105 protein-coding genes and 11 pseudogenes (1 of these 116 cut by a window edge) are annotated in these 111,355 nt (G+C 70.3%); 62 read left to right on the top strand and 54 right to left on the bottom strand.

The features are described 5' to 3' along the window. Positions 1–38: the beginning of a hypothetical protein gene (locus ACF07V_RS35010; protein ID WP_392159707.1), read on the bottom strand. Its footprint begins 1,084 nt before the window's first position; the window shows 38 of its 1,122 coding nt (coding positions 1–38); it begins with the start codon at positions 36–38; the stop codon falls past the left edge of the window. A gap of 619 nt (positions 39–657) precedes the next feature. Here ACF07V_RS35010 and ACF07V_RS35005 point away from each other — a divergent pair. Together ACF07V_RS35005 and ACF07V_RS35000 are read left to right on the top strand one after the other, a co-directional pair. Then, the gene (locus ACF07V_RS35005; RefSeq protein ID WP_392159706.1) at positions 658–951 is read left to right on the top strand and encodes a hypothetical protein; all 294 of its coding nucleotides are present in this window, start codon (positions 658–660) and stop codon (positions 949–951) included. A 217-nt stretch (positions 952–1,168) separates the two neighbouring features. Next, on the top strand, positions 1,169–1,759 hold the full coding sequence (locus tag ACF07V_RS35000; RefSeq protein ID WP_392159705.1) for a DinB family protein: 591 nt from the start codon (positions 1,169–1,171) through the stop codon (positions 1,757–1,759). A 24-nt stretch (positions 1,760–1,783) separates the two neighbouring features. On the opposite strand, the pseudogene ACF07V_RS34995 reads toward ACF07V_RS35000, so the two are convergent. Further along, positions 1,784–2,079: pseudogene (locus ACF07V_RS34995) on the bottom strand (IS5/IS1182 family transposase); the annotation flags it as partial. Positions 2,080–2,151: 72 nt separating this feature from the next. Continuing rightward, entirely contained in the window at positions 2,152–2,562 is a 411-nt protein-coding gene (locus ACF07V_RS34990) for a PPOX class F420-dependent oxidoreductase (protein WP_392159704.1), read from the bottom strand. Positions 2,563–3,122: 560 nt separating this feature from the next. Between ACF07V_RS34990 and ACF07V_RS34985 the strand changes: the two genes are divergently transcribed. The 5 genes from ACF07V_RS34985 (at position 3,123) to ACF07V_RS34965 (ending at position 5,588) form a co-directional block, all read left to right on the top strand. After that, entirely contained in the window at positions 3,123–3,461 is a 339-nt protein-coding gene (locus ACF07V_RS34985; protein ID WP_392159703.1) for an ArsR/SmtB family transcription factor, read from the top strand. After that, on the top strand, positions 3,433–3,843 hold the full coding sequence (locus ACF07V_RS34980; protein ID WP_392159702.1) for an SRPBCC domain-containing protein: 411 nt from the start codon (positions 3,433–3,435) through the stop codon (positions 3,841–3,843). The genes ACF07V_RS34985 and ACF07V_RS34980 overlap by 29 nt, the downstream gene beginning before the upstream one ends. A 263-nt stretch (positions 3,844–4,106) precedes the next feature. Then, positions 4,107–4,613, top strand: a complete 507-nt coding sequence (locus ACF07V_RS34975) for a hypothetical protein (RefSeq protein ID WP_392159701.1) — start codon at positions 4,107–4,109, stop codon at positions 4,611–4,613. Between the two features lie 265 nt (positions 4,614–4,878). Further along, positions 4,879–5,331 (top strand): hypothetical protein, encoded by a 453-nt coding sequence (locus ACF07V_RS34970; protein WP_392159700.1) that lies wholly within the window; start codon positions 4,879–4,881, stop codon positions 5,329–5,331. A 2-nt stretch (positions 5,332–5,333) separates the two neighbouring features. Then, complete coding sequence (locus ACF07V_RS34965; RefSeq protein WP_392159699.1) at positions 5,334–5,588, top strand: hypothetical protein; 255 nt, start codon at positions 5,334–5,336, stop codon at positions 5,586–5,588. A 21-nt stretch (positions 5,589–5,609) separates the two neighbouring features. On the opposite strand, the pseudogene ACF07V_RS34960 reads toward ACF07V_RS34965, so the two are convergent. Next, a pseudogene (locus ACF07V_RS34960) lies at positions 5,610–6,359 on the bottom strand (IS5 family transposase); the annotation flags it as partial. 521 nt (positions 6,360–6,880) lie between these two features. Here ACF07V_RS34960 and ACF07V_RS34955 point away from each other — a divergent pair. Next, positions 6,881–7,084: a cold-shock protein gene (locus tag ACF07V_RS34955; protein WP_147981444.1), complete on the top strand. Its 204-nt coding sequence runs from the start codon at positions 6,881–6,883 to the stop codon at positions 7,082–7,084. A 108-nt stretch (positions 7,085–7,192) separates the two neighbouring features. On the opposite strand, the gene ACF07V_RS34950 is transcribed toward ACF07V_RS34955, so the two are convergent. The 3 genes from ACF07V_RS34950 to ACF07V_RS34940 form a co-directional block, all read right to left on the bottom strand. After that, positions 7,193–8,563 (bottom strand): HEAT repeat domain-containing protein, encoded by a 1,371-nt coding sequence (locus ACF07V_RS34950; protein ID WP_392159698.1) that lies wholly within the window; start codon positions 8,561–8,563, stop codon positions 7,193–7,195. A gap of 216 nt (positions 8,564–8,779) precedes the next feature. Then, positions 8,780–9,739, bottom strand: coding sequence for an NAD-dependent epimerase/dehydratase family protein (locus tag ACF07V_RS34945; protein WP_392159697.1), 960 nt, complete (start codon positions 9,737–9,739; stop codon positions 8,780–8,782). Further along, positions 9,736–10,335 carry a hypothetical protein gene (locus tag ACF07V_RS34940; RefSeq protein ID WP_392159696.1) on the bottom strand — a complete coding sequence of 200 codons (600 nt, stop codon included), beginning with the start codon at positions 10,333–10,335 and terminating at the stop codon, positions 9,736–9,738. The genes ACF07V_RS34945 and ACF07V_RS34940 overlap by 4 nt, the downstream gene beginning before the upstream one ends. 98 nt (positions 10,336–10,433) lie before the next feature. Here ACF07V_RS34940 and ACF07V_RS34935 point away from each other — a divergent pair, with 98 nt between their 5' ends. After that, on the top strand, positions 10,434–11,123 hold the full coding sequence (locus ACF07V_RS34935) for a TetR/AcrR family transcriptional regulator (RefSeq protein ID WP_392159695.1): 690 nt from the start codon (positions 10,434–10,436) through the stop codon (positions 11,121–11,123). Positions 11,124–11,224: 101 nt separating this feature from the next. Here the strand turns inward: ACF07V_RS34935 and ACF07V_RS34930 are convergent, their stop codons facing one another. After that, complete coding sequence (locus tag ACF07V_RS34930; RefSeq protein ID WP_392159694.1) at positions 11,225–11,995, bottom strand: hypothetical protein; 771 nt, start codon at positions 11,993–11,995, stop codon at positions 11,225–11,227. A 206-nt stretch (positions 11,996–12,201) separates the two neighbouring features. Continuing rightward, positions 12,202–12,732 (bottom strand): nucleoside-triphosphatase, encoded by a 531-nt coding sequence (locus tag ACF07V_RS34925; protein WP_392159693.1) that lies wholly within the window; start codon positions 12,730–12,732, stop codon positions 12,202–12,204. A gap of 110 nt (positions 12,733–12,842) precedes the next feature. Here ACF07V_RS34925 and ACF07V_RS34920 point away from each other — a divergent pair, with 110 nt between their 5' ends. Next, the gene (locus ACF07V_RS34920; RefSeq protein ID WP_392159692.1) at positions 12,843–13,295 is read left to right on the top strand and encodes a YbhB/YbcL family Raf kinase inhibitor-like protein; all 453 of its coding nucleotides are present in this window, start codon (positions 12,843–12,845) and stop codon (positions 13,293–13,295) included. Positions 13,296–13,409: 114 nt separating this feature from the next. Here the strand turns inward: ACF07V_RS34920 and ACF07V_RS34915 are convergent, their stop codons facing one another. After that, on the bottom strand, positions 13,410–14,507 hold the full coding sequence (locus ACF07V_RS34915) for a hypothetical protein (RefSeq protein ID WP_392159691.1): 1,098 nt from the start codon (positions 14,505–14,507) through the stop codon (positions 13,410–13,412). 313 nt (positions 14,508–14,820) lie between these two features. Here ACF07V_RS34915 and ACF07V_RS34910 point away from each other — a divergent pair, with 313 nt between their 5' ends. From ACF07V_RS34910 to mmsB, 6 genes and pseudogenes are all read left to right on the top strand, one after another. Continuing rightward, positions 14,821–15,984 carry a mandelate racemase/muconate lactonizing enzyme family protein gene (locus tag ACF07V_RS34910; protein WP_392159690.1) on the top strand — a complete coding sequence of 388 codons (1,164 nt, stop codon included), beginning with the start codon at positions 14,821–14,823 and terminating at the stop codon, positions 15,982–15,984. Continuing rightward, positions 15,981–17,009, top strand: coding sequence for a zinc-binding dehydrogenase (locus ACF07V_RS34905; RefSeq protein ID WP_392159689.1), 1,029 nt, complete (start codon positions 15,981–15,983; stop codon positions 17,007–17,009). Before ACF07V_RS34910 ends, ACF07V_RS34905 begins: the two co-directional genes overlap by 4 nt. A 165-nt stretch (positions 17,010–17,174) precedes the next feature. Further along, positions 17,175–18,158 carry a hypothetical protein gene (locus ACF07V_RS34900; protein ID WP_392159688.1) on the top strand — a complete coding sequence of 328 codons (984 nt, stop codon included), beginning with the start codon at positions 17,175–17,177 and terminating at the stop codon, positions 18,156–18,158. A 5-nt stretch (positions 18,159–18,163) separates the two neighbouring features. Then, complete coding sequence (gene chvE / locus ACF07V_RS34895) at positions 18,164–19,273, top strand: multiple monosaccharide ABC transporter substrate-binding protein (protein WP_392159687.1); 1,110 nt, start codon at positions 18,164–18,166, stop codon at positions 19,271–19,273. A 16-nt stretch (positions 19,274–19,289) separates the two neighbouring features. Then, positions 19,290–20,822: pseudogene (mmsA, locus tag ACF07V_RS34890) on the top strand (multiple monosaccharide ABC transporter ATP-binding protein); the annotation flags it as partial. Between the two features lie 127 nt (positions 20,823–20,949). Further along, entirely contained in the window at positions 20,950–22,170 is a 1,221-nt protein-coding gene (gene mmsB / locus ACF07V_RS34885) for a multiple monosaccharide ABC transporter permease (protein WP_392159686.1), read from the top strand. Between the two features lie 55 nt (positions 22,171–22,225). Here the strand turns inward: mmsB and ACF07V_RS34880 are convergent, their stop codons facing one another. Continuing rightward, on the bottom strand, positions 22,226–23,071 hold the full coding sequence (locus tag ACF07V_RS34880) for an SMP-30/gluconolactonase/LRE family protein (RefSeq protein WP_392159685.1): 846 nt from the start codon (positions 23,069–23,071) through the stop codon (positions 22,226–22,228). Beyond that, entirely contained in the window at positions 23,068–23,841 is a 774-nt protein-coding gene (locus ACF07V_RS34875; RefSeq protein WP_392159684.1) for an IclR family transcriptional regulator, read from the bottom strand. The genes ACF07V_RS34880 and ACF07V_RS34875 overlap by 4 nt, the downstream gene beginning before the upstream one ends. A gap of 408 nt (positions 23,842–24,249) precedes the next feature. Here ACF07V_RS34875 and ACF07V_RS34870 point away from each other — a divergent pair, with 408 nt between their 5' ends. Continuing rightward, positions 24,250–24,735, top strand: coding sequence for a DedA family protein (locus ACF07V_RS34870; protein WP_392159683.1), 486 nt, complete (start codon positions 24,250–24,252; stop codon positions 24,733–24,735). Between the two features lie 77 nt (positions 24,736–24,812). Here the strand turns inward: ACF07V_RS34870 and ACF07V_RS34865 are convergent, their stop codons facing one another. The 3 genes from ACF07V_RS34865 to ACF07V_RS34855 form a co-directional block, all read right to left on the bottom strand. Next, positions 24,813–25,469, bottom strand: a complete 657-nt coding sequence (locus ACF07V_RS34865) for a maleylpyruvate isomerase N-terminal domain-containing protein (protein ID WP_392159682.1) — start codon at positions 25,467–25,469, stop codon at positions 24,813–24,815. A 113-nt stretch (positions 25,470–25,582) separates the two neighbouring features. Next, positions 25,583–26,224, bottom strand: a complete 642-nt coding sequence (locus ACF07V_RS34860; RefSeq protein WP_392159681.1) for a TetR family transcriptional regulator — start codon at positions 26,222–26,224, stop codon at positions 25,583–25,585. Next, entirely contained in the window at positions 26,221–27,717 is a 1,497-nt protein-coding gene (locus tag ACF07V_RS34855; protein ID WP_392159680.1) for an MFS transporter, read from the bottom strand. Before ACF07V_RS34855 ends, ACF07V_RS34860 begins: the two co-directional genes overlap by 4 nt. 296 nt (positions 27,718–28,013) lie before the next feature. On the opposite strand from ACF07V_RS34855, the gene ACF07V_RS34850 reads away from it, so the two are divergent. From ACF07V_RS34850 to ACF07V_RS34835, 4 genes are all read left to right on the top strand, one after another. Further along, positions 28,014–30,341 (top strand): FUSC family protein, encoded by a 2,328-nt coding sequence (locus ACF07V_RS34850; RefSeq protein ID WP_392159679.1) that lies wholly within the window; start codon positions 28,014–28,016, stop codon positions 30,339–30,341. A gap of 440 nt (positions 30,342–30,781) precedes the next feature. Further along, positions 30,782–31,015, top strand: a complete 234-nt coding sequence (locus ACF07V_RS34845; RefSeq protein WP_392159678.1) for a hypothetical protein — start codon at positions 30,782–30,784, stop codon at positions 31,013–31,015. Positions 31,016–31,175: 160 nt separating this feature from the next. Then, positions 31,176–31,643 carry an HIT family protein gene (locus ACF07V_RS34840; RefSeq protein WP_392159677.1) on the top strand — a complete coding sequence of 156 codons (468 nt, stop codon included), beginning with the start codon at positions 31,176–31,178 and terminating at the stop codon, positions 31,641–31,643. A gap of 650 nt (positions 31,644–32,293) precedes the next feature. Beyond that, positions 32,294–32,815 carry a hypothetical protein gene (locus ACF07V_RS34835; RefSeq protein ID WP_392159676.1) on the top strand — a complete coding sequence of 174 codons (522 nt, stop codon included), beginning with the start codon at positions 32,294–32,296 and terminating at the stop codon, positions 32,813–32,815. A gap of 13 nt (positions 32,816–32,828) precedes the next feature. Here the strand turns inward: ACF07V_RS34835 and ACF07V_RS34830 are convergent. Then, positions 32,829–33,661 (bottom strand): annotated as a pseudogene (locus ACF07V_RS34830) (IS5 family transposase); the annotation flags it as partial. A 579-nt stretch (positions 33,662–34,240) separates the two neighbouring features. On the opposite strand from ACF07V_RS34830, the gene ACF07V_RS34825 reads away from it, so the two are divergent. Together ACF07V_RS34825 and ACF07V_RS34820 are read left to right on the top strand one after the other, a co-directional pair. Then, positions 34,241–35,473 (top strand): hypothetical protein, encoded by a 1,233-nt coding sequence (locus tag ACF07V_RS34825; protein WP_392159675.1) that lies wholly within the window; start codon positions 34,241–34,243, stop codon positions 35,471–35,473. A 14-nt stretch (positions 35,474–35,487) separates the two neighbouring features. After that, positions 35,488–35,682, top strand: a complete 195-nt coding sequence (locus ACF07V_RS34820) for a hypothetical protein (protein ID WP_392159674.1) — start codon at positions 35,488–35,490, stop codon at positions 35,680–35,682. A 243-nt stretch (positions 35,683–35,925) separates the two neighbouring features. Here the strand turns inward: ACF07V_RS34820 and ACF07V_RS34815 are convergent, their stop codons facing one another. The 3 genes from ACF07V_RS34815 to ACF07V_RS34805 all read right to left on the bottom strand — a co-directional run bounded on the left by ACF07V_RS34815 (position 35,926) and on the right by ACF07V_RS34805 (position 38,415). Further along, entirely contained in the window at positions 35,926–36,831 is a 906-nt protein-coding gene (locus ACF07V_RS34815; protein ID WP_392159673.1) for a hypothetical protein, read from the bottom strand. 55 nt (positions 36,832–36,886) lie between these two features. After that, positions 36,887–37,303, bottom strand: coding sequence for a hypothetical protein (locus ACF07V_RS34810; protein WP_392159672.1), 417 nt, complete (start codon positions 37,301–37,303; stop codon positions 36,887–36,889). A gap of 143 nt (positions 37,304–37,446) precedes the next feature. After that, entirely contained in the window at positions 37,447–38,415 is a 969-nt protein-coding gene (locus ACF07V_RS34805) for a winged helix-turn-helix domain-containing protein (protein WP_392159671.1), read from the bottom strand. Positions 38,416–39,165: 750 nt separating this feature from the next. Between ACF07V_RS34805 and ACF07V_RS34800 the strand changes: the two genes are divergently transcribed. Together ACF07V_RS34800 and ACF07V_RS34795 are read left to right on the top strand one after the other, a co-directional pair. Continuing rightward, positions 39,166–39,450, top strand: a complete 285-nt coding sequence (locus ACF07V_RS34800; protein WP_392159670.1) for an FAD-dependent oxidoreductase — start codon at positions 39,166–39,168, stop codon at positions 39,448–39,450. After that, positions 39,450–39,992 (top strand): flavoprotein, encoded by a 543-nt coding sequence (locus ACF07V_RS34795; protein WP_392159669.1) that lies wholly within the window; start codon positions 39,450–39,452, stop codon positions 39,990–39,992. The genes ACF07V_RS34800 and ACF07V_RS34795 overlap by 1 nt, the downstream gene beginning before the upstream one ends. A gap of 383 nt (positions 39,993–40,375) precedes the next feature. Here the strand turns inward: ACF07V_RS34795 and ACF07V_RS34790 are convergent, their stop codons facing one another. The 5 genes from ACF07V_RS34790 to ACF07V_RS34770 all read right to left on the bottom strand — a co-directional run bounded on the left by ACF07V_RS34790 (position 40,376) and on the right by ACF07V_RS34770 (position 44,389). Next, positions 40,376–40,810 carry a hypothetical protein gene (locus tag ACF07V_RS34790; protein ID WP_392159668.1) on the bottom strand — a complete coding sequence of 145 codons (435 nt, stop codon included), beginning with the start codon at positions 40,808–40,810 and terminating at the stop codon, positions 40,376–40,378. A gap of 410 nt (positions 40,811–41,220) precedes the next feature. Beyond that, positions 41,221–41,619: an NTP pyrophosphohydrolase gene (locus ACF07V_RS34785; RefSeq protein WP_392159667.1), complete on the bottom strand. Its 399-nt coding sequence runs from the start codon at positions 41,617–41,619 to the stop codon at positions 41,221–41,223. 222 nt (positions 41,620–41,841) lie between these two features. Next, a complete protein-coding gene (locus ACF07V_RS34780) occupies positions 41,842–42,747 on the bottom strand; it encodes an alpha/beta fold hydrolase (protein ID WP_392159666.1) in 906 nt (301 codons plus the stop codon). Positions 42,748–42,894: 147 nt separating this feature from the next. Next, on the bottom strand, positions 42,895–43,869 hold the full coding sequence (locus ACF07V_RS34775; protein ID WP_392159665.1) for an RNA polymerase sigma factor: 975 nt from the start codon (positions 43,867–43,869) through the stop codon (positions 42,895–42,897). A gap of 115 nt (positions 43,870–43,984) precedes the next feature. Further along, complete coding sequence (locus ACF07V_RS34770; protein ID WP_392159664.1) at positions 43,985–44,389, bottom strand: SsgA family sporulation/cell division regulator; 405 nt, start codon at positions 44,387–44,389, stop codon at positions 43,985–43,987. 546 nt (positions 44,390–44,935) lie between these two features. Between ACF07V_RS34770 and ACF07V_RS34765 the strand changes: the two genes are divergently transcribed. Beyond that, positions 44,936–45,742, top strand: coding sequence for an alpha/beta hydrolase (locus ACF07V_RS34765; RefSeq protein ID WP_392159663.1), 807 nt, complete (start codon positions 44,936–44,938; stop codon positions 45,740–45,742). 3 nt (positions 45,743–45,745) lie between these two features. Here ACF07V_RS34765 and ACF07V_RS34760 read toward each other — a convergent pair whose 3' ends face one another. After that, positions 45,746–48,589 (bottom strand): AAA family ATPase, encoded by a 2,844-nt coding sequence (locus tag ACF07V_RS34760; RefSeq protein ID WP_392159746.1) that lies wholly within the window; start codon positions 48,587–48,589, stop codon positions 45,746–45,748. Between the two features lie 485 nt (positions 48,590–49,074). Here ACF07V_RS34760 and ACF07V_RS34755 point away from each other — a divergent pair, with 485 nt between their 5' ends. Together ACF07V_RS34755 and ACF07V_RS34750 are read left to right on the top strand one after the other, a co-directional pair. Then, on the top strand, positions 49,075–49,911 hold the full coding sequence (locus tag ACF07V_RS34755; RefSeq protein WP_392159662.1) for a prephenate dehydratase: 837 nt from the start codon (positions 49,075–49,077) through the stop codon (positions 49,909–49,911). Positions 49,912–50,123: 212 nt separating this feature from the next. Continuing rightward, on the top strand, positions 50,124–50,774 hold the full coding sequence (locus ACF07V_RS34750) for an HAD-IA family hydrolase (protein ID WP_392159661.1): 651 nt from the start codon (positions 50,124–50,126) through the stop codon (positions 50,772–50,774). A gap of 134 nt (positions 50,775–50,908) precedes the next feature. Here the strand turns inward: ACF07V_RS34750 and ACF07V_RS34745 are convergent, their stop codons facing one another. Then, complete coding sequence (locus tag ACF07V_RS34745; RefSeq protein ID WP_392159745.1) at positions 50,909–51,397, bottom strand: TetR/AcrR family transcriptional regulator; 489 nt, start codon at positions 51,395–51,397, stop codon at positions 50,909–50,911. 237 nt (positions 51,398–51,634) lie between these two features. On the opposite strand from ACF07V_RS34745, the gene ACF07V_RS34740 reads away from it, so the two are divergent. Further along, positions 51,635–53,170: an MDR family MFS transporter gene (locus tag ACF07V_RS34740; protein WP_392159660.1), complete on the top strand. Its 1,536-nt coding sequence runs from the start codon at positions 51,635–51,637 to the stop codon at positions 53,168–53,170. A gap of 271 nt (positions 53,171–53,441) precedes the next feature. Continuing rightward, positions 53,442–54,182: a GNAT family N-acetyltransferase gene (locus ACF07V_RS34735; RefSeq protein ID WP_392159744.1), complete on the top strand. Its 741-nt coding sequence runs from the start codon at positions 53,442–53,444 to the stop codon at positions 54,180–54,182. 380 nt (positions 54,183–54,562) lie between these two features. Here the strand turns inward: ACF07V_RS34735 and ACF07V_RS34730 are convergent, their stop codons facing one another. Next, on the bottom strand, positions 54,563–54,913 hold the full coding sequence (locus ACF07V_RS34730) for a hypothetical protein (protein ID WP_392159659.1): 351 nt from the start codon (positions 54,911–54,913) through the stop codon (positions 54,563–54,565). A gap of 293 nt (positions 54,914–55,206) precedes the next feature. Here ACF07V_RS34730 and ACF07V_RS34725 point away from each other — a divergent pair. Next, positions 55,207–55,645, top strand: a pseudogene (locus tag ACF07V_RS34725) (IS5/IS1182 family transposase); the annotation flags it as partial. Between the two features lie 598 nt (positions 55,646–56,243). Here the strand turns inward: ACF07V_RS34725 and ACF07V_RS34720 are convergent. After that, a pseudogene (locus ACF07V_RS34720) lies at positions 56,244–57,158 on the bottom strand (TetR/AcrR family transcriptional regulator). A 239-nt stretch (positions 57,159–57,397) separates the two neighbouring features. Between ACF07V_RS34720 and ACF07V_RS34715 the strand changes: the two are divergent. Then, the gene (locus ACF07V_RS34715) at positions 57,398–57,577 is read left to right on the top strand and encodes a hypothetical protein (protein WP_392159658.1); all 180 of its coding nucleotides are present in this window, start codon (positions 57,398–57,400) and stop codon (positions 57,575–57,577) included. A 275-nt stretch (positions 57,578–57,852) separates the two neighbouring features. On the opposite strand, the gene ACF07V_RS34710 is transcribed toward ACF07V_RS34715, so the two are convergent. Beyond that, a complete protein-coding gene (locus ACF07V_RS34710) occupies positions 57,853–58,713 on the bottom strand; it encodes an alpha/beta fold hydrolase (RefSeq protein WP_392159657.1) in 861 nt (286 codons plus the stop codon). 189 nt (positions 58,714–58,902) lie between these two features. Between ACF07V_RS34710 and msrA the strand changes: the two genes are divergently transcribed. Further along, the gene (gene msrA / locus ACF07V_RS34705) at positions 58,903–59,418 is read left to right on the top strand and encodes a peptide-methionine (S)-S-oxide reductase MsrA (RefSeq protein ID WP_392159656.1); all 516 of its coding nucleotides are present in this window, start codon (positions 58,903–58,905) and stop codon (positions 59,416–59,418) included. Between the two features lie 91 nt (positions 59,419–59,509). Here the strand turns inward: msrA and ACF07V_RS34700 are convergent, their stop codons facing one another. Further along, positions 59,510–60,586, bottom strand: coding sequence for an alpha/beta fold hydrolase (locus tag ACF07V_RS34700; RefSeq protein WP_392159655.1), 1,077 nt, complete (start codon positions 60,584–60,586; stop codon positions 59,510–59,512). Between the two features lie 571 nt (positions 60,587–61,157). Between ACF07V_RS34700 and ACF07V_RS34695 the strand changes: the two genes are divergently transcribed. Further along, entirely contained in the window at positions 61,158–61,499 is a 342-nt protein-coding gene (locus ACF07V_RS34695) for a hypothetical protein (RefSeq protein ID WP_392159654.1), read from the top strand. Between the two features lie 37 nt (positions 61,500–61,536). Here the strand turns inward: ACF07V_RS34695 and ACF07V_RS34690 are convergent, their stop codons facing one another. Next, entirely contained in the window at positions 61,537–62,394 is an 858-nt protein-coding gene (locus ACF07V_RS34690; protein WP_392159653.1) for an SDR family NAD(P)-dependent oxidoreductase, read from the bottom strand. 175 nt (positions 62,395–62,569) lie between these two features. Further along, a complete protein-coding gene (locus tag ACF07V_RS34685) occupies positions 62,570–63,403 on the bottom strand; it encodes an oxidoreductase (protein ID WP_392159652.1) in 834 nt (277 codons plus the stop codon). Between the two features lie 345 nt (positions 63,404–63,748). Between ACF07V_RS34685 and ACF07V_RS34680 the strand changes: the two genes are divergently transcribed. Next, positions 63,749–63,943 carry a hypothetical protein gene (locus tag ACF07V_RS34680; RefSeq protein ID WP_392159651.1) on the top strand — a complete coding sequence of 65 codons (195 nt, stop codon included), beginning with the start codon at positions 63,749–63,751 and terminating at the stop codon, positions 63,941–63,943. A 295-nt stretch (positions 63,944–64,238) separates the two neighbouring features. Here the strand turns inward: ACF07V_RS34680 and ACF07V_RS34675 are convergent, their stop codons facing one another. From ACF07V_RS34675 to ACF07V_RS34665, 3 genes are all read right to left on the bottom strand, one after another. Continuing rightward, entirely contained in the window at positions 64,239–64,760 is a 522-nt protein-coding gene (locus ACF07V_RS34675; protein WP_392159650.1) for a GNAT family N-acetyltransferase, read from the bottom strand. A gap of 171 nt (positions 64,761–64,931) precedes the next feature. After that, positions 64,932–65,354 (bottom strand): RNHCP domain-containing protein, encoded by a 423-nt coding sequence (locus ACF07V_RS34670; protein ID WP_392159649.1) that lies wholly within the window; start codon positions 65,352–65,354, stop codon positions 64,932–64,934. A gap of 26 nt (positions 65,355–65,380) precedes the next feature. Next, complete coding sequence (locus ACF07V_RS34665; RefSeq protein ID WP_392159648.1) at positions 65,381–65,755, bottom strand: RNHCP domain-containing protein; 375 nt, start codon at positions 65,753–65,755, stop codon at positions 65,381–65,383. Between the two features lie 570 nt (positions 65,756–66,325). On the opposite strand from ACF07V_RS34665, the gene ACF07V_RS34660 reads away from it, so the two are divergent. Further along, entirely contained in the window at positions 66,326–66,838 is a 513-nt protein-coding gene (locus tag ACF07V_RS34660; protein WP_392159743.1) for a pyridoxamine 5'-phosphate oxidase family protein, read from the top strand. Positions 66,839–67,192: 354 nt separating this feature from the next. Here the strand turns inward: ACF07V_RS34660 and ACF07V_RS34655 are convergent, their stop codons facing one another. Beyond that, entirely contained in the window at positions 67,193–67,630 is a 438-nt protein-coding gene (locus tag ACF07V_RS34655) for a DUF4259 domain-containing protein (RefSeq protein WP_392159647.1), read from the bottom strand. A gap of 216 nt (positions 67,631–67,846) precedes the next feature. Between ACF07V_RS34655 and ACF07V_RS34650 the strand changes: the two are divergent. Next, positions 67,847–68,578 (top strand): annotated as a pseudogene (locus tag ACF07V_RS34650) (Tn3 family transposase); the annotation flags it as partial. A 172-nt stretch (positions 68,579–68,750) separates the two neighbouring features. On the opposite strand, the gene ACF07V_RS34645 reads toward ACF07V_RS34650, so the two are convergent. Then, positions 68,751–69,476, bottom strand: a complete 726-nt coding sequence (locus ACF07V_RS34645; RefSeq protein ID WP_392159646.1) for a dienelactone hydrolase family protein — start codon at positions 69,474–69,476, stop codon at positions 68,751–68,753. Positions 69,477–69,923: 447 nt separating this feature from the next. On the opposite strand from ACF07V_RS34645, the gene ACF07V_RS34640 reads away from it, so the two are divergent. Further along, the gene (locus ACF07V_RS34640; RefSeq protein ID WP_392159645.1) at positions 69,924–70,160 is read left to right on the top strand and encodes a hypothetical protein; all 237 of its coding nucleotides are present in this window, start codon (positions 69,924–69,926) and stop codon (positions 70,158–70,160) included. A 262-nt stretch (positions 70,161–70,422) separates the two neighbouring features. On the opposite strand, the gene ACF07V_RS34635 is transcribed toward ACF07V_RS34640, so the two are convergent. Further along, positions 70,423–70,716, bottom strand: a complete 294-nt coding sequence (locus ACF07V_RS34635; protein ID WP_392159644.1) for a DUF1330 domain-containing protein — start codon at positions 70,714–70,716, stop codon at positions 70,423–70,425. A gap of 271 nt (positions 70,717–70,987) precedes the next feature. Beyond that, the gene (locus tag ACF07V_RS34630) at positions 70,988–71,650 is read right to left on the bottom strand and encodes a hypothetical protein (protein ID WP_392159643.1); all 663 of its coding nucleotides are present in this window, start codon (positions 71,648–71,650) and stop codon (positions 70,988–70,990) included. Positions 71,651–71,755: 105 nt separating this feature from the next. Here ACF07V_RS34630 and ACF07V_RS34625 point away from each other — a divergent pair, with 105 nt between their 5' ends. The 4 genes and pseudogenes from ACF07V_RS34625 to ACF07V_RS34610 all read left to right on the top strand — a co-directional run bounded on the left by ACF07V_RS34625 (position 71,756) and on the right by ACF07V_RS34610 (position 75,257). Further along, positions 71,756–72,214 (top strand): MarR family winged helix-turn-helix transcriptional regulator, encoded by a 459-nt coding sequence (locus ACF07V_RS34625; RefSeq protein WP_392159642.1) that lies wholly within the window; start codon positions 71,756–71,758, stop codon positions 72,212–72,214. A gap of 50 nt (positions 72,215–72,264) precedes the next feature. Further along, positions 72,265–73,659, top strand: a complete 1,395-nt coding sequence (locus ACF07V_RS34620; protein ID WP_392159742.1) for an MFS transporter — start codon at positions 72,265–72,267, stop codon at positions 73,657–73,659. A 265-nt stretch (positions 73,660–73,924) separates the two neighbouring features. After that, entirely contained in the window at positions 73,925–74,290 is a 366-nt protein-coding gene (locus ACF07V_RS34615) for a hypothetical protein (protein WP_392159641.1), read from the top strand. A gap of 146 nt (positions 74,291–74,436) precedes the next feature. Then, positions 74,437–75,257 (top strand): annotated as a pseudogene (locus ACF07V_RS34610) (IS5 family transposase). Here ACF07V_RS34610 and ACF07V_RS34605 read toward each other — a convergent pair. The 3 genes and pseudogenes from ACF07V_RS34605 to ACF07V_RS34595 form a co-directional block, all read right to left on the bottom strand. Beyond that, the gene (locus ACF07V_RS34605; RefSeq protein ID WP_392159640.1) at positions 75,247–75,603 is read right to left on the bottom strand and encodes a hypothetical protein; all 357 of its coding nucleotides are present in this window, start codon (positions 75,601–75,603) and stop codon (positions 75,247–75,249) included. The pseudogene ACF07V_RS34610 and the gene ACF07V_RS34605 sit on opposite strands and share 11 nt — an antisense overlap. A 231-nt stretch (positions 75,604–75,834) precedes the next feature. Beyond that, entirely contained in the window at positions 75,835–76,263 is a 429-nt protein-coding gene (locus ACF07V_RS34600; RefSeq protein WP_392159639.1) for a hypothetical protein, read from the bottom strand. 230 nt (positions 76,264–76,493) lie between these two features. After that, positions 76,494–76,736 (bottom strand): annotated as a pseudogene (locus tag ACF07V_RS34595) (transposase); the annotation flags it as partial. Positions 76,737–77,292: 556 nt separating this feature from the next. On the opposite strand from ACF07V_RS34595, the gene ACF07V_RS34590 reads away from it, so the two are divergent. From ACF07V_RS34590 to ACF07V_RS34580, 3 genes are all read left to right on the top strand, one after another. Continuing rightward, entirely contained in the window at positions 77,293–77,721 is a 429-nt protein-coding gene (locus ACF07V_RS34590; protein WP_392159638.1) for an Ohr family peroxiredoxin, read from the top strand. A 678-nt stretch (positions 77,722–78,399) separates the two neighbouring features. After that, positions 78,400–79,377: an FAD-dependent oxidoreductase gene (locus tag ACF07V_RS34585; RefSeq protein WP_392159741.1), complete on the top strand. Its 978-nt coding sequence runs from the start codon at positions 78,400–78,402 to the stop codon at positions 79,375–79,377. Next, positions 79,374–79,976 (top strand): GPP34 family phosphoprotein, encoded by a 603-nt coding sequence (locus ACF07V_RS34580; protein ID WP_392159637.1) that lies wholly within the window; start codon positions 79,374–79,376, stop codon positions 79,974–79,976. The genes ACF07V_RS34585 and ACF07V_RS34580 overlap by 4 nt, the downstream gene beginning before the upstream one ends. A 192-nt stretch (positions 79,977–80,168) precedes the next feature. Here ACF07V_RS34580 and ACF07V_RS34575 read toward each other — a convergent pair whose 3' ends face one another. Then, complete coding sequence (locus tag ACF07V_RS34575; RefSeq protein ID WP_392159636.1) at positions 80,169–80,729, bottom strand: hypothetical protein; 561 nt, start codon at positions 80,727–80,729, stop codon at positions 80,169–80,171. Between the two features lie 387 nt (positions 80,730–81,116). On the opposite strand from ACF07V_RS34575, the gene ACF07V_RS34570 reads away from it, so the two are divergent. After that, positions 81,117–81,272 (top strand): hypothetical protein, encoded by a 156-nt coding sequence (locus ACF07V_RS34570; RefSeq protein ID WP_392159635.1) that lies wholly within the window; start codon positions 81,117–81,119, stop codon positions 81,270–81,272. Between the two features lie 131 nt (positions 81,273–81,403). Here the strand turns inward: ACF07V_RS34570 and ACF07V_RS34565 are convergent, their stop codons facing one another. The 3 genes from ACF07V_RS34565 to abc-f form a co-directional block, all read right to left on the bottom strand. Further along, positions 81,404–81,967 (bottom strand): CGNR zinc finger domain-containing protein, encoded by a 564-nt coding sequence (locus tag ACF07V_RS34565; RefSeq protein WP_392159634.1) that lies wholly within the window; start codon positions 81,965–81,967, stop codon positions 81,404–81,406. Between the two features lie 158 nt (positions 81,968–82,125). Further along, positions 82,126–83,802, bottom strand: coding sequence for an ABC-F family ATP-binding cassette domain-containing protein (locus tag ACF07V_RS34560; protein WP_392159633.1), 1,677 nt, complete (start codon positions 83,800–83,802; stop codon positions 82,126–82,128). Between the two features lie 79 nt (positions 83,803–83,881). After that, on the bottom strand, positions 83,882–85,516 hold the full coding sequence (gene abc-f, locus ACF07V_RS34555; RefSeq protein WP_392159632.1) for a ribosomal protection-like ABC-F family protein: 1,635 nt from the start codon (positions 85,514–85,516) through the stop codon (positions 83,882–83,884). A gap of 449 nt (positions 85,517–85,965) precedes the next feature. Here abc-f and ACF07V_RS34550 point away from each other — a divergent pair, with 449 nt between their 5' ends. The 3 genes from ACF07V_RS34550 (at position 85,966) to ACF07V_RS34540 (ending at position 89,442) form a co-directional block, all read left to right on the top strand. Then, complete coding sequence (locus ACF07V_RS34550) at positions 85,966–86,688, top strand: molybdopterin-dependent oxidoreductase (RefSeq protein WP_392159631.1); 723 nt, start codon at positions 85,966–85,968, stop codon at positions 86,686–86,688. Between the two features lie 73 nt (positions 86,689–86,761). Next, the gene (locus ACF07V_RS34545; protein WP_392159630.1) at positions 86,762–87,460 is read left to right on the top strand and encodes a cytochrome b/b6 domain-containing protein; all 699 of its coding nucleotides are present in this window, start codon (positions 86,762–86,764) and stop codon (positions 87,458–87,460) included. Between the two features lie 362 nt (positions 87,461–87,822). Next, on the top strand, positions 87,823–89,442 hold the full coding sequence (locus tag ACF07V_RS34540; protein ID WP_392159629.1) for a tannase/feruloyl esterase family alpha/beta hydrolase: 1,620 nt from the start codon (positions 87,823–87,825) through the stop codon (positions 89,440–89,442). A 1,109-nt stretch (positions 89,443–90,551) separates the two neighbouring features. On the opposite strand, the gene ACF07V_RS34535 is transcribed toward ACF07V_RS34540, so the two are convergent. Both ACF07V_RS34535 and ACF07V_RS34530 read right to left on the bottom strand, forming a co-directional pair. Then, on the bottom strand, positions 90,552–91,295 hold the full coding sequence (locus ACF07V_RS34535; RefSeq protein WP_392159628.1) for a hypothetical protein: 744 nt from the start codon (positions 91,293–91,295) through the stop codon (positions 90,552–90,554). 39 nt (positions 91,296–91,334) lie between these two features. Next, complete coding sequence (locus tag ACF07V_RS34530) at positions 91,335–91,721, bottom strand: hypothetical protein (protein ID WP_392159627.1); 387 nt, start codon at positions 91,719–91,721, stop codon at positions 91,335–91,337. Between the two features lie 192 nt (positions 91,722–91,913). On the opposite strand from ACF07V_RS34530, the gene ACF07V_RS34525 reads away from it, so the two are divergent. From ACF07V_RS34525 to ACF07V_RS34500, 6 genes are all read left to right on the top strand, one after another. After that, positions 91,914–92,126: a transposase gene (locus tag ACF07V_RS34525; RefSeq protein ID WP_392159626.1), complete on the top strand. Its 213-nt coding sequence runs from the start codon at positions 91,914–91,916 to the stop codon at positions 92,124–92,126. A 603-nt stretch (positions 92,127–92,729) separates the two neighbouring features. Next, positions 92,730–92,903 (top strand): hypothetical protein, encoded by a 174-nt coding sequence (locus ACF07V_RS34520; protein WP_392159740.1) that lies wholly within the window; start codon positions 92,730–92,732, stop codon positions 92,901–92,903. A gap of 167 nt (positions 92,904–93,070) precedes the next feature. Further along, the gene (locus tag ACF07V_RS34515) at positions 93,071–93,481 is read left to right on the top strand and encodes a RidA family protein (RefSeq protein ID WP_392159625.1); all 411 of its coding nucleotides are present in this window, start codon (positions 93,071–93,073) and stop codon (positions 93,479–93,481) included. A gap of 33 nt (positions 93,482–93,514) precedes the next feature. After that, positions 93,515–94,126 (top strand): hypothetical protein, encoded by a 612-nt coding sequence (locus tag ACF07V_RS34510; protein ID WP_392159624.1) that lies wholly within the window; start codon positions 93,515–93,517, stop codon positions 94,124–94,126. A gap of 405 nt (positions 94,127–94,531) precedes the next feature. Next, positions 94,532–94,861: a deoxyxylulose-5-phosphate synthase gene (locus ACF07V_RS34505; RefSeq protein WP_392159623.1), complete on the top strand. Its 330-nt coding sequence runs from the start codon at positions 94,532–94,534 to the stop codon at positions 94,859–94,861. A 97-nt stretch (positions 94,862–94,958) separates the two neighbouring features. After that, on the top strand, positions 94,959–95,099 hold the full coding sequence (locus ACF07V_RS34500) for a hypothetical protein (protein WP_392159622.1): 141 nt from the start codon (positions 94,959–94,961) through the stop codon (positions 95,097–95,099). Positions 95,100–95,855: 756 nt separating this feature from the next. Here the strand turns inward: ACF07V_RS34500 and ACF07V_RS34495 are convergent. The 3 genes from ACF07V_RS34495 to ACF07V_RS34485 all read right to left on the bottom strand — a co-directional run bounded on the left by ACF07V_RS34495 (position 95,856) and on the right by ACF07V_RS34485 (position 99,186). After that, positions 95,856–96,710: a Bax inhibitor-1/YccA family protein gene (locus ACF07V_RS34495; protein WP_392159621.1), complete on the bottom strand. Its 855-nt coding sequence runs from the start codon at positions 96,708–96,710 to the stop codon at positions 95,856–95,858. A 182-nt stretch (positions 96,711–96,892) separates the two neighbouring features. Continuing rightward, entirely contained in the window at positions 96,893–97,363 is a 471-nt protein-coding gene (locus ACF07V_RS34490) for an SsgA family sporulation/cell division regulator (protein ID WP_392159620.1), read from the bottom strand. Positions 97,364–98,757: 1,394 nt separating this feature from the next. Continuing rightward, a complete protein-coding gene (locus tag ACF07V_RS34485; RefSeq protein WP_392159619.1) occupies positions 98,758–99,186 on the bottom strand; it encodes a hypothetical protein in 429 nt (142 codons plus the stop codon). A gap of 352 nt (positions 99,187–99,538) precedes the next feature. On the opposite strand from ACF07V_RS34485, the gene ACF07V_RS34480 reads away from it, so the two are divergent. Further along, positions 99,539–99,976, top strand: a complete 438-nt coding sequence (locus ACF07V_RS34480; RefSeq protein WP_392159618.1) for a hypothetical protein — start codon at positions 99,539–99,541, stop codon at positions 99,974–99,976. Between the two features lie 75 nt (positions 99,977–100,051). Beyond that, positions 100,052–103,195, top strand: a complete 3,144-nt coding sequence (locus ACF07V_RS34475; RefSeq protein WP_392159617.1) for an AAA family ATPase — start codon at positions 100,052–100,054, stop codon at positions 103,193–103,195. A gap of 215 nt (positions 103,196–103,410) precedes the next feature. Here the strand turns inward: ACF07V_RS34475 and ACF07V_RS34470 are convergent, their stop codons facing one another. Beyond that, positions 103,411–106,218 (bottom strand): AAA family ATPase, encoded by a 2,808-nt coding sequence (locus ACF07V_RS34470; RefSeq protein ID WP_392159616.1) that lies wholly within the window; start codon positions 106,216–106,218, stop codon positions 103,411–103,413. 351 nt (positions 106,219–106,569) lie between these two features. Further along, the gene (locus ACF07V_RS34465) at positions 106,570–106,827 is read right to left on the bottom strand and encodes a LuxR C-terminal-related transcriptional regulator (protein WP_392159739.1); all 258 of its coding nucleotides are present in this window, start codon (positions 106,825–106,827) and stop codon (positions 106,570–106,572) included. Between the two features lie 309 nt (positions 106,828–107,136). Between ACF07V_RS34465 and ACF07V_RS34460 the strand changes: the two genes are divergently transcribed. The 4 genes and pseudogenes from ACF07V_RS34460 (at position 107,137) to ACF07V_RS34445 (ending at position 109,573) form a co-directional block, all read left to right on the top strand. Then, a complete protein-coding gene (locus tag ACF07V_RS34460; RefSeq protein WP_392159615.1) occupies positions 107,137–107,595 on the top strand; it encodes a hypothetical protein in 459 nt (152 codons plus the stop codon). 337 nt (positions 107,596–107,932) lie between these two features. Then, a pseudogene (locus ACF07V_RS34455) lies at positions 107,933–108,124 on the top strand (transposase); the annotation flags it as partial. Positions 108,125–108,357: 233 nt separating this feature from the next. Then, positions 108,358–109,143 (top strand): DUF4253 domain-containing protein, encoded by a 786-nt coding sequence (locus tag ACF07V_RS34450; protein WP_392159614.1) that lies wholly within the window; start codon positions 108,358–108,360, stop codon positions 109,141–109,143. A gap of 37 nt (positions 109,144–109,180) precedes the next feature. Then, positions 109,181–109,573 (top strand): IS5 family transposase, encoded by a 393-nt coding sequence (locus ACF07V_RS34445; RefSeq protein WP_392159613.1) that lies wholly within the window; start codon positions 109,181–109,183, stop codon positions 109,571–109,573. 139 nt (positions 109,574–109,712) lie between these two features. Here ACF07V_RS34445 and ACF07V_RS34440 read toward each other — a convergent pair whose 3' ends face one another. After that, on the bottom strand, positions 109,713–110,159 hold the full coding sequence (locus ACF07V_RS34440; RefSeq protein WP_392159612.1) for a hypothetical protein: 447 nt from the start codon (positions 110,157–110,159) through the stop codon (positions 109,713–109,715). A gap of 212 nt (positions 110,160–110,371) precedes the next feature. Between ACF07V_RS34440 and ACF07V_RS34435 the strand changes: the two are divergent. Next, positions 110,372–111,259: pseudogene (locus ACF07V_RS34435) on the top strand (IS110 family transposase); the annotation flags it as partial. Positions 111,260–111,355: the final 96 nt, after the last annotated feature.

The following is a 111,355-nucleotide window of genomic DNA, read 5'->3' as shown; positions in this document are numbered from 1 at the left end:
TCACGGGCGAGCTGTTCAGCGGAAAGGCGAGCGGGCATGGCGGCCTCCTGGCCAAGAGCAGTGACGGGGTTTCACGCCCCCCAGCCCCTGGGTTTGACCGCTCGTTGGGGTCGGCCGGCTCAGCTCCGGAGACGCGGCGAAGTCCGACCCCTGCGGCGCCCTTCGGGGGCCGGGGGGCCGGTAAATCGGCGAGAGATCGCTACGACGGCCACAGCAGGACCGTAGCGGGCCCCGACGTCGGGTGACCACCTGTTTTGGGGCGAGTGGCCCCGGGGTCAGCTGGGGCCCATTCTCGGGCGAGTGGCCCGCGGGCTGCTGGGGCCCATTTTCGGGCGAGTGGCCCGCGGGCTGCTGGGGCCACTTTTCGGGCGAGTGGCCCGGGGTCCGCAGGGGCCACGTGGAGCGCATCCTGCTCGTCGCAGAGGGCCGGGCAAGCGCGCATGAGCTGCCCTGCGGCTGCGGGGGTGGGGTGCACTCGCGTGGGACCTGCCGGAGCGGTTCGAACGCTTGGAAAGCGGAGGCCCGGCGCCAATGGGGCAGGGGCCGTACTGCCAAGGACCCGGCGGCTTCCGTCACTCTGTGAACTGACCTGGTTACTTACGGCTAGAATCCACGGGGTGCCGCAGTCACGCGGCGGACCGAGGCAGGGGCATCCACATGGCCATCATCGTTACCTTCGACTTTCCTGGCGCCGGACAGGAGCTTTACGACGCGGTCATTGACCGTGTGACCGATGGGCAGGGCTTCACGCGCTTCGCAGACGTGTCCAATCCAGGTCTCATTTCTCACGCGGCGGGGCCCGTTGACGGCGGGTTCCGCGTGACCGAGGTCTGGGAGAGCGCGGAGGCCCTCGAAGCCCACGCGAAGACGTTCGGTCCGATCCTTGCGGACCTCGGCCACGTCGACGTGCAGCCCGTGATCATTCCGGCGTACAACGTCGTCGTCCGATAGGGACGGTTCAGGCTGCGCCTGACCTTCTCCGTTCGCCCCGGACCCGCCAAGTCCGGGGCAGCGTCACGCTGTGGGCCGAGAGCGAAGGCAAGTTTCGCGAGCTGCTTGTAGGAGGTCGGGGCCACGGCCATGGCCAGGCCGCCGCGGCTCTGCCGGCCGTTGCGGGCCACGTACCGGATCTTGAGACCATGAGCAGTCCATGGCAGGCTCAAGCCGCATGATCGATGAATTCGCGAAGGACACCCTGCACGGGAGACTGCGGCGGGACCGCGAGACGCTGCTCTGGAAACTCGACGGCTTGTCCGAGTACGACGCCCGCCGACCTCTGACAGCGACCGGGACCAACCTCCTCGGTCTGGTCAAACACCTGGCCACCGTCGAGGCCAGGTACTTCGGCGAGGTCTTCGACCGCCCTTCCCCGGAACCGCTGTCCCGGTGGCAGGACTACGACGGCAGCGATCAGTGGGCGGCCGAGGACGAGACCCGCGATCAGATCATCGGGTTCTACCGGCGCACGTGGGAACACTCGGACGCGACGATCAACGAGCTTCCCCTCGACGCCCCCGGCCACGTGCCGTGGTGGCCTGAGCCCCATGCCGACACGAACCTGTTCGCCATCCTGGTCCACGTCCTCGGCGAGTCCATCCGGCATGCCGGGCACGCCGACATCCTGCGCGAGAGCGTCGACGGCCGGACCGGGGTGCGCCCCGAACACGAGAAGCCGATCGACGAGGAAGCCCGTGCCGCCTACCGCGCGAAGGTCGAGCAGGCCGCAAAGTCGGCTGCCGCACGGACCAAGGCTTACTGATCGTTTCAGAAGGAAGTTCTGAGGCGGCGGGGCGGCGGAGATGAGGCAGATACTGCTGCCGGACAGGCGGTAGTCGCGAGTGACGACCAGCGGGGTGCCGTGCCGGTCGAGGGTCGCATGGTGCTGGGAACCGGGCCGGGCCCGATCGATGGGCGAGGGGCGACATGATCCCCTTTAAGGCCCGGACATGTGAGCCGTCGACAGCGCAGTCATCCGGGTCCAGAAGGTCCGCCCTGCCGCAACTCGGCCGGCAGGGCGGAGTGCAGGCGGGGCCGGACGCCGACCTCGGCCCAGTCCCGCAGTCGACGCCAGGCTGTGAGCCACCCGGACAGCCTGCCGACCTGGATCGACAGGCGCGAGGTCGCGGGCTCAACTCGCTTTGAAACGATCACTCAGTCGGCGAAGGTGCCGACCAGTCGCTGCGGGGTGATCCTGACGACCACCCGCACCACCTCCGGCGGCAGTTCCAGGTACTCCTCGCCCGCGCCGGGCCCCTCGTACTGCTCGGCCAGTGCGACGGCCAGCGTCCGGCCCAGGTCCTCGACGACCGTCGCGGTACCGCGTACCTCCAGGTATCGCAGCGGGTCGGCCCGGTCGTAGACCGTCAGGCTGACCCGCGCGTCGCGCTCCACGTTGGTGACCTTGCGGCGGCCGGCGGCCGAAGAGAGGAGCAGGTCATCGCCGTCCCGGGCGACCCAGACCACCGAGGTCTGCGGGCTGCCATCGGGGTTCACGGTGGCCAGCACCGCGGGATTCACATCGTCAAGAAGACTGCGGGCGGCATCGTTCAACTTGGTCGTCACGCCCGCGACCCTAGCCAGGCCGTCAGCCGGCGTCGACCGAGATATCAGGTGGCGACGCGCACGCTGGACACCCCTACCGGCCAAGCTCGCGAACGCCGGCCTGCGGCGTCGGCTGCGCCGGGCGGTGGGGACGATTTCGGGGCCCGGGGCGAGGTGGACCGGATCTCGGCGAGCGTCGACGCGGCCTCCGTTCGTGCCAAAGGGGGATCGCTGACCGGCCGAGTCCGGTCGACCGCGGCAAGAAGGCGGCAAGCTGCACGTGCTGTCCGATGTTCGGGACACCCGCTCGCCTTCGTCGTGTCCGGCGCGAACGTGCTCGACAGCCTCGCCCTCAAGCCGCTCGTCCTCGGTTGCCGGTGCCCCGCCGTCCGACGCGAAAGAAAGGGCCCGCGCTCCCTCGCCTTCCTCGGGGGCGGTCTCCGCGCGACGCTCACCGTCGGTGTCGAGCCCGGGTGCTCCCGGCGCCCGAGGTCGCGGCTTCCTGTGCGAGTGGGGGAGGAGCCCAGCTGACCCGTCGGAGATTGTTGACGCGTCGGAAAGTTCCGACGTATTGTTTCGTCATGCCTACCGACGTGTTCAGCGTGCTGGCGAACCCGGTGCGTCGCCGGCTGCTGGAGCAGCTGCGTGAGGGGCCTCGCTCCACGGGCGAGCTGGCCGGGATGTTCGAGCTCGGACGGCCGGCGGTCTCCGAGCACCTGGCGGTCCTCCGCACTGCCGGTCTCGTACTCGAGGAGCGCCGCGGTCGGCACCGTATCTACCGCCTGCAACCGGCGCGGCTGGCCGAGGTGAGCGAGTGGCTGCACCCGTTCGAGCACTACTGGAGGCAGCGCCTGGACGCGCTGGCCGATCTCCTGGACGAGGAAACGAAAGATGACCGAGAACAACACGATCACCTGTGAGAAGTTCCTGCCCCACCCGCCCGCAGCGGTGTGGAAGGCCCTGACCGATCCCGACCTCCACGCCCGTTGGTGGGCCGCAGGCGACATCAAGCCCGTCGTCGGGCACCGCTTCACCCTCGACATGGGCAACTTCGGAAGTCAGCCCTGTGAGGTGACCGCGGCTGACGAGCAGCGCCTGCTGGCCTACCGATTCGCCGAGGGCACCCTCGACACCACCATCACCTGGACGCTCCAGCCGGAAGGCGAAGGCACCCGCCTCGTTCTCACCCACGCGGGGTTCGACCTCGATTCCCCGATGGGCCGCCAGGCCTACGACGGCATGGGCAAGGGCTGGCCCCACGTCCTGGACCGCCTCGACTCCGTCCTGGCCGAGACCGTCTGACTCCGGCCTTGCCGCGCGCCGACCCCGGCAGCACGGGAGGAATCGGCTGCGGCCACCGCCCGCCTGACAAGGTGCGTCGATCACCAGACCGTGAATTTGCGGCTGTGCCGTGTGGCGCGAGCGACCTGGAGCGATGCCCCAGCCAGCCAGCCAGCCAGCCCCGCATGGCCCTGCTGCTCGGCCGTGCGGAGTGCCAGAGCTTGGCGAGTCGGTCCACCCCCCCCCAGCGGTTCCCTCCCTCACCGTGTACTCCGCCGGGCGGCATGCTCGTCCCCATCGTCCGCCACGCCGGCGGAGTCGGGAGTGCAAGGGAGACCATGGCGGCGGGAAGGAACATCCGGACCAACTTCGCCTTCTGTCCCCCAGAGGGGGACGGCGGCGCTTGGCACGCCACGTTGCAGACCCTGGAGCGGGCGTTGCGGGAGGCGTTCCTCGATTCCGTGACCGCGCACCGGAGATCAGGCCTCCACGCGATGGCCGTGCTGGACTTCGAGATCGAGCCGTCGCCCGACGTGTGGGTGGACGGTACGGCTGCCATCACCGAGCCGGACTACGCCTACATCACCCTTACGGACGTGACAGCGGATGAAGCCGGTGTCTTCGCCGTCTGGTTGCGTGACTCCTTCGTCCCAGCACCGAACCTTGTGCGCTTTACTAGCAGCCTCGCCATGGCGAACGGCGAGGACACGACCTTGCCGCTGCCGGCCACGGGGAGCCGCGAAGACATCAGTGGCCTCCTGCGACGGCACCTCGATGCATTCGACCACTGACCCAGGAGCTCGAAGTCGTAGACGCCGGCGGGGGTATGAGATGTCGTCTCACGTGGTGAGTCGTCGGTAGACCGAGGGGCGTTCTGGCTTGCGTTCGTAGCGGGGGTGGAGCCGGCGGCAGTCGGCGGTGATGTCTCTCAACGGCGAACCTCGGCAGCCGTCATTCAGCGAAGTCGCCGCTCGCACTGCCACCATCGACGAAGGCAGCCCATGACTGGGCCGAAACTTCCTGGTCGCAGCCTGCGCTGCCCTTTACGCTCCGCCCATGCGCAGTGTTTATGTGTTCCCCGGTGGAGAGTCGACCGCGACAGCCGCACGGCTCGACCGGCTGATGCCCGGCAAGGACGGGTATTGGTCGGACGGGAAGCTCTTCATCGACTTCATGGATGAGCAGGGCGATCACCTGTACGTCGGCTGGACTCCCGAGGACATACGCCTGCTGGACTCCGCGCTCGGCGACCGCCCGACCTGGGCCCTGCTGGTCAGCGTCTCCAGCCACATCGACGGTACTGCCGAGATCCGCGCCCTCTTGTCACACGTCCTCGAAGCCGGCGGCGTCGCCATCGACGACTACTCCGACCACTGCTGGACGCTCGAAGAGATCAACACCGAGTGCAAGATCGATGGTCTGGGCTTCTTCGACTTCCGCACCCACGCCGCACGGCACGGCGAGCAGGCCTGGACCATCGCTCACGCCAGTCCAGAAAGGCAGGTCTAGCCATGTTCAACCATGTAGGCGGGCTGCGGCCCGAGGACGCGGCACGCTGGACTGCACTCGTTGAGCAATGCCGGCCCGTCCTTGCGGGCGAAGGGATGGAAGCCGTTCAGGATCTGCTGGCTGAACGCGGCATGAGCATGCTCCAGTCGATCGCGATCACTCGCGCGTTGCTCGGTTGGCAAGAGACTTCTCTGCGTATCGCCATCGACATCGTGGCCTCGAGCTCCGCGCGGACAACCGTCGGCGACTCCGATTGAAACGTCGCTTCATTTCGTGAGTCATCGGTACTTGCTGCGGGTGGTGGCGATGGCGGTGAAGGCGAGGAAGTGTTCCGGCTTGCGTTTGTAGCGTCGGTGGAGCCGGCGGCAACCGGCGAGCCAGGACACGGTCCGCTCGATGGCCCATCGGTGGCGTCCGAGCCGCCCGGAGGACTCGATGCCCGGGCGGGCGATCCATGGAGTGACGTCGCGGAAGCGGAGCCACCACCGCAGGGGAGGTAGTCGTATCCCTTGTCGCCGTGGAGTTTGTCGGGCCGTTTGCGGCGGGGGCCGCGACGGCTGCGGATCGGAGGTATCGACGCTACGAGGGGCTGGAGAGCAAGACTGCCGTGGGTGTTGGCCGCGGAGATGCCGACCGCAACGGGCAGCCCGGACCGATCGGTGATGAGGTGGATCCTCGATCCGTTCTTGCCGCGATCGGTCGGATTCCGTCCGGTCAGCAGCCCCCTTCGAGGGCGCGGATGCTCACCGAGTCGATGGCGAAACGCGACCAGTCCACGTTTCCCTGGGCCCCGAGCTCGTCCAGGATGGCCCGATGAAGACGGGGCCAGACCCGCTCCTTGCTCCAACGGGCAAAGCGTCGGTAGACCGTCGGCCAGGCCGGCCCGAAGAGTGGCGGCACCTGCCGCCATGTGCAGCCCGACGTGGCCACGAAGACGATCGCGGCCAGGACTCACGATCCCCGCCCGCCGACGGCCGGCCAGGAGGGCGGTGTCGCCGACACGTACGCGGTCGTCGCGGTCGTGGAGGGGGACGTCGAGCCCGATGGGGCCCGCGGCGCGCCGGGCGCGGCGACGTACAGGCGTGCGGTGGTGTGGTCCTGCAGCAGGAAGCCGTACTGGACGGCGGCCCCTGCTGTTGAGCATCACCCGTGGCTCAAGTCCGGACGTTGGGTCGACGCCTCAGAGTAGTTGTTCGTCACTGAGAGTGCCGGTGGCTGGGGGAGTCCGTGGTTGGGCTCGGCCTCAGGGGGCGTGGGTGAGCGGTGCGCATGCCGTTGGGGAGGCCCTGGGCTGTGGTGGAGGTGCGCCACCCTCCCCATTCGGGCTTGGCGCCGAGCGGCGCCTGCGCATCGGCTCGCCGAACTGCATCCCGACGACCCTTGCTCGAACCCGCCTTCGACTTGTTACCGGCGGGCATGGAATCCGAACAAGATCTGGTGATTGGGTGTAAGTACGCGCCCGTCCGGGGAGGACTGGTTCGGGCGTCCGAAGGGGACGCCCGGGGTGGCTCGAATCCGGGCCACCACTGAATTGACCAGAAGGACGAGCATGGCCAGCGGCACCGTGAAGTGGTTCAACTCCGAGAAGGGCTTCGGCTTCATCGCCCAGGACGGAGGCGGACCGGACGTCTTCGCTCACTACTCCAACATTTCCGGAAACGGATACCGCGAACTGACCGAGGGCGAGACGGTGACGTTCGACATCACCCAGGGCCAGAAGGGCCCGCAGGCAGAGAACATCATCCGCGGCTGAGCCCGGTTCTCACTTTCGGCGGCGCCTCCATCCTGTGGAGGCGCCGTCGGCCTGCCCGGTGCCGCGGTCTCTTCAGCTCCGCACCCGCTCCCGTGACAGCCGGGCCCGTTACACGGGCAGCGCTCCGGCGGGGTGGCCGTGTTCGCGGCCGCAGGCGGTGAGGGCGAGGACCCCCCGGCCCGAGGTCTTCGTGTGTGCTCCCAGGGCTCCGGGGTCGACCGACAACCGTGCCGCGATGTCGTTGGCGTAGCAGGTGTCGGGGATCCCGAGCTCTTCCTTGACCTGCTCGTACCGGGTGGTGAACGCGTCGGAGTCCGTGGGGCTCACGTCGTCGAACGCGTCCTCGGGGAAGCCGTCCTCGTGCGGGAGGAGGTAGCCGGCTTCGGCCGGGTGCGGGGGCTCGTCGTCGCCGTTCTCCTCGGCGTCGTCCGTGTCGTAGTGACGTACCACCTCTCCGTCTTCGGCGATGCACCAGGCGGTCCAGCCGTCGCCGCAGCTCATTCCGTACCACTGGGCGGATCCGAAGCGACGGCTGAGCTCGGTGCAGCGTTCTCTCACGACGAGGGGGAGGGCCTCGTCCTCGTCGTCCGCGTCCTCGATGCGGTGGGTGTCCTGGGAGGAGTCGCCGAAGACGAGCGTCCAGCCGTCGAGGGCGGGACTGACGAAGACGCGGGAACAGGCGGCGTGCGGATGGGTCCGGTCCCCGTCGTGGTGATCCTGGTTCCAGGCCGCCGCGCCGGTCCGGAGGGTGACCGGCTGTGGGCTGCCGAGATCGAAGGCCTCGAGCACGGCGTCCTGGTCGGTGGTCGACACCGCGTACCAGGACCCGCACAGGTGCATGCCCTCCGGGACCTCGGTCAGCAGTTTCATCCTCGTCAGCCGACGCCAGGCGTCCTGGTCCCCGGCGTCGAGACCGTCGGGGCCCGAGATCGCCGCGAGGGCCTCGAGCGCGCCGGCGCGCACCCTGGGTCCGGCTGCGGGCCGGCGGCGAACCCGGCGCAGGACGGGCACACCGGCGGTGCCGACGGCCTGGAATGCCCAGACCGCTCGCCGCCGGACCTCCGGGTCCGGGTCGCCCAGCAAGGGGACAAGTTGGTCGACGAAACGCACCGCCGCTTCACCGCGGGTCTGGAAGGCGAAGAGTGCCTCGCTCCGAACCCGCGGGTGCGCATGCTTCAGCAGTGGTTCGTAGACCGCCGGATCGTCGACCTTGAGCCGACCCAGCGCCCATCCGGCCCTCCTCGCGATCTCGGGCGAGTCCGCGGCTGCGGTCGCCTGTGCCAAGGGCAGGAGAGCGGGTTCCCCGATCCGGCACAGCACGTCTGCCGAGACCGTCCAGTCGACGGGGGACTGCTCGTCGCAGAGCACCTCCAGCACCGCCCCGACGACAGCCTCTCCCTGCTCCACGAGCGCGTCACGCGCCGAACGGGTGAGGTCCCAGGACCCCGAGAGGGACTCGGTCAACAGTTCCGTATCCATGGCGGCACCCTAATCGGGGGCGCTGACAGTGAGTCGCCTGAGTCACCTGAGGTACCTGAGTCGCCTGCGGCACCTGAGTCGCCTGCGGCACCTGAGTCGCCTGCGGCACCTGCGGCACCTGCGGCACCTGCGGCACCTGCGGCACCTGCGGCACCTGCGGCACCTGCGGCACCTGCGGCACCTGAGTCAGCTGGTCGGCGGAATCTCTGCGGCTGCTCACTTGCCGCGGGCCCGGTACGCCGCCACCGTCCGCTCCAGCGCCTCCTCGACCGGGGTGGCGACGGCGCCGAGCCGGTCCTGGATGAGGCTCGAGTCGACGACGAACGGCTCGGCGAACTCGTACTGCATCTCGATGAGTTCCCGCACCGTGCGGTTGACCGCGCCCATCGCGTACAGGGCGAACGTCGGCATCCGGCGCAGGCGGGCGGTGCCGGTGCGGCCGGTGGCGTGGTGGGCCAGGTCGACGAGCTCGCGGGTGGTGCGGGTGTGCGGGTCGTTCGGGAGGTGCCAGATGCGGCCCGGGGCGTCGGGGTGCCGGCCGAGGAGGGCGAGCGCTTCGCCGATGTCGGGGATGAACGTGTACGTGTGCGGCTGGTCCGGGTCTCCGAGGACGGTCGCGGTCTTCCCGGCGAGGAGGGCCGGGAAGACCAGGTCGCCGAGGTTGGACTGGGCGCCGCCGCGCGGCCCGAAGTAGTCGGAGGCGCGGCCGATCGCGACCTCCACGCGCCCGGCCTTGTGCGCGTCGAGCAGGTCCCGGGCCATCCGGCCCCGGAGCCGGCCCTTGCGGGTGGTGGCGGCGTCGGGGGTCTCCTCGGTGAACGGGCGGCCTCCGGGCGGCCCGTAGCTGTACACGTTGTCCATCGAGACCATGCGGGCCCCGGCCGCCTCGGCCGCGGCGAGCACACCGGCCTGGAGCGCGGGGAACTCCTGCTGCCAGCGGTGGTACGGCGGGTTGAGCGCCTGGTAGACGACGCCCGAGCCGGCCGCGACGGCGGTGGTGAAAGCGGGGTCGGCGGCGTCGCCGGCGACGACCTCGACACCGTCGGGGACGTCCGCGCGGCCGGACCGGTTGACGACGCGGACGGTCTCCCCCCGGCGCACCAGCGCCTCGGCGATGGCCGTGCCCACGGCGCCGGAGCCGAAGACCACGTGACGGGGTGGGGTGGTGTGCTTCATGCGTCGACCTCGCGGAGGGAGTCGGAGCCGGTGGTCCGGCCGGGGGCGGTGGTGGGCAGGAGTCTGTGGAGCAGGACGCCGGAGAGGGCGGAGAAGGTGAGGGCGCCGGTCGCGCCGAAGACGGTGAACCGTGCGTCCACCCCGACGCCGGCGAGGGTGGTCACCGTCCAGCCTGCCGCCCACAGGGTCGGCATCGCAGCCGCCCAGAGCCACGGCAGGCGGGTGGTGTGCGGCAGGGCCCAGGCCTGGGCCACGCCGATCAGGACGCCCTCGACGGCGCCCATCAGCGCCAGCGAGCCGAGATCGGTCCGGTAGTCGACCAGGGCGGCGCCGAGCAGGAGGCCGAGTCCGCTGCCGGCCGCGGTGGCCGCGGACCAGCGCGGCGGGCTCAGCCGGCCGGAGGAGAGCAGCGCCTGCCCGGCACCGATCACCGCCCCCGTCACGACCCCGCCCACCAGGGCGCTCGTCGCACCGTCCACCGGTCCGGCCGCCGCGCGGCCCGCGAGTCCGGCGATCGGGAACGCCAGGAAACCGGCCGTCCATCGGATCCAGGCACGCAAGGCGGCGCGTCCGGCGCCGCGCAGGGAGACACGCATGGGATCACCTCCAATTTCTGTACGCTGTGCAATTAATGTACGCCGTGCAAAAATGACTCGTCAAGGTGTCGAGTCAGGACGGGCGAGGAGGCGTACGGATGGCACAGGACACGCCGCCGGCGAAGCGGGGCAGGAAGAGGGCGGTCGGCGAGGACGCGGTGGTCGCGGCGGCCATGCGGCTGCTCGGCGCCCGGGGCGCCGACGCGGTGAGCATCCGGGGCATCGCCGCCGAGCTGGGACTCGCGCCGAACGCCGTCTACACGTACTTCCCGGACCGCGCCGCGGTGGTACGCGCGGTCGTCGAGCACCTGCTCGGCGAGACGGACCTCGGGGCCCTCACCGCCCGCGACACGCCCTGGCGGGACCGCATCCACACCCTCGCCGCCGACCTGCGGCGCCGTCTGCTCGCCCACCCGGGCGCGGTCCACCTGCTGCTCTCCGGCCCGATGGACGGCCCTCACGCCCTCGCGCTCGGCGAAGCCCTCCTCATGGTCCTCGCGGATGCCGGTCTCGACCCGACGGAGGCGGCACGTGCCTCGTACCTGCTGATCGTCCAGGTCCTCGGGGCGATCGCCCTGGAGGCCGCCGAACTCCCCTCGCCCGCACCGCCCCCGCCGGTCGTCGAGCGGGTCGCGACCCGCCGGGAGCAGCTCCGCGCCGTGCCCGCCGACCAGTACCCCCGTACGGCCGAGGCGCGGGACACGATCGCTCGGTTCGTCTCCGACGAGCAGTACGCGTGGGGGCTCGACCGGGTCCTCGACGGCATCGCCGGGCGGGCGAAGGACTGACGCTCCCCTCCGGCGTACGGGACGGCAAGGGGGCGGTGCGCGAGAAGCGGACGGCGGCCGGCGAGGAGACCTCACCGGCCGCCGCGTCCGTGCGGCCCTCCTCAGCCCGGGTAGGTGATCGAGCCCAGCGGCGGGCAGGGGGTGAGTGTGGTGCCGGCGCGGGGGCGTGCGACGAAGGCCCGGGCCTCGGCGGCCCGCTGGCGCCGGGAGTCCAGCTCGTCGGCGTCGCAGGCGTCGCGCCTGGCGCGGTCGTAGTCCCACGTGTCGTCGATGAGGCTGAGGCTGGTATTGCCGGAGCTCCGCTGGAACTCCGCCTTCATGACGACCCGTTGGAGTGCGGTCTGGACCGCGGCGAGTTCGATGCGGGTGATCAGGACGCCGGGGGTGTTCGGTTCGCGGGTCGGCAGCGGGGCCTGGGGGAGCGGCGACACCCCCGTGTCGAGGCGGCCGATGTTGTCGACGCTCGCTTGCTGGGCGTCCTGCAACATGATCTGCATTTCCTGGTGCAGCCAGAGGAACTCGTCGAGGTCGGCCTGGGTGACGCGCATCCGCTCGTACAGGGCACGGAAGCGGGGATCGTGATGCAGCGCACGCATGGGCGCCACGTGGAGCGCCACGCAGTCGTTGTAGCCGGCTGCCACCGCGGCGTCGAGGTGGAAGAGGGCCTGTTCCGTCTGTCCGTGCGCACTGGCCAGGCCGCCGAGGCTCGCGTGGCCCGCGGCCACGAGCCACGTGCCGTCGGGCCCGAGCGCCGTGGCGCGCGCGACGACGTTCTGGAGACCCGCGGTGCCCGCCACGGCGGGACCCTTGGTCAGGATCTCCACGAGCACTTCGTGAACACGGGCGGCCAGTGAGTTGACGGTGTCGACCATGGATCTCCTCGAACCTCGGTGGTGAAGAGCGAAAGGGCGTTGGTTCTTCGGCAACTCCCATGGACATGACGAGCGGACCGGGTGCACGGGTTCCTGCTCGGGCCGGGCGGTGATCGCGAGTGGCCTCGGCTGCTGGGCTTCAAGCTTTTCAAGGGTGCGAAGGGCGTCGGCGGCTGCCGCTGACAGCCGGGCGTCGTCCCGCAGGTTCAACGAGTTCCGGGCCGCTGCAGCCGGGCCGCGAGCTCCGCGGGCAGGGCGTCCCGGTTTGCCGCGGTGAGGTGGACGACCTCGACGTCGGCACGCTGCTTGAGGGCGTCCGTGAACGGATCGTGGTGCGCAGGGACTGTGGCAACGACATCGACCTCTGCGACGAAGAGGGCATCGACCACATCCCGGAACGCGCCGAACGCCAGCTCCATCCGCCCCAACTCGTCGACGAGCACCAGCCGCCCCGGGGTCGCCGTCTCCCGCAGCGACGGCAGCGCCAGCCGTTCCATGACCCCCGGGTCGACGCCGTACTTCCCCACCCTCGGAGGACCCGGAAGGTCGACATGGGCGAGCACCTCGCGTCGGCCCGCCAGGGTCTCCAGGGCGAAGCCGACCCGGGTGCCGGACACCCGGATCTCCTCGGTGGTGAAGCCGGTGACCGGGCGGGTGGGCAGCAGCTCGGCCAGCCGGCGAACGGCAGTGGTCTTGCCCGCGCCGGGGCGGCCCTCGATAAGGATCCTTGTCGGCACACCGCCATTCTCCCCCCGCCTCCGAGGGCGATCCGGGTGGGCTCGGCCGAACGAGGGGGTTTCTGCCCGGACCCGTGCCGACGCCGTCTCGCGCGGGTAGGGCGGCGCGCATGAGCGGAATTGAACTCAGCAGCACCGCGTTCGACGACAAGACGGAGATCCCCCGTCGCCACAGCGGGGAGGGAGCGAACGTTTCACCGCCCCTGACCTGGTCGCGAGTGCCCCAGGAGGCCACGGAGCTGGTGCTCCTCTGCGAGGACCCGGACGCGCCCGGGACGACCTTCCTGCACTGGCTCGTGACCGGCATCGATCCGGGAACCACGGGGGTGGCGGAGGGCGAGACGCCCCAGGGCGGACGGGCTTGGCCCAACGGATTCGGGCGGGCCGGATGGGGAGGGCCGATGCCTCCGCCGGGTCACGGGACGCACCGCTACTTCTTCCGCCTGTACGCCCTGTCCGAGCCGCTGCCGCTGCACGAACACCCGGGCGTCGAGGACGTACACCGTGCCGTGAAGGGCAGGGAGCTGGCCTCGGGCACTCTGGTCGGGACCTATCAGCGCTGAGTACGTCACTGTCTGCTGGTCGGTCGTGTCGGTCCTGGCCTCCGGTGGATGGAGGACGGGTCCCGGTGTCGGTGTACCGGGGTCAGAACGGGGTACCGGGGTCGGTGTCCGGCGTCAGGACGGCGTCCCGGGGTCGGTGTACCGGAGCAGGGCGCCCACACCCTCGTGCAGGCTCAGCTCGCTCTCCGGTACGACGACCAGCTCGGCACCAGTGCCGACGAGGGCCCTGACGAGAGCCTCGTCGGCGCGTTCCTCGCGCGGGGCCCGCACGCCGAAGGACGTGAGCTCAGCCTCGCTGAGGGCGAGCTGCGTGGGCTGCGACCCTGTCCAGAGCCGCAGCGAGGACGCGGGCGGGCGGTTCAGCAGCAGGGCCGCCACCTGGCCGCGCTGGAGGGCGGCCACGGTGGGGGCAAGGCCTTCCGTCATCGGCCCGTCCAGGGCGCGCCGACCGATGAAGACGTCCACGAGTTCCCGGTCGTGCGCGGCCATGTGGCCGCGGAAGACGGCGTCGAGCTGCGGCTCCAGCAAGGCGCGTCCGGTGTCGGTGGGGGTCCGGCCGCCCACGCGTACGACCTTGTCCCGAAGGGTGTGCGGCAGGCGGCGGATCAGTACGTTGCACGCCCATTCGTCGCCGCCCACGACAACCGCGTCGGCATGGGCGCGCCGTGCCCGCTCGTCCAGCCGGTGGCCGAGCCGGAGCGCGGTGCGGTGCCAGGTCGCCACCGCGACCCTGCGATGCAGGCGCTCACCCGGGGTGACCGTGGACACGGGCCACGTGCCGGTCTCCGCCTCCAGCGTCACCCAGCCGTGCGTCTCGGCGGTCGGCAGGCCGCCGTAATGGACGACCACGGCCATGTAGGGGATCTCCGGCACGTGCTGGGTGACGAGGGGCATCGCGTCCGGCAGGGTGCTGTAGCGCGCGGAGTCGTGCTCGGGGGGCCAGGGCAGCTCCCCGTTCAGGACGAGCGTGTCGTGGGCGGCGAAGAGGGTCTGTCCATGTACCCCCGGCACCTCGGTGTCGGTGCCGACCACCTCATCCAGTACGTTCAGCAGCCCCCGGTCCGCGCCCTGGCGGGACAGGCTCTCGCGCAGCCGTCCCCAGCGCAGCGCGATCGCCCGCTCGGGATGCTCGATGTTCCGGGAGGTGTCCAGGTAGACGGAGACGTACGGGCCCGGCTCTGCGTAGAGGGGCTCAAGGAACGACAGCCTCATCGCCACTCCTCGTCGATGGTGCCGATGCTCTCCTCACCTTCGATGATGCCTGGCCCGGAGGGCGACGGAGCCGGACGAGCGCAGAACGGTGGTGGCGGCGGAACCCGGCCGCCGGATCGCCGGCGCGGCGGGTCGCCCTCGGCAGGTCCGGGCCCGGTTCCGACCCCGACGCGACCCCGACCCGTACGGCCCCTTCGCCCGTCCCGTACACCGGTCTCGTACGACCCCTTGACGGCCCCCGTGCGCCCTCCCTACTGTCACGCCAGAATTTCGAACGCATGACGAAATCTCGAACAGCAGGGAGTCAACCGCTGTGCGGATCACGGGAATCAGCACGCACGTAGTCGGAACACCGTGGCGCAACCTGACCTATGTCCAGGTCCACACCGACGAGGGGCTCACCGGGGTCGGTGAGACCCGGATGCTGGGGCACACCGACGCGCTCCTCGGCTATCTGCGCGAGGCCGAGATCAACCATGTCCGCGGCTCGGACCCGTTCGCCGTCGAGGATCTCGTACGGCGCATGAAGTACGGGGACTTCGGCCGGGCCGGGGAGATCGTGATGTCCGGGATCGCGGTCGTGGAGATGGCCTGCTGGGACATCAAGGGCAAGGCGCTGGGCGTCCCGGTCTGGCAGCTGCTCGGCGGAAAGGTCACCGACCGCGTGAAGGCCTACGCGAACGGGTGGTACACGACCGAACGCACTCCGGAGGCGTACCACAAAGCCGCCCGGGGAGTGGTCGAGCGCGGCTACCGGGCCCTGAAGATCGACCCCTTCGGCAACGGTCACTACGAGCTCGGCCACACCGAGAGCCGGTACGCGGTCTCGCTCGTCGAGGCCGTACGGGACGCCATCGGCCCCGACACCGAGCTGATGCTGGAGATGCACGGCCGCTTCTCTCCCGCCACCGCGGTCCGCCTGGCCCACGAACTCGCGCCCTTCCGGCCGGCCTGGCTGGAGGAACCGGTGCCGCCGGAGAACCTCAAGGCCCTGAAGAAGGTCGCCGACAAGGTGGACATGCCGATCGCCACCGGCGAGCGGATCCACGACCGGATCGAGTTCCGCGAACTGTTCGAGAACCAGGCCGCGGACATCCTCCAGCCGGACGTCGGCCACATCGGCGGCATCTGGGAGACCCGCAAGCTGGCCGCCACCGCCGAGACCCACTACATGATGGTCGCCCCGCACAACGTCGGCGGCCCGGTCCTCACCGCCGCCTCCCTCCAAGTCGGCTTCACCACCCCGAACTTCAAGGTCCTGGAGCACTTCAACGACTTCGCGGACGCCGAGATCAAGAAGGTCGTCAAGGGGGCTCCGCAGGTGGACTCGGAGACGGGCTGCTTCCACCTCTCCGAGGCGCCCGGCCTCGGTGTCGAGCTCGACGTGGACGCGGTCGCCGAGTTCCCCCAGCAGCAGGCCCGGTTCGACCTGTGGTCGGAGGGCTGGGAGCGGCGCCGGCCCCGGGGGACCCGGTGAGCGGCGAAGCCCTCGTCGTCGACGAGCCGGGCGCGTTCAGGCTCGTCCCGCACGTGCCGCGCGAGCCCGGCCCGGGCGAGGCGCTGGTGGCGGTGCACGCGGTCGGCGTGTGCGGCAGTGACCGCGAGGTCTATCAGGGCACCCGGCCGGAGGGGTACGTCCGCTACCCGCTGGTCCCCGGCCACGAGTGGTCCGGGACCGTCGAGCGGGTCGGCGCAGGCGTGCCCGGGTCGCTGGCGGGGCGCAAGGTGGTGGGGGAGGGCTTCCGCAACTGTCAGGTCTGCGACCGCTGCCACGCGGGCGACACGACCCTGTGCACCGCCGGGTACGAGGAGACCGGCTTCACCCGGCCCGGCGCCATGGCCCCCACGCTCACCCTCCCGGCCCGGCTGCTGCACGTCCTGCCGGACGACGCCGACCTGACCGCGGCCGCCCTCCTGGAGCCCGCGGCCTGCGTGGCGGCGGCGGTGCTCAGGGCGGGCGCCCGGCCCGGTGAGCGGGTCGCGGTGGTCGGTACCGGCACCCTCGGCCTGCTCGCCGTGCGGTTCCTCGCGGCGGCCTCCCCCGCACGGCTGCTCGTCGTCGGCGTGGGGGCCGAGCGGGAGCGGCTCGCCCGGCGACTCGGCGCCACCGACTTCCGCACCCGCGACCAGGAGCTCCCGGACGACCTCGACGTGGTGATCGAGGCCGCCGGCTCCGCCGACGCCGCCCGCACCGCCGCCGGGCTGCTGCGGCGCGGAGGGCGCCTGGTCCTGACCGGCATCCCGGCGCCCGGCGCCGAGGGGCTCGACCCCACCGCCCTGGTCGTCCGGCAGCTGACCGTGCACACCGTGTTTGGCGCCCCGCCGGCTGCCTGGGTGCACGCCACGCGCCTGTTCGCGGCCGGGCTGCTCGACCCGCTGCCGCTGGTCACGCACGAGCTGCCGCTGTCCGAGTTCGGGCAGGCCATGGAGCTCGTGGGGGCCGGTGACCCGAAGGTCGGCAAGGTGCTGCTGCGGCCGCAATCCGGAGGCCGTAAACCGTAAGCCGTGATCACTGAACCGGTGGCCTTGAGCCGCCGACCGTGATCAGTGAACCGGTCGCCTTGAGTCGCCGGCCGCCATCAGTGAACCGCAGGCCTCGAGCCGCCGACCGTTCTTACGCCCACAGCTCCGAACCATGTCCGATATTTCGAACACGAAGGACAGTCTGTGACCGACACCTCCGCCCCGACCGCCCGAAGGCCCGCCGAACAGGCGCTCGCCGCACTCGGCCTGGGAGCGCCCGCCCCGGACCCTGCCGACGCCTCGCCGCACACCTTTCCCGGCGGGGGCCGCTGGCGCACCGAGATCCCTTCCTGCGAGGGGCCCGAGGCGCTGGCCGTGGCCCTGGCGGAGGCCGAGCGGCTCGACGTGCCGGTGCACCGGATCAGCCAGGGCAGCGGCGTGTGGATGCTGACCGATGCCGAGATCACCGAGATGGTCGCCGCGACCGGCGAACGTGCCGTCGAGCTCTGTCTGTTCACCGGCCCGCGCGGCACCTGGGACATCGGCGGCTCCGTGCGCACCGACTCGCGGGGGGCCGGGCTGCGGGCACGCGGCCATGACGCCGTCGCCGGGTGCGTCGAAGACGCCGTACGCGCCACGGAGTTGGGCGTGAAGTGTCTGCTCGTCGCCGACGAGGGTGTGCTGTGGACGCTGCACCGGGCCAGGACCCTGGGCGTCATCGCGGCCGACACCACCCTGAAGGTCTCCGCCCTGATCGGTCCGGTCAACCCCGCCTCGTACGCGGTGTACGAGCGGCTGGGCGCCGATTCGATCAACGTGCCGAGCGATCTGACCCTCGATCACCTCACCGGCATCCGGCGGGTGTCCGCGGCCCCCATGGACATGTACATCGAGGCCCCCGACGATCTCGGCGGCTATGTGCGGATGTACGAGGTCGCCGAGCTGATCCGGCGCGGCGCACCGATCTATCTGAAGTTCGGCCTCTCGAAGGCGCCCGGGATCTATCCGTACGGCACCCATCTGCGGACCCTCGCCCTCGACACCGCCCGGGAGCGGGTGCGGCGCGGCCGCCTCGCTCTCGACCTGCTCGCCCGGCACGGCGCGGACGGCGCGATGGCGCCGCTCGGCTCCCGGCTGCCGGGGCCCCTGAACCGTTTCGATCTCAACGACGAGAAGAACGAGGACTGATGACCATGCGCAATCGCAGAGCCGCAGTGACCGGCGCCCTGGCCGTGACCGCCTCCCTGGTGCTCGCCGCCTGCGGGCAGAGCGCCGAGGGCGGGGGCAAGGACACCTCGGGTGGTGCCGAGGGCGCCACCATCGGCATCGCGATGCCGACCCAGTCCTCCGAGCGGTGGATCGCCGACGGCAAGAACGTCGTCAAGAACCTGGAGGCGAAGGGGTACAAGACCAAGCTGGTCTTCGGCGAGGACGACCCGGACCAGCAGGTCGCCCAGATCGAGAACCTGATCACGCAGGGCGTGAAGGCCCTCGTCGTCGCCGCCATCGACAACAAGTCCCTGAACAACGTCCTCCAGCAGGCCGCCGACGCCGACATCCCGGTCATCGCCTACGACCGGCTGATCCTCGGCTCGAAGAACGTGGACTACTACGCCTCCTTCGACAACGAGAAGGTCGGCAAGCTCCAGGCCACGTACATGGTCGAGAAGCTGGGCCTGAAGGACGGCTCGAAGAAGGGCCCCTTCCGCATCGAGCTGTTCGCCGGCTCCAACGACGACAACAACACCAAGTACTTCTTCAACGGCGCGATGAGCGTGCTCAACCCCTACATCGACAAGAAGCAGCTGGTGGTCGGCTCGGGTCAGACGGCGCTCAACCAGGTCACCACCCTGCGCTGGGACGGCGGCGCCGCGCAGAAGCGGATGGACGACATCCTCACCTCCGCGTACAAGACCGAGCGGGTCGATGCGGTGCTCTCCCCGTACGACGGCATATCCATCGGCATCCTCTCCGCGCTCAAGTCCGACGACTACGGCTCGAAGACCAAGCCGCTGCCGGTGGTCACCGGCCAGGACGCCGAACTCGCCTCGGTGAAGTCGATCATCGCGGGCGAGCAGACCCAGACCGTCTACAAGGACACCCGGGAGCTGGCGAAGGTCGCCGCGAACATGGTGGACGCGGTGCTGCACGACAAGAAGCCCGAGGTCAACGACGACAAGACGTACGACAACGGCAGCAAGGTCGTCCCCGCCTACCTGCTCCAGCCGGTGAGCGTCGACAAGACCAACTACGAGCAGGTGTTGGTCGGCGGCGGCTACTACACCGCCGCGGACCTGAAGTAGCCGGGAGGAGGCGACCATGAACGGACCCGTCCTGGAGATGCGTTCGATCGGCAAGGCCTTTCCCGGAGTCCGGGCGCTGTCGGACGTCATGCTGACGGTCCGCCGGGGCGAGGTCCACGCCCTCTGCGGCGAGAACGGCGCCGGCAAGTCGACCCTGATGAAGGTCCTCTCCGGCGTGCACCCGCACGGCAGTTACGAGGGGGACATCCTCTTCGAGGGGGACACCTGCCGCTTCCGGGACATCCGGGCGAGCGAGCGGCAGGGCATCGTGATCATCCACCAGGAACTGGCGCTCGTGCCGTACCTGTCCATCGCCGAGAACATCTTCCTCGGCAACGAACGGGCCTCGCGCGGGATCGTCAGCTGGAACGAGACGCTGAAGGAGGCGGCCCGGCTCATGCGCCGGGTCGGCCTCGACGAACACCCACAGACCCGCGTCGCGGACATCGGGGTCGGCAAGCAGCAGCTCGTGGAGATCGCCAAGGCGCTCTCGAAGGAGGTGAAGCTGCTCGTACTGGACGAGCCGACCGCCGCGCTCAACGACGAGGACAGCGGCAAACTCCTCGACCTGATCCTGGAGTTGAAGGACCAGGGCGTCACCTCGATCATCATCTCGCACAAGCTGGGCGAGATCCGGCGGGTGGCCGACTCGGTGACGATCCTGCGCGACGGCCGGACCGTCGAGACCCTGGACGTCGCCGACCCGGCCACCGACGAGGACCGGATCATCAGCGGCATGATCGGCCGGGACCTCGACCACCGGTTCCCCGACCGCACCCCGTACACCGGGGAGTCCGGCCCGACGCCGGCCCTGGAGATCCGCGACTGGACCGTCCGCCATCCGATCGACCAGCAGCGCAAGGTCGTCGACGGGGTCACGCTCTCCGTCCGGCGCGGCGAGATCGTCGGCATCGCCGGCCTCATGGGCGCCGGCCGCACCGAGCTCGCGATGAGCGTCTTCGGGCGCTCGTACGGCCGGTACGCGGGCGGCACGGTTCTCAAGGACGGGCGCGAGATCCGCACCCGGTCCGTCCCGGAGGCGGTCGCGCACGGCATCGCCTACGTCACCGAGGACCGCAAGCACTACGGGCTCAACCTCCTGGACACCATCAGCAGGAACATCTCGCTGAGCGCCCTCACCAACGTCGCCCGGAGGGGCGTCGTCGACGCCCACGAGGAGCGGCGGGTCGCCGAAGAGTTCCGTACCTCTATGAACATCAAGGCGCCGACGGTGTTCGAGCCGGTGGGCCGGCTCTCCGGCGGCAACCAGCAGAAGGTCGTCCTCAGCAAGTGGATCTTCGCGGGTCCGGACGTGCTGATCCTCGACGAGCCGACCCGGGGCATCGACGTCGGCGCCAAGTACGAGATCTACACGGTGATCGACCGACTGGCCGCCGAGGGGAAGGCGGTGGTCATCATCTCCTCCGAACTGCCCGAACTGCTCGGCATGTGCGACCGGATCTACACCATGGCCGCGGGCCGGCTCACCGGAGAGGTACCCCGCTCGGAGGCGACGCAGGACGTGCTGATGCGCCTCATGACCGAGGAAGACACGGACGTGTTCCCGCGCCACATGACCGAGGGGGACACGGACGTGCTCCTGCGCCATATGACCGACGAGGACACGGACGTGCTCATGCGCCACATGACCGAGGAAGACACCAGGGAGAACGACGATGAGCGCTGACGTCACGGCCGCGAAGCCGGTGACCCGCCCGGCCGGGGGCACCGCCCGGCCGCTGCTCGACGGCATGCGCCGCAACATGCGGCAGTACGGCATGCTGATCGCCCTCGGCGTCATCGTGGCGCTGTTCGCGGTCTGGACCGGCGGCGACCTGCTGCTGCCGCGCAACGTGTCCAACCTGGTGCTGCAGAACAGCTACATCCTGATCCTCGCGATCGGCATGATGATCGTCATCGTGGCCGGGCACATCGACCTGTCGGTCGGCTCGATCACCGCGTTCGTCGGCGGTGTGGCGGCCGTACTGATGGTCCAGCACGACCTGCCATGGCCGGTCGCGGCACTGCTGTGCCTGGCCATCGGCGCCGTCGCGGGCGCTGCCCAGGGACTGCTCATCGCCTATGCCGGGATGCCGTCGTTCATCGTCACACTCGCCGGGATGCTGGTCTTCCGGGGTCTGACCGAGGTCTTCCTCAAGGGGCAGACCCTCGGCCCCTTCCCCGAAAGCCTGCAGAAGCTCGCCAACGGCTTCCTCCCCGAGGTGGGCCCCAGCACGAACTACCACAACCTGACGCTGGTCCTCGGCCTCGTGCTGATCGCCGTGGTGATCCGCCAGGAGGTCCGCGACCGGCGTCGGCAGAGCGCGTACGCCCTCGACGTGCTGCCGGCCGGTCTCTTCGCGGTGAAGCTCGCCGCGCTGACCGCCGCGGTCCTGATCTTCACGCTGCTGCTCGCCAGCTACAAGGGCGCGCCGGTGGTGCTGCTGATCCTGGCCGCGCTCCTGGTCGGCTTCGGCTACCTGATGCGCAACGCGGTCATAGGCCGCCACGTGTACGCCATCGGCGGCAACCTGCCGGCGGCGAAGCTGTCCGGCGTACGGGACAGGAAGGTCACCTTCCTGGTCTTCCTCAACATGGGCATGCTGGCGGCCCTCGCCGGTCTGGTCTTCGCGGCCCGCTTCAACGCGGCCTCCCCGAAGGCGGGGCTCAACTTCGAACTGGAGGCCATCGCCGCGTCGTTCATCGGGGGCGCCTCGATGAGCGGCGGCGTCGGCACGGTGCTCGGCGCGATCATCGGCGGCCTGGTGCTCGGTGTGCTGAACAACGGCATGAACCTCGTCGGCGTCGGCACCGACTGGCAGCAGGTCATCAAGGGCCTGGTGCTCCTTGCCGCGGTCGGCTTCGACGTGTGGAACAAGCGGAGGGTCGGCGCGTAGCCGGTTCCCGTTCGGACCCGAGCGCGGGGTCTGCCCCAGGGCCTGTTCGACAGGCCTAGCCGGCGAAGGCCGGCTGGGGCAGACCCTGTCCCGCGTCCGGTACGACGAGGAGGGAGCCGGACAGCGGGTGCGGGCGGTCCAGGCCGGTCCGCGCGGTCGTCACGTACAGATCGGTGAGACCAGGCCCGCCGAACGCGCAGGCCGTGGGCCGGCGCACGGGCAGTTCCAGCACGCGGTCGAGCACCCCGGACGGCGTGTAACGGCGCACCGCCCCGCCGTCCCACAGCGCCACCCACACACAGCCGTCGGCGTCGACGGCGAGCCCGTCGGGGAAGCCCGCGCCGTCCTCGATGACGGCCAACGGGCGTCGGTTCACCGGGTGTCGGGTCTCGGGCTCGACGTCGAAGACGTCAACGCGGCGGGTGGGCGAGTCGATGTAGTACATCCGTCGCCCGTCGGGACTCCAGCCGGTGCCGTTGCTGACGGTGACGTCGCCGAGGACCGCGCGGACCGTGCCGTCGGACCCTATGCGGGACAGGGTGCCGCCGCCGGGTGCCTCGTCGTAGCGCATGGTGCCCGCCCACAACGCCCCGTCGGGTGCGACGGCGGCGTCGTTGCCCCGGCGACCCGGCACCGGATCGCGGTGCAGCCAGCTGAACGCCCCCCGGGCGTCGTACAGCCCCACGCCGTCGCGGAGGTTGACGACGAGGCCGCCGTTCACGCGCGGCTTGGCCGCGCCCACGTGCTGCTCGGTGGCCATCACGGTGCGGCGCCCGGAGGCCGGGTCGTACGTGTGCACCCGGGAGCCCAGGATGTCGACCCAGACGAGCCGCCCGGTGGCCGTGTCCCAGGTGGGCCCCTCGCCGAGCGCGGCGCACTCCCGCACCGCGACGTCGATCACGCGGGGCTCCGGTGGCCCAGCCGCCCCGACAACTCGGTGGCCCCCTTCACTACCAGCTCCTCCAGCTCGGCGCGGCGTGCCTCGCTCCAGCGGATCATCGGCACGGAGATCGACAGGGCGGCGACCACCCGGCCGGAGCGGTCCCGCACGGGGGCGGCCACGCAGCTGACGTCCGGATTGGATTCGCGGCTCTCCAGGGCGATGCCGCGCCGCCGCACCTCGGCCAGCGCCGCACGCAGCGCGGGCGGGTCCGTGATGCTGTTCGGGGTCATCGCGACCAGCTCGGCGTCGTCGGGGACGCGGGCCGCCAGCTCCTCCTCGGGGAGCGAGGCGAGCAGCATCTTGCCGACGGAGGTGCAGTGCGCGGGGAGACGGCGGCCGGCGGCGGAGACCATGCGGACGGCGTGCGTGGAGTCGACCTTGGCGATGTAGATGACGTCCGTGCCCTCCAGGATGGCGACGTGCACGGTCTCGCCGCAGGTCTCGGCGACGGCGCGGGCCACCTGCCCGCCCTCGGCGGCGAGGTCGAGCTGCTCGGCGTACCGGCTGCCGAGCTGGTACGGCCGCACGCCGAGCCGATAGCGTCCGGGCTGCTCCGGTACCGGCACCAGGTACGAGCGGGCGGCCAGTGTGGTCACCAGTTCGTGGACGGTGGTGCGCGGCAGCTGGAGCCGGCGCACGATCTCGGGGGTCGAGAGCGTCCCGTCCCCGTCGAGGAAGAGCTCCAGGATGTCCAGGGCCCGGGTCACGGCAGGCACGAGGCGTCCCATGACCGCCCCCTCCCATATGTTCGAAATCTCAACAGCCGATCGGAATGACGAACACAGGCTACTGACAGGAACACCCCCTGTCAGCAGATCATTCGAACACGTCATGTATGCAGGAGGCTGTCCCGGACTGCGTGACAGGGGGATCCGGACCGATTTCCCGGGCAGCCCGATGCCCCGTGCCCGTCCCGTGGGCATTAGGTTAGGCTGGCCTTGCTTAGCGTGTGGACCGGGGTGCGCGGGTTCGGGTTCCGGTTGCGCAAGGGGACCCAGACGACGGAACGGGCAGAGGTGGCGCGCAGGTGAGAGACGGTGACCGGGCTCGTGCGCGTCGTGCGTCCGGAAAGGCGGGACGCCCGGACGGGCGCACGGGGGACGCGAGTTGCGGCCCGACGCCCGGGATGAGGCGTCGTGGATAAGATCGCGCTCACGGCCGGAGCCCTGTACGTCATCGTCCTGCTGCGCGCCGCGGGGACGTTCGCCGTCGGATGGCTCGCCGGCGCCGGCGCCCGGCGCAGCAGGTTCGCCGGGCGGATCTCGTCGGCGAAGTTCCTGCGCGCCGAACGCGCGATCCAGCGGTGGGGCGCGCCGGTGGTGGCCGTCTCGTTCCTGACCGTCGGATTCCAGACCGCCGCCAACTTCCTCGCGGGCAGCATGCGCATGCCGTTGCCGCGCTACCTTCCCGCCCTGTTCGTGGGCGGAGCGGCCTGGGCGCTGATCTACGCGACCGCGGGGCTCGGCGTGCTCGAAATGCTGGGAAGGCTCTTCGCCGAGCGAACGGCCCTCGGGGTGTCCGCCGTGGCCGCCCTGCTCCTCGCGGTGTGCGGGGTGGTGGTGTACCGCAGGAGAAGGACGGTCCTGTCCTCCGGCGACACCGTGGCCGACGAATCGCGGTGAGGCGGTTCCTCACCGCGGACCCCCGCGGTCTGTGCCGACCGTACGGGTAAGCGCTGCCGACGCCTGGTGAGCCCCGTTCAGCCGAGCGAGAGCGGGAACCGGGCGCCCGTCCCGGACAGGACGGCCCGTTCCGCGGCGCTCGGCACGCGCCGGCCCGTTCCCAGGAGCAGCGCGTCCGTGTCGGACAGCTCGGCCGGGAAGGGCGCGCCCGCGATCCGCTCGAGGAGTGCACGCGCGGCGGCCAGGCTCTCCGTGGGCGGCCTCGGTGCGCCGCGCAGCCGCGCCACGAGGTCCAGGTGGTGCAGCGTCCACTCCAGGACGTACGCGGAGAGGTAGTCGGTGACGGTGAGGACCTCGCCGCGCGTTCCGACCGCGAGGCAGGAGTCGGCGAGCACGGCGGCGCGTCCGGCGGCAGAGCCGACATCGTCGAGGTGGAACTTCAGCAGGGCCGGTTCCCCGTAGGCGGCGGCGAGCCGTACGGTCAGCGCGTCGAGCGGGTCGTCGCCGGTCGGCGGCGCCTCGGCAACCTCCCAGTAGCTCGCGGCGTCGCGCGTCGGCGGGGTTCCGGCGGGTGTCACGAGGGTGATCAGGACGTCCTGGGCGTCGATGACGAGGTGGCACACCAGATCGCGTACGAGCCAGCCGGTGCAGCCCGACGGCCGGGCGAAGTCCTCGTCGGCGAGACCGGCGACGGCCTCGCGCAGCGCCGTCCACGAGCGTGAGAAGTCGTCCACGCCCGCAAGCTACCAACACGGACGTGCCGCTTCCGAGAACCTCGCCCCATGCGGCTGTGGCGGCCGTCCCGGACCGGTGGCGGCCTCCGCGCCCGGGTCGATCTCGTCGCCGCTCAGTTCTCGTCGACGAGGTGCTGGATGCCGGGTGCGTAGAGGTCCGCGAGTCGATCGGCGGTGGTGTGCGCGGTGGCGCCGTCGGGGCGATGGAGACTCAGGGTGGCGCCCAGACCGAGGAGTTGGCCGGCGATGAGCTCGGCCCGCAGCCGGGCGTCGTGGCCGGTCAGGACGGCGGTGAGGCGGTCGGTGACCTGCTCGCGGAAGCGGGAGCGCAACAGGGTGCGCTCGTCCTCGATGCCGAGGGAGAAGACCACGCGCAGGAGCGGGTCGCCGCGGAGCCGGTCGCGGAGGTCGACCATGGTCAGGACGAGGTGCCGGCCGAGGTCGGGACGCGGAGCGCTGAAGAGCTCGGCGGCGGCCGGACGGAAGTCGACGACCGTGTTGAACAGGGCTTCCTTGGTGCCGAAGCGTTTGACGATCAAGGAGGGGCTCACCCCGGCCGCCGCGGCGATGCCGCGCATGGTCACCTCCGCGTACGGCTTGAGCGTGAACGCCCGCCGCGCGGCGCGGATGATGGCGTCGCGTCCGGTCTCCGGGCCTTCCTCCCCTCCCTCCGTGCGGGGTTGCCCGGCTTCCCGGCGGACGGTGCGATCCGTGTCGGCCGTGGCCGGGGAGGTGGGTTCGTCGGCGGTGCTCATGCGTTCCCTCGGACGGCGCTGGTGGGCGGTGACACCGTGACCGTACCGCCCGGCCGGTCGCCGTCGCGCGGAGTGCCCCGGCTCGGCCGGTCGGACGGCAGGAAGAGGGTGGCGAGGAGGGCGGCGAGCGCCGCGCCGGCGGCGATGAGGAAGATCAGCAGGTAGGCGTGGAGCGTCGGCGCGGTGCGTCCGTCCGCCACGAAGGTGATCCGGGCCAGTACGGCGGTGACCACGGCGCTGCAGCAGGCCTGGCCGACGGATCGCATCAGCGTGTTGAGACCGTTGGCCGACGCGGTCTCGGTCACCGGGACGGCGCGGATGACGAGGACGGGCAACGCGGAGTACGCGATGGCGGTGCCGCATGCGACGACGGTGGCGCCGGCGACGATCAGCCAGAGACTGTGGCTGGTGAGGAACCGGACCAGGTAGCCCAGGGTCATGACGACCGCCGCGACGGCGAGCGCGGTCCGCGGCCCGTACGTGGCGGAGATCCGCGCCGAGAGAGGAGACAGGGCCACCATCGCCAGCCCGCCCGGCAGCATGCAGAGTCCACTGACGACGAGCGAGGCGCCCAGGCCGTAGCCGGTGCTCGTGGGCTCCTGCACGAGCTGGGCGGTGACCAGGGAGTTGGCGTAGAACGAGAAGCCGATGAGCAGTGCCGCGACATTGGTCAGCAGCACGGCGGGCCGGGCGGACACTCTCAGGTCCACGATCGGGGACGGGGTACGCAGTTCGTACCGGCCCCAGAGCAGACCGACGGCCACCGAGGAGCCGAGCAGGCCGAGCGTCGGCGCGGAGGTCCAGCCCCAGCCGGAGCCCTGCGTGATCGCCAGGAGCACACCGACGAGGACGACGGCGAGGCCCAGCGTTCCCGGCACGTCGAAGCGTCCCCGGGACCGTACGCCCGAGTCCGGCACGATCCCCAGCACGAGCAGGAGGTCGAGCAGACCGAGTGCGGCCGACGCCCAGAACATGGTGTGCCAGTCGAAGTTCTCCGTCACGACGGCGGCCAGGGGCAGACCGATCGCCGCGCCGATGCCGAGGGTGGAACTCATGAGCGCGATCGACGGCAGGACCCGCTCGGCGGGGAGTTCGTCGCGGATGATGCTGATGCCGAGCGGGATCACCGCGAGAGCCGTGCCCTGGAGGGCCCGGCCGGTGATCAGTACGCCGATGTCGGAGCTGACCGCGCAGAGTACGGAACCGAGGGTGAGCACCCCGAGCGAGGCGAGGAGGACCCGCCGCTTGCCGTACATGTCGCCGACACGGCCGAGCACCGGGGTGAACACCGCACCGGTGAGGAGGGTGACGGTCACGAGCCAGCCCGCTGCGCCCGGGCTCGCCCCGGTCAGCTCGGGTATGTGCGGCAGGAGCGGGACGACGAGGGTCTGCATGACGGCGACGACCATGCCGCAGAAGGCGAGGACGGGGACGACGAGCCGGGAGCGGTGGTCTCCGGACGGGGTGCCGGGTGCGGATGCGGCGGTTGTCATCGTGCTCCAGGGGTGGTGCGAGAACCGGGGAGGGGAGAGGTGCACACTTGTTCACCCCTAGGGTGAACAAGTGTGCACCCCCCGGTCAAGGCCGGGAGCGGTTACGTCGCCGCGCGCCACGTGGGCTGGCGCCGCGGTGCCGCGCGCCACGTTGCCGCGCGCCACGTGGGCTGGCGCCGCGTGGGCTGGCGCCAACGTGATTGGGCGCCAGCGCGCCTCGGCCACGTCGCCTCGTGCCCCGTCCGTCGTGCCCGGTCCGTCGTGCCGGGCGCGGTGGGGCGGGTGATGCTGGGGGCATGGGTGATGCGTTCCCGCGAAGGCCGTCGTCCGCTTACCGGGCGGCGGCGCGGGGGGCGCTACGTGTCACGATCACCGCCGCGGCCGGGTTCTACGTGCTCCTCTACGGCTTCGACTCGGCGATCGCCGCCACGTACGCGCTGTTCGGTGCGATCGCCATGGCCGGGCTGTCGCGTCTCCCGGGCTCCGGGCGCCAGCGGGCCACGCTGCTGCTGGGCGTTGTGCCGGTGTGCTGGGTGCTGATCACGCTCGGCACGTACCTGTCCGTGAGGACGTGGAGTGCCGTTGTCGGCATGCTGGTCGTCGGCTTCGCGCTGGCGTTCATGGCCGTCGGAGGACCACGATGCGCGGGCGCGGCCACGGGCCTGCAGCTGATGTACATCCTGCCGTCGTTCCCGCCCTACGACCCCGGTTCGCTGGGCGAGCGCCTGGCGGGGGCGACGTTCGGGCTCGTCCTGCTGATCATCGCGGAGGTGACTCTGCTGCCCGAGCCGGCCGCCCTGCCCTACCGGGAGCGGGTCGCCCGGGCCGCCGACGGCGCGGCGCGCTGCGCGGACCGGCTGCGGTCCGCCCCGTACACGCTGCCGGAGGACACCCTGCGCGCCGCCCGGGCCCTGAGCACGGGGCTTCGTTCCTCCCACGTCCCGGAGGCGGAACGGCCGGCCGGAGCGGGCGTGCGGCCGAGGGCGCTGGCGCATACGGGGCTGGCGACGCGCACCCTGCTCGGCCGGCTGACGGTGCTGCCGCCGCCCCCCCGGGGCGCGGTTCTGCCGAGGGAAGCAGGAGTCGGGGCGGGCGCGGAGGGAAGCGGGGACGAGGGTGCTGGAGCAGAGCGGTACATGCCGATGGGAGGCGCGGAGGAGGGAGACGGAGCAGAGCCGTACACGCTGAAGGGAGGCGCGGAGAGGGGCGCCGGAGCAGAGCCGTACCCCACGGCGGGAAGCCCGGACCCGCTGCGGGCGGTCGGGGATGTGGCGAGGGAGACCGCGGCCCGGCTACGGGGCGGAATCCCCGATGGCCGGGCGCATGCCCACCTGTGGCGGGTCCGTCAGGCGCTGACGACAGCCGAGGACGCCCCTCCCGCCGTGCTGCGACGCAATGCGGCGCTCCTGGAGGTGACGGACGCGGCGCTCGCGATGTCCACGGCTGCCGACATCGCGGTACGGGGCCGAGTGGCCGACGCACCGGCGCCAGGCCGGTTCTGGTACGCGCGGATGCGGGCGCCCCAGTTGTGGTGGCGGCGCCTTTCGGGCCACGTCGGCGGCCGGTCGGTGTTCTTCCAGAACGCCGTACGGATCAGCCTGGCCCTGGCGGCGGCCCGGTTGATCGCGGGCATCGACACCCTCCCGCACGGCTTCTGGGTGCTGCTGGCCACCCTGACGCTGACCCGCACGACGGTACGGGAGACCCGGACGACCATACGGACGGCGCTGACGGGCACCCTCGTCGGCGCGCTGATCGCGGCGGCGTTGCTCGCACTGGTGGGTACCGACATCGAGGTCTACGCAGTGGCACTGCCGCCGCTGATGCTGGTCACCTTCACGCTGGGGCCGGTGAAGGGCGTCGGGTGGGCGCAGGCGCTGTTCACGGTGGTGGTCGCCCTGGTCTTCGCACAGCTGGCGCCGGCCACCTGGCAGCTCGCCGAGTTCCGGCTGCTCGACGTGCTGGCCGGCAGCGTGATCGGGGCGGTGTTCGGGCTGCTCGCCTGGCCGCGGGGTGCCCATGACGAGTTGCGGCGGTCGGTCGCGGATCTGCTGCGGATCGCCGCGGAGATCGTCGTGGCCACGACGGGGCAGATCGCGGCGGGCGGACGGCGCGTGCCGGTGGCCACCGCGCCGGGCCACCGGTCGCTGCAGCACGCCCTGATCATGGCGGAGTCGGCGTACGCGCAGTACCAGAGCGAACCCAAGGGGCCCCTTCCGCCGCCGGTCGGCCGGGACTGGCAGGCCGCACTGATCGCCGGGCACCACACCCTGTGGGGCGCGGACCGACTGCTCGTACCTCCCGAACCCGTCGTGGTTCCACCGCTGGGGAGGGCGGCGGCGGAGTCGGTCGTCCGCGCGGGTGACAGGGTCGCGGCGGGCATGCTGCTGACCTCCGCCCGGATGGACCCCACCGGGGACACGGTGGGGACACCGGCACCGCTCCACGCCCCGACGGCCTCCGCCGACGCCCCGCCGGGCGCACCACGTGGGTACTACGCGGCGGTGTCCTGGCTGGCCTCACTGACGACGGACCTGGCACGACTGGCAGGCGACGGCGACGGCGTGAGCGATCAGAGGGGCCCGGGCGGTGGTCCTGCCGCGAATCACGGTGAACAGCGCTGAACGAGCGAAGCAGCCGGGTGCCGAAGACCGCGACTGCGTGAACCCGGCTCCCCCCGCCGCGCTCTTTGCCAGGCGTGACGACGGCACCACAGCTCAAGTCCCGTTGCCTCGGCTCCCGGTAGCCGAAGGCTGCCTCGGCAGCCCGAGGCACGGTGACGAGCCGAACGACACAGCGCCGCTGGACAGGCTGTCGACTGTCGCTACAGGCGCAGCCGACGCGAATTGACCGTACGCGTCTCGTGCCCGGAAAAATTTCGATGTCATGCGGGGAGGGCGATTCTCAAGGGGCAACTGAAAAGCATCGTTTCTGCGGTCGCACGGCCTCGCAATCCGCCTTCCGGCAATGGAGTGAGATGTCGTGTCCGTTTGCTCCTGCGCGGTGTTTGATGGCGCGACGGGCAAATTTCTGCCGCGTCTTTCGGAGATCTTGAGGAGTAGCTATGCGTTCTCTGGCCGCGTCTGTTCTGGCCGTGGGCATTCTGCTGGGTGGCGCCGGTGCCGCGCTCGCCCACGACGGCGTCGGAATCGGAAGCTTCTCCGAGGGCAGTGCCGACTTCAGCTCGCACTGCGCGGCGACCGGTGTTCCGTCCGTGTACGGAACGATCTTCACCGCCTCGTGTTCGGAGGCGGGCTGGGAAGAGGGCGCGGAGCTCTCCTACCTCGGCGTCCACTGACCTGCGGCCACGCCCGGCGACGGGCGTGGCTCTGCACAACCTGCGCATCCAGTGCTTTTGCACGGTCTGCGGGAACGGCCCGCCCTCGCATGCGAGGGCGGGCCCCATTCTGTGTCGTGAGCCCAAGGGTGGCTCGATGGCCGGCGTGTAGGTTCAGGTCATGACTGGGGACTGGCGGATGGACCGGATCGGGACCGCACTGAAGGGGGAGAACCCGACCGTCCTGCGGCGGTTGACGGCAGGTTTCGCGGTGATCGGAGATGTGCAGTTCCTGCCGGGATACTCGGTTCTCCTCGTGGATGAACCGCATGTGCAGCGATTGTCGGACCTACCGAAGCAAAAGCGATTGTCGTTCTTGTCCGACATGGACCGGCTTGGAGAAGCCGTCGAACGTGCCTGTCGGCGACTCGACCCGGCATTTCGACGGGTCAACTTGGAGATCCTGGGGAACACGGACCCGTACTTGCATGCGCATGTGTGGCCGCGGTTCGAGTGGGAGCCGGCAGACATGGTGGGTGCTCCGGTGTGGCTCTATCCGCGTGACCGGTGGAGTGACGAGCAATTCAAGCTCGGTCGGCAGCATGAAGCCCTACGAGAGGCGATCGGCAGCGAACTGGACCGGCTGTGATCGACTACCTGAGGGTCGTGGCGGGCCAATGCCCAAGGGCTTTTCCTTTGATGAACTTCGGAGGGTGGGTGGTCTGGCGGAAGCCCTAGTGGTCTGACCTTTTCGGCCCCGCTGACCGTGGGCAGCGCTGATCACGTACTGGTCACCTGACCTGTCGTACCGGCCTGCCTGCTCACCTGCTCTTCGGGACGAAGCCTCTCACCGGCACGACGAGGACCACGCCGAACGCGACGCCAATCGACGCCGCGCGTCCACCAGGGTCTTCAACGGATCCAGAGCGGCGGCGAGTCGCTCGTCGGCCACCTCGTGTCCCCTGGACCGGAGGCCGGACGTGCTGCTGATCGCGGTGCGGATGCGCTGCGTACGGCGGACAGCCACGTCCAGGAGGTCGTGACCGCGCTCGACCAATGGCCGCACCGACGTGGGTTTCGGGCGGGTGCGCCAGGTGCCGCCTCGTCGTCGCACGTAGACGCCTTGCGTTGCTGCGCCGTCAAGTTCAGGAGACGAGTCCTGCGTTCACTGCGCGGTGCAAGAGGTACTGGTGCCACGCGTCTGGGGTGCACCGTCTTCTCGACGGGTCCGGCCACGGCCGGCATCGCGGTGGTGGCCGACTATAGGGCGTGTGTCGGAAGTGCTCTAGGTTGGCTGACGTGAGTGCCCGGGGGTGGAGTTATAGGTATGTCGGACCGGTTGAGCTGAAGGCTGCGGTCCGGCCTGGCAGCGGCGGGTGTCGAATCGGCTCGGCGGCTGACTTCGACGCCTGGATCGCTGAGCGATCGGCAGCAGAGCTGACCGAACCGTTCACCTTCGTGGTCGGCATGGATGGTGTGCTTCGGCTGGCGCCGCGTCGAAGCGAGCACGTGGCCTGCGCGGGCGGGGACAGCGTTCTGAGTGCCGGCGAGATCAGTTTCATGCGCGAGGCGAGCGGGTGGATCGTGGGCGAGGTCAGCAACCAGTCCACCGGATACTGCCCGGACGTCACCTCCTGGTCGGCAGTCGCTCAGGCTCTGGACGACGTAGAACTTGGGCGACCCTCCGGCTTCACCCACGAGGTGGTGTTCCGGCGGTGCCCCGACTGCCAGGAGCACAACATCGTGCGCGAGGACGACTTCGTCTGCGTCTTCTGCGGCAACGCTCTGCCGGAGACGTGGAACGTGGATCCCGCCGCGTGACAGTCGAGGGGCACAGCCACTCGTTGATGGCCGCGACGAGGACAGTCGCTTCGTAGCGGACCGCGAGCTTGTCGTACCGCGTGGCGACGGCGCGGTGCCTCTTGACCCGGTTGATCCCGCACTCGACCGCGTGACGTTCGCGGTAGTCGACCGGGTCGAAGCGCGGCGGCCGGCCGCCTCGATAGCCGAGCTTCCGGCGGTTGCGGGCCTGGTCGGCCTTGTCTGGGACGGTGCAGCGGATCCCGCGGCGGCGCAGATAGGCACGGTTCTTGCGGGACGCGTAGGCCTTGACGGCCCGCACACGATCGGGGCGGACGCGTGGCCGGCCCGGCCCGATGCGGGGCACGCGGACCTTTGCCGGCACGGGTTCGAACTGTGGCGAGTCCCCGCGCTGTCCTGCTGTGATTGCAGCTTGGTGGTGAACCCGCCGCGCGAGCGTCCCAGCCCGTGATCATGTGGCTCGGTGAAGATGCCGCCCGGCGGTTCCTTCCGCAGCTCGCCCTCCTTGCGGGCCCCGGCCGCATGCTGGTGGGCACGGCAGACCGTGGAGTCGACATTCAGGTCCCACGTGATCGCCTTCTTCGCCTCCGGCAGGGCCTGGAGTCGGCTGAGGATCCGGTGCCAGGTGCCGTTCCGCTGCCATCGGCGGAACAGGTCCTGGACCCGGTTCCACGGCCCGTACCCGACGGGGACGTCCCGCCGCGGCACCCCGGTCCGGACCCGGAACCGTATGCCGTCGATCAATCGCCGCCGAGGCCAGACAGGCGGCCGACCCGCCTTCGTGCCCCTCGGCAGCAGCGGCTCCAGCACCGCCCACTGCTCGTCCGTGAGATTTCCCCGACCCATGAACCGTGATCATTCTCAGTCCGAGATCCACTTTCGACACACGGCCTATAGGAGAGTCATCGTGTCTGTTGGGCAGCAGCACTTCGGTGCTGAAGACGTCCACCCGGACGACCTCACGCACGCGTGGATCGGCGCCGTGGCCCTGCATGCGGCAGCTCGGTCGGCCCACCACAGCGATATAGGCGAACAGGCCGTCCGTGTGGGTGAGCTCGAGCAAGCTGATCATCTGATGGCTCGGCGCCGCCGGGACCAGGTGTTGTCCCCCGTTCCCCCCGCCGCCGCCCGGCTGCCAGGAGCACCTTGAGTCCTGAGGAGTCGCCGAGGGAGGAGTACCGCGAGGGCCGTCACGGGATGGTGCAGCCGAGTTGAACTGAAAGGGCGACCGAGGCCACCCGCTCTCTGACTCCCTCCAGGGGAGGGGGACGAGTAAGACCGGCGTGGCGCTTCGCACACGGAAATCGACTGGCGGATCGTCACCGTGTCCGAGCCGGACGCAGGTCCGGCTCCCACACGGGATCGGTGATCATGAGACAGAGGTTCACGCGCAGCCTGCCCCTCAGGACCATTCTCCTGGCAGGAGTGCTCACCCTGGCGCCCACGCCCGGTGCCGAGGCCCACCACGGGCCTGGCCAAGCCGCTGCTCCAAGGCTTTCCATCAGCAAGGTCGCGGACGCCGCCTCGGTCAACGCCGGATCCCCCATCGGCTACACCATCGTGGTGACAGGTCAAGGGCCGGGCACTGTTGTCGGCGCCGCCCTGACCGACCCCCTGCCGTCGGGCGCCGGTGTCCAGTGGCAGATCGCTCCGTCCTACCGCGGACCGGGAAGTTGCACCCTTCAGGGGCCCGCCGGAAGCCAGACCCTACGATGCGCCTTCGGTAGCCTGCGGCAGGGCACCCAGGCAGTCGTCCACGTCGCCGGCACCACGACGACGGCGAGCTGCGGCACCTACCCGAACACGGCGACGGCGGCGGCGCGCAATGCCCCGCCCGTCCGCGCCTCCGCCTCGGCGACGGTCGCCTGTCCGCCCCCGCCCCCCTCGCTGAGCGTGGCCAAGACCGCGGATGCCGCGACGGTCGACGCCGGCGACCCGATCGGCTTCACGATCACCACCCGCAACGGAGGCGGTAGCGACGCAACCGGAGTCACGGTCAGTGACCCGCTGCCCCTGCGCCCCGGGGTCAGCTGGACGATGGACCCGGTCAATCCCGCGTGCTCGATCACCGGGACGGTCGATTCCCAGACACTCTCCTGTTCCTACCCCAACCTCCCTGCCGGAGCGAGCGACTCCGTGCACGTCGAGAGCCTCACCATTTTCGAAGGGTGCGGGACGTACGACAACACGGCCACCGTCGCCAGCGGCAACGGTGGCGGAGCGCGGGCCACGGCCAGTACCACTGTGCTGTGCCCCTCCATGAGTCTGGGCAAGACCGCGGATGCCCAGACGGTCACCGCCGGGGACCAGATCGGTTTCACGGTCACCGTCGGAAACGGCGGCCCGGGGACGGCCAAGGGCGTCACCTTGAGTGACCCGCTCCCGGCGGCTGCGGGCGTCGACTGGGCGCTGAGCACCGCCGTCACCGGGTGCGCGATCAGAGGAGTGGCCGGAAGCCAGGCGCTCGAGTGCGAGCTCGGCGACATTCCGTCGGGAGGTTCGGTCTCCGTTCACGTGGTCAGCGCCACGAACGAGGGAAGCTGCGGAACGCACGAAAACGCCGCCACGGCCCGCGCCACCAACCAGAGCGGCGCCTTCCGTGCGTCGGCGGCGACGACCGTACTGTGCTCCGCACGGGCCGCCCGCATGGATCGCTGAGGGAAGTCCCGGAGGTGGTCAGGTTGCGCGACGAGGCCGCCAACAGGACGGCCATGGTGACCGACGTCCGTGCGGGCTCCGTCCGCGTCCCGCGCCACCTCTGGGGAGAGGGCGACACCTGGGAGGCAGAGGATCCCGAGAAGGCCACGATCACCGAACGGCCGGATGGGCGGGCCCGGAAGGAGGCCCCTCGCGGGGGCGAGTCCTGACGCATAACTCCAGCAAGGACCGCGCGAGTTGAAGAGCCCCGGTCGTCTGTCCGTCGGACGGCTGGGGCTTCCGCGGAGCCCACGCCCTTGGTCCAGTGGGTCGCCGCACCGCCTGGCCGCGCGCGTTGCCGCCGCGGCCGGCGGTTCACGTATCGCGGTCTCGGCGGAACGCCGGCCTGAGTGGGGGCGGGTCGGCGGGGCGTGATCGCATCCGCTGCCCCTGGCCGCCACGGGGACCGCCCGTCAGGGCGCCGGGAAGGAGAGGACTACGCCGTAGCGCTTCTCGGCGGCGCGGAGGTCCGGTACCAACGTCTGCCGGAGCGTGCGGAGTTCGGTGGCGTGGTCGGTGAGGAAGCGGGCCCGCAGCCGTTCGCGTGCCGCCACACGGACGGCCTCCACCGGGCGCATGCACGTGGCGTACGCGTGGCCGAGGGTGCGGTCCTCGCGGCCGGCGTCGGCCTCGGTGGCCGCCCGTTGCACTCGGCGGTCGACCTGTGCGAAGAAGTCGTCCGCGCTCTCGGCGCGAACGCCTTGGCCGGCCAGGCACGCGGGCAGGTCGGCGAAGGCGGCGAGTGTGGCGGGGTCCTTGCGCAGGGTCGTGAGCTGCTGGAACCAGTGCTGCTGGAGCGGGGTGTAGGGCTTGCGGACCGTGTTGGCGGCCGCGCCGCCCTCGGTCTGGCAGCGGCGGATCTCGGCGTCGTCCCCTGGGCGCGCGGTGGCGGAACCCGGGCCGGGCGGGGGCATGGGGACGTCGGCACTCCGGCTGAAGCCGTGCTGTGCGACGAAGTCCAGATCCGGCAGTTCGAAGAGGCGGATGAAAGCGGGCGGCGGCAGTTCCGCCGGCAGCGCGAAGCCGTCCCGCCGGGCGCACGAGGCCGCGGCGGCGTGCGCGATCTGCTGCGCGAAGGCGTCCAGGCCCTGCGTCCAGCGGGTCTCGTCGCCCGCCGTCGGGAACAGCATCCGGGTGGGGTCGTCCGGCAGGACGTGATCGACCCGGGCCGCGGTGACAGGGACCACGGCAGGGGCGGGTGGGGGCGTCTGCCGGGATGGCTGGGCGGCAGGGGCCGCCGAGCAGGCGGCGGCGAGGGCAGCGGTGGCCGCCGTGACAGCGATGCGGCGGACGAGCCGGCGCCGAATCGTTCGGCCCATGTCGGTCCACTCCTCCTGACTGATCGACTGTTCGGCGGCGGCCACCGGGCCCGGGTCAGTGCGTGATGGTGACGGAGTCGCCGCCGTCGTAGTAGCTCGCCACCGTGAACGGCGTGCCGTCGCTGACGTCGGTGCACAGCCAGTACGTGGAGTCGCTCACGCTGTGGGAGCCGTCCGAGGCCCACACGTACCCCTTGGAGCAGGTGCTCCAGGTGCCGCTGGAGCTGCGCAGCCGGCCGGCGTACCGGTCGCCCGCGGTGGACGTCGAGTCGTTCGAGTAGGTCAGGTTGAGGTCGCCGCAGGTGCTCGTGGACGACTTGTAGCGGATGGTGCCGACGCCGCCGTAGGCGCCCGTGGTGAGCGACGAGGCGACGCAGGACGAGGCGGTGGCCGAGGCCGTCGGAGCGATCGCCGCGCAGGTCGCCGCGGCCGAGACCAGCGCGAGTGCGCCGGCGACGATGGTGCGCTTCATGGAACCCCCATCGGTAGTTGTGTCCGTGGTGGTGCTGGGCGTGCTGGGCGTGCTTCGCGGAGAACTCTCGCAGGGTGCCGCAAGCGGTTCCACGACCTTCGACCCTGCTCGAATAGCCCACGTCAGGCGGCGGAACGCGGCCTTCAACGGCGCAAGAGCGCCGCTCCCACCGGGGTGAGCGTGTGCAGGACGGTGTTCAGGGAGCGGCGCGTGGTGATGAGGCCCGCGTCGCGCAGTACGCCGGTGTGGTGGGCGGCGGTGGCGGGCGAGACGCCGAGCCTGCGGGCGAGTTCGCTGGTGGTCGCGCCGAGCGCGAGGGCTTGGAGGGCGGCGGCGCGGGTACGGCCGAGCAGCGCGCAGAGCGAGGCGTCCGAGGGGCAGTCGGGCTCGGGGCGGCGGGTGTCGTGCAGCGGGTAGACGAGGACGGGCGGCAGGCTGTCCTCGGCGAGCGCGATGGGGGTCCGCCAGCAGAAGTAGGAGGGGACGAGACACAGACCGCGCCCGTCGAGCCGCAGGTCACGGTCCACGACGTAATCGAGCTCCAGGACCGGGGGCCGCCAGCGTGCGGTGGTGGTCAGGGCGGCGAGGAGTCCGTGGACACCGCTGTCGAGGGCCTGGCGGCCGCGTACGGCCCGCTCGCCGGCGATGCCGGCGGCCATGTGGTCCTGGTACGGCGCGATGACGGCCTCGTGGTAGGCGCACAGCAGCCCGAGGAGTTCCCGTCTTCGCTCGTGGGCGACGAGACCGCGGGCCCAGGCGGTCGTGCCGCTGACCCCGTCGAGCAGGCGCAGTTCGTGGTCGATGCGCGAGGCCGGAGTGTCCAGGATGGCGGCGGCTCCCGCCTTCATGCCGGCCATGGCCTCGTACGGGGTGAGGAAGTCCGGGAAGTACGCGGCCCGGGGAACGAGAGGGACGAGCAGCCGTCGCACGGCACGGCCGAGCGGTGTGGCTGAGACGGGGCCCCAGGCGCCGCGGAACCAGTCGGCGTAGGCCCACCGGCCCTGTGAGGTCTGAAGACGGTGGAGACTGCACACGATCTCCCAGAACGGATCCGGGTTGGTCACCACCCTGATGCGTGCGAAGTCCTCGGGCGTGAAGTGAATGCGCAGCACGGAACTCGTCCCCCGTCCCCCGTCGACAGCGATCCCGGCGACGGATCCTGGCACCCGCGGCGGCCGAAGTCATCCCATTCGGCGGCGGCGCGTGTCGGCCCCCGCCGGAGACCGCAGGGGGCCGCACGGATCAGTCCGTGGCCGCGGTCAGGGGGTGACGCCGTCCGGGAACTCGGCGCTCAGGACTCCCCGGCGGCACGCCACGCCGTTGTTCTCGGGATGCGCGGCCGGTCGGTCCGGGAAGCCCTGGAGCGTCGGAGGAGCGACGGTGCGACGGGCCGCGTGAACTACACCAACCGTCCTCGGCCTGGTGACGGCCGTCATGAGCAGCCCGGGCCAACGATGACGCAGGGCGCGAGGCGAGCGCACTCGGCCATCTCGGGAAGGCTCTGCGGCTCGAGCAACGGCCCTGCGGCTCGAGGAACGGCCCTGCGGCTCGAGGAACGGCCCTGCGGCTCCAGGGGCGGCCCGACGAGGCGGTCACGGCGCCGGACCGGGCGCGCGAGCGGACCGGTCTCTGCAATCCACGCGGGATCGCCGTGGCCTTGGCGACTCGCGGGCCGAGAAGGCCGGCACGCCGCGCAGGAGCAGCACGGCCCGCTGCTGGGTGGCCGGCCTCCCGGAAGCCGCGTGGTCGTGGGCCGTCCCGTGCCGTGGCAGGGTCGACGCCTCGGTCGCCGTCGGCTGCGAGGAGGGTGACGCGTACGCCCTGCTGCGCGCACCGTAAGCGCCACCCCGGTCAATAACCGTATGGCCATCAGCGGGGCCCCTGTTCTGCGCCGACAGCCCTGCCGCCCGCGGACGTCCGCGTATATCGTCGGCATCGTCCGCCGACGCAGGAGCGAGTTCACCCGCGTCCTGCAGTACCGGATGGGCGCCCGGCCGAACCGTGCCGCGGTGCGCGTGGAGGCGGAGCGGTGGGAGGGCGGCACCGTGTTGGTGCACTGGGGGCACGGAGGCACCGGTGTCACGCTCCCGTGGGGCTGCGCCGAAGAAACCGCTGGTCTCCTGGCCGCCGACAAGGGAGACAAGTGATGAATGACCAGCCGAAGAAGCCCTTCCTGTACGTCGTCGTCTGCGCTGCCGGTATCGCGGGCGACGCCCACCAGCTGATCACGGCCGCGCAAGCCCAGGGTTGGGACGTGGGTGTCGTCGCGACTCCCCAAGGGCTCGGCTTCCTCGATACCGACGCGATCATCCGGCAGACGGGATACCCGATCCGCTCGGCCTGGCGCAGTCCAGGTGACCCGCGCCCGCTGCCGCCCGCCGACGCCATCGCCGTCGCGCCGGCGACGTTCAACACGATCAACAAGTGGGCTGCCGGCATTGCCGACACCCTGGCCCTGGGCATCCTGTGCGAGGCGTACGGCATGGGTATCCCGACGGCGGTTCTTCCGTGCGTGAACGCCGCAATGGCCGCACACCCGGCGTACGGCCGGAGCCTGGATCAGCTGCGGGACATGGGTGTGCTGGTCGGGTCCCACGAGCCGCACCGGCCCAAGGCGGGCGGGGGAGCGGACCGCTTCCGCTGGGAGGAGGCGCTGGAGTTGTTGGACGGTGAGATCGACCGGACGTGATTCGCTCTGCGCCCTCACGGTACGCCCGAGTGCCCCGTCTCTGCCCGGTAGTGGGCCTTCCCGGTGCGCTGACCTGGGGTGGTGCAGATGCCCCGGGACAGCGGGCGGACTGCACGCAGTTCGAGCCGGTGCTGGAGCGGATTCGCGTCCCGCGGATCGGATCGGGCAGGCCGCGGAGGAAACCTGACAGCCTCGCGGCGGACAAGGCTCACAGCAATGGTCCGTGCTGGGAGTACCTGCGGCGCCGGGGCATCCGGCACACCATCCCGGAGACGACCGACAGCCAGGCAGCCCGCGTGCGCAAAGGACCCCGCGGCGGACGGGGACCGGGCTTCGACGAAGGGCGGTACGAGAACGCAACACCGTCGAACGGGCGGCCCGAATCAGTCTCCGGTGGAGCCCCAGAAGCACAGTTCTGCCGGGCGGCCCTCGGCGTCGTAAACGATCGTGCAGCAGCCGGAGCCGCGGTCGAACGGAGGGAACCAGCCGTCTCCGGCCCGTTTCACGGCCTGCTCGACAACATCCCGCCCGGGTCGCGTCGTCCCGAACAGTTCGACGACTTCGGCCGCTTCGACCACCCTTACGTCGCCAGGCTCCTCCATATGTTCCTCGCAGCGGACCACGCGCTCGACGTCCAGCACCGAATGTGCCGGCTCTTCCTCCAGCCAAGCGCTCGCCATCAGGGCTTCCAGCGTCTCGATACCTGCTTCCTGGTAGTACGCGGAGTATTCGGCGAAGACCGTCTCGCGAAGACCGTCCAGTGCATCCTGCTCACTGAGCTGGAAAGGTGTGAAGTACGACCATCTACTCGCTCCCATGTCTGCGAACCCTACTGATGGCCTGAGACAGAAGCCCTTGGCACGTCACCGCAGCGTGATCGACCGGACAGGCCCTGGGAGCTGTCCGGCCAGCCACCATGGCGATGGGCCGCTGTGACGAGATCAGGGGGCGAAGTACCAGCAGTACAGGTCGAGGTGCTTCTCCGCACGGCCGCCAGCCAGGGCTGACACACGTTCGACGAGGTCTGCTGCGTAGTCCGGTGAGATCTCATCGTCCGGTTCGGATGCCGACTCGGCCCAAGCAAGAGGCCGCAGTGCGGAGCCGGTCTCTTCCTGCAGTGGCCAGAGCCGTGCACACAATCCCGGGGAGGGCCGACAGTCAGGCCGCACGCCAACTGCCCGCCCCAGCCCTCCTCATCCGGCTTCGCACATGTTCGGCCGGACAAGTCCTAGGCGGACGCCCGGGGGAGACTCCGGGGGCCCGTGCAGCGGGCGCCCACCTCCTCCACCCGGCGGCGCAGTTCGCGGTCGGCCGTGACCACCAGGCACGGCCGACCGCTCGCACTGCCGGCAAGTTCGGTGATCAGGTCGTCGCCGCTGGCGGGGGCTTCCTCGACCCGTACGCCGGGCACGGAGGCGACGCCCCGTGCGCGTCCCTCGACGACCAGGACGATCTCGTACGGACCTGGGTAAGGGGCCTCGGTCGGGCCGCCGGTCGCGGCGAGACGGTCGCGCAACCGCTCGGCGGCCGCGCGCCGGTCGCGCCACCAGCCGTCCGGCACCGATCCCACGACGTTGGCCCCGTCCACCACGAGCAGGGTGCGAAGGGGCGGGTTCTCAGGGCTCATGACCCCAGGATCTCAGTCGGCAACGCCTCCGAAGACCCGTCGTTCATGAGGCCAGGGGCATGCGTTGGCGACGGTGCTCCACAAGGCCCAGGGGGCTCCCGCCCGGACCCGGGGCACGCGAACAGTCCTTCCTCGCCCGGGGAACGCGCGGGAAGCCGACGGCACCTCACGTGCGCCCGCCCGACCCGGGTCGACGCACGTGAGTGCCGCTCGGCTACACCACTACACCTCCGCCGTCTCCAGCACGAAGCCCCGCACGGACTCGGCGAACAGCTCCGGCTCTTCGATGTGCCCCATGTGGCCGCTGTTCTCCAGAATCCGAAGTCGCGCGTCGGGGATCAGCTCGTGCAGTTCGGTACCCCAACGAACGCCACAGATGACGTCGTGCCGGCCCACGACCACCAGAGCGGGGACCGTCAGTGCCTTGAGAGCGGCACGGTCATCGATCACCTCGGGGGTGCGGTTTTCATCAAGGCCCGAGATGTACGCGGCCCGGACCGCGTCCCGGAACGGAGCCAGGCGCTCCTCGTTGCCCCAGTAGTTGGCGAAGTACGACGGCAGCACGCCCCGGGCGACCGCCTCCGTCTGCGCGTCGTCGGAGATGCCGGACATCGCACCGAACGCGGCCAGCACGTCCGGCAGTCCCGGATGCCCGGCGTGCTTCCCGGCGAACTCCGCGACCATACGACCCGCTTCCGCGGCGTGTTCGGGCCCGGTCACCGGAGCACCGTCGTACAGCACGACGCCCGCCAGCTGCCCGGGGCGGTGCACAGCGTGGTAGGCGGCCACGAACGCACCGTGCGAATGCCCCAGCAGATGCACCTTGGGTACGCGGAGGCGGTTGATCAGAGTCTCCAGGAAGCTGCTGTAGCGCCGGCGGGTGTACCCGTGCGGGTGCGCCGGGAGACGGCTGTCCTCGGTGGTGCCGATGGGCTCCACGTACACCATGGTCAGGTGTTCCTCGAGGGCGGGCATGCGCAGGTACTCCCAGAAGATGCCGGGCCCGCCGGAGTGCGCCACGCACACAGGGCCGCTGCCGTGGACGTGGTAGCGCTGCACCAGTCCGCCCAGCCGGTAGGAATGTGTGCCGGGAGAGAGGGGATCGGTGTGTGCGAGGGAATCGTTCATCGGAACCTCCGTGAGGTGTGCAGGTCTGCAGGTGTGCAGGTGTCAGGTGTCCAGGTGTGGCTGGCACCGACAGGACTCTCCGGGGGTTGGGAAGTTCGATCGAGAACGTGTGATCTGGGTCACGCTTCCGGGTGGGGTGTCATGGAGTCAGGCCGCGGTGATTGGAGACACTGCCCTTGGCCGTGGCGAGTGATAGAGGGACATCCGGCCGACTCGGCCGCCGTCCATGGTCATGATCCAGGCGACCGCGGGCGGGCAGTGGTCCGGGGCGTACGACGGGTTGACCAGCTCCATCTCCCAGACGACCAGCGAGCGGCCGGCCACCACATGCAGGGGGCGCTGACGCACGCCCGCCGAGAGGTCGCCGTCCATGCCCGCCACCAGGAGGTCGGCTCCACCGAGCCGTACGCCACCGGCCAGCAACGAGACCTCGGGGGAGTAGCGGTCCTTGACCACCCTTTCGAACTCGCCTCGCTCAGCGGCATCGAGGGTCGCGTGTGCCTCTTGCCAGCTGGCCTTCGTACGCCGGAGCACGTCCTCGTGCGCCGTGGCCGCCGCCGCGGTCAGGGCCTGGGCGAGAGCGGTACGAGCCTGGTTCAGTCTGCTGCGGACGGTGCCGACGGGTACGGCGCACGCCTCGGCGATCTGCTGGTAGGACGTGATACCGGTGGAGAAGTAGCGCAGGACGACGGGCAGCCGAAGGGTCGGCGACAGCGCTTCGACGGCTTCCCACACCCAGTCCCGCAGCGCGTGGCTCTGCAGAACCTGCTCGGGTGTGACGCTGTCCGGCGGCATCGGCACTTCTTCCACGGGCTCGGAGCGCCGGGAGGCGCGCAGCAGCGTCCGGCACGTGTTGCGGACGACCATCCGCAGCCACGGCCCCACGGCTTCCGGATCGCGGACGTCCACGATCCGTCGTAGCGCCACCAGTGCCGTGTCCTGCATGACGTCGTCCACGTCGGTCCCCGGTCCGAGGAGGCTCAGCGCCACCGCGCGCATTCCGGGCCGGTGCCGCTCAAGGAGCAGTGCCAGAGCGGACACGTCGCCGGCCTGGGCGGCCAGCGTCAGTGCGGCGTCCTCCGCCGCCCCGCTGTCTCCCGGGTCTCCTGGTGTCCTGCTCATGCCTTGCCCTTCACGTGTGAGTGCTTCCAGGCGCCCGGCGGGGCGCGTCGGGTCCGGGTCCGGATGGAGCACGGCGGCGGTTTCCGAGGGGAATGTCACCGTGCGTTTCCCGTGATCAGTCGGCTCGTGTCCCCGGGCACCGCAGCAGGTCCGCGGCAGTGGCGTCCCAGTCGACCGCGGTGAGCTCCTGACCTGCGGGAACGAGCTCGTATGTGTACTCCAGCCAGTCCGCCAGGGGTGGTACGGGCAGTTCGAACAGCGCCGCCATGTCAGCGGAGGTCAGCTGAAGCCACGCGGTCGCCCGCTCCTCCGGGTGCGAGGGCCAGATCTGGACGGCGTCGAGGCCGCTCATGCCGTACAGACCCTGATGGAGGAGGTCACGCCCGATACGCCACAGGACACGCGGGCCGCCTTCGACGACCAGCTCCATACACACGACGAAGGGAATCCCCGGATCGAACCGGAACTCCGCCCTGACCTGCTGGCGGGCGGAGACGTCCAGTACGCGCTCGATGTCCAAGGTCAGCCGAGGACGTCCTCCCGGCGCCGTTCGGCCGGCCTGTGCACCTGGTTGGTAGCCGCCCATGACGAGTAGATCCTTCCCTGCGGCGGAAGCTGGCTCGACCCACCCTCGTTCGTGCGCGGCCGGCTTACATAAGTAACTTGACCGTCGAACGCCACCTGCGGTCACGGTCTCCGTCGAGGTGGCCGGCCGCGCAGCCGATGGGCGTGAGCGCCGGAGCGGACCTGCCCGGAGCCAGTCCGCCGAACGGTCCGGAGCCCTTACGCCGACAGGACCGCGCCAGTCCGCCGGACGGTCCGCGGCCCATCCGCCGAACGCTCCGGAGCCCTTACGCCGGCAGGTCCGCGGCCCGTCCGCCGAACGGTCCGCGGTCAGTCCCCCGACCGGTCCGCGGCCAGTCCCCCGACCGGTCCGGCCGCCCGCCCGTCGCGGGGCGGCAACATTAAGTCATTCGACTGTCGCCCCTGACCCCGCGCCTCAACGATCCTGAAACCGGCACCGTGCGCCGGTGCCGGATGGTCGTCATGCTCGGAGGAGCCAGCCGTGAAACGTACTCCCGTCGTCTTCATCCATGGGGCGTGGCTGCACGCGCTCTGCTGGGAGTCGTGGGCAGAGCGCTTCGCCGCCCGGGGGTTCCTCGCCCTCGCGCCCGGATGGCCGGGGGAGGCCGCTGTCGCCCCGGACGTGCGCGAGTCCCCGGACGCGCTCGGCCGGATCGGCCTGGACCTGCTCACGGACCACTACGCCGACATCGTGCGTTCCTTCGATACGGCCCCGGTGATCGTCGGCCACTCCGTCGGCGGTCTCATCGCGCAGCACCTGATCGCCGCCGATGTCGGCCGAGCCGCCGTGGCCATCGCACCCGCCCCGATCAACGACGTCCCGCTGCCGGCATCCCGCTCCGGGCTGGTGCCCTCGCCCGGCCAGGACCTTGCCGGGCAGCTGGTGTCCCTGTCGCCGGAGCAGTTCCACCACCTCTTCGCGAACACGGTCGGCGCGGAGGAGTCCGACCGGCTCTACGAGCGCTACGTGGTGCCGGCACCACGCCGGCTGCTCGCCGACCTCGGGTGCGCGGGAGCGACCCGCAGCCCCCGCGCCGTGGCGGACGTCGGCAACGCGGGACGCGGCCCGCTCCTGCTGATCTCCGGGCAGGAGGACAGACTCGTACCGGACGCGGCCACGCGCGCGGTGTACAAGCAGTACGGCGACACCACCGCCGTGACCGACCTGAAGCAGTTCGCGGACCGGGCCCACTCGCTGGTCATCGACAACGGATGGCGTGCCGTCGCCGACTACGTGCTCGCTTGGCTCGACGAACACGGCATCCACGCCGATCCGGCGGTGAACTGACCGTCATGCGTTCTGGCCGTCGGGGATCCTTCCCAGGGCGTCGCGCAGGGCGGCGCGGGTGGTGATGCCGAGTTTCGGGAACACGCGGTAGAGGTGGGAACTGACGGTGCGCGGCGAGAGGTGCAGGCGTTCGCCGATCTCCTTGTTCGTCAGACCGCCGGCGGCGAGGTCCGCGATGCGGCGCTCCTGCCAGGTGAGGGCCGCGAGGTGCGCCGAGGAAGCCGGGGTGGACGCGCCGGAGGCGCGGAGTTCGGCGCGGGCGCGTTCGGTCCAGGCGGGTGCGCCGAGCCGCTCGAAGGTGTCCGCCGCCAGGGTGAGCGACAGCCGTGCCGACTTCCTTCCCTGGGTGTGGCGGAGGCGGGTGCCGTGGGCGAGGCGGATGCGGGCGAGTTCGAAGGGGAAGGCGGCGGCGGTGGGGTGGGTTTCGGCGTGGTGGAAGTGGTGGTCGGCTTCGGCGGGGTCGGTGGCGGTCATGGCGAGGGCGCCGTGGGTGAGGAGGGCGAGGCGGGGGGAGACGTCGGGGAGGCGGGCTTGCTGTGCGGCGAGGGCGTGTTGACGGGCCTGTTCGGTGCGGCCGGTGTGGAGGGCCGCTTCGACGAGGTCGAGGAGGGTGCGGGTGGCTTGATGGGTGTACGGGGTGAAGGTGCCCGGGGGTGTGATGCCGATGGCGTGGAGGTAGGCGGCCTCGTAGTCGCCCTCGGCGAGGGCGGCGGTGGTGCCGATGGCGTCGGCGATCTGGGTGAGGAAGCCGATGCCGCGGGGACGGGCCCAGGTGTCGACGGTGGACTGGAGCTCCCGGGCGCGCTGCGTCTGGCCGCGCATCGCGGCCAGCAGCCCCAGATACGCCCGCGTGTGATGGGCGAACAGCACGTGCTGGTGCGAGGTCGTCAGCTCAAGGACCCGCTGTCCCGTCCGTTCGGCCTCCTCCCACTCACCGACGGCCATCTGGTCGAGCATGATGAGGTGCAGCATGGTCATGCCGGAAGCCATGGCTCCGGTCTCCACCTCGCGGTCGACGGTGCGCTGCAGATGAGGCCGGTACTGGCTGAGGCTGTCCACGTGGTAGGCGGCGGCGGAGAGCCGGCTGATGTCCCACGGTTCGAGGTTGCGGAGCTCGGCGAAGGCGCGTTCCACCCGCTCGTGCACACCGGCGCCGCGACGTACCACGTCGCCCCACGCGTCCTGGTAGATGCGGGAGTTCGGGGGGACCAGGTCGCCGAGCGAGTCGAGCAGCTCATGAGCCCGCTCCCAGGACGCCTCGTCGCTCGCGTACTGGTTGATCGCAAGCAGCAGGTTGATCAGACGGGTGAGCCCCTCGTTCGGCTCTGCCGAGCTGCTGCTACGGATGTTCGCGACGGCCCCCACGCCGCTGTCGCGGATGTTTTCGACGGCCGCCACGTCGCTGTCGCGGAAGTTCTCGGTGGCCGCCACGTCGCTGTCGCGGATACGCTCGATGGCCGCCACGACCTGGCGTCGTGAGGAGCGCAGATCCCCGTCCTCGTACATGGCGGCATAGGCCGTCGCGACCACCGAGGCGGGAGACTCGTCCCTGCCGGACATGGTGTCGGAGCCCATCAGTTGCTGGGCCCGGTTGAGCAGGCCGGCCTGACCGGCGATGAACGAGGCACTGCCCAGCCGCCGGGAGCGTTCCTCGTGGCTCTCGCTCAGTTCCGCGGCCCGGGTCAGCCAGGCCACCGCGGCCTGCGAGCCACCGCGTCGGGTTGCGGAGTCGGCCGCCGCCTCCAACACGGCCGCGACCTGTTCGTCCGGGTCGACCGTGGAGGCCGCCAGGTGCATGCCCCGCCGCTCCAGGTCCTCGTGGTGCACACGGGCAAGGACCGCGTGGGCGGCCCGGCGCTCGTTGGGCGTGGCCGTCTGCACCACAGTGGAACGCACCAGGGGGTGCCGGAAGACGAAGTCGCCGCTGATCGGGTCGATGTCCAGCAGGCCGCGGGCAGCCGCCTCATCGGCGTCCGTCATACGGTAGCGACTGCCACGGACACGGCGGACCGCCGTGCCTGCCGCGACACCGTCCAGAGCACCACGCAACAGCTCCTGGCGGACACCGTCACCGAGCCCCTCGATCCGGGCGCCGTACACCTGCTGCAGACGCAGCGGCAGGGGGACTCCGGTGTATCCGAACACCTCGTCGGAGGTGCCCGCCGCCCGGGCACTGCGTACATGCGGCGGCAGTTCCAGCAGGGCCAGCGGGTTCCCCTGGGCCTCGTCTAGGACCACGCGGCGCATCTGCGGATCCAGGCCGGGGTGGTGCCTGTCCAGGAGCTGCTCGGATGCCTTCTCCGACAGCGTGGTCACCGGCAGTTGGGGCAGTGCGGCGGTGTCGAAGCCGGAGGGCACGTCCGAGCGCAGGCCGACGACGAGCTTCACCGAGCTGCCGGAGAGCCGCCGCCCCACGAACCCGCACACCTCGGTGCTCCATCGGTCGAACCACTGGCCGTCGTCGAGCACCAGCACCATGGGCTTCTGCGACGTCGCGAGCGAGAACAGGTCCAGGACGGCGATACCGAGGGACATGACCGAAGGCGGCGGACCCTCGTTCCTGCCGAAGACGACATCGAAGGCCCCGCGGTGACTGGCGTCCATGCCGTCGATGTGGCCGAGCAGCGGGTACAGGAACTGGTGGAGGCCGGCGAACGGCAGCTCCGACTCCGCCTCGACCCCCGCCGCTCTGATCACCCTGCGCTTCTCGGCCGCCGCGAGGCCGGCGGCGTGATCCAGCAGAGCGGTCTTGCCCACGCCTGTGTCGCCCCGTAGGACGAGAGACCGGCCCCCGGACGCCCTCACGACCTCGGACAGCATCTCCTGCTCGGGCTCTCTGCCGACCATGGTCCCGTCGATCGACTCCACCGTCCCCCACTCCCTTCATCACGCCGTGGCGATGACCCATCACGCCGTGGCGATGACCCATCACGCCGTGGCGATGACTGCCCCGCGGCGCCCCTACGGAGCCTCGGAGGTGACACCTGCACATGCGTGAGGTGCCGACCCGACCTGGCGCGGAGGCTCCCACACATGCGAGTTGTCGTCAAACATATCTCATTCATGTGTGCACATACCCTGCTGCGGAGCCACCACGGGCAGGTGTGCCCCCGTCGGCCGAGGGAATGGCTCACCGCGTCCCTGCACAAGGCCGCAACGCCGTCCACCATGTGGTCGCGTCGGCATGAGGTCGCGCACTCGCGTTGGATGGGAGCGGCGGGCGGCCCTCCCGGGTGCGCCTGATGGAGGCCGCGCCCCGGTTCTTCAGCAGGCGCGGTAGCGAGGGAGCTTCCGCTGCCCGGTGACAGGACCTCTTGGAAAGGCTCGACACGGTGACGACCGTCGCATATCAGGGTGAACCCGGATCCAACTCGGCGACCGCCGCGCGCGCCCTGTACCCCGAGAGCGTCGGTCTGCCCTGTACGGGCTTCGAGCAGGCCCTGGACGCGGTGACGCTCGGCGCCGCCGACGTCGCCGTGATCCCGGTGGACAACTCCGCTGCCGGCCGTGTCGCGGACGTGCACCACCTGCTGCCCGAGTCGGGACTGTTCATCGTCGCCGAGTACTTCCTCGCCATCCGCTTCGACCTGATGGGCGTACCCGGCACGACCCTGGAACAGGTGGAGTGCGTACGGAGCCATGTCCATGCCCTGGGGCAGTGCCGCAAACTGCTGCGGGAGGGCGGCTGGCGCACCCTCGTCAGCGACGACACGGCGGGCGCGGCGCGCGAGGTGGCCGAGCTGGGCGACCCGCGGCACGCGGCGCTCGCCCCGCCGGCCGCAGCCGCGCTCCACGGCCTCGACGTGCTGCGCTCCGGCGTCGAGGACGACCCCGACAACACCACGCGGTTCGTGGTCCTGTCCCGGGACGCCACCCCGGCACCGGACGCGGGGGAGCCGACGATGACGAGCCTGTTCTTCTGCGTGCGCAACATCCCGAGTGCGCTGTACAAGGCACTCGGCGGCTTCGCCAGCAGTGGCGTGAACCTCACCAAGATCGAGAGCTACCAGATGGGCGCGGGCCTCAACGCCAGCCGCTTCTACGTGGAGATCGAAGGACACCCCGACGAGGAGCGCGTCGCCCTCGCCCTGCACGAGCTGCGGTTCTTCTCCTCCGAGGTGCGCATCCTCGGGGTGTACCCCGCGCATCCGTACCGACTGAAGAGCTGAACGGGCGCCGCCATTCGGCCGGTGCGCCGGGGAGCCACCGCGGGCGACCCTCGTGGCGGCCGCTCCGTTGTTCGAGCGAGGGTTTCGCGCCGCCCCGGCGACAGCGGCGCGGACGGCCGACGAGTGGGCCGGCACACCGCACACGTACCTGCCGAAGACAAGGATGTCGACCCCCAGGAAGACCGACTCCGCCAGCACCCTAAGGTGTGAGCATGACTCAGCACCGCAAGGGCCTCGTCCTCGACTTCGGTGGTGTGCTCACGACACCTCTGCTGCCCGCCGCGCTCGCCTTCGAACGGCGCGCGGGACTCGCCGAGGGGACGTTGCTCACCGGTCTCTACCTGAACCCCGAGGGAATCCGCCTCACCGAGGAGCTGGAGCGCGGCAGGCTCACCCAGACGCAGTGGAACGAGGCGGCCGGAGAGCTCCTCGGCATCGCGCCGGACAACCTGATGGGCCGCATCTTCGCCGACCTGCGCCCCGAGACCTCGATGATCGCCGCGGCCGCCGCCGCGCGCCGGGCCGGAGTGAAGGTCGGCATCCTCTCCAACTCCGTCGGCCTGACCCCGTGGAACCTGTACGACGGACACGAGCTGGACGAGCTCTACGACGCGGTGGTGCTGTCCGAACTCCACGGCATGCGCAAGCCCGATCGGGAGATCTTCCTGCTCGTGCTCGATCAACTCGGCCTGACGGCAGAGGAATGCGTGTTCGTCGACGACACCGAGCAGTACCTGTCCCCGGCCGCCGAACTGGGATTCACCACGGTCCACGCGGCAGCGCCGGCACGGACGGTCGCCGCCGTGGAAGCGGCGCTCGGAATCCCCCTGACAGACATGGACCCCGAACGCGTCACCCCATGAGGAGCCATCTGCGCGACTAGGACTCGCTCTTCCGGCCTTGGGTCCCGGCACCGGACCGGCAGGCATTCCTCCGCGTCTCCCCGACGGCCCCCGAGAACACATGGACACCCGTGTTCTCGGGGGCCGTCCCTGTGTCAGGACGTGCCCAACCCCTTCAGGAGGGTGTCGACGACGATGTCCGCCGCCTGCCCGGGACTCAGCTCGGGCAGCTGGCGGGCCACCAGGTGCATGAGCTGGGGCAGCAGCGCGCTCGCCCACCCCTGCGGCAGACCGGCGCGCAGCAGACCCTCGTCGGCGGCGCGTTCGAGGAAGATGTCGACCTCGCGGACGGACATGTCGCGGCGCGCACGGACGGTGTCGTCGGCGAGCATCTGGCTGAGGTCGACGGGCCAGGTGCGGTTGACGGCGATGACGTTCTCGACGTACCGGTGCAGGGCGACGGCGACGGGTGCCTCGCGCAGCCGGGCGTCCTCGATGGCCTGCTCGACGGCCGTCAGGCGCGCTGCGTAGATGGCGGCGAGGAGTTCCTCGCGGGAGTCGAAGCGCCGGTAGACGGTACGCCGGTCCACACCCGCCTCGGCGGCGATGCTCGCCATGCTCGCACCGGGGTCGGCGGCGAGCATGCGCGCTCCGGTGGTCAGGACGGCTTCGAGGTTACGTGCTGCGTCGGCTCTCACCGCACCGAGTCTAGCCATGAAAGGGGGAACCTGAGGTCTCTACGGCCACATAGGTGTGTAGGTCCATCGAGTAAGTGCTACATTGATGTGACAGTTAAGCGCTGTAGTGTCAATGCACTGAGTCTGTTGGCTGGTGCCGCAGGTCGGGGCACGTCCGCCCCTCACTTCAGAAAGGCAACCTCGATGCCGAAGTCACAGCGGTCCTCGTCACCCCGGACGGGTGGTGTCGCCGCCGCCATGAGCGCGCTGATCCTGGCGGTCCTCCTGGCGGCCCTGGACCAGACGATCGTCTCGACGGCGCTGCCCCGGATAGCGGAGGACCTGAACGGGTTCGACGACATCGCATGGGTCAGCGCCGCCTATCTCCTCGCGTCGACGGCGGTGACGCCGCTGTGGGGCAAGCTCGGCGACATGTTCGGCCGCAAGCGCCTGTACCTGGCCTCGACCACGGTCTTCCTCATCGCCTCGGTGGCGTGCGGCCTGGCGCGGAACCTCCCCGAACTGATCGGCGCCCGCGTGCTCCAGGGCATGGGCGGCGGAGGCATGATCGTGCTGACCTTCGCCCTCGTCGGCGACATCGTCGCCCCGGCCGAACGAGGCCGGTACCAGGGCATGTTCGGCTCGGTCTACGGCGTCGCCAGCATCGTCGGACCCCTGCTGGGCGGTGTCTTCACCGACCACCTGTCCTGGCGGTGGGCCTTCCTGATCAACCTGCCCCTCGGCGCCGTCGCGCTGGTCATCGCCGCGCGAGCGCTGCCCGCCGCCGCCAGGGGAGCCACGGCACGCATCGACCACCTGGGCGCGCTGCTCCTGGCCTCGATCGCCACCGGCCTGGTCCTCATCACGTCGTTCGGTGAGCGCTGGGGCTGGGCCTCGCCGGCCATCCTCGGCCTGATCGTCGCCACCGTCGCCCTGGCCGTACTGCTGGTGCCCGTCGAGCGCCGCGCCGCCGCCCCGGTCCTGCCGCCGGTCATGTTCACCTCCCGGACCGTGGTGTTCTCCTCGCTGATCGGGTTCGTCGCCAACGCGGCCATGTTCGCCGTCCTGGTCTACCTGCCCACCTACCTCCAGATCGTCCACGGGGTCTCGGCCACCCTCTCCGGCATCCACATGCTGCCCCTCGTCGCCGGCCTGGTCGCCAGTCAGTCCCTCGCCGGACGGTGGTCGGCGCAGGCCGACCGGCTGCGCCCGATCCTGCTCGCGGGACTGCTCGCCAACCTGGCCGGACTGCTCCTGCTGGGCACGATCGGGGCGACCACCGGCACCCTCGTGCTGAGCGTCTACTTCCTGATCACCGGCGTCGGCATGGGCATGGTCCCCATGGTCGTACTGACCACCGTGCAGAACAGCGTCCCCACCGCCGACCTCGGTGCCGCCAGCGCCGTGGTCACCTTCGCCCGTTCCATCGGCGCGGCCTTCGGCGTCGCCGTCTTCGGCACCCTGCTCAACAGCGGATTCGCCGACCGCACCCGTGGCCTGCCGACCTCGGTCGGCTTCGACGCCACCCGCCCCGACACCATCGGCCGACTCCCGGGCACCCTGCGCGACACCGCGCTGGACGCCTTCGCCCACGCCACGGCGGGCGGCTACCTCTGGATCGCCCCGACGCTCGCCGTCGGCGCCCTCCTCGCCGTCTTCCTCAAGCCGGCCCGGAAGCCCGGGAAGACGACCGCCGCCCGCGACTCCGTCACCGCCGAGGAAGCGGTTCCGGCTTCCTGAACCACACGACAACACGCCCTCGACCGGCCGACGCCCGCACCGGGTGCCGGCCGTCGTCGCGGCGCGTGCGGTCAGGGGCGCCGGCACGGCGTACGGACGCGCGAGGTGAACCTGCCGACATGCGTCGACCGCGTTGGCTGAACCTTCTGGCCGGTGATCGTCGTTGGACCGGGGTAGGACGTTCGCGCACACGACGAATGAGGGAGTTGCGGTGACGGATCTCGAGGCAGCGGTCGAATCGGTGGAACAGCTCGCCACGGCATGGCGCGCCATGGTGCTCGACCGGGACGAGGAGGCGGACGTACGGGAGATGCCGGGTCTCGTCGTCCGCTGGGCCGACTCCCGCTTCGCCTTCTGGAACGCGATCACCCTGAACGACGTCGGGGCGGACGCGGCACTCCTGGAGAAGCGCCTGGGGCAGGCGGCGGACATCATGCGTTCCAAGAAGCAGCCGGGCTTCCTGTGGCTCTTCGAGGAGCTGCTGGCGGACGACGCACGCGTGGTACTGGAGGAGGCGGTACAGCGCGCGGGCCTGGCCCACGCCTTCCCCGGCACCGGCATGGCCGGCGACCTGCTGCCCATCCCCGAGCCCCACCACGCGGATCTCACCTTCGAGCGGGTGACCACCGACGAGCAGCTGCGTCACTACGCGGACATCAACTCGCGCGCCTACGGCTTCGACCTGGCGGACGGCCGCGACGGTCTGAACGGCTCCACTCTGTGGAAGCAGGACGTGTACGCCTACCTGGCCCTGCGGGACGGCGTGCCGGTCGCCTGCGCCGCCACCGTCGAGGCGCAGGGCCGCCTGTTCGTCGTACTGGTCGCGACCGACCCGGACCACCAGCGCCGGGGGTACGGCGAGGCGGTGACGCGCAAGGCGCTGTACGAGGGCGCCCGCGCCACCGGGCTGACCCGCGCGACCCTGCACGCGACCGTCGCCGGGGCACCCGTGTACCCGAGGATCGGTTTCCGGCCGAACTCACCGATGCACTTCTACGCGCTGGCGGACTGACCCGAAGCGTTCAGGGAAGGGCAGCAATCCCGTACGTTCCCGGCCGCAGTTCACCGGGCGGGGAGGACAGGCGACGGCGACCAGGGACCCCCGGGCGGCATCTCCGTCGCGCGGGACCGGATCGCGGCGGGCACGGACCGGGAGCCGGCCCACGTCGCCGGCCCCGGCGAGGTCCTACCCCGCGCCGCCGTGGCGCTTGGAGCAACAGCCCGCACGGCTGTTGCTCTCGGCAGGATGACGACCGCCGCCGGAGCCCTCTCGTCGCCCTCTGAATGTGCGGCCTCCGGTCCTGCCTGGCCCCGCATGTCCGGCAGGCCGAGGGCGCCGTCACCTGCGGCGCGTCGGGCGACCAGTCATGGCCGCAGGGCCTCCTGGCCTAGTCAAGACCTGTGGTCGGCGGCTGCTCGGCTTCGCGCTGACCTGATCGGGGTGAGTCCTCCGACCGCCGAGAGTTCGTCGTCGAGGGGCTCGGCGGTGGCCGGTGAGGTGATGAGCAGGAGTACCGAGACGTCGGGGTGATCGTCCTCGTAGAGATCGTCTTCCCCGTCGTCTCCGGGAATCGCGTTCGGCTGGACCTGGAGACGGGTCGTGTCGGCGAGGGTGGCCAGGAAGTAGACGCCGCGGTAGTCGCTCTCACGTTCGACGAAGGTCACGTCGAGCCGCTCGGCGAGCAGGTCGGCCAACTCCTCGGCCGTGTGGGTGTTCGTGCCGTAGAAGTCGAAGACGGTCATCCGGGCTTTCTCCTCAGGCCGCGTGGCTCTCGGTGCGTTCGACCAGCAGACCGTTCTCGAAGCGGGCGCCCGCGCGGACGGGCGGGAGCTCAGCTCGGTCCACAAACCGTCGCGGTGAAGGAACCCGTGCGGGAATGATTGACGCATGACCACTTGGTCGAACTCAACCCGCCCGCCTGACCGAGCCCCCTGTTGAGGATGTCATGGGCCACCCGGCGGCCCACGCATGGCCGTGCCGCTCACCAGGCCCGGACCTGGTGGGGCAGCGGGATCACCATGAACCCGCCGTACGACGCCAACTGGCACCGCTCTTCGGGATCTCGACGTCGACGGCCGACCGCATCGTCGGTGACCTCGGCCCGCGGCCGGGCCTTCCAGCCCTGCGAGCGGGTCCGCAAGGCCACCGTCCAGATCGTGAACGGGATCCTGGTGTCCACCCGCGAGCGAAGGGTCGCCGACCCGGCCGAAGAACCACCGCTCCTCGAACAATCAGCAGGTGGTCATTGACGTCGTTGTCCGCCTTGTGGTCACGGTCGGCCGGCCTCTGCCGGAAGCCGCAATGAGTGCAAGGCGTGGGGGAAAGGTGGCGCGAAGGCCACCGTCGGCAAGAAGTTGAGCGTCGTCGGCGGTTGCTCGGGGACGGGGGGACTGGTGATGCCGCATCGCCGCCGCAATGGCGAGGAGCTGCCCGCCCGGAAGGAAGCCCGCAACAACTCCCACGAACGGGTGCGCCGGATGAGGAAGCGTTGGTGCGCACCCTGATGGCCCGGCGCCTGGCACGAACCCGTCGGTCCAGGAATTGCCGGACAGCGGTGAAACACGCAACCACCCCAGCACGAGCAGCAGGCTACGCGCTCTCCAGCGCGTTGATCACGTGGTGCAATTCCTCTGGCATGACCGCGATCAGAATGTCCCCGTCGGACGACTGGCATTCCACGATCCGGGATCTCGGGTTGAAGGTCATCGCCTCACGCAGCGAGGGCGAGCGCATCCCGGTCTGCCGCAGATCGGTCGGCAGAATTGCTTCCCGCTTGCCAAGGGAAGGCCTCTACACCAGGGGACCCGCCCCAACCACCAGACGTCCGGCCCTCCAGCGAGATCCCTGGGCCGGCCATGTGAGCATGCAGGGCACCCCGGCTTCTTCCCCGACGCCGATCGCGGTCGACCTCTGCTTCCGCTTCCGGTTCATCAGCCAACCAACAAGGGTTGCAACACCTGCAAGAAACGCCAGTTCGATCACGCTCGCATTCAAGCGGGCGATGAACCGGAACGGTACACATCACCCAGCGCAGGTCCAAAGACCCTCACGAGCAAGCACTTACGCGGCCCCTCAGGTGGCGGCTTCCTGACCTTCGACGAGGGAAGTCAGGCCGTCGAGGAGTGCCGTGAGGCCGAACTCGAAGAGAGCGTCGAGGCGCAGGTCGTAGCCGTCCTCGAAGGCGCCGACCACCTTGGCGAAGGTCGGGAAGCGGCCGGATTCCACCAGTTCCTGGAGAGCGGGGGTGCGGCTGTCCATTCACTGGTCCTCCGACTGGCCCGTGGCCGCCTCGGCGTGCGCCTCCATCTCCAGGTGCACAGCCAGGCCCTGGACATGGCTGTAGAGCAGGACGTGGATGTCGAACAGCTTGGTGGGATCAAGCCCGTGGCCGTCGAGGGCTCCCAGCATCCACTCACCGTGGACCATCAGGCTGGGCACGAGCAGAGGGCGGGTGAGAGAGCCGATCTGCGCCAGCCACGGGTGCCTGCGGTAAAGGGTCCACAGCGTCCGAGCCCCCAGTTCGATGCGGGAACGCCACTCTTCGGGGGCGTCGGCGGGGTAGGACTCCTCGCCGAATGCGGTGTCCGCCATGAGCAGGATGAGGTCGTCCTTGCTGGGGACGTACCGATAGGTCGACATGGCGGCGACGCCGAGCCGTGCCGCGACGCCGCGCATGGAGAGCGCCGGCAGTCCTTCGGCGTCGGCGATGTCGATGGCCGTGCGGACGATCTGGTCGAGGTTCAGCTCCTGCTCGGGGTCCGGGGCGGGTGACGGGCGCCTGCGCGCCGACGGGGCGGGGGTGGTTCCGGCGACGACCGTGCCGATCCGGGGCCGGGCCTCTCGGTGTTCAGCGCGGACAACTTCCTCGCCCTGGACGACTGGCAGATGTGGCTGCGGGACGGCGACGTGGGCTTCGGCATCATGCCGGTACGAGGCAACACCGAACTCGGGATCGCCTTCGGGTTCGAGTCCGCCCCGCTCGCCCACGACCTCCGTGATCGCGACGCCTTGCGGCAGCTCGTCGTGGACAAGCTTGCGTCGATGCGGTGGGAGGGGCCCCGCCTGGCCGAGGCCGCCCGGAAGGCGCCGGACTTCTCTTGCGACGCGATGGCCCAGATCCGCATGGACCAGTGGTCGCGGGGCCGGGTGACCCTGATCGGAGACGCCGGCTACTGCCCTTCCCCCTCTATGGGCAGGGCACCAGCCTGGCCCTCGCGGGCGCGCACGTGCTGGCCGACTGCCTTGCCCGGGCCGGCGGCGACCACCGCATCGCGTATGACCGCTACGAGCGGCGGATGCGTCCCTTCGTCACCCTGAATCAGGCACTCGCCACCGAGAATCCCGGCGGACCTGCCTCGGAGGAATCCGCCGCGCACGCCAAGAACGCACTCTCGCTGGACAGCTGATCCCCTGGCCGGCACGGCGCTCCGAGCAGGAAGCGCTGCACCGCGCACAACCACCACCCCCCCCGCGCGCAGCGCGTGGTGTCGCCGGGGCCGGTGCCCGTCATACGGCTGCGCCCAGCACCGCGCCTCCTGGCGGTACTGGGCTGGGGCAACACGTTCCGGGCTGAGCCGGATTGGGTGGGGCTGAGCCGGGCTGGGTGGGGCTGAGCCGGGCTGGGTGGGGCTGAGCCGGGCTGGGTCGGGCGCCGTCCGCGCGTGGTCCGACGCGGGGTGCGTCAGCGGACGGTGGTGCGGGCGGCTCGCTCGATGACGTCGGCGACGAGGTGGGGGTGGGAGACGGCGACGGAGTGGGAGGCGGCGATCTCGGTGGTGTGAGCGTGGGCGCGCTGGGCCATGAAGCGCTGCACGGCGGCCGGGATGTTGAGGTCCTGGGTGGTGACGACCGCCCAGGAGGGCTTGGTCTTCCAGGCGGCGCTGGTGGCCTTCTCCACCAGCGCCGCCTGGGCGATGGGGCGCTGTGCGGCGGCCATGAGCGCGGCCTCGCCGGCGGGGACGTCCGCGGCGAACTGGTGACGGAACTTGTCCTGCTGGATGTACAGGTCGGTGGCGCTGGTGCCGTCGGCCTGCTGGTAGGTGACCGGGTCGAGGGCACCGGGGAGGGTGGAGCCCGGGTACTTGTTGGTCAGCTCCAGGGCGCTTTCGCCGGGTGCCGGGAGGAACGCGGCGACGTAGACGAGGGCCTTGACCTCGGGGTCGTCTGTGGCGGCCTGGCTGATGACGTTGCCGCCGTAGGAGTGGCCGACGAGGAGCTTGGGGCCCTTGATGTGGTCGAGGACGGTGCGCAGTGCGGCCGCGTCGGAGGCGGGACCGCGCAGCGGGTTGGCGGCGGCGACGACCGGATAGCCGTCGGCCCGCAGGTCGGCGATGACGCCGTTCCAGCTGGAGCCGTCGGCGAAGGCGCCGTGTTCCAGGACGATGGTCGGCTTGATGCGTCCGGCCGCCGCGGAGGCCTCGGCGGGCTGCGTCGCGCTGTTGGCCGTGCCGCTGAGGGCGAACGCGCCGAGCGCGATTCCCGCCGTGACCGTCGAGACCGCGCCCGTCACCAGCCGCTTGCGTCCACCCTTGATGCTCACCACGACAAAACCCCTCTCAGGTACTTCGGTAATGGGCGGGCCGGCCTTGCCGGTACGTCACCGCCCTGACTGGTGATGAATTTGCCATACTCGCGCGTCACCGGTCAAGGTGGTGACGAATGAAGTCGGACTTGCCGACAGGTGTGCGAGGCTGGACCCGCGCGAACCGACCCGGACAGAAAGGTGATGGCCATGAGTGACGTCGAGCAGAGGGCACTGCTGGCGGGTGGTTGCTTCTGGGGGATGCAGGAGTTGATCCGGTCACTTCCCGGGGTGGTACGCACCCGGGTGGGCTACAGCGGTGACGACGACAAGCCCCGCCCCACCTACCGCGATCACGGGCGGCACGCGGAGTCGATCGAGATCGTCTTCGACCCCACGGTCACCGACTACCGGGCGATCCTGGAGTACTTCTTCCAGATCCACGACCCGACCACGAAGGACCGGCAGGGCAACGACGTCGGTCTCAGCTACCGCTCCGCCATCTTCTACGTCGACGACGAGCAGCGCCGCATCGCCCAGGACACCATCGCCGACGTCGAGGCTTCCGGGCTGTGGCCGGGGTCTGTGGTGACCGAGGTGGTGCCGGCCGGTGCGTTCTGGGACGCGGAGCCGGAGCACCAGGACTACCTCCAGCGCTACCCGGACGGCTACACCTGCCACTTCCCGCGTCCGAACTGGCGGCTGCCCAGGCGAGGCGAGTCCTGAACACCGGCGCGGCCGGGGAGGGGTGCCCTCCCCGGCCGCGCCGGTGTCCGTGGGTGCCGCGGTGGCCTGACCCGTGGTGTCGGGTACGGGCTCAGAGGTGGTCGGCGTCGACGACTGCCTGGGCGAAGACGGTGGGCGCCTCCTGCGGCAGGTTGTGCCCGATGTCCGCGAGCGTGCGGTGCTCGTACGGACCGGTGAAGTGTCCGCGGTAGGAGGTGCCGTCGCCGGGCGGAGTGAAGGGGTCCAGGGCCGGGTCGAGGGTGATGGTGGGTACGGAGATGGCCGGCTGGGCGGCGAGCTGCTGCTCGTAGCGGTCGTAACGGGGTTCGCCCTCGATGAGTCCGATGCGCCAGCGGTAGTTGTAGAGGACGACGGAGGCGTAGTCGGGGTTCTCGAAGGCCTGGGCGGTGCGTCCGAAGGTGGCGTCGTCGAAGGTCCAGTTGGGGGAGACGAGGGTCCACACGTAGCGGCACAGCGCGATGCGTTCCTCGACGTTCTCCATGGCCGTCTTGCCGCGCTCGGTGGCGAAGTACCACTGGTACCACCAGTTGCGCTCGACGGCCGGGGCGGCGGGCTCCAGCTGCTTCTTTCGATCGGTGATGAGGTAACCGCCGGTGGAGACCAGGGCCTTGACGCGGTCGGGCCACAGCGCGGCGATGATGTCGGCGGTGCGCGAGCCCCAGTCGAAGCCCGCCAGGACCGCCTTGGGGATCCTCAGCGCGTCCATCAGCGCGATGATGTCGAGGGCGATGGCGGACTGCTCGGCGGTGCGCGGGGTGCGGCGGGACAGGAAACGGGTGCTGCCGTGACCGCGCAGGTAGGGAACGAAGACCCGATAGCCCAGATCGGCGAGGAGCGGGGCGACGTCGACGAAGCTGTGGATGTCGTAGGGCCAGCCGTGCAGGCAGATGACGACCGGGCCGTGGGCGGGGCCCATCTCGGCGTAACCGATGTCGAGGACGCCCGCCCTGACGTGCTTCAGCGTGGGGAATCCGGTGTGGGTGCCGGGGGTGATGGCGGGCACGGTGGGGGTGGGTGTGCCGCTCGGCCGGTCCGAGGCGGTCGCGGCGGTCGAGGCGGCCGCGTCGGCCTGCAAGCCGGTCAGCGAGACGGCGGCAGCGCCGGTGCCCAGGCCGACGGCCTTGCTGAAAGTACGCCTGTTGATCATGTGAAGTCCTCCGTCGTGCGTTTCCGGTGACCTGTCGGTGCCTGCGGAGCGGTGTGCCCCGGGCCTGGCAGCACACACTCTGGTCTGTGGTGCTTACGGAAACATCCGTCACATGACGGTGCGATGCCACGACGACGGCCGGGGTGTGTCGCACCTCGTGTGGTGTGTGCTGCACCGGCATGGCGCCGCAGGTGGCGGGCGCGTGTGACACCCCCACCCCAAGCGCACAGCCGCATCCTGTCCCAGGCGGCTGACCCGGGGAACTAGGTCATTCGACTGAGGCGACACGTATGCGCGCCTGGGTCGGCCGCGCGCGGTCCAGGAGCGAGCGGCCGGCGGACGTCGACCGACCGAGCGGTGGAAGTGACTCGGGAGTCGTTCGCGGCCGGTGTGTGGCGTGCTACGCCGCCGGCTGAGCGGATCGCGCGGTTGATCTCGCTCGAGAACGGCCCGGCGCTCTGGTTCACGCGTGCCGGAAAGCCGCGCCTGACCCGGAGTCGTTGAAGGTAAGCGATCCCACCGACCCGGAGACCTGCATCGGCCCGATGATCCGCCCCGACCAGCAGGCGCGGTGCGCACGTACATATGGATCGGAGTCGAGGAGGGTGCCCGCCTCGTCACGGGGGCCCGCAGATCCCCAAGGGGCGGTGTCTGGTCCGCCGACGAAGGGCACGCCCTGGACGGCGCCGGGCCGCCCGGCGCCCGGAGCCTCCGCACCGGCACCGGCACCGGCACCACCACGGTCAACGGTGCAGCAGTCGCGTTCGACGGGCAGTTCGACGGGCAGTTCGACGGGCCGTTCGGCGGGCTGTTCGACGGGCTGTTCGACGGCGTCGAGGTCAGCGGAATCAGCCGCGAGTACGGCGCGGCGGTCCTCGGCAGGTACACCGCGTACAAGACCGTCACCGTCTGACCCGCGGCCGACACCGCCGCCTGCCGTACGACTCCGCTCAGAGCACCGCGTTGTCGGCGGCACCCGGGAAGTCCGTGCTGAACGCGAGCTTCGCACCGGCCTCGAACTCGGCCCGCAACTGGTCGAGCTTGACGCCGATGCGTCGCTGGGCATCGCTGCCCAGGACGACCCAGTGACGGGGCTCCGGCGCGTTCGCCGCTTCGTAGATCGCCTCGGCGGCCCGCTCGGGGTCACCGGGGAAGATCTCCGGGGTGAGGCCTCCCATCATCGCGCGGAAGGCGCCGGCCGTGGCGGCGTAGTCCTCGATGGCCTCGCCGGACGCCCGCGTCCGGTTCTCGATGCCGGTGCGGAAGGAACCGGGCTGGACGATCATCGCGTGCAGGCCGATGGGCTCGATCTCCTGCCACAAGGCCTCGGTGAAGCCTTCCAGTGCGAACTTGCCGGCGGAGTAGTAGCCGTTGGCGGGAAGACTGGCCAGGCCGTCCATGGAGGAGATGTTGACGACGAGGCCGTTGCGCCGCCGGCGCATGCCGGGTAGCACCGCACGCGTGAGGGCGACCGCGCCGAAGAAGTTGACCTCGAAGAGCAGGCGGTAGTCGTCCTCCTCCTGCTCTTCCAGGGCGCCGACGAAGTCGATGGCGGCGTTGTTGACCAGGACGTCGATGCCACCGAAGCGCTCTTCGGCGGCACGCACCGCGGCCGCGCGGTCCGCGGGCTCGGTGACGTCAAGCTTGACGGCCAGCGCGGTCTGCGGATGGCGGGCGGCCAGTTCGGTGGTGGCCCGCGTCGAGGCAGCCGTTGCCACCACGTGGCCGCCCTGTGCCAGCACGTGTTCGGCGAGGGCCTTGCCGAGTCCGCTGGAGGCGCCGGTGATGAGCCAGGTCTTGCGAGACATGACGGGATCTCCTTCAGATCGAGGAAGACGGGGAGCGGGGTGCGGGGGGGCGGGGGAGGTGGGACAAGCCGGAGGAAGACGGGGAAGAGGGGGTGGGGGAGGAGACGGGGGAGGAGACGGGGGAGAACGGGAGAGAGCCCCCGGAACGTCCAGGAGCACGTCCTTGGCGGCGTACCTACACCGGGAAGTCCGCGGCGCGGCTGGCCTCGGCCCACTTCCTCGTCTCAGCGGCGCGTGCCTCGTCGGCTTCCAGGGCCATGCTCACGGCCTGGGCGCCGAGCAGAAGCCGACGCGGCGGGTCGTCGTCGCGGACGACGTCGATGATGACCTTGGCGGCGCGGGCCGGGTCGCCGGGCTGCGTACCGTCGTTCTCCGCCCGGTACTTGTTCATGACGCCGACGGTCTCCTCGTAGTCGGGACCCACGGCGTGCAATTCCATGGACGAGCCCTGCCAGTCCGTCCGGAAGGCGCCCGGCTCGACGATGACGACCTTGATCCCGAAAGGCGCCACCTCGTGGGCCAGGACCTCGGAGAAGCCCTCTACGGCGAACTTAGCGCTCTGGTAGGCGCCCATGCCCGGAGTGCCCCCGACCCGGCCGCCGAGCGAGGAGAACTGCACGAACGTCCCCGAGCGCTGCCTGCGCAGTACGGGAAGTGCGGCTCGGCTGACGTTGACGACCCCGAAGAAGTTCGCCTCGAACTGGGCGCGGAAGTCGTCCTCCGCCATCTCCTCGATGGGGGCGCTGTTCGCGTATCCGGCGTTGTTCACCACCACGTCGAGACGCCCGAATGCCTGGACGGCCACGCGCACCGCGTCCGCGGCCGCGACGGTGTCGGTGACGTCCAAGGCCACCGCGCGCACCCGGTCGCCGTGACGCGAGACCAGGTCGTCCAGCTGCTCCGGACGGCGCGCGGTCGCCACCAGCTGGTGGCCGGCCTCCAGAACGGCTTCCGCCAGGGCACGCCCGAAGCCCCGGGACGCGCCGGTGATCAACCATGTGGGAGTCATTCGTGTCCTCCGTCGGTTATGGAAGGAATCGGATGAATCTCAGTGTTGTCGCATACCCGCAGGTGGGCGACAGTCGATTGACTGCCGCTCGCTCGCACACCGGCTGCCGATGTACGTCATGGGACGCATACGTCGTCGGCTGCGCGCGCCGCATCGCACCGTTCGACCCGACGGATAGGGCTCACACGTATGCATCACCGAGGCGGGGTTGCGCCGCCCTGTAGGCCGGGGACTCTCACGTGCGTCACCACCTTGACAGGTGACGATTGAGAGTGCAGTCTGATAGTCGTCCCCGGCAACCAAGAGGACGCCATCCACGAACGACCGGCGAAGTGGAGAAGGGCCATGGACAAGGAACTCGCCAGCGACACCGCTGCCGCGGCAGCACGGCAGGCGCGCTACGGCAGGCTTCCCGAGCGCATTCGCTTCGAGGAGATGACCGAGGAAGCCGAGACGGCGCCGAGCGGCGGGGGCGCTTCGTACAACCCCGAAGGCTCGTGGAAGTACTACTCGTGCCTGGCCCTCGACCTGGGGCTGTAGCCCTCGAACGGCGCTCGGTCCGGCCCGCCGGGCCACGTTCAAACGGCTCCGCACCCGCGACGAGCGACGCGACCGACCTCCCTCAGAGACTGCTGGCTCTGGCCTTACGGCCGCATGTGCCTCCGCCGCGTGCGAAGCTCGTCCTGAGACGATCAGTAGAGACGTTGTTGCTGTATGAGGACCCTGATCACTGCCAAGCGTCGGTTGGTTCCCAAGCTGACGGGGCGGGTTCGATTCCCGGCACGCGCTTCATCGCGAAACCCCAGGCCAGAGACCTGGGGTTTCGCTGCTTCGACTACTCCGGCTGGTAGACGCTGATCGCGGCGGCCATGGGCTTGCCGAAGGTCATGTCACCGGACGGGATCGGGCTGCCGTCGAGGGAGAGAACCATCTTGGCCTCGTCGGGGCCGGCGCTGAGGGTGCAGGTGACCTGGTGGGCGTCGGCGCGTTCGAAGCCGAACCGCGGGTAGTAGGTGGGGTGTCCGAGGACGGTGACGGTGTGTTCGCCCAGGGCGCGGGCGGCGTCGAGGCCGGCGCGGATGAGGGTGCTCCCGATACCGGCGCGCTGGTGGGCGGGGTCGACGGAGACCGGGGCCAGGGTCAGCGCCGGAGTGGTGCCGATGCCGGCGCGGGTGAACAGGATGTGCGCGATGACGCTGCCGGTCTCGTTCTCGGCGACGAGGGAGAGTTCGGGGATCCAGCAGGTGTCGGCGCGCAGCGCGTCGACGAGGTCGGCGTCCTCGGGGGAGCCGAAGGCGGCGGTGATGACCTCGCGTACGCGGTCGGTGTCGTCGAGGGTCTCGGTCCTGATCTTCACTGCGGGAGTGTTCCGTTTCTGTGGTGGGTGAGGTGAAGTCGTGGTCAGGGGCGGGGCCGTGGTCAGGGGTGGGGCGTGGGGCGGGGAGCGGCTGCAAGTGCGCCCCGCTCGTGGCCGCCGTGCCCGCGTCACAGCATCAAGTGCGCCCCGCTCGTGGCCGCCGTGCCCGCGTCACAGCATGAGGAGGGCGCGGCCTGCGGCCTCGGGGTCGGCCAGTGGTCTGAGGGCGAGGCGGACCAGGGCGAGGGGGTTGTCGTCGCCCGCGATGCGGTTGGCACTGAGCTCGCCGCAGGAGGCGCACTGGTGGATGATCATCCACTCTCCGTCCGGGCGGACGGATATGCCCAGCGCCTCCATCCGGCCGCGGCAGTCCGCGTCGCGGTCGCCGGGGATCTTTCGGTCGACGTGCAGGCTGGCCAGGCAGTTGGGGCAGTGGTTGCGGTGCGCGGTGCCGGGTGCGTCCAGGGACACGTCGAGCCGGCAGGACGTGCACCGGAAGTCGCTTGCCCGGTGTCCGCCCTGGGTGTGCAGGACGTCCTTGTGCCGCTGCGGGCGGCGCCGCCTCCCGCGACTGCTGTGGTTGTTGCGTGACATGGCGATGCTCCTTCCGTTGCGGGCGGTCAGAGGGTTCCGAACGCTTCGAGTGGGAAGGGCGGTTGGGCCAGTGGTCGTACCGCCATGCGCATCAGGATGAGCTGGTTGTCGTCGGCGCGGACCGGGTTCGAGGTGAGCTCGTCGCAGCGCACGCAGCGGTGGATCACCCTCCAGTCACCGGTGCGGAGCACGGCGATGGCGATCGGGGGCATCCGACCCTCGCAGTCGCTCGGACCGCCCTCGACGTGGTCGAGGACGTGCCGGGAGTGCAGACAGGACGGGCAGTGGTTGCGCGGCGCGCCGTCGGCGGCGTACGCGGACACGGTCAGCCCGCACCACGCGCAGGCGAAGGTGCGCGGGCTGAAGGTGTTGGTGTTGTTGTTGGTGGTGTGGCTGGACACCCGGGTGCTCCTTGCTGGATGTGGTCAAGACAGCAAGAGCAGGCCGAGTGGCCTCGTCAGAGGGCAGCCCGATGATGCCGCAGGGCGGCGGACGGGCAGGTCATGGCACCGGAGGACACGTCCGGCAGCGGCCCGGAGAAACGGGCAGCAGAAGCGAACGGACGGTTACGCGGTACGGCGAGGCGCACTCGGCGCGGTCCGGGACATCAAACTCCCTTTTCCAGGGCGCATGGGCCCAGAACGAATCGGAACGACAGCGTCAGGCTAACAGGAGGCTTTCCGGGGGTGTCAACGCATTATTCGACGCCCCGCCGCGCGGGCACGCTCCGCTCTCACCTGCCCTGCAGCAAGCGGAGAACAGAGCCGACAGGACGGCCGAAAGCCGGCTCCGTCGGGCGTGACTGCGGGCCAGGTGCGGCAAGGACGGGCCGCTCGCGAACCTCATTCTGGAACGATGGCGATGGCGATGGCGATGGCGATGGCGATGGCGATGGCGATGGTCGTGGCTGTCTGGGCGCCGTCCGGGCCGTGGGGAGCCTGGGATAGGGAATGGGATACTTGATCATGCCTATGACTAATCCGTGGCTGGCCGGCCCCTCACCGAAGCAGCGGCTCGATCGCGAGCGGCTGGAAGAGCGAATACTCAATCTGCTGTCGTCGCAGAACATGTGCGTGCTCGCGACGGCGGGACCGGAAGGGCCGCTCGCGACGCCGGTGAGGTACTTCCACCTTGACTTCGCGGTGATGTTCTCCACAGCCGCTGGTTCACCGAAGATGAGGAACCTTGCCGCGGATCCCCGGGTATCGGTGGGGATCTTCGCTCCTCTGGTCGGGCAGGCCAGCAGCCGGGGTGCGCAGCTCTTCGGCCGGGCTCGCGTGGTGTCCGAGGCCGACGCGGATTTCGAACACTACTGGCCTGCCTTCCGCTGGCAGTCCGACCACGTCGAGCGGTCGCGCTCTCTCGACGAACCGCCGTCGGGGCCGCTCGTCGTGATTGAGGCGGAGCGGATCGTCTATACCGAGCACTGGCTGCGGCGCGAGGGGTTTGCTCCGCGTCAGTTCTGGACCCGAGCGGACACGTAGCCGGGATCCAGATGTCTGTTGGGTCCGCCCGCAGGATCTCGTCGATCAGCGGCTTGTAGCGGTCCAGTTTCGTCGCCCGCGGCGGCAGCTTCTTGCGCGGCTCAGGCCAGGCCGAGTCCAACGCCTTTGGCACCGTCCGCCACGTCACGCCGTGCTTCCGCTCAAGCTCCCGCATCGACGTTTGCCGCCACGGTGGTCACGCTGGTTCGCCGCGTACAGCCCGACCTTCGACATCCGCGGCATGACCAGGGCCCTTCACCGGGAGCACCCTGATGCTGACCTGGCGAGAACCCGAGTGCTTCCCACACTGGGGTTCTGGCTCAACTTCCGTGGTCCGTGACGGTGGATAACCGATCAGATCTCGAAGAGGACTTCCTCTTGCGGCGGGAACGGAGGGTCAAGGACGTCGCGTAGGTGGGTGATCTCCTGACGCCACTGCGACCAGTTCGCGGCTTCGGCCCACAGCTCGGCGAGTTCAGACCGGTCGGAGACCACTTGGTCCAGGGCGTCGACGGCGAGCATGCGAAGGTCTGCGGGCAACTCCGGTAGCGGCTCTGATGGGCCATAGTTCAAACACACCGGCTCGCCGTCGGGATGCCGGGCGACGACCAGCGCAGCTGCGGCCACTGCCCGCTCGCCGTCAGAGATACCGAGGAAGTCCGCGGGGCCGGCGGCGCGTACGAGCACGCCGCGGATCATGGGTTCGCGTTCTTCCCGCGCTGCCTCGTCCAGATCACCCCCGAAGTCGGCGGCGGTGTCGTTGTCGAAGGGGCCGGTATCCCAGGTGCCCATGTCTCTCCTTGCGTGACCGTCTGGGGATCGTCGCACTGGCCACCGACAACGAGGTCACGAGGCAAGCAGCACCCGCTTGCGCAGAAGCTTGAAGCCAGCGCGTCCGTACATCCGTTGCTTGATCATTTTGATGCGGTTCAAGTGGCCTTCTACGATGCCGGAGCTCCAGGGCAGGGTCCGGCCGGCTGCGCGGTCGCGTTCGAGGCCGTTGATGCGCTGGAGCGGCTGCGTCGGCCGCTGACGCGGACGACGGGCACGGCGTTTGCCCGCGCGCGGGAACGGGTGGACGAGATCGGCGCGTACCGGCTCCCTCGGTCGAAGCTGCCGCAGATCCCGCCGAACTGGATGGAGGCGCTGGCACGGTACGCGCTGGGGTTGAAGGCGCCGCTGCTGGAGCGGGCCGCGGAACCGAGGCGCACGGCGATGCCGACCGCGGTGATGGGGCACCCGGAGGCCGAGGCGATCGAGGAGGCCTGGACCTGTTCCAGGTCCTCATGGCCACCGCGGCTGCTGAACACGGCAAAGCGGAAGACGGAGAGGGAGCCGCTGTCGATGCTGCCGCAGCTGGAGGAGGCGCCGCGCCTCGCGCGGGCCGCGCAGGTGCCGTTCGAGGAACTGGAGCTGGTCGAGGAGCGCTGCGCGGACCTGGACGTGGCCGCGCTGTGGGCGGCGGTCGAGGAAGTCGCCCCGCGCGCCGCCGTGATGAGCGCCGCGGCCACCGTGGTGACCCTGGTGCTCGAGGACGAGATCACGGCCGACGTCGCGATGCGGGCCGCGCTGGCGACCCGGTACGCCACGGTCCGGCCATCCCTGTCGCTGCTGGGCGAGTCGAAGGCGCTGGACGAGGCGAGCACCGGAATGCGGGTCCTGGCCGGGGTCCGCAGCCTGCCGGCGCCTGCCCGGCGGAAGGTGGGCGTCAAGCCGCTGCGGCCGCCCCGGGAAGAGGACATCGCCCGGCTCTCCCCGCTCAAGCACCGCAACCTGAACCCGCTCGGCCGCTGCAGCGTCGCGGCCTTCACCCCGGCCGCCGGTGCCCTGCGGCCGCTACGCGCCGCGAACGCACCCGAGCTGGACGAAGACGACGACGGCGGGCAGGAGTGAGTACCAGGAGCCGATCGGATCAATCCGTGACGGGCAGGCACTCGGCGAGCAGCGCGACGATGTCACGCCAGGCTCGTTGTGCGTGCCGAGGGTGGAAGCCGACGCCGGGACGCACGGTGTGGTCGACCGATGGGTGGTGGAAGGCGTGAAGGGCCCCTCCATAGACCACGAGGCGCCAGTCGACGCCCGCAGCCTCCATCTCTGCGGTGAACGCGTCCCGTTGGGCGGGCGACATGATCGGGTCTTCCGACCCGACCCCGGCCCATACCGGGCAGCGAATGCGTGCCGCCTCACCGGGTCGGCCCGTGGTGAGTCCGTTGACTGTCCCGATCGCGCGCAGATCGACACCATCGCGACCGAGTTCCAGCGCGACTGCACCCCCGGTGCCGTAGCCGACGGCGGCGGTCCGGTCGGGGTCGGCCCGTGGTTCGGCACGCAACACGTCGAGCGCGGCGTGACCGATTCCTCGCATCCGGTCGGGGTCGGCGAGCAGCGGCATGCAACGGGCCAACATTTCCTCGGGGTCTTCCAGATAGCGTCCACCGTGGAGGTCGAAAGCCAGCGCCACGTACCCCAGCTCGGCCAGAGCCTCGGCCCGGCGGCGCTCGACATCGCTGAGCCCCACCCCCTCGGGTCCGATCAGTACTGCGGGCCGACGCTCGGCACCGGCCGGGAGCGCGAGGTATCCGATCATCGTCAGGTTGTCGGCCGGGTATTCGACCGTACGCGTGGTGACCGTCGTCATGTGATCGGAAGGTAATGACCGTTGCGCCCGCTCGGGGTGGTGTTCACCGATGGCAGACAGCAATCCGTCCCGACTGCATCACGGGGACGCGTCGACCGCCCTGTCGTCAAACGACGGTGAGCTCAAGCGGTAGGCGCGTCCAATGAACCCGTGCAATCCGGGGGTTCGCGCGGCGCGAATCCAATCGGATCCGATCTTGATTGCTGACAGGGCTTGATGCCGGATGGGTTCCGATCCTCCGCGCGGCAGGGCACACGGGGTGCAAACCAGGTCTACAAGCGGGTCTCGACCGACCAGCAGTCGACCGCGCCGCAGAACCTCGTCCTTCACGAGGCCGGGACCGAGGAGCCGCGTCTACGAGGAGAAACCAGGCACCTCGAGCCGCCTCCACCCTCTCCAGCGGCCGAAGTTCCGCGTGCTCCTCGACTACGCGCGGCGGCCGACACCGTGCCCATCTCCGAGATGTTCCGCCTGGTACGCGGCACCGGGCACATCCTCGACGCGCTCGACATCCTCCACCGCGACGAGGTGGGGCTGCGTATCCACGACGGCGCGTTCTCCGAGATGGACCTCACCGCCCGCCACCCGCGTACCGGCGAGCCGCTGTCCACCGTGAAGTTCACGGTGCAGACCCTCGCTGCCGCCGGCGAACTCCAGCGCGACCTCCAGCGCGAGCTGACCTAGACGGACTGCGCGCCGCCGAGGCCAAGGGCAGCAAGGGCGGCCGCCGCCCTGCCGTGCCGGCCGACAAGACCGAGGCAGTACGGACCGCGTACGGCCGACAAGACCGAGGCAGTACGCACCGCGTACGGCCGACAAGACCGAGACCGTACGCGCCGCGTACCTGGAGGGCCGCTCGATCGGAGACCTCGCCCGCGGGTGAGTCGTCGTTCAGTGCCGTGTGCATATCCGGTGACGGATGATCAGCGATGGCTGAGCCCGTCGGTCAGTCGATGCCTTCGATGATGCGGAAGTCGCGCTCGACGCCGTCGGAGAGGGCCACCAGCGCCTTCTGGTAAGCCTCGCTCTCGTGTGCCGCGACGGCCTGTTCGAAGCTGTCGAACTCGATCAGAACGACGCGTTGCGTGTTTCCGGCGTCGTGGGCGACGACTCGGCTGCCACGGGACAGGAGCCGCCCGCCCCCAGCTTGGACGGCCGGACCGGCCAGCTTGTCGTAGGCAGTCAGCTTCTCAGGGTCGGAAATGGTGCGGTAGACACTGACCCAGTAGCCCTTGGCCATGGAATCCTCCTGTGTTCGGTCGGACATGTCCGACTTCGAGTTGACGCTCGGATTGCTCGATCCCGGCGACGGAGCACCGGGCATATGTGGGGACGTGCTGACCCGGCCTGGTTCGGCTCTGCCACCAGAGGGTGCCGGTTCGCGTACCGGCGAACTCTTCCTCAGCGCCCCGGGCGCCTTCGGCGACGGGGGAGCGTGCCGGAGACGGAAGTGAAGGCCTCCCGGTCGACGAGGTCGGCCATGGCGGGCATTCCAGCCCACCCTCGCAGTGTCACGATGTGCCGCATGTCTTCGATGGGCATGTTGTCCAGCGTGATCCACTCGACTTCCGCGCGCGGCGCCTCGATGGCCTGGCCTGTCGACCGACCTCCACCTCGACAGCGACGCCTCGCGTGTTGCACGCGTGCACTGCCGCGATCGCGGCGCTCACGCCGCCCGCCGCGGCGCTGTGGTTCTCCTTGAGCAGGACCATCGCCGCGAGGCCGAGCCGGTGGTTGCTCACTCCGCCGGCGGCGACCGCGGCCTTGCCGAGCGCTCGAAGCCCGCGCGCTGTTTTGCGGTGGGCCAGGATCCGTGCCGGAAGCCCGGTCACCCCCTCCGCGAAGGCCGCGGCGGCGGTGGCGATGCCGGCCATGCGTTGTAGGAAGTTCAAAGCTGTCCGCTCGGCGGGGGCGGTCTCCGGTGCCGGTCCTGCCGGTGTGAGCAGGTCCTGCCCGGTGTGGACGCGGTCGCCGTCCTGAACGTGCTCGGTGACGACGACGTCGCTGCCGAGCTGCCGACATACCTCGGCTGGGATCGCCGGACCGGCGATCACGCCGCCTTGGCAGGCGACCACGCGCGCATGGGTGTGGGTGCCGTCCGGCGCCGCCCAGCGGGTGGTGATGTCGTCCTCGGCGCGGTCGTCGATCAAGGCGTGGCGCACGGCGTGCGCCATGGCGCCGACGGCGACCTCCGTCTGGTGTGCCGGGTGCGGGGCTGGGCACAGGGTTCGGAGCGGGAGATGCATAAAGCATTCATATAAATATTGTATGCTTCGCGTATGAGCCGTCAAGACGCCGCTCGTGGCGCTTCCACTGCGATCGGGTCGGTCCTCTACGGGCTGGCCACCAGGGCTGTGAGACGCCTTCCGCGCGATATGAGCATCACGTCCGCCGCCACCCTGGCCACCCTGCACAGGACCGGCCCGCGACGCATCACCGATCTGGCCGCGATCGAGGGTGTCACCCAGCCCGCGATGACCGTGCTGGTCCGGGTGATGGAGGAGTCCGGACTGGTCGAGCGGAGGGGCGACGCGTCCGACAAGCGGGTCACGCTGGTGTGTCTGACCGAGGCCGGCGCGTCGTACGTTCAGACGCGGCGCCAGGCGGGTGTCGATGCGTTCGCGCGGCTGATCGACGAACTCGCCGACGACGAGGTCGAGGCCCTGGTGGCGGCGCTTCCGGCGCTGGCGCACCTGGCAGAGCTCGAGAGCCAGGACCGCGAAGGGCCGAAGCGGTGACGGGGCGCACCCCGGAGCGCTCCGAGGTGCGGCTACTGGTCCCCGCCCTGATGTTCATCGCCCTGGTCGTGGCGGCGGTCGCCAGCCTCGGGACGCCGCTGATCACCAGTGTGGCGACCACGTTCCACGTCTCGCTCGACAGCGCGCAGTGGACGCTGACCGTCGCACTGCTGAGCGGAGCCGTCGCCACGCCCGTCCTCGGCCGGCTCGGAGCCGGCCCGCACCGACGGGCCACGATCCTCGCCACGCTGGCGATCGTCGTCGTCGGCAGTGCGCTGACCGTGCTGCCGCTGCCGTTCGCGGGGCTGCTCATCGGCCGGGCGGCGCAAGGCGTCGGGCTCGGTCTGACGGCGCTGATGATGGGCGTGGCCCGGGACCATCTTCCCGAGGAGCGCAGCGCGGCGACGATCGCCCTGATCTCGGTGGTCTCGATCATCGGCGCCGGCGTCGGCTACCCGCTCACCGCACTGCTCGCCGAGATCGGCGGCGTAAAGGCCGCCTACGGATTCGGTCTGTTCGTCACCGCTGTAGCCCTCCTGACCGCGTGGCGTTCCATACCCGTGGCTCCCGAAGGCCGCTCCGCTCACGTGAACGTGGCGGGCGCGCTCGTCCTCGCGGGTGGTCTGTTCCTCGTCCTGTTCCTGGCCGGCCAGCGGAGCCTGTGGAGCCGTCACCTCGCCGTGGCGGTGATCCTCGCTGCCGTCGCCGTGCTCCTGCTGTGCGTCTGGACCGCCTCCGAGCTGCGCAGCAAGGCGCCCCTGGTCGATGTCCGGGCGGTACGGCACCCGGCGGTCGCCGTAGCGAACATGGCCATGTTCGTCGGCGGGAGCGGGATGTACCTCCTGCTCACGCTCATCACGCGGTACGCGCAGACGCCGCACAGCGCCGGCTACGGCTTCGGACTGACGACCTTCGTCGCCGGGCTGGTCCTCGTCCCGTTCTCGGTACTGGGGTTCGTCGCCGGCAAACTCACGCCCCGGGTCCGGACGCTGATCGACGCACCCATGCTCCTGGCCGGCAGCGCCGTCATCGTCGGAGGCGGGTTCGTCCTCTTCGCCGCGGCCCGGTCGAACCTGGCCGAACTGCTTGTCGCGATGGGTGTGCTGGGCTTCGGTGTCGGCAGCTTCTCAGCCGCCATGCCCGGCGTCATCCTGGCCGTCACGCCCAAGAGCGAGACGTCGAGCGCGATGAGCTTCAACTACGTCGTCCGCAGCGTCGGGTACTCCCTGGGCAGCGCGACAGGCGGCCTGGTCCTGGCCACTGGCACCGACACCGGACATCTCTTCCCGAACGAACACGCCTACACCACCGCAGCGCTGGTCGGCATCGCCGCGATGGCGGTCACCGCCCTGACAGCCACCGCTCTCGCCCGCCAACGCCCGCCCGAGGTCAACCCCACCGCGGCCACGGCCGGCGTGCCGAGTCGGGGCCGGTCGAGCCGATGACCGGCTCACCGGAAGGTCGGCGGCCCCGCCGCCCAGGCAGGCCGCGAGCAACACCAAGGACTCGAACTGGACCGAAGGACACGGCACTCCGATGATCTGAAGCCTAGAGAACGCCATGATCCCTCAGTGCCGTGCTCGTTCAGTCACACCCGACGCACCGACCACACGAGTCACAGCAGCCTCGAACCCGGTCAAGCGCGGAACACTACGGGGCCCTGCCGCCCGCCACCCGCACACGGGCGAGCCGCTGTCCACCGCGAAGTTCATGGTGCAGACCCTCGCCGCCGCCGGCGACCTCCAGCGCGAGCTGACCTACGACGGACTGCGCGCCGCCGAGACCAGGGGTAACAAGCGCGGCCGCCGCCCGCCCGTCCCGGCCCACAAGACCACCGACGTACGCGCCGCCTACCTGGAAGGCCGCTCGATCGCCGCCCTCGCCCGCGCCCACGTCGTCGGCCGCGGCGACATCCGCAGGGCCGGCGCGGACCTTCTGCCCGCCCATGCCGCCCTCCAGGAGAACCCTCCTCCCCGGGAGTACCGGTCACCCTCGACATGCCGGGCAAAATCGACGACTTCCTCCGCACCGCCGAACCGGAGCTCGCCGAGCGGGCGGAGCTCGACCAGGGGATGACCGTACGGCGCGGTCAGGGCTACAGCCTCCGCGTCACCGCCGTGCCCGCGGTCCACCGCCAGCTCCTCGCGCGCTGCCAGCCCCTCGCCGGCGGCCAGGGCGCCTCGGTAGTCCCGTCTCAGCACAAAGCCCGCTGCGAGTACGAGATCCGGGTCAGCCTCCTCGCGCCGGTGCCGGACGAGTGGTGGGTGCTGTTCAGGCGGGTGGTGCCGCCGACGGTGGTGATACGTCCGCAAGGCGGTGGCCGGCGCCGGGCCGGTGACCGTGAGGCCCTGGCTGCGATCTCTTCGTGGCGACCTCGGGCTGCACGTGGCGGCAGCTGCCGCCGGTGTTCGGTCCTGCCTGGCCCACGGCCTACAGTTGGTTCACCCAGTGGAGCCGGGACCGGGTCTGAGCGAGGCTCTACCGCGTGATCCTCGACGAACTCGGAGCGCGAGGCGAGCTGGACTGGTCGCGGTGCGCGATCGACTCCGTGAGCCTGCGGCCCGCAAAAAGGGGCCACCGACGGGACCGAATCCGACCGATCGCGGCAGACTGGGATGGAAGGTTCACCTCAGCACTGGCAGGAACGGAGTGCCGCTGTCGCTGGGTATCTCCGGGGCGAACATGCACGACAGCCAGGGCCTGGAGCCGCTCGTCCGCGGCATCCCGCCGATCCGCTCCCGACGAGGCCCACGCCGTAGGCGCCCGGCGAAGCTGCAGGCCGATAAGGGTGACGACTACGACCATCTGCGCCGATGGCTCCGTCGGCGGGGGATCCGCCACCGCATCGCCCGCAAGGGTGTCGAGTCCTCACAGCGGCTGGGCCGGCATCGCTGAGTGGTGGAGAGAACCGTGTCCTGGCTGACAGGATGCCGACGGCTTCACCGGCGCTACGAGCGCAAGGCGGAGCACTTTTCCCGCCTTCGTCGGCATAGCCGCATGCCTCATCGGCTACCGGCGATTGATCACGCCGCTCAGGGCCTGAGTCGGTCCTGCTGCACGTCGAAACAGATCAGCCCCATCTTGTCCGCCAAGTGTGCCGCGTAGGCCGACGCTTCCTCGGCCCTGCTCCAGCCCATCCCGAAGTAGATGAGCGGACCGCTTGCGCCGCTGATCAGCGGCCCGACCGACCAGGGCGAGGTCCCTTCCTCGTCCTCGGTGGTATCGCACCACCGCTCAAGAAGCGCGGTCACGTAGGCCGCGATGAGTTCGGACGGAGAGTTCAGGTCCTCACCGTCGAGGTAGCGGTCGTACAGGTCGCTGAAGACCTGGCCGGCGGTCTTGTCATCCGCCGGCCGCTCGCCTTCCCAGACAGCCAGGTCGTAGCTCATGACTGGAGACTCTCATGCCGCTTTGATAGTCATAAGAAACGACGTCTAAACGGTGGTCACGAGGCGCGCTGGCTGTCGGTCACGCTGATCTGGGTCCTGGGGGTGGTCGGTGCGATCGGGCCGTCTGCCGAGGTGATGGTGAGGCGCCTTGATCGCCACGTGCCAAGCCGTGCAGGTGATCCTGGGAGTTGAGTGCCAGACCCATCCCCTCATCACCCGGTTCGCGGCTGATCACCAGGAGAACCAACCGGGAGTGGCTGAGTAGACCTGCGGCGCGTAGTCACAGGTGCGCTCGCTGAAGGGTTCGGCGGCCATCGTCGCTGCCAGCCGTTCGCCGCCGGCGTCCACCTTGTCGGCTGCCACCACGAGGGCCAGGGCGGCCACCATGCAGGCAATGAGGAACGGAAGGCTGGAAGGCTTGCTCCTCATTGTCGCTGTCGCCGCGCCGACGACGGCCGCCAGGAAGGCGCCTGCTACCAGTGCGAGAGCCACGAGTGTGAGGTGGTTCAGATCCGGCGACTCGTGGCACAGCACGTATTGCCGGCCCGACCGGAAGCCCTGCACCCGCTCGAAGAGCGCGACCAACCCCAGCGCCGATCCGAACGCCATGGCGTGCCACGGTTGCACAGCAGCGTGCTGATCAGCCTTGATGTCGCTCACGGCGCCTCGCCCCCAGTAGCCACCCCGCCCAAGTCTGTGCCGCACCTTACAGAGCGGGAGGCGCAGTGGCTCCGACTGGGAGCCGCATACCTCGGAAACGCAGGAGGCCTCGGATCTCTCCGTGGCCTCCCGTTGTGCGCCCTCGGCAGGATTCGAACCTGCGACCTTCTGATCCGTAGCTCCAACGGCAACGGTCAGCGGGGGTCATACCGGGCGCGTCGAGGCCCCGGACGCTTCCGGCTCCACTGGGCGAACCGGCGGTAGGCCGTGGGCCAGGCAGGACCGAACACCTGCGGCAGCTGCCGCCACGTACGGCCCGAGGTCGCCACGAAGATGATCGCAGCCAGGGCCTCACGGTCACCGGCCCGGCGCCGGCCACCGCCTTGCGGACGTATCACCACCGTCGGCGGCACCACCCGCCTGAACAGCACCCACAACTCGTCCGGCACCAGCCGCTCAACGAGATCAGCCATGCACAGCTCAACGACCGATCACCCCATAAGAAGCGACGTCCAAGGGGCCTCTGGCCGCCGAGGAACGGCAGATCGCCCCGCCGGCGGGCACCGGACTGAGCAACAGGCACAGCGCCGCACGCCTGTTTCGGTCGGGTGTGTAATCGGCACACACCTCAACCGGCTCTACCTCAAACTCGGTATGAACTTCCGAGCCGTGCTACGCGATGCTCTGGCCGCCCTCGACCCGCAGAACGTGCGGCAGGCCCCGGCGATTGCCCAGTCATCTGACGTAGGGGGAACGGCGCGTCCCGCAGCACACTGAGCGGGAAGGGCCTCTTGGCCGCAGCGCCGGCGACCGTACCGGAAGTCGAGCAGGCGCACGACAGGGACAGGTGGCCGGCTTCCGACATCAGTACGAGAAACCCTGGCGGCATCCGATCACACATGTGCGCGTCACTGGCTTGACTGGTGACGCGAGGGGGTGTCATGATTTCATCACCACCTCAACCGGTGACGCAAAAGCGTCCGGTGTCCGGAGGTGATCACAGAACTCTGACGAGATGGGGAGCAAGTCATGGCAGTCAGCTACACCGCCGTTGTCGATGTCGATGGAGAGGGTCGGAACGGCGGCCGCGTCCGCTCCTCCGACGGTCTGCTGGAGACCGGCCTCGCGCTCCCCAAGGAGCTCGGCGGTGCCGGCACCGCGACCAACCCGGAGCAGTTCCTGGCCGCCGGGTGGGCCGCCTGCTTCCTCGGCGCACTGCGCCGCGCCGCCACCCTCCGCAAGGTCCGGCTCACCAGCACCACCATCACCGCCGAGATCACGCTCACCCACGGCGACGACGGCGAGTTCTCCCTCTCGGCGGTCCTCAGCCCCGTGCTCGGCGGCGTGGACCAGGCCACCGCGGAGGAGCTCGCGCGCGCCGCCCACCAGATCTGCCCGTACTCCAAGGCCACGCGCGACAACGTCCCCGTCGTCATCAACGCCAGCGCCGCTGCCTGACCCCGTGACCGCGGGTCCCGTGCAACCCCCGGCGCGGGACCCGCATCCCCCTCCAGCGCACCCACCAGCCGAGCCGAGAGCGAGGGCAGAACATGGCCTCCGTGACTGACACACACGTAGGGGCAGCCATGTGTCGCCGTACCGCCCCGGACCTGGTCGTCGCCGCCGATGAGCGGCCGCCTCAGGCATCCGGAAGCGCAGAGGAGCGGCGGGCGTGGCCCGACGGCACGCAGGTGTGGGCCTGGGCGGCGAGCGTGGTGCTGTCGGGGTACGGCCCGTCGGCTTCGAGCTTTCTGTGACGGCGGGGGACTGCCTCAAGGGCATTGGGTCCCTCCGACACATCCCGGCCCCTTCCCTGGCGAGACCGGCCCCTTCCCTGGCGCGACCGGCCCCTTCCGTGACGAGACCGGCCCCCTTCCGTGACGAGACCGGAGCCTTCCGCCATGCCGGTGACGCCTACCGAGTGGCCGGCCCGTACGCCGAGTGCGTCGGCCACGACACCTTTGTCGCCGTCAAGGATTCCGACGGCAGTGAGTGGTTCCTCGGGGAGATCATCCAGCACTCCTCGGCCGCTGAGCTCCTGTTCCCGGCCCCGGGAGTTCACCCCGCCATCCGACCGGCAATCATTTTGCGGAGGGCACATTGGCGACCGAGAACTCCCGTACTTACGACGTCATCGTGATCGGCGCCGGCGGTCGACCTGCCGGGAATCGAGATCCTGCGGCCCTGGGCCGGTCTGGAGGCGACCAGCGTCCAGTACGGCCGCCGCGTCGCCTTGTGATCGTGGGCGCCGGCGCGGTGGGCGGCGAAACGACCACCGTCCGGCAGGCCCCGGGGAGCCGGATGACCCTGCTCGTCCGTGGGGAGCGACTGCTGCCCCGTATGGAACCTTTCACCGGTGAACTGGTCGACCAGCGCCTTCGGGAGGCCAGCGTGGACGTACGTTTTCACGCCTCCGTCGTCGCCTCGGAACGGGTGCGCGACGGCGATGTCAGGATCGCCCTTTCGGACGACGACGAACTCACCGCCGACGAGATCCTCTCCGCCACCGGCCGGGCCCCGCGCTCCGCGGACATCGGGCTCGGCGCCGTGGGGCTCAGCCCCGGGGACGGGCTGACCACCTACGACAGCCTCACCATCCCTGGGAGCTGGCTGTACGGACCCGGCGACGTCAACCGCCGGGCGTTGTTCACACAGCGGGGTAAGTGTCAGGCACGTATCGCCGGTGCCGTGATCGCCGCCCGGGCCCGGGGCGAGCGACTCGACGCCGGTCGGTGGTCCCCGCACACCAGTACGGCCGACATCGAGGCCGTCGCGGGTGTGGTGTTCACCGACCCCGAGGTCGCCTCCGTGGGCCTGACGGTCCATGAAGCCGAGCGCGCCGTCGACGTCATCGACCACGACATCGGCCACTTCGCGGGCGCCCTCCAGTACCGTCCCGACTATCGGGGCAAGGCCTGGATCCTCATCGACCGGGATCGACGAGTCGGCGTGGGCGCCACCTTCGTCGGCCCCGGCGTCGGCGAACTTCTGTACTCGGCCACCGTGGCCATCACCGGGGAAGTGCCCGTCGAGCGCCTGTGGCACGCCGCACTTGCCTTCCCCGCCATCAGCGAGGTGTGGCTGCGCCTGCTGGAGAAAGAGAGGCACACATGACCACCGCACGCGATCTCGCCCTCATCGCCCTGGGGCTGCCGCCCGGCCAGGGGGTGGAGCAGGGCGACCTGTCCCTCGCGCTCGCGGGGGCCGAGGCGATCGATCTCCTGGAGAGCGGGGCGGCGACCCTGGAGGGCGACCGAATCGTGCCCGACACCCAGGTGGTGACGGGCGACCGGATGCTGGACCAGGCGGTCGCCTCGCTGGGCCGGCGGGAACCGTACGAGACGGTGGAGCACTGGCTGTGGCGCCGCGGCAGGGAGCTCGCCGCGGCCTACGCCGACGACCTCGGGCAGGACGGGCTCCTCGCGCACCCCAGGCGCCATGGCTTCCACCTGCGGTCGGGGCGGACCGCGCCGACGGACTCGCCTACGCGCGCCCGCGCAGAGGAACGCCGGGCTTCCGGCGAGCCCGTCCTCGCCGCACTGATGGCGGCCGCGAGGATCGGGGACGCGCTGCCGGAAGCCTGCGACAGCCTCACTGGGGAGTCGGTCACGACAGTGGTGGCAGCCGTCGGCGACGCGGTGACACAACTGGAGGCCGTGCGGCTGCGGCGGGACATCGAGGACGCCGCGTTCGACAACATGTGGCGGGACTGAGCGGGCGCGCGGTACGTACATGTGAGTGAAGCGATCGGCAGCCTCGGCCGGGCCTACGCCCCACGCCGATGCCACCCACGTACCGGATGCGGCCTGTGCGCGGGTGGCCGCGGCGTGAGTGGGGGAGTCGGCCGTACGGGCGAGGGCGGCGGCCCTCCAGGAACTCGGCGGCGGCGAAACTCGTCGGACGGGTCAGTGGGTACGGCCCGCTGGTTCCGTACCCGGCTCCACGAGGGTGTACATGACGGAACGCTCCTGCTTGTGACGCCGGATGCGGCCCTTGGCCACCAGGGCTTCGAGGGTGTTCCGCACCACCTGCGGTGTCGGGTTGCGGTCCGGGTACTTGGCCAGGAGCTCGTCCCGCAGCTCCTTCGCGAGGCACGGCTCCTTGTGGCCGGCGAGCAGACCGGACAGGAGGTCACCGAGCAGTGGCTGGTGCGACTTCCCCTTCGCTGCGGCCTTCGCCGCGCCGCCCGATGAAGCGGTGACCGGAGCCGAGCGCCGTGAACGGGCCTTCGAGGGAGCCTTTGTGGCCACGGGCTCGTCCTGCAACTGCTCGGGCAGACGTGACGCATCCCCGAAGCCTTCGTACCGCTCGGCGAGGTTCAGGATGTCCGACAGGAGGGCTTCCTCCTGCTTCAACCTCTCGATCTGTTCCGCCAGCTGGTGCTGTCGCCGGCGGTTCTCCTCCAGGTCCGACGCGGCCTGTTCCACGTACCGCGACCGGAGCGTAGAGGCTGATTGGCTGGTCACAACCGTTCACTCCCTCGAAATGGATGACGTTGCGCATGGTACCCATGCCGAGGGCCCCGTGGAGATAAGTGTCGACGCCGGACGGTCCGCCGGGCATGTGCACTCTTCACGATAGGCGGCTATGTGTCTGTGCGGCGAGGTTCCCATCGAATGGATCGCCCGGCAGATACGTCGTAGGGGAGAAGGAGGTCTGCGGACGTCAGTGCGGCGGTGGTATGGCGGTGGCGGGGGCCGCCGCGCGGCCTCCGGCGCCGTCGGCCGCCGTCCGCCGTCCGGTGGCCGCCGTCCGGTGGTCGGTGGCCTGTCCATCGTCTTCCGCATGTCTTGCTTACCGGTACATGAAGAACACGAGCCGACGGCGCACGGAGTTCATACAGGAGTGCATACGTGCTGCGCACACCTGGCATGCCCGACCAGGGGTGGTTGATCGCCACGTCGGTGACGGCGCGTGGTGGACTCGGCCACACCACGAGCGAGCCGCGGGGGGAGGGCGGTGGCGTGGCCGTGCAGGGCAAGCATGGCGCGGCCGGCGACTTCCGGTGAATCGGTGTGGCGACCTGCTCGTGTCGCACCAGTCGGACTTTCGCTGCGTCCGTCGACTGTGGCCCCGGTGCCACTCTGCGGCGAGGTACGCACCCTCTGAGACCCCAGCCGCTGTCACCCGACTCGGAGGGTCAGTGCGCGGCCGCGGCGGGCGCCGTCTTCTTCCGGGCGCGGTAGGCGGCGGCCTTGATCTTGTTGCCGCAGGACTCCATGCCGCACCACTGCCGCCGCATGCCCCGGGAGCGGTCGATGTAGACCCGCGTGCACTCCGGGTTGCCGCACTCCTTCAGCAGGGGCACGTCGGGGCCGCTGAGCAGTTCGACGGCCTGCCGTGCGACGGTCGCCAGGGCCTGCTCGGGGGTCCCTTCGTTGTGTCGACCGGCCATGGTGAGCTGCGGTGTCACCGGGGTCTTGCGCGCGGCGCCGTTGACCACGGCGAGCGCCTCGCGGTCGAACTCCTCGTCGAGGCGGCGGTTGGTGACCAGTCGGTAGACGGCCTCGCGCACGGTGGTGGCCGCCCGGACGTCGTCCTCGTTGCCGGGCGTGATCGTGTCCACGAGTCCGGATTCCAGGTACCAGGCGTTCAGCCGCTCAGGCGTCACGAACATCTCGAACCGGGTCGAGCGCCGCGCACGGAGGGTGGCCGCGAAGTCGAGGACCGGGTGCCCGCATACGAAAACATGGTCAAGGTTCACATCACCATCTTGACAGGTGACTGTCGGGCAGCGCAAGGATCGTCACCGTCCCAGGTGGTGTTGCCTGGTCAGGCGGGGTCACACCCGGTCCGGTGGGGGCAGGGGCAGGGGCAGGGGCAGGGGCAGGGGCAGGGGTAGGGGTAGGGGTAGGGTCACGATCAGGGTCGGGAGCGGGCCGCCGCAGTGTCCTCCCGTTGTCCGCTTCCTGCGTCAAGGCGGATCTCGCGCCCCTGCCACCGTCGGCGCAGCCACCGGTCGTGGCTCGCGAGGACGATCGCGCCGGGTCCGGTGCCGAGGGCGGCCTCCAGTTCGTCGCAGAGGGCGGGGGAGAGGTGGTTGGTGGGCTCGTCGAGCAGCAGCAGTTGCGGCGGGCGGGCCACCAGCAGGGCCAGCGCGAGCCGCCGGCGCTGCCCGACGGACAGCCGGACGACGGATTTGTCCAGGTCCGCCTCGTCCAGCAGACCGAGCGAGCCGAGCGGCACCTTCTCGGCCCGCGCCGGGCCCAGCGACAGCTCGTAGGTGTCACGGACCGTGCGGTCGGGTCGGTCGAACACGGTGTCCTGGGTCAGCAGTCCCACGGTCAGCCGCCGCCGGCGGCGCACCTCGCCCTCGGCCGTGAGACGCCCGGCGAGTACGGCGAGCAGCGTCGACTTGCCCGCCCCGTTGCCGCCCGTAACCAGCAGCCGGTCTGTGGTCGGCACCTCCAGGGCGTCGAGAGTGAGCCGGCCGGGCACACGTACCTCCCGCAGGGACACCAGCGGCTGCCCGTCCTCCTCCGCAGGCTCCTCCGCATGCGCGGCCAGTTCCCCGGCCGCGAAGCGCAGCGGGCGTGGCGGCTCGGAGACACGGGTGCGCTCCAGCTCCTCCAGCCGCCGCGTGGCGTTGCGCACCCGGCGGGAGATCTGGTTCTGCACCCGGCCCGCCCGGTGGCCGTAGCCCATCTTCTCGTTGTCGGTGGGGCCCCGGTCCGGTGCGACCCGGTGTGCGGTCACGCCCGCCGAGGTACGAAGTTCCTCGAGCTCCTGCTGCTCCTCGGCCCACCGCCGCTCCCAGCGCTCCCGCTCGGCGCGCTTCTCACCCAGGTAGGCGGTGTAGTTGCCGCCGTAGCGGACCGGGCCGTCCACCGCCGGATCGAGGTCGATCAGGTCGGTGCAGACGGCGTCGAGGAAGGCCCGGTCGTGGCTGGCGATCAGCACGGTCCCGGGCAGGCCGCGGACTTGTTCCTCCAGAAAGGCGGCGGCGGCGTCGTCGAGGTGATTGGTCGGCTCGTCGAGGAGCAGCGCCGAGGGGCGTCGTACGAGCAAGGCGGCCAGGGCGAGCCGGCCGCGCTGCCCGCCGGACAGCGAGCCGAGCGTGCGGTGGTGTCCGAACGTGCCCAGACCCAGCCCGTCAAGCACCAGGGCCGCCCGGCGGTCGGCGTCCCAGGACTCCCGGTCCTGGGCCTGCTCGAGGCGACTGCCGTAGGCGTCGAGGAGTTCCTGATGGCAGGGGTCGTCGTCCGGGACGCGGGTGAGTTCCTCGCCGAGCCGGTCCAATTCGGCGAGGTCCTCGCGGGCTTCGCGCAGCGCCTCGTCCAGCACCGCGGCGATGGTCGTATCGGAGTCGTACGGCATCTCCTGGTGGAGGAACCCCAGGTCGGCGGGGCGGGTGACGCTTCCCGCGTCGGGTTCGTCCAGACCGCCGAGTACCCGCAGCAGGGTGGACTTGCCGACGCCGTTCTCCCCGATCAGGCCGATGCGGTGGCCGGGGGAGGCGGTCAGGGAGATGCCGTCGAGGACGCGACGGCCGCCCAGGTCGCGTACGAGGTCGTGGGCGAGAAGAGCGGGCTGGGGCATGGGGGAACCGTCCAACGTGATCGATGGTCGGCCCGCGGGGCGGGTCGCCTCGGCGCGGGCCGCTGCACACGTCGGCGGCTCACACCCCAGGGGCTCCCGTCTCCTTGAGCGTGCCGTCGGCCAGCCGCAGCCAGCGGTTCACCCCGATCTCGGCGAGGAACCGCTCGTCGTGGCTGACCACCATGAAGGCGCCCTGGTAGGAGTTGAGCGCGCTCTCCAACTGGCCCGCGCTGACCAGGTCGAGGTTGTTGGTCGGCTCGTCGAGGAGCAGTAGATGGGGAGCCGGTTCGGCGCACAGTACGCAGGCCAGGGTGGCGCGCAGGCGTTCGCCGCCGGAGAGCACGCCGACGGGCAGGTGTGCCCGGGCGCCGCGGAAGAGGAAGCGGGCGAGCAGGTTCATCCGCTCCGCCTCGGGCCGTTCGGGGGCGAAAGCGGCGAAGTTCTCCGCCACGGTGCGGTCCAGGTCCAGTGTGTCCAGGCGCTGCGAGAGGTAGGCGATCCGGCCGTCGCTGCGCTTGATCTCCCCGCCGTCCGGGGTGAGTTCGCCGGTGATCAGACGCATCAGGGTGGTCTTGCCGGCGCCGTTGGGACCGGTCAGCGCGATGCGCTCGGGGCCCCGGACGGTGAGGTCGACGCCGCCCTCCGCGAACACCGGACTGTCGCCGAGGCGGACCTGCATCCCCTCGCCGAGGAAGAGGTTGCGTCCGGCGGGCACCTGGGTGTCGGGAAGGTCCAGGGTGAGGCGCTGCTCGTTGCGCAGGGCACGTCCGGCCTCGTCGAGACGCGCCTTCGCCTCGCTGACCCGAGCCGAGTGCATCTGGCCGGCCCGGCCCGCTGCCTCGTGCGCGCCGCGCTTCATGTTGCCGGCGAAGATACGGGGCAGCCCGGCGTTCTTGAGGTTCTTGGCGGCGTTGCTCGCGCGGCGATCAGCACGTTCGCGGGCCTGCTGCATCTCCCGCTTCTCCCGCTTCAGCTCCTGCTCGGCGTTGCGGACGTTCTTCTCCGCGACCTCCTGCTCGGCGCGCACGGCCTCCTCGTACTCGGTGAAGTTGCCACCGTAGAAACGGAGTTCATCGCTCCCGAGTTCGGCGATGCGCTCCATGCGGTCGAGCAGCGCACGGTCGTGGCTCACGAGGAGCAACGTGCCGTTGAAGTCCCCCAGCACGTCGTAGAGCTTGTGCCGGGCTTCGAGGTCGAGGTTGTTGGTGGGCTCGTCGAGCAGCAGGACGTCGGGACGCTTGAGCAGTTGCGCGGCGAGGCCGAGCGAGACGACCTGGCCGCCGCTGAGCGTGCTCAGGCTGCGGTCCAGGGCGAGGTCGGCGAGACCCAGACGGTCGAGCTGCGCGCGTGTGCGCTCCTCGATGTCCCAGTCGTCGCCGATGGTGGTGAAGTGCTCCTCGGCGACGTCGCCTGACTCCACGGCGTCCAGAGCGCGGATCACCTCGGCGACGCCGAGCACCTCGGCGACCGTGAGGTGGGCGGTCAGGGGGAGGCTCTGCGGGAGGTAGCCGAGGGTGCCGCCGACCGACACCGAGCCTGTGGCGGGCTTGAGTTCACCGGCGATCAGCTTGAGCAGTGTGCTCTTGCCGGAGCCGTTGGGGGCTACCAGACCCGTACGGCCGGTGGCCATGGCGAAGGACAGGTCGGCGAAGACCGGGGTGTCGTCCGGCCAGGCGAAGGAGAGGTTCGAGCAGATGATGGCGGCGTCGGACATGGAGGCACCTCGAAGGAACTGAGGGCAGAGAGAACAGACCTCTGCCCTGGGCAGACGTGGGAAAAGGGGGTACGACGAAACGGACCACTTCGGCGGCGCTCCTGAGCACCGGCCGGTGGCCGTCAGGTCCGGGTCTCACCCGGAGATGTCGTCGTCACCCACCACGTCTGCGACTCCTCGATACACGGTCTATGTCACTCGCAGCGTAGCAGGTCGCCTTCCCGGAGGTCGTGACCGAGGTGTGCGGGTCTTGGGAGTCCTCAGGGTGTTGCCTCCCTGCGCTTCGTTGACACGACCTGGGTCACATGCCACCATCGTCACCAGTTAAACCGGTGACAATGGCGTGGCGCCGCGACGGTTCGACACTCTGCACACGTGTGGACTGTGGACTGTGGACCGCGGGTGTCGACCTTGGAATGTGGCATGTGGACTGAAGGAGCACACTGACCATGGCAGGAAAGCCGAAACCGAGTGCCGAGGGTGCACCGGTGGGGCGGCGGGCGATGCTCGGCATGCTCGCCGCAGGCGCCGCGGGGCTCGCGGTCGCGCCCTCTCTCCAGCGCGGCTGGGAGAAGGCCGTGGCCGGCGCCTCCCAGGTCGATCCGACAGGCCTGACCGGTCTGCTGCCCGATCCGAGCGGCTTCCGGTACTACAGCGTGGTCGGCTCGGTCCCGCACAAGGACCGGACGAACTACGAACTGCGGGTCGACGGGCTGGTGGAGCGCCCGAGGACCTACACGCTCGACGAACTGCGTGCGATGCCCCAGGCCCGGGTCGTCCACGACGTCGTGTGCACCGACGGGTGGCGCGTGGACCGGACGCCCTTCGAGGGGGTGAGGCTGGCGGACATCCTCGACGCCGCCGGAGTACGTTCCCCGGGCGCGGCGATCCGCTTCACCTGCTTCGACGGCGCCTACACCGAGAGCCTCACTCTGGAACAGGCCCGCCGTTCGGACGTCCTGGTGGCACTGAATATGCAGGACAAGCCCATCACTCACGCACACGGCGGACCGGTCCGCCTGTTCGTGGCGCCCATGTACTTCTACAAGTCGGCCAAGTGGCTGTCCGGCATCTCGGTCACCGACGCGGTCGTCCCCGGCTACTGGGAGGAGCGTGGCTATGCGGTCGACGGCTGGCTCGACGGCGAAGGCCGACACGGCGACGCGGTCTGACGCCTCCGGGGGTGTCCGCGAGGCCGACACGGCGACGCGGTCTGACGCCTCCGGGCGTGTCCGCGAGGTCGACATGGCGATGCGGTCTGACGCCTCCGGGCGTGTCCGCCGCTTCAGCGCCGCCGAACGCCTGGTCCACCGGGCCACCGGCTATCTGATGCTGGCGTGCCTGCTCTCCGCCGCCTGCCTGTACATCGGTCCGCTGGCCCTGCTCGTCGGCCGGCGCCACCTGATGGTCACGGTCCACGAGTGGTCGGGCATCTCGCTGCCGCTGCCCTTCCTGCTCGGGCTCCTCTCCGCCGAGTTCCGCGCGGACCTGCGCAGACTGAACCGTTTCGCGGTGTACGACCGGGAGTGGCTGAGGGCCGTCCGTCGCCGCTGGGCCTCGCCGGAGGCGCGCCCGGCGGGCAAGTTCAACGCGGGGCAGAAGCTCTACGCGGGCTGGATCGCCGGCGCGGTGCTGGTGATGATGTTCACGGGCCTGCTCATGTGGTTCATGGGCCTGCTGCCGTTCATCTCCCGCACCAGCGCGATCTTCGTCCACGACCTTGTGGCCTGGGCGATCACCTTCGTCGTACTCGGGCACATGCGCAGGGCGTTCGAGGACCCGGAGGCGAGACTCGGCATGCGCACCGGCTACGTCAGCCGGTCCTGGGCGGAGTTGTACCACTCCCGGTGGCTCGGCGAGGAGCGTGGGGAGGCCGCTGCACCGCGCCCACGGCGCCGCCCCAACGGTCGGCGACGCCGTCGGGCCCAGGGCACCGTCGAATGACCTAACACGTGTGGTACGCGGCCCGGCCGAGGATTCCGGGTGCGGACCGTCACGTGACTGATGTGGGTGGGCGTGTACCCAGAGCAGAGTGGTACCAGGCCGAGGGCGAATGACCCCATCGGGTGTCTGAAGCCGATCAAACTCCTTGGTCACCGGCTTGATCGGTGTCAAGGGCCAGCCACAGTCCACCGCTCATGTGTCGAGGACATGTGTCGAGCACACGTGTTGAGTGCACGTGTCAAGCGATTGGGTCGCGCTTGTGTTGAGCACTTGTGTTGAGCGCTTGTGTTGAGCGCTTGTGTTAGCGAAGCCAGGCGCACACCTCCTTATGTACGCGTATCTACTTCTCGGATGGGAAAACAATGAAGAAGCTTCTGACCGTCCTCGCGGCCGGTGTGCCGCTGGCCGCGGCGGTGTACCTGCCGACTGCGTCGGCGGAGACCCTGACCAGCCCCGCCGCCGAGCCGCTCGCCTGCTCGACGCCGTCGCTGAAGGCGCCGGCCGGCACGAAGGTGGAGTCCGTGACGGCAGTCCGCCAGGCGGGCGGCACCATCCACGGTTCCGGGATCCTTCAGGGCACGGTCACCGACGTCCCTGCCTTCTGCGAGGTGACGGTCATCCTCACTCACCCGGGTGACGGCGACCGGGTCAAGGTGCAGACCTGGCTTCCCGAGAAAGGCTGGAACGGCCGCTTCCAGGCGCTCGGCGGCGCCGCCTACAGCGTCGGGGACAACGGCGTCGGAATGGGTACCGCAGTCAAGAACGGTTACGCCGTGACCACCACGGACGGCGGTGTCGGTGACGTCCTCGACACCAGCTGGGCTCTGAACGGCGACGGGCAGGTCAACACCGCGCTGCTGAAGAACTTCGCCTCCCGCTCCCAGCACGACGCGGCGGTCGTCGGCAAGGCGGTCGTCGACGCGGTCTACGGCAGGCGGGCCTCCTACTCGTACTTCAACGGCTGCTCCACCGGCGGACGCCAGGGTTACATGGAAGCCCAGCGCTACCCCGACGACTACGACGGCATCCTCGCCAAGGCGCCCGCCATCAGCTGGGCCGAGTACGAGGTCGCCACTGTGTGGCCGCAGGTGGTCATGAACAACGAGAAGACCCATCCGACCGGCTGCGAGTTCGCCGCCTTCACCGGTGCCGCCGTCAAGGCGTGTGACCCGCTCGACGGCGTCAAGGACGGCCTGGTCAACGACCCGGCCCGCTGCGACTTCGACCCCCGTCGCCTGATCGGCACCAAGGTCGTGTGCGAAGGCAAGGAGCTGACCATCACGGCGGCCGACGCGGCCGTGGTGCGCAAGATCTGGGACGGCCCGCGCACCACCTCGGGGGAGAAGCTGTGGTCCGGCGTCCCGATCGGAGCCGACCTGGCGGGTCTGGCGGGCGTCAACCCGCCCGACGCCGACGGCAACGTGACGGGAGCGCCGTTCCCGGTGCCCGCCGAATGGGTCAGGCTCTGGGTGGCGAAGAACCCGTCCTTCGACCTCTCGAAGGTCACCTACAGCCAGTTCGCGCAGCTGTTCAAGCAGTCCGAGGCCGAGTACGACAAGATCATCGGTACGGACGACCCCGACCTGTCGGGCTTCCGCAGGTCCGGCGGCAAGCTGCTGACCTGGCACGGCCAGGCCGACCAGTTCATCCCCGCCCAGGGCACCGTCCAGTACCGCCAGCGGGTCGAGCGGGAGATGGGCGGCGCCAAGCGGGTCGACGACTTCTACCGTCTCTTCCTCGCCCCGGGCACGGTCCACTGCGGCCTGAACCAGGGCGACGGCACGACCGACGACCTGGGTGCCCTGACCGCCTGGGTCGAGCAGGGCAAGGCCCCGAAGACGCTGCCCGCCACCCTGATCAACGCCGAAGGCAAGCAGGTCAACCGCGACCTGTGCAGCTACCCCAAGGTGTCCCACTACACCGGCCTCGGCGACCCGGCCGCCGCCTCCAGCTTCCGCTGCGTTGCCCCTTCCCGGCACTGACCGGTTCGGCGACGACCCCCCGACCTGAGAAAGGCCGCATCACGATGAGCACCCGGACCGTCTGACGCGGCCACCCCTCGGCTCCGTCCCGGCCCGCGCCCTGTGGCGTGGGCCGGGACGTTCTGCGCTTTCGTGGCTTCCGCCGGCCGACGCGGTAGCGGGGCGAAAGACGGGCATCGGTACCCGGCCTCGGCGGGGAACTGGAGCTGTTCGAGACCGATGGGCCGGCCGGCTCGTGCCGGCACGGGCTTCGGCGGGGCTGACGGATGGCACGATCCGCGGGGACGTGGGGCACCTGGAGCAGGTGAGGACCTGGTTCGGCCGTTCGTTGCGTGACATGGCGCCGGCCGACGCGGACGCTTACTGCGGGCGGGCGCTGTGGGGCTCGCCCGGTGGCACCCGCCTGGCCCAGTCGCAGGCGTTGAGCACGCACTTCCCATTCCTGGGCTGCGGCACAAGGTCGAGACCCACCGAAAGACCGGGCGGTTGTGTAGTGCCCGAGTGACGAGATGAACCGCCCGCGGATCCAAGCACGCAAAGCTGCGGATTCCGCCGGCAGCGCCGGAGGTCGGCACGCTCCTCCATGGCTGGGGCCGCGAGCTGGTACGCGGCCGGACGCACGAAGATCTTCCGGTAGGAGATCAGCACCCGGGGCAACCACCGGCCGGCGATGGAGGCCGCACTCAAGCTCGCGCGCGAGTGGAAGGAGGTCGCCCCCGACCGGGTGCTCATGCTTACCCTCCACGAGATGAAACGTCTGGCCTGCAACGCCGCCAAGCTGATGCATGTGTCCTCAGACCTGGACTCCCGCGGTATCTGCTCGAAGCCTCACCGGTCCTCTCACCGGGGTCTACGGCCCCAACGGCATGGGGCCCATGCCCTTTGCCGTGCTCGGGGTGGCCGCCCAGCACGGCCGCAACTGCATCCCGGAGAAGACCCTGGAGGGCCAGTAGACCGCCACGCGCAAGGACTCATGGCCAAGGACGTGCCCGTCCCGGAGATCGCCGGGAAGCCCAGCGCGCCGAGCTCACGGCAGCCGACCGCAAGCAAGAGGACCTCCCGTGGTCCCCGGCCCGCACCGCGGGAACTCGCGGGCCGGTCCGTGTGCATCAAGTGGGCGTGTCCGTGGGTTCGGCGGGAACCGTGGGGTGGGCCGCGAGGCGGCGGGCTTCGGCCGTGACCTCGGCATCGACCTGGTCCACGGTTCTGTCGCCGTATTCGAGGATGTCGTACTCATCGTCGAGTTCGGCCAGCCGCTCAGTCAGAGGCAGCTCATGTCCGTAGAGCTGGTGAATCCGGAATGTGAAGTCCCGAGGCGTGAGCTCGCAGGCGAGCATGCGGCGTGCGAGGGCTCGGGCGGCGGCTTCTTGGCCAGCCTCGCAGGCGACCGGATAGAAGGTGAGGCCGAGTTCGTCGAGCGCTGCGGGAAGCAATTCGTGGACGTCGTAGTCAGCCTCGGCGCGCGTGCAGGCGGCGAGGATTCGAAGTGCGGGGCTGTCGAGTCCGGCGACGAGTGCATCACAGGCCGCATCGACGACGTCGCTCGCGCGGATTTCCCCCATACTCCAGAGGGCGGCATGGTCCTGCAGGGCGATTGTTGCTGCCTCGATCGACGTCACTCGGTCATCTTTCACCTCACGGTGCGTCCCGGTCGAGCAGATTTGGTCGAAGGTGCTGTTCAGCGGCCGGTTCCAGCAGGACGCGTGCGGAGTCCGCGCAGAGAGCATCGCGGTCTTCTCGTCGAGTCCGAAGACCTTGGCGAGATGGAGCGGGTCGGGCCCGTGCGGCTGCGCCTCTTCGAGCTGCCGGTCGACGCGGAGTCGCTCCAGTGCCGCGTCCTGCCCGTGCATCACGGCACTGATCCAGTGGTTTCCGGCGCGGCTGTTCGTTGATCAGAGGTGGGGGTTCGCGGTGTTCGGCGACCGGCGGTGACGGCGCTCCAGCCAGTCCAGCAGCAGCGTCCGGGTGAGATCGTCAGGCGGCCGGACACGCCCGGCGATGACCAGCCGGCGGTTGCCGAGGTCGACGTCGCCGAGCAGGAGGGTGGCGATCTGGGCGACCCGGGCGGCGTGGACCGCCGCGAATGCGAGGATGCACCGCGCCGCCGCGGCACTGGCCGCCGCGAATGCGAGGATGCACCGCGCCGCCGCGGCACTGGCCGCCGCGACGGAGCGATCGACCTGTACGGGGATGAGCGGTTGCAGCACGGCGTACTCGTATTGCCCGACCCTGATCCGGCTCGTGGGGTTGCGGAAGATCAGCCGGCGCAGCATGTGCATGGGTCGGCCCTTGAGTCGCTGGCCGGCGGGTTGGTTGCCCGGCACGGTCGCTCGATCGCTGCTCCGGGTTGGGGACCGACAGGCCCGGGTTCATGAGAGTGGTCCACACGAACAGCCGGCTTCGCCGGGCTGGCCAGACGTCTGTAGTCCCGATATGTGGCCAGGGATCGGGACGGGTTTCGATGGCCGGGCATGACCTGTTACGAGCCGGGCGAACGGCCCCGGGTGATCGGTGCCGGCCGCGCATACCGGGGCCGTAAGGGCGAGCCGAAGGGCTTCGGCCGGCGGGACTTCCGCGAGCTGATCGTCCGTGCCCGGACCCGGCTCGGCGGACGGATCGTGCTTGTCCGGGACAACGTCCGCCTCCGCCTCGGCAAGCCACTGCAGGTGTTCATCGAGGGGTAAGCCGCCTGGCTGCCCGTCTTCCAACTGTCCGTCCATGCGCCGGACCTGAACCCGCAGGAGTGCATCCGGTCACCGGTCACGCGCGGTATCGGCAACCTGGCCGCGCCGACCTCGGCCACATCACCCGGGCCGTTGAACACCGCCTCACGAGCCCCAGTACCGCTCAGACCTGGCAGACGGCTGCTTGGCCGCCACCGGACTGGTCAAGGGCGGCTTCCCCGCAGGCCGATGGGGCTGGGCCCAGAAAAATGGGAGCGCGACAACGCGGTGTGCGCGAGACTTGCCTGGTGATCACGGACGTCAACGTGCGCGTGGCTGACGAGGCTGACGCGCCGGTGCTGGCTCGTCTGCGCTGGGCATGCAAGCAAGAGGACTATGGCGACGACCTCTCCGAGCCGGTTCGGCCCATGAACCACGCTGAGGACGGGATCCGGGACCGGCTCGCAAGCCAACTCCGGATGGCCTGGGTCGCCGAAAGCGACGGCGAGATCTACGGGCATGTCTTTCTCCACTGGTGGAGAGGATGCCGGAGCCCTACGAGGACAACACCCCGGTCGGCTACGTCACGGACTTCTACGTGGTCCTGAACACCACAATCGAGGGATCGGCGCAGCCCTTCTTCAAGCTCTGAGAAGGCATGCCCAGGGCAGCGGCATGGAGGACCTGATCGTCTGGCCGTCCGAAGGCAGTGTCTCGCTCTACCGTCGATCCGGTTCCAGTCTCCGACCGATTTGTTGGAGGCACGGTGAACCGACCACCCGTCGTTGCGGACGATGACAGGTGTCGAGCGGGGGAGTCTCCGTAACTCCTCTTTCACTGAATGCATCGGTCAGCCCAGCGCGCTGCACGTACCTCGCGGCCCAGGGCTAGCGGAGCCGGCGCCCCCGATGGTTGGCGGGCGGCCCCTACAGCCCTCAATCAACTTCAGTAGGAAGACTGGTGGCATGACAGTGAAGATCAGCCGCATCAACCCCGATCAATTGCACGAGACGCCGGGCTACCACCACATCACCGTGGTGGAAAGCGGCCGAACGGCCTACCTGGCGGGGCAGTGCCCCCTTGACCGGGGCGGCTCTCTCGTCGGCTCGGGATCCCTCGAGGTACAAGTCGACCAGGTCGTCGAGAACGCACTTGCTGCCCTTGCGGCGGTGAATGCTCAGCCGCAGCACGTGGTGCGTTCCGTCATCTACGTGCGGAGCGATGAGCAGGAGGACCTGGGCCTGGCTTGGCACCGGCTCACGGCTTCCGCCCTCGGGCCGGCGTTCACGTCCGCCAGCACGCTCCTGGGGGTTGCGCAGCTCGGTTTCGCTGGGCAGCTGGTCGAGGTGGACCTCACCGTCGCGCTGCCCGACTGAGCGGTCCTCACGCCTCGAACAGGTCGCCAGCGGGTGGAAGTCGAACGCTGGACCGCCTTCAGCCCGTACTGCGGCCTGGAAGCCCTCTACCAGCCAGGCATCCGCGGGGCACACGGGAAGGGCGGCGGCGAGGGCCAGGTCGGCCGGCTCCGCCGCAACCGCCTCGTCCCGGTCCTCGAAGTGGGCACGCTCGCCGAACTCAACCCGCGTGTCGACCGGTGGGACCAGGAGGATGACGCCCGCCGCCTCCGATCCGGTCCCCGCACCCTCGGCGAGTACGTCGCGACCCAGGGGGCTTCGGTTGGATCAGGGGGTCGGGTGCTGGCGGTCGTTCGTGCGTGCCAGTCTGGGGCGATGAGATCCTGGAGTACCTCCACCGAGGATGACCTGCGGCGTCTGCTCAATGACTGGGATCCCCTCAGCGTTGCTGACGATGTGCAGGACGAGTACGACTGCATGCTTGCTCCCCTGCTCCAGCGGCTCCGTTCCGGTGGTGGCCGGACCGAGATCGGTCAGTTCCTGCGGCACGAGCTGGAAGATCACTTCGGTCTCGACCCTCTGGGCCTGCGGCCGGATGCAATGGCCGTCCGCGTGGTCGAGTGGTGGAAGTCGACTGGCCCGGCCGGTGACATGGCCGGCGCATAGCCGCTCTCTTCCGATCGTCTGGTCGTTGGTCTGGGTGTGACGTTGCCTGACGCGCAGTGGGCGCGATCGAGCCGTTGCTCCTGGATCGGACGCCCAGGCGGGGTGATCGGTGGCGCGATCATCGTGCGGTGATCGACGTGATCGCGCGGAATTTCCGGACCGGGTCCCAGTAGGTGTACGTGCCCGATCGCCCCACCACGTCACAGTGGGGAAACCCGTGTGCGTTCCCCGCCGACGAGGACTCACCGAGCAGGCCGCCACCCTCGCGATCGACACAAGATGTGCCGGACGCTGAGGCTGCCGCACAACCCTGTCCCAGTTCGTCCAGGGCATGTCCCGTCGATCTTGCTGGAGGTCGCGGAAACCCGGTCGAGTTCAGCCCGGACGGGCCGTACTCTGGCCGGCATGGCCCACGCGAAGACCTCCTTTGTCTGCCTGCCCTGTCGGGCCTCCTACAAGCAGCCTCACCTCGGTGACCACGACCGGCTCTGCCCGCGCTGTGCTGAGCCGTTGATCCATGTGGGTTCCGCCTTCGCAACGCCGCGGCGGCGCGACACGGCTGCCTGGCGAACCCTGTCGGTACTTTTGAATGCCGGTGTCCGCTTCCACAAGAGTTGCTGTGGCGGCCCTGGCTATCGTCCGCGCACACTCAGCGAGGTGCGCGAGCGGATGGCATACGCGCGAAGGACCGGTGAACCGTTCGCGCGTGCATTGGTGCGCCGCGAGCTGCCGTAGCCCTCGGCGCAGCACTGTAGCTCTGCCTTTCCGATCATCCGAGTCGTTGGCTTGGTACGACTGGTCGCGGTGATCTGACAGACGAGGAGTCGGCCGCTTGGAGCCGCTTCTGCCGGTGAGCAACGGGCGTTGTGGCAGGTGGCAGGATCATCGGCAGGCGCTCAAAATCGAAACCGGCATCAACCCCTACAGCCTCGCAATCACCCGCGCATGCGTCGAATACCAGTCAACCGGCTGATGAAACTGGTGGGCCGGGTGGCTGGACGGAATCAGCGGTCGAACAGCAATCGGTTCGCCGGGCTCCAGGCCACCCTGCCGTCGCGCTCCTGGAGTAGTCCCCTCAGCGCCCCAGGTTGCCTGGGGTTCGTGGCTCTCCCCGGACAGTCGGCGGACGAGTTCGATGGCTTCTTGTTTGCCTGGCAATGACGGCGTCGACCATGCCGGACACTGAAGAGAGCCCATACGCGCTACAGAACAGCTCCAGCCGCCGACGACGGTCAGGCGGCGCCGAAAAGCGCAGCCATTGCAGGAACTCGGCATCGTCTCGGAACGGCGCGACGTACTCGAGCGCATAGGACGCATCGTTCCGGCGCATGGGGGTGATCTTGCATAACCTCTTCGCTTGCCACCGACGTGATCAACATATGCTCCCCAAACGGCAACAAATGTTCGCCGTGTCCACCGATGCAGCCAGCAAGAAGATGGCGTAGTCCCGTGCACCATCAATGACCTTCGCCTGACCGAGTGTCTCAGCCGCCTCGACCACTTCGCCGACGGTCATACCGAACCGGAGCGGTCCGATGCCGCCAGCGGGCCAGTGGGGCCAATTGCCCCGTTCGGTGACTCCGAATCGGCGACCAGCGGACTGCCGGATGGCGCCGAGATCGCGCGGTTCACTCCGAGGTCGAATGAGCCGGAGTCCTGCAGGGGCAGTCCAGCGGGGGCCGTGCAAGGACACACGTCGGAGGGGCCTGCCCCTCCGACGCCGCAGAACTCAGGTGTCGCTGCTGAAGATCGTCAGCACCCGCAGCACTTCCAAGTAGATCCACACCAGCGTCGCGGTGAGACCGAAGGCGGCCAGCCACGCCTCCTCGCGAGGGGCGCCGTAGGCGACGGCGTCCTCCACCTGCCTGAAGTCCAGGGCGAGGAAGCACGCGCCGAGCAGGACCCCGATGCCGCCGAAGACGATTCCCAGGCCGCCGCTGTGGAAGCCGAGGCCGTTTCCTGCACCGAAGGCGGAGAAGAGGAGGTCGGCGACCAGGAGCAGCATGAATCCGGCCGTGGCGGCGGCGACGAACCCGACGAACTTCCGGTCGACCCGGATCCAGCGCATCCGATAGGCGACGAGTACCCCGGCGGAGACCGCGAAGGTGCCGAGAACCGCCTGAACCACCACGCCCGGTGCGATGTACGTCGAGGTCGCGCTGGAGATCACGCCGAGGAAGACGCCCTCGAACGCCGCGTACCCGAGGATCAGCGCCGGAGACGGCGTCCGCCTGACGGCCTGGATCATCGACAGGACGAAGGCGACGACGGCGGCGCCCAGCGCGATGCCGTACGACCGGTTGATGTTCGCCTCGTCGACCGGCAGCAGGAGCCAGGACAGTACGGCCGTCAGGGCCACGGTGCCCAGCGTCGTCGCGGTGCGGACGACGACGTCGTCCAACGTCATGGCGGTCCGGTCGACTTGCGCGTCCGTGTTTGGGTCGGTACCGGGAGCGGGGGCGTAAGGGTTGATCGCGTAGTCGCTCCCGGGCCGGCCTGCGGCCGTGACGCCCACCGGGTGGCGCGTGGAGGCGGCGTCCCGGGCGGCGCCCCAGCGGGAGAAGATCGGATTGCTGCTCTTCACGTCATTCCTCCTCGTCCGCCGCAAGCGCGGCTTGCTCTCGCACAGGATTTGTCATCGGGAGGGAGCGCGCGTGGCAAACGTGTGACAACGCCGTGCACCGGTCGACGACTGTAACCCTGTGCGTCACCACTCTGACAGGTGACGCAGTGAGGGGCAAGTCGGCCCTCCAGGTCCGGCCAGACTCATTCGGACGGTGTCGTCCCCGGACCGTCGAGCAGCTCCAGGAGGAATCGGTCCCAGTTCAGACCGTCCATCTCCGCCTCGGCAGAGGTGACCCGATAGGTGGCGTCGAGCCAGTTCGCGAGCGGCACGGTGGGCAGTTCGAACAGGGCCTCCACCTCCTGCGATTCGAGAAGAAGCCAGGATGAGGGCCGCTCGCCGGGCAGCGTCGGCCACATCCGCACATCGCCGGATCCGCTCATCGCCGTCAGGCCGTGGTGCAGCAGTTCGCGGCCGATCCGCCAACTAAGACTCGGCCCTCGTTCCGCGAGGAACTCGACGGTGATCACCGCGGGCATGTCCGGGTCGAACCGGAACTCCGCCTGCATGGGCAGCCGGGTGAATTCGTCGAGCATCTGGTCGATGTCCAGGAACAGCGAAGGCACGTGCCCGGGCAGCGGGCGTGCCCGCAGTGGTGACTGATCACGGTGCATGACAGGAGTTCCCCTCCGTGTTGCGAAGTCTGCGCCTTCCACTCTTCGCCGGGGACGGAACCTGTACATCGGTCACTTGACGGTCAAAGGCCGGGCGGGGGAGGGGCCGTGGTCGGTGCTGTGATGCGCCCGTACGGGCCACGGAGTGTGTGACGTAAGCCAATGTGCTGCTGGTGCTGCCACGGCCGCCGGACGCCGCCACTGCCGGCGGCGCGTGGATCTGGCGATCACCCACCACCCGGGGCACCGGCCAGGTCACGCCTTTCGGTGGCCGACTCTGCCTCGTCGCCTTGAAGAACCGCCGGTCGGCGGCAGTACGGCGGCTGGCGTCTGCCAATTGATGTCGGTGGCCAGTCCGCCGCTGTACGTGGCCGCCGGGGGCACGAGCGGGGGCAGCCCGATCGACAAGTCGCCAGTCCAGGAAGGGGCGAGGGCGTGGTGGTCGCCCTCCTTGATCGCGTACGCCTCGCGGGCGAGCTGTTCCTCGCCTGCGCTGCCGAACAGCTTGACCGTGGCCTTCAGTCGGTGGCGCGCCCGCCTGCGCGACAGCGCTGGCGGCCGCCGTGCCGCCCGCCCCGAGACCGTTGTTGGTGTCGTCGTGCCCGGCGCCGTAGGTGGCGATGAAGGGGGGTCGAGAAAGCAGGCCGTGCCTCACGCGGTGCTGAAGCCGTTGTCGTGGGGCGGCCTGGCGCGGCCGAGGCGGACTGTCACTCGCGCAGCGACAGCTCCGAGAGCTCCGAGTGGCGCCATTCGTCGGCGCTCAGCTGGGTGGAGTACTCGTGTACTAGTACGAGCACGGGGCCGCCCGCATCTCCAGGCGATGGTCGACCGGCCGGCAGTCTCCGGCTGCACCGTGGGTGGTGGAGCTGCCCGGCTTCGTCGACACGGAGCTCCGCACCGGCACCGTGGGGAGGATCGTCCTGCTGCCGGAGCCCGCCGAGCTCGCAGGGCGTGACGTCGGGGGCCTGCCTCGCGTGGTGCGCCGAAGCGCCGGTGGTCGCGGATCGGGCGGTGGGCGGCACCGGGTACTTCGTGGGGGCTTGGGTCGCGCTGCACACGGCCGGCACGCATCCGGGTCGCGGCGCTGCGTGGCAGGCCGGCCGGCGAGGCGCCCGACAGCCCGCGCATGCTCGCCGGCGGGATCGCCGGCGAGCTCTGCCTCACGTACGTCGACGGGGATCCTTCGGTGCCCGACGGGCAGATCCGGTGCCTGCCTCAGGCGATCACCGCGGCCGGGGTCGGGCAACGGTGCGAGTTGTTCATGCGGTTCCGCACCGCGACTTCACCCGGTCCGATGCCGACTCCTGCGACCCGGCGGCGGCCTGACCGCACTGAACGGAGCTGCCGGCGCTGTTCGCCCCGTCTCCTTTGACGGATCGGGAGCCGGGAGCGGGTCACTTCGCCTGCAGGGGCCCCGCGAAGGACTTGCGCAGGGACGCCGGAGCGGCGAGGGGGAGCAGGGCGGCGAGCATCTTGCCCTTGACCGTGCTCGGTTCCCGCGTCAGTTCGACATCCACCCGGGTGCCGTCGCCCTCGGGGGTCATCCGGAAGACCCAGCCTCCGCCCGCCCCGAAGAGCTTGGAGTCCAGGGTGGTGATGGTGACCGTGTCGCCGTCCGGTTCCCACGCGTACCGCGCACGCTCCCAGGCGGCGGCCGTGCCCTCGGTGACCTCAGCCCAGGTGTCACCGAGCTCGTGGACCTCGAAGTGCTCGGCGTCGATCGTGGGCCAGGCCTGTGCGCGTGCGGGGCTGAAGTCGGTCAGCACCCCCAGTACGTCCTTCGGGCCGAGCGTGGAGACGAGGTGGAACCGTACGACTGCCATGGGACTTCCTCACGAGAAGTAACTGTTCTGACCGGTGACGCGAGGCTGGCACGGGGCAGCGTCACCTGTCAAGGTGGTCACTATTGGGAGCGTCGAACGCTTGTCAGGGAGTGCGGGGGAAGACATGTGTTTGCTTCTCTTTGGCGGCCGCCGACCGCCGACCGCCGACCGCCGACCGCCGGCCGCCGGCCGATCGGTAGGCCCGTCACCGCGTCGGCGTCATGGCGTGTGGTGGTGGCCAGATGGCCGAGTTGCACATCGACATGTGCGGGGACATGTGTAGAGACATGTTCGGCCCGGGGTTGTCCGGCTAGCCTCGTCACCATTGACGGCAAACAGCCCGAGGACCGACATGCAGGTGCACCTGAACCCCCCACTGGAGCCCGCTGACGCGCCCCGGCGCGCCGCCGCCATCGTCGCGGCTGCGGCCGACATCAGCGGTGCGGAACTGGACTACAGTCCCGAAAGCATCGACACGGTGGAGGACATCATCGACGGATTCCGGGCCGAAGGTGTGACCGGCGAGGACATGGCGGAATCCCTCGTCGCCTTCGGCTGCTACGTCGGCGAGGTCCTGACGCGCCACCTCGGCGGAGCCTGGCGCCTCGCCGAGGCAGGGCAGCACCCCACGACCGAGCCTCCCGTCGTGGAGCTGTCCGACGCGCGGGAGTGCCGCCCGATCGACTGGGTCTTCAGCCGCCTGCACTTCGGAGCAGACGTCAGTATCCGCGGCCTCTATGCGGTGGCCGGCACAAGCATCGAATCCCCGGACTGGCGAGCGGACGGGTGAGCGGGGGAGAAGATGAGCAGGTGTGCCGGTGGTCGGTGCACGCGTGGGACGTGAGTCGGCACCAGGGGGCACGGAATGAGAGCGCACACCGGCTCGGACGCCGTCGGGCCGGACGACGTCGTCCTGGTCGGCCGTGAGAGGGAACGGAAGCTGGTGGCCGCCATGCCGGCGGCCCTGCCCTGCGGCGGTGGGCGCGCGCTCCACCTGAGCGGCGCTCCCGGCACGGGACGGTCCACCCTCCTGCGCTTCGCCGTGACAGAGGCCGCGCGCCAGGGCATGGTCGTTCTGTCGACGGCAGAGTCACCGGCCGAGCGGGGTCTGCCGCTTTCCTCGCTGCACCACCTCCTGCGTCCCGTCCTGCCCCGCCTCACCGACCTGCCGGACCGCGCACGCGCCGTACTGGACAGCGGGTTCGGAGGCCGCCTGCCCGCGCCGTCACCGGCGGAGCTGGCCGCAGCGGTGCTGCGCCTGCTGACCGCGGTGTCGGAGCCGGTTCTGCTGTGCGTGGACGACCTCGACGGGCTCGACGCGGCGAGCCGTGAGGCTCTGCACGCCCTGGCCCGGCTCTGCGGTGGGACGCAGGTGGGCCTGATCGTCGCCGAGCGCGCCGCACCCGGCGTCCGGCCGAGTCCGTACGCGCAGACGGTGGTGCTCGGGAGCCTGTCCGGTCCCCAGGCCCGCGCGCTCGTCGCACGTACCGGTCGGGTCACCGCATACGCCGAGGAAGAGCTCGTTCTCGCCGTGGCGCGAGGCAACCCGCTCGCCCTCGTCGAACTCTCCCTGGGCGGAGGCCGTCTCGGGGAGGCGGCGGGCTTCGGCATGCTGCCCGCGACGCCTCGTCTGGCCGAGGCGTACACGGAGGACTGGGCGGCGCTGTCGGCCCCCGCACGCACCGTGCTGCTCACCGCGGCACTGAGCGCCTCGCCGGTGATGCGGGACATTCTGAGCGCGAGCACGCTGCTGCTCGGCAGCGCCCACGCGGCCCGCGCCGGGCTGGCCGAGGCGACGGCCCGCGGACTGGTGGTCGTGGAGGCCGCCGGTACGGTCGGAGCGGATGAGGCCCTTGGGTTCCCTGGAGCCTTTGAGCCCTTTGAGGCTGGCACAGGTGCCGTTTTCGGCCGAGGTGCCGGTCAGTACGCCGCAGGTGCCGTGGTCGGCCGAGGTACCGATCAGTCCGCCGCGGGCGGCGTGGTCGGCCGAGGTGCCGATGAGCCTGCCGCTGGAGTCGTAACCGGCCGAAGCGTCGTCGAGCCCTCCAAAGGCGCCCTGGCCGCCCGCGCCGCCGCGTCCGCCGAGGCTCATGCGCTCGCCGAGGCCCATGCGCTCGCCGAGTCCCCCGCACCCGCCGAGTCCCCCGGTCCCCCCGAGTCCCCCGGTCCCGCCGGGTCCCCCGGTCCCGCCGAGTCCCCCGGTCCCCCCGAGTCCCCCGAAGAGGAGCACCACCTCCGCTTCCCCGAGCCGTTGATCCGCCCGGCCGTTCTGCACCTCGAGTCGGCGGCCCGGCGCATGGCCGCACACGCCGCGCTCGGGCGGAGTCTCACCAGTTCCCCCCACGCGGCCTGGCACTCGGCCCAGTGTGCGGCGGGTCCCGACGAGGAACTCGCGCGGCGGCTGGAGCCGTTGGCGACCGGTCCCCGTTCGGGCAGCGCCGTGCTCGTGGCCCTCGCCGCTCTGGAAGGCGCGGCCCGTCTCTCCCCGGACCCGGAACGCCGGGCGGCACGGCTCCTGCAGGCTGCCGAACTCGCCGGCGACCACGGTCTGGTGGACCAGGCGCTCCGCTTCGTACGCCGGGTCGACCCGACCGAGCTGGGCGCGTTCGGACGTGCCCTGCTGCTGCGGGTGCACGATCTGCTGCCGGGCAGCAGCGCGGCCGGCCGGGAGCGGATCGCCGAACTGTGCGAGGCGGCACGCGAGGTCGCCGCCCAGGACTCCGCACTCGCCCAGAAACTGCTGCTCGCGGCGGCGCGCAGATGCCGGTGGCAGCAGGTCGGACCCGGCGAACGCGCCCCGGTCGTGAGGGCGGTCGAGGACCTGCGGGCCGGCCCCCTGGACGCGTGGTATCTCACCGTGATGGCGCTGATCGACCCTCTGAAGGTGCCCCACGCGGCGGTTCCGCACACCGTTCCCGGACGGTCCGACCTGGAGGAGCGGAGCCTGCTCTCCCAGGTGACCACCCTCACCTCCGAATTCGACCGGGCGGAGCCGCTCCTCGAGGAGGTGGAGGCGGTCTTCCGCGCCGCGGGCCGGTACGGACAGCTGCCGCTGACGCTCGTACCGCGGACCATGTGTCAGATCTGGCTGGGCACCGAGTGGCACACGGCCCGGTCGCTGGCCGAGGAGAGCCGGAAGATCGCGGAGCGGACGGCGCAGCCCGACTGGGTGGCGCGTGCCACCGGAATGCTGGGCATCGTCGCGGCGCTGCGGGGCGACCACGACAGGGCTCTGGAGTGCGCCGCGGAGGTCGAGGAGTCCTCCCTGCGCCTCGGCCAGAACCGGCAGTTGAGCCTGGCCGTCCTGGCCCGCGCGGTCTCCGCGTCCGGGACGGGACGGTACGCCGAGGCGTACGCCCGGCTGCGTTCCCTGTTCGCGGACCCGACGACGCCGTACGCCTTCGAGCAGTTCTGGGGGCTGGCCTTCCTGGCGGAGGCGGCACCGCCGGCCGGGGAGCAGGCCGACGCCAGGACGGTCGTCGATCACGTCACGTCCCTGACGGAGGCGGGGTGTGCCCCCTTGCCGGAACGGATTCTGGCGTACGCCGACGCCGTCCTCGCCCCGGACGACGAGGCGGAGGCCCGCTATCGCCGCGCGCTGCGGCCCGGGGCCGAGCTCTGGCCGCTGCTGCACGGCATGACCCAGTTCGCGTACGGAGCATGGCTCAGGCGCCGTCGGCGCGTCACAGAGTCCCGTACGCCGCTGACCAGGGCCGAGTCGGTCTTCCGGTCCCTGGGAGCCCTGTCCCGCGCGGAACAGTCCGCCTCCGAACTGAGGGCGACGGGCCGGACGGCGGACGGGGACTCCGCAGCGGACGACATCTCCCGCGTGCTGACGCCGCAGCAGCTCGCCATCGCGCGCCTGGCCGCCCGCGGCCTGACCAACCGGGCCATCGGGGAACAGCTGCGCCTGTCACCCCGTACGGTCGCCTCTCACCTGTACCAGATCTTCCCGAAACTGGACGTCTCCTCCCGCGCACAGCTCGCCGCGAGGATCGGCGCCGACTGACGGGAGGGCCGACGGTCTCGGTCAGGGCGGGTGACGGTCTCGGCCAGGGCGCGTGACGGTCTCGGCCAGGGCGGGTGCCGGCCTCGGCCAGGGCGGGTGCCCGTCTCGGCCAGGGCGGGTGCCGGCCTCGGTCAGGGCGGGTGACGGCCTCTCGGGTTGGAGGGACGGTTCCCTCGGCGCGAGTGGCGGGGTCGCCGGCCCGCATGACATGTCCCTCAGCGCGAGTGACGGTCCCTCAGTACCTCGGCGAGCTGTGCCCGCCCTGTCACGCCCAGCCTGGGGAAGATGCGATAGAGGTACGCCCCGATGGTCCGCGGCGCGAGGCCGAGCTGTTCGCCGATCTCACGGTTGGACAGGCCGTGGCCCGCGAGCTCGGCGATCCGCAGTTCCCGCGCGGTGAGCAGGGCGCGGGCCGCATCCTCCCCGGGTGCGCCCGGGGCGCCGCCGTCGGTTCGTTCCCCGGAGGCCCGCAGCTCCTCGACGATCCGCGGAGCGCGCGCCTCGGCGCCGAGCATGGTGAAGCCGGCCGCCGCCTGGCGCAGGGTGGCACGGGAGTCGGCGAACTGCCGCCGGCGCCGCAGCCACCGTCCCTGGGCCAGCCGGAGCGGCGCCTCCAAGAACGGCTGCCGGGACAGGTCCTCGGTGAAGGCCTGTTCGAACAGCGTCTGGGCGTCCTGGTCGTCCGCGAGGACGGCCCGGGCCACCGTGAACCGATGGGCGACCACGGCGGGGCACTCCCCGCCCAGCTCCGCTTCGAGTCGATCGAGCGTCGCGAGCGCTTCCCCGGAGGCGTTCTCGGCCTCGGCGGCCTCCGCGAACGGCACCAGCGCGAACAGGGCCACCGCGCGGGTGCGCGGCGACGTGAGGAGCGCCGACAACGCCGGAAGCGCGGCTCCGGACCTGCCGCACTCCACGAGGGCCCAGGCCCGGCCGACCGCGAGAACCGCGTCGATCGAACGCATCGAGCGCCTCGCCGCCACCAGATCACCGGCAGCGCCCGGGCGTACCGTGCCACCGGTGCGCAGAGCCCGTACGAGATCCTCCAGAAGGCGGGCGGCCGCCGCATGGTGGTCCTGGTCGTACACGCCCTCGGCGAGCGCCGCGCACCGCCGGAACGCGTGCTCGCCCTGACCCCATTCGCCCCTGGCCAGGTGGGCGAGGCCCAGCCTCAGCAGCACCGGGGGCAGCTCGCCGGCCAGGCCGTGGAAGCGATGGCGGCGCTCCGCCTGCCGGAACAGGTCCAGCGCCCTCAGCGGGTCACCCGCCTGCAGCGCGGCCTCACCGAGCCGTTCGAGGTCGCGTACGGGCATGTCGGCCAGGTGCCGGACGGCCGATACGCCCGCAAGTACGGTCGCGGCCCGGCGGACCGAGCCGACCGTGGCCATCGCGTGCAGCAGCCGGGGGTCGTCCGCGCGCTCCGGCATCCCGTCGAGGAAGGCCAGCAGCGCCTCGGCGCGCTCGTCGTCGCCCGCCACCGAGGCCGCCGTGATCCGGGCCAGCTCCAGTGCGTTCTCCTGCTCGGCGGCACCGCTGGGTACGGGCCAGGAGGCAGGGTCGGCCGGAGGCCGGCCGTCACCTCTCCCGGTCCGCGTCAGGGTCTCGGCGCACAGCGTGCCCAGGGGGCCCAGCCGCTCGCGCAGTGCGCGGTGCGCCATCGTCCGTGCCATACGGTCCAGCCCGAGGACCTCGGCGAGCTGGGCGGCCCGCAGGGCGCAGCGGCCCCGGTCCGCGGGCGCCGGATGCAGCTCGGCCGCCCTTCGCAGCAGCCGGACGGCCAGCGGTGGCTCGCACTGTTCCAGGGCCTGGCCCTGCACGGCTTCCAGACGGCCGGCCAGCTCCGCGTCGTACCCCTGCACCGCCTGGGACCGGTGCCACAGCATCGGCACCGAGCCTGGTGCCAGGACCTCCGCCAGGGCCGCGTGCGCGGCCCGGGAGCGCCGCGGCTCGGTGCCGTGGACGACAGCCCCCGCCGTCGCAGGGTGGCTGAAGCGCAGCCGCATGCCGTCGTCGACCGCCACGAGGCCCGCGTGTTCCGCGGGCTCCAGGGCCGTGAAGTCCGGCGCGGCGCCTCCGATCCGGGACGCGGCCGACAGCAGCAGCGGGAGCTCTCCCGTCGGGTGCAGCGCGGCCACCAGCAGGAGGTCCCGGGTCTCCTGGGGCAGGCGCGCGGCACCGGGGGCCAGGGCGGCGGCCAGCCGGTCGGACGAGGCGGGCAGGGCGGGCAACGAGTCCTCGGACGGGACGGGGAGTTCCAGCAGGGCCAGGGGATGGCCGGCCGCGGTCGCGAGCAGCTCGCGCACGGTGTGCGCGTCCAGACCGGGCCGCCGTGACGCCAGCAGCAGGGCGGATTCGGCCGGGGGGAGTGGGTCGAGCGGCAGCGCCGGAAGGCCGGCCAGGGGAGCCGGCGGCAGGCGGTGCGGACGGGCCGTCATCAGCAGGGCCAGCGGATGACCTCCGGTCCGCCGGGCGACGAACGTCAACACCTCCCGGCTCGGTTCGTCCAGCGCGTCCCAGTCGTCGACGGCGACAAGGAGGGGCTGCCCCGCGCGGCTGACCGACACCAGCACCTCGAGAACGGCGAAGGGCAGCCACGCCCGCCCGCCCGGAGCGGGCGCGCCGTCGACCAGCACCCTCTCCAAGGCGTCGAGCGGCTCGGAGGCCGGTGACGACCGGCGCGGGGCTGCCAGTACCGGCCACACGATCTGGAGCAGACCGGACAGGTCGGGCGAGGTGGCGCCCCGGATGCCGGCGCAGCGCAGCACACGCATGCCGGTGGCCGTCGCCGCGTGGACGGTGGCTTCCAGCAACGTCGACTTGCCGGCACCGGCCTCTCCGCACACGACGCGGGTCGCTCCGTGGGCCGCGGCCTCGCGCAGGAATTCCTTCAGGGCAAGAAGTTCGGGATCGCGACCAAGGAGACCCGGACTCCCCCGCAGCGAACCGCGCAGGGAGCCGCCGAGCGAAGTCGTGGCCTGCCGGCCCCCGGCCGCGGGCCGAGCGGAAGGCCCGGTTTGTGCGTTCATCGTGGCCCCCTTTTCCCTGCGTACGTTCCCACCCGGCCGGGAGAGCGCTCCGGTGCATGCTCCCATCCCGGGGGAAGGGAAGGCACGGAGGCAGCCGGTTCGCGTGCGGCTTGCCCGGCCGCAGAGTGAATCCCCCACGGGGGTGGGTGCGCGACGGTAGCCCGCGGTGGCGGATGTCGCGTCGGATCGCCTCTCGGTCCGCGCCCTGGTACGCGAGTACGCACGTGTGAACACGTATCTCGAAGGTGTCTCAGGCGCTCTCCTGTACGAACTCGGCGGTACGTTCCGGGGGACCGTCCGTCGGGCCGACGCAGCGCCTGGCCTGGAGGCGATGCCGAGCCTCGGAAAGGTCTACGGATGGGCGCCGACGGTGCGGCGCGAGATGAACAGACACCTGGCGATCTGCTGGTTCGTCAGCCCGGTCGTCGCGATCTCCGCGACCTCCGCGACCTCCGTGATCTCCTCCTTGGGCGCGCGCTCGGCCTGGGCCGTTTCCTTCGGATCATCTGATCGCTGGTGGATGTGTGTCGTTGACTGACGCCCGGTGGGTGTGCATCGAGCGGTTGCTGCCGGGCCGGACGCCGACGAGGGGAGGGCCGGGGCACGCATTTCAACCAGCAGCCAGCGGTGTGGATATGGCCCAACCAGGGTGTCGCCGGGCACTGACTGCTCAGGCCCCGCCTCAACCCCGTAGATGTCATCTCCTTTGGTGAGTCTGCGGTCGCAGGGGGGAGGACTTCTCCAGTGGCAGGCCCGCGTCACTAGTCGGACAATGTAGTTGCGCTCAGCAGAAGGCTTACTGCTATGCCCGGGTGCCCATCACTCGTTTCCGTGATTCACCCTTCAGTCCGGGTACATTCTGCCGGTTCTCCCGTTCGGCCCAGCAGTTCGGCCTAGCTCTGCACGGAGGTGTTTCCGATGACGAAACCCAGCGAGCAGTCAACCCCAACGGGACCTCACTCCCCAACCAAGTGGGATGTGTACTGCCCTGAGGAAGACCTCAACGTCCTCATGCTGTTCCCGACCAAAGAGGCCGCCACTCAGGCCGCAGCCGAACACAACACTCAGTTCACCCCACCACACACGGCCCACTGGGCGGTGCACACGCATAGCAACGACGACCCGCGGCCCCTGACTGAAGCTCAACGCGAAGCGTTCAAGCAGAATGAGTCCGACTTCGCCGAGTTGGAGAATCACAGCCGTTCGGTACGCGAGGCTGCCGAGGCCCGCCTGCGTGGAGTGGACTACGACCCTGGCGGTCCCTGGTACTGCTATGTCTGCACGTGCAGCCAGTTTCTCTCACCTGACAACAATGGCGGTCTGAACGCTCGGTGTCAGCGGGAGTTCTGTCGGCACAAGTCGATGCAGCATGCCTGAGCAACTCCCGAATCTGTGAGGCGTCGTCGCGGAAGGCACGCAGTTGGTCCCTCTTCCGATGCGTGGCCTCGTAGTGATGAATTAGGCCGTGTCCCGATCGGCCGCGGCACCCGTAACTGATGCCGTGACCTCGGGGAACGCGGGTGCGTCGCCTGCCTGGCCGGGCGTGATGACGAAGGCGAGCGGTCGGCAGTAGCTGTCCGCGGCGATGTGGATCTCGATGTCAGTCGGCCGCGGCACCGTCCGAGAGCATGGTCGTCCGGCTCGCCGCCCAGGGTCCCTTTTGAAGGCCCCGGCGGCGTGCAGATACGCCTAAAGCGTGTTGCAGAAGATTCCAGGCCAGGCCGAACTCCCGGGCTGGAAAGAGGACCACAACAGGTCCCACAAGCAGGTCCGGGCCCGGGTCGAGCACGTCTTCGCCCGCCTGAAGACCTGGAAGATCCTCCGCGACTGCCGCCTCACAGGCGACGGCGTCCATCACGCCATGCTCGGCATCACCCGGATGCACAACCTCGCCCTCGCCGGATAGGGCAGTGGGCCACACCGCAGCCAACCATTACCGAGACCACTCGGGTGACTGAGGGCGGTGCACGGCCCAGATGGGCAACTGCGATGCCCAGAATCGCGCCGTGCCCGACCGGCGGCTACGGGGGAATTCGTCCCGGACTACGCCTAGGGTCTCTCGTTTGGATCACTGGTGGCGGAGGCATCCCTGAGGCCTGCAAGTGCCGCACTGTCAGCGCCACCGTCTACGGTGCGACCATGTCGTTTGCCCTGCCCGATGGTCTGCCTCCCGGCCGGTTCCTGCCTTCCGGCCCTGCACGCGTATGGGTCTCGGACGAATTCCCGCATGACATTGAGCGTCTGTGGCCTCGCCTGCTGAGCGAGCAGAAAGCCTGCCGCCTGGTTCCGCTCCTGTGCCGGCCCGACGCCATGGGAACACCGATCGGCCTGGCCGACGTAGATGCCGTCCGTCTGGAGGAAGTGCTGGCCACGGACTTCGCCGAGTACCGGCGCAGGAGGCTGCCCTTCTGGACGGACCCGACCCCCGCCCCGGCGCCGGAAGGAGTCGAGCCATGGCCCCACGATCCCGGGCCGCCCTTCGAACAGTGGCCGGGCCTGGCACCGCAGGTGCCGGCTGCGCCCGCAAGCCTGACGCCCGAGACGGCGGCGGCAAGCCTGCTTACCTGGTTCAGCAAGACGGAACAGTTTGGGCTGGACGAGTGTCGCCTCGTGCTCGTCCCTGCCCGTCGCGGTAGCGATGCTCTGGCGTCGATCGGCTGGTCCGCGGAGGCACCGTTGCCTCTCCTGTGCGCACTCCTGCGGAGCTGGGAGGACCGCTTCGGTGCCCAGGTCGTGGCGGTGTTCGGCAGCGAGCTGCACGTGTCGGTCGCGAGGCCGCCCGCTGAAGCAGAGCACGCGAACTTGCTCGCCTTGGAACACGTGCTCTCGACCGCGAACAACATCGTCGACGATCCGCCCACCCCGTTCCCCGAGTACGCGATGGACCTCGTGGGACGGACTTGCTGGTCGTTCTGGTGGGACTAGGCATGACGGCCGTGCTGTCCGCGTCGTTGGTTCGGGTGTGCCGTTGACTGATGCGCAGTGGGCGCGGATCGAGCCGTTGCTCCCGGACCGGACGCCGAAACGTGGGGGCCGGTGGAGAGACCACCGTGAAGTGATCGACGTGATTTTCCGGAAGTTCCAGAGCGGCTCGCAGTGGGTGCACCTGCCGGAGAAGTACGGCAACTGGCGAGGCGTCTATGACCGGCTGCGGATGTGGGCCGTCGACGGCACGTGGGAGCGGGTCTTCACCACGCTCGTCGCGCAGGCCGATGCCGAAGAAGTTCTCGACTGGGCCGTCTCGGTGGACTCCACCATCGTGCGCGCTCACCAGCACGCGGCCGGGGCCCGCAACAAGGGGCCCCGGCCGGCGAGCCTGACGACCATGCCATCGGCCGATCCCGCGGCGGACTGACCACGAAGATCCATCTGGCGTCCGATGCCCACCGCCGGCCTCTGGCCTTCTACCTCACGGCCGGACAGGCCGGCACCTGGCCGGGCTCCACATCGCGGGCATCTTCCTCTGGTCTGCCCGGTGATCCAAACGAAAGGGCCTAGTCGTTGGGGTCTTCCCGGGCCTCGTACCCTTCGAGGCCGGCCCAGAGCAGGGACGGGACGAGTGCGTGCAGGTACCAGGCGAGGTCGGTGAACTTTGGCGCGTCCGGGATGCGCCGGCGGTTGATGGTGGGAAGGAAGGAGACTTCCCTGCGCTGCGCTGAGAACACGAGCATGCCGCCAGTCCTACCCTGCGCGTGGTAGATGTTCAGCGCCACGCTGTAGGGCAGGTTCGCCGTCGAGTCCAGCTCCGCGAGCACGGCGTCGAGGCGGTCGGGGGCGTTGTCGTACCACTCGTACATGTCGTCTGCATCGTTGATCATGTACGAGATGCGGCCGAGGCGTTCCTCGGCGGCCCAGCCGGCCGGGGTCAACACATCCAGCAGGGCGCGCACGGTGGTTGGAAGCTGGAAGGTGAAGTCGATGTCTGCTTGTCGGTTACCCACGTGTGTCTCCGTAAGGTGTTGGACGGCCCGGGAGGGCCGGGTGTGGCTGACGTGTGCTTGCCGCTTGTGGCTCACTAGGAGTGGCCGCCCGGCTCTCCGGGGCGCCCTGGCTGCTGATTGAGATGTGCGCGCCATGTGCGGTCGCTGATTACGGAGCGGACAGCGGGGTGTTCCTCGGGCCAACGGCAATCCGTGTGGCACGAGGAGGGGCAATGAGTGAACGACGAGCCCGGGTCTGGGCCGGCATCGATGCGGGCAAAGGGCACCACTGGGCGGCTGTGGTCGACGAGACCGGCGCGACGCTGTGGTCGAAGAAGATCGAGAATGACGAAGCGGCGATCCTGACTGCGCTCGGCGAGATCCTGGAACTGGCGGATGGCATCCACTGGGCAGTGGACATCTCCGGCAGGTCTTCCGCCCTCTTGCTGGCCCTGCTCGCGGCGCGTGGGCAGCGGGTCGTCTACGTGCCCGGCCGCACCGTCAACCGCATGGCCGGCGCCTACCGGGGCGAGGCGAAGACAGATGCCCGAGACGCCTACGTCATCGCCGAGACCGCCCGCCACCGCAACGACTTCGCCACGATCGACGTGCCCGCCCAGCTGGCCGCTGACCTCGCCCTGCTGACGGCCCGCCGCAGCGATCTGGTTGCCGACCGCACCAGGATGATCAACCGGCTGCGCGACGTGCTGACAGGCATCTTTCCTGCGCTGGAGCGGGCCTTCGACTACAGCTCCCAGAAGGGCGCGCTGGTCCTGCTGACCGGCTACCAGACCCCTGGCTCGATCCGTCGACGTGGCCGGGCAAGGCTGACGGCCTGGCTGGCCAACCGCAGCGTCCGCAGCGCCGACGCGGTTGCCGCGGCCGCCCTGGAGGCGGCGCAGGCTCAACAGACCGCGCTGCCTGGGGAGGATGTAGCCGGGGAGATCGTGGCCGATCTGGCGGCCCAGGTCCTTGCCCTGGACGACCGGCTGAAGCGCATCGACAAGCAGATCAGCGAGGTTTTCCGTAGCCACCCGCAGGCCGAGATCATCGAGTCCATGCCCGGCGTGGGCCCGATACTCGGGGCCGAGTTCGTTGTTGCTGCCGACGACCTGTCGTCTTAGAGGTCCTAACAGAAGCTGTTGATCATGTGACTGTCGGCTCGGTTGCTCGTTGGTCCGTTCGTGGCGAAGAGGAACTCCCGGCCGTGGGTCGTC

Source organism: Streptomyces sp. NPDC015661, assembly GCF_043077765.1.
Lineage (GTDB): Bacteria > Actinomycetota > Actinomycetes > Streptomycetales > Streptomycetaceae > Streptomyces.
The sequence above is the reverse complement of the archived record's forward strand: the minus strand, read 5'-3'. Positions and strand labels throughout refer to the sequence as shown.

Excerpts from the sequence above, each read along its gene's own strand:
- ACF07V_RS35005 (WP_392159706.1), top strand. The coding sequence starts at position 658 with ATGGCCATCATCGTTACCTTCGACTTTCCTGGCGCCGGACAGGAGCTT.
- ACF07V_RS35000 (WP_392159705.1), top strand. The coding sequence starts at position 1,169 with ATGATCGATGAATTCGCGAAGGACACCCTGCACGGGAGACTGCGGCGG.
- ACF07V_RS34985 (WP_392159703.1), top strand. The coding sequence starts at position 3,123 with ATGCCTACCGACGTGTTCAGCGTGCTGGCGAACCCGGTGCGTCGCCGG.
- ACF07V_RS34980 (WP_392159702.1), top strand. The coding sequence starts at position 3,433 with ATGACCGAGAACAACACGATCACCTGTGAGAAGTTCCTGCCCCACCCG.
- ACF07V_RS34975 (WP_392159701.1), top strand. The coding sequence starts at position 4,107 with ATGCTCGTCCCCATCGTCCGCCACGCCGGCGGAGTCGGGAGTGCAAGG.
- ACF07V_RS34970 (WP_392159700.1), top strand. The coding sequence starts at position 4,879 with ATGCGCAGTGTTTATGTGTTCCCCGGTGGAGAGTCGACCGCGACAGCC.
- ACF07V_RS34965 (WP_392159699.1), top strand. The coding sequence starts at position 5,334 with ATGTTCAACCATGTAGGCGGGCTGCGGCCCGAGGACGCGGCACGCTGG.
- ACF07V_RS34955 (WP_147981444.1), top strand. The coding sequence starts at position 6,881 with ATGGCCAGCGGCACCGTGAAGTGGTTCAACTCCGAGAAGGGCTTCGGC.
- ACF07V_RS34950 (WP_392159698.1), bottom strand. The coding sequence starts at position 8,563 with ATGGATACGGAACTGTTGACCGAGTCCCTCTCGGGGTCCTGGGACCTC.
- ACF07V_RS34945 (WP_392159697.1), bottom strand. The coding sequence starts at position 9,739 with ATGAAGCACACCACCCCACCCCGTCACGTGGTCTTCGGCTCCGGCGCC.
- ACF07V_RS34940 (WP_392159696.1), bottom strand. The coding sequence starts at position 10,335 with ATGCGTGTCTCCCTGCGCGGCGCCGGACGCGCCGCCTTGCGTGCCTGG.
- ACF07V_RS34935 (WP_392159695.1), top strand. The coding sequence starts at position 10,434 with ATGGCACAGGACACGCCGCCGGCGAAGCGGGGCAGGAAGAGGGCGGTC.
- ACF07V_RS34930 (WP_392159694.1), bottom strand. The coding sequence starts at position 11,995 with ATGGTCGACACCGTCAACTCACTGGCCGCCCGTGTTCACGAAGTGCTC.
- ACF07V_RS34920 (WP_392159692.1), top strand. The coding sequence starts at position 12,843 with ATGAGCGGAATTGAACTCAGCAGCACCGCGTTCGACGACAAGACGGAG.
- ACF07V_RS34915 (WP_392159691.1), bottom strand. The coding sequence starts at position 14,507 with ATGAGGCTGTCGTTCCTTGAGCCCCTCTACGCAGAGCCGGGCCCGTAC.
- chvE (WP_392159687.1), top strand. The coding sequence starts at position 18,164 with ATGCGCAATCGCAGAGCCGCAGTGACCGGCGCCCTGGCCGTGACCGCC.
- mmsB (WP_392159686.1), top strand. The coding sequence starts at position 20,950 with ATGAGCGCTGACGTCACGGCCGCGAAGCCGGTGACCCGCCCGGCCGGG.
- ACF07V_RS34875 (WP_392159684.1), bottom strand. The coding sequence starts at position 23,841 with ATGGGACGCCTCGTGCCTGCCGTGACCCGGGCCCTGGACATCCTGGAG.
- ACF07V_RS34860 (WP_392159681.1), bottom strand. The coding sequence starts at position 26,224 with ATGAGCACCGCCGACGAACCCACCTCCCCGGCCACGGCCGACACGGAT.
- ACF07V_RS34855 (WP_392159680.1), bottom strand. The coding sequence starts at position 27,717 with ATGACAACCGCCGCATCCGCACCCGGCACCCCGTCCGGAGACCACCGC.
- ACF07V_RS34850 (WP_392159679.1), top strand. The coding sequence starts at position 28,014 with ATGGGTGATGCGTTCCCGCGAAGGCCGTCGTCCGCTTACCGGGCGGCG.
- ACF07V_RS34845 (WP_392159678.1), top strand. The coding sequence starts at position 30,782 with ATGCGTTCTCTGGCCGCGTCTGTTCTGGCCGTGGGCATTCTGCTGGGT.
- ACF07V_RS34840 (WP_392159677.1), top strand. The coding sequence starts at position 31,176 with ATGACTGGGGACTGGCGGATGGACCGGATCGGGACCGCACTGAAGGGG.
- ACF07V_RS34815 (WP_392159673.1), bottom strand. The coding sequence starts at position 36,831 with ATGGGCCGAACGATTCGGCGCCGGCTCGTCCGCCGCATCGCTGTCACG.
- ACF07V_RS34810 (WP_392159672.1), bottom strand. The coding sequence starts at position 37,303 with ATGAAGCGCACCATCGTCGCCGGCGCACTCGCGCTGGTCTCGGCCGCG.
- ACF07V_RS34800 (WP_392159670.1), top strand. The coding sequence starts at position 39,166 with ATGGCCATCAGCGGGGCCCCTGTTCTGCGCCGACAGCCCTGCCGCCCG.
- ACF07V_RS34795 (WP_392159669.1), top strand. The coding sequence starts at position 39,450 with ATGAATGACCAGCCGAAGAAGCCCTTCCTGTACGTCGTCGTCTGCGCT.
- ACF07V_RS34790 (WP_392159668.1), bottom strand. The coding sequence starts at position 40,810 with ATGGGAGCGAGTAGATGGTCGTACTTCACACCTTTCCAGCTCAGTGAG.
- ACF07V_RS34785 (WP_392159667.1), bottom strand. The coding sequence starts at position 41,619 with ATGAGCCCTGAGAACCCGCCCCTTCGCACCCTGCTCGTGGTGGACGGG.
- ACF07V_RS34780 (WP_392159666.1), bottom strand. The coding sequence starts at position 42,747 with ATGAACGATTCCCTCGCACACACCGATCCCCTCTCTCCCGGCACACAT.
- ACF07V_RS34775 (WP_392159665.1), bottom strand. The coding sequence starts at position 43,869 with ATGAGCAGGACACCAGGAGACCCGGGAGACAGCGGGGCGGCGGAGGAC.
- ACF07V_RS34760 (WP_392159746.1), bottom strand. The coding sequence starts at position 48,589 with ATGGTCGGCAGAGAGCCCGAGCAGGAGATGCTGTCCGAGGTCGTGAGG.
- ACF07V_RS34750 (WP_392159661.1), top strand. The coding sequence starts at position 50,124 with ATGACTCAGCACCGCAAGGGCCTCGTCCTCGACTTCGGTGGTGTGCTC.
- ACF07V_RS34745 (WP_392159745.1), bottom strand. The coding sequence starts at position 51,397 with ATGCTCGCCGCCGACCCCGGTGCGAGCATGGCGAGCATCGCCGCCGAG.
- ACF07V_RS34740 (WP_392159660.1), top strand. The coding sequence starts at position 51,635 with ATGCCGAAGTCACAGCGGTCCTCGTCACCCCGGACGGGTGGTGTCGCC.
- ACF07V_RS34735 (WP_392159744.1), top strand. The coding sequence starts at position 53,442 with ATGGTGCTCGACCGGGACGAGGAGGCGGACGTACGGGAGATGCCGGGT.
- ACF07V_RS34730 (WP_392159659.1), bottom strand. The coding sequence starts at position 54,913 with ATGACCGTCTTCGACTTCTACGGCACGAACACCCACACGGCCGAGGAG.
- msrA (WP_392159656.1), top strand. The coding sequence starts at position 58,903 with ATGAGTGACGTCGAGCAGAGGGCACTGCTGGCGGGTGGTTGCTTCTGG.
- ACF07V_RS34700 (WP_392159655.1), bottom strand. The coding sequence starts at position 60,586 with ATGATCAACAGGCGTACTTTCAGCAAGGCCGTCGGCCTGGGCACCGGC.
- ACF07V_RS34690 (WP_392159653.1), bottom strand. The coding sequence starts at position 62,394 with ATGTCTCGCAAGACCTGGCTCATCACCGGCGCCTCCAGCGGACTCGGC.
- ACF07V_RS34685 (WP_392159652.1), bottom strand. The coding sequence starts at position 63,403 with ATGACTCCCACATGGTTGATCACCGGCGCGTCCCGGGGCTTCGGGCGT.
- ACF07V_RS34680 (WP_392159651.1), top strand. The coding sequence starts at position 63,749 with ATGGACAAGGAACTCGCCAGCGACACCGCTGCCGCGGCAGCACGGCAG.
- ACF07V_RS34670 (WP_392159649.1), bottom strand. The coding sequence starts at position 65,354 with ATGTCACGCAACAACCACAGCAGTCGCGGGAGGCGGCGCCGCCCGCAG.
- ACF07V_RS34660 (WP_392159743.1), top strand. The coding sequence starts at position 66,326 with ATGACTAATCCGTGGCTGGCCGGCCCCTCACCGAAGCAGCGGCTCGAT.
- ACF07V_RS34655 (WP_392159647.1), bottom strand. The coding sequence starts at position 67,630 with ATGGGCACCTGGGATACCGGCCCCTTCGACAACGACACCGCCGCCGAC.
- ACF07V_RS34645 (WP_392159646.1), bottom strand. The coding sequence starts at position 69,476 with ATGACGACGGTCACCACGCGTACGGTCGAATACCCGGCCGACAACCTG.
- ACF07V_RS34635 (WP_392159644.1), bottom strand. The coding sequence starts at position 70,716 with ATGGCCAAGGGCTACTGGGTCAGTGTCTACCGCACCATTTCCGACCCT.
- ACF07V_RS34630 (WP_392159643.1), bottom strand. The coding sequence starts at position 71,650 with ATGGCGCACGCCGTGCGCCACGCCTTGATCGACGACCGCGCCGAGGAC.
- ACF07V_RS34625 (WP_392159642.1), top strand. The coding sequence starts at position 71,756 with ATGAGCCGTCAAGACGCCGCTCGTGGCGCTTCCACTGCGATCGGGTCG.
- ACF07V_RS34620 (WP_392159742.1), top strand. The coding sequence starts at position 72,265 with ATGTTCATCGCCCTGGTCGTGGCGGCGGTCGCCAGCCTCGGGACGCCG.
- ACF07V_RS34615 (WP_392159641.1), top strand. The coding sequence starts at position 73,925 with ATGGTGCAGACCCTCGCCGCCGCCGGCGACCTCCAGCGCGAGCTGACC.
- ACF07V_RS34605 (WP_392159640.1), bottom strand. The coding sequence starts at position 75,603 with ATGAGCTACGACCTGGCTGTCTGGGAAGGCGAGCGGCCGGCGGATGAC.
- ACF07V_RS34590 (WP_392159638.1), top strand. The coding sequence starts at position 77,293 with ATGGCAGTCAGCTACACCGCCGTTGTCGATGTCGATGGAGAGGGTCGG.
- ACF07V_RS34580 (WP_392159637.1), top strand. The coding sequence starts at position 79,374 with ATGACCACCGCACGCGATCTCGCCCTCATCGCCCTGGGGCTGCCGCCC.
- ACF07V_RS34560 (WP_392159633.1), bottom strand. The coding sequence starts at position 83,802 with ATGCCCCAGCCCGCTCTTCTCGCCCACGACCTCGTACGCGACCTGGGC.
- abc-f (WP_392159632.1), bottom strand. The coding sequence starts at position 85,516 with ATGTCCGACGCCGCCATCATCTGCTCGAACCTCTCCTTCGCCTGGCCG.
- ACF07V_RS34550 (WP_392159631.1), top strand. The coding sequence starts at position 85,966 with ATGGCAGGAAAGCCGAAACCGAGTGCCGAGGGTGCACCGGTGGGGCGG.
- ACF07V_RS34545 (WP_392159630.1), top strand. The coding sequence starts at position 86,762 with ATGGCGATGCGGTCTGACGCCTCCGGGCGTGTCCGCCGCTTCAGCGCC.
- ACF07V_RS34540 (WP_392159629.1), top strand. The coding sequence starts at position 87,823 with ATGAAGAAGCTTCTGACCGTCCTCGCGGCCGGTGTGCCGCTGGCCGCG.
- ACF07V_RS34530 (WP_392159627.1), bottom strand. The coding sequence starts at position 91,721 with ATGCACATGCTGCGCCGGCTGATCTTCCGCAACCCCACGAGCCGGATC.
- ACF07V_RS34525 (WP_392159626.1), top strand. The coding sequence starts at position 91,914 with ATGACCTGTTACGAGCCGGGCGAACGGCCCCGGGTGATCGGTGCCGGC.
- ACF07V_RS34515 (WP_392159625.1), top strand. The coding sequence starts at position 93,071 with ATGACAGTGAAGATCAGCCGCATCAACCCCGATCAATTGCACGAGACG.
- ACF07V_RS34505 (WP_392159623.1), top strand. The coding sequence starts at position 94,532 with ATGGCCCACGCGAAGACCTCCTTTGTCTGCCTGCCCTGTCGGGCCTCC.
- ACF07V_RS34490 (WP_392159620.1), bottom strand. The coding sequence starts at position 97,363 with ATGCACCGTGATCAGTCACCACTGCGGGCACGCCCGCTGCCCGGGCAC.
- ACF07V_RS34485 (WP_392159619.1), bottom strand. The coding sequence starts at position 99,186 with ATGGCAGTCGTACGGTTCCACCTCGTCTCCACGCTCGGCCCGAAGGAC.
- ACF07V_RS34480 (WP_392159618.1), top strand. The coding sequence starts at position 99,539 with ATGCAGGTGCACCTGAACCCCCCACTGGAGCCCGCTGACGCGCCCCGG.
- ACF07V_RS34475 (WP_392159617.1), top strand. The coding sequence starts at position 100,052 with ATGAGAGCGCACACCGGCTCGGACGCCGTCGGGCCGGACGACGTCGTC.
- ACF07V_RS34470 (WP_392159616.1), bottom strand. The coding sequence starts at position 106,218 with ATGAACGCACAAACCGGGCCTTCCGCTCGGCCCGCGGCCGGGGGCCGG.
- ACF07V_RS34465 (WP_392159739.1), bottom strand. The coding sequence starts at position 106,827 with ATGCGTGCCCCGGCCCTCCCCTCGTCGGCGTCCGGCCCGGCAGCAACC.
- ACF07V_RS34460 (WP_392159615.1), top strand. The coding sequence starts at position 107,137 with ATGACGAAACCCAGCGAGCAGTCAACCCCAACGGGACCTCACTCCCCA.
- ACF07V_RS34450 (WP_392159614.1), top strand. The coding sequence starts at position 108,358 with ATGTCGTTTGCCCTGCCCGATGGTCTGCCTCCCGGCCGGTTCCTGCCT.